The organism is Rhodococcus sp. JVH1 (assembly GCF_000280725.2).
Taxonomy (GTDB): Bacteria; Actinomycetota; Actinomycetes; order Mycobacteriales; family Mycobacteriaceae; genus Rhodococcus_F; species Rhodococcus_F jostii_A.
Genome location: NZ_CP166289.1, coordinates 4,690,933 through 4,806,275, shown reverse-complemented (window position 1 = coordinate 4,806,275; position 115,343 = coordinate 4,690,933). Strand labels below are relative to the sequence as shown.

Here is a 115,343-nt window from a genome sequence, read left to right as displayed (position 1 = left end):
GTTCGGAAATTGTCCCGGATGCTGTCCAGGAAGTCTCTGAGGCAACGCCGCGGCGTCCGGCCACCGCGATTGTTCGTGACGCGGCGATGCGTGACCGAGATGCTGCGAGGAATCGGTGGTTGTTCGCTCAAAGGCTCCGATCATGCGCGATATCCTTGGAGGACTCTGCAGAGGTGATTGAGGTGGCAGGTACGTTCGGGCGTTACGTGATGGATATGCCGACGGAGTGAGCCATGCCGCCGGCTGAGAACGATCCGTTGTCGACCCAACGCGACGAAGTGCACGTCGTCGCTACGGAGCTCCGAGACGCCGGATTCGACGACCCCCGAGAGATCGGCCGCGGCGGGTTCGGTGTCGTGTTCCGGTGTCGGCAGCGTTCCCTCGATCGCACGATTGCCGTGAAGGTGATGACCTCGGAACTGGAGGACGAGAACCGCGCCCGGTTTTTCCGGGAACAGCGGGCGATGGGACGACTCACCGGCAACCCCAACATCGTGAACGTGCTGCAGGTGGGCACCACGGGAAGTGGGCGGCCGTACCTGGTGATGCAATTCCATGCCCAGGGCTCACTGCAAGCATGGATTAGCCGTCAGGGTTCACTTCCACTGGACGAGGCTCTCCGGATCGGTATACGTATCGCCGGAGCATTGGAGAGCGCCCACCGGCTCGGGATCATTCACCGCGACGTCAAACCTGCGAACATCCTGCTCACCGACTATGCCGAGCCTGCCTTAACCGATTTCGGCATTGCACATATACCTGGCGGATTCACCACCACCAAGCGTGTAATCACCGGATCGCCCGCCTTCACCGCACCTGAAGTGTTGCGGGGGGACGAGCCGAGCGCGGCGTCCGACATCTACGGTCTCGGCGCCACCGTATTCTGCGCCCTCACTGGTCATGCCGCCTTCGAACGTCGCAGCGGAGAGAACGTGATCGCTCAGTTTCTGCGGGTCACGACCGATCCGGTCCCCGACCCACGGATCGCCGGAATCCCCGATGACGTCAGCACCGTTATCGAACGTGCAATGGCTGCCGAGCCACACCAGCGCCAGCCCACTGCTGCTGCGTTCGGTGACGAACTTAGGGGCATCCAGGCACGCTACGGCTTTCCGATGGATGTGATGGCGGTCCGCGTCGAAGCGGGAGGTGGGTCCGCCGGGTCGCATGCCGGCACGAGAGAGCATCGATCGCACTCCATGCCCGGTGTCGGCAAGTCCGCGCAGGGTGATCTTCCTCTGGAGTTGACCAGCTTCGTCGGTCGTCGTCACGAACTCGCTCAGGCACGACGACTGCTCGGGGTATCGCGCCTTGTCACCCTCACCGGTATCGGTGGGGTCGGCAAGACTCGGCTGGCGCTGCGTGTGGCGGCGAAGGTTCAGGCAGCGTTCACTGACGGTGTGCGGATCGTCAAGCTCGGTGCCGTCGAGGACGACTCGCTCGTCGTGGTCGTCGTCGCATCCGAACTCGGGCTACGCAATCAGACGGCGCGACCGCTCATCGAGATTCTGCAAGAGTTCCTAGGCTCGCAGAAGCTTCTTTTGGTGCTCGATAATTGTGAGCAAGTGCTGGAGAAAACGGCAGAAGTCGTCGACCAACTTCTGCACTTCTGCCCCAACCTCTACATCCTCGCCACCAGCCGCGAGCCACTGGGAATCAGCGGGGAAGCCGTTCTGCGCGTTCCACCACTCAGCGTCCCCATCGACAGCCGCCCGACGACACCGGAAGGCCTTCCCCAGTTCGACGCCGTAAGGTTGTTCGCCGACCGGGCCGCTGCTGCCGTCCCCACCTTCGCTCTGACCGAAGACAACACGGGCACGATCGCGCAGATCTGCCGGCAGCTGGACGGTCTGCCCCTCCCGATCGAGTTGGCGGCCGCACGATTGCGGGCGATGTCCCCCGAGCAGATTCGGGATCGACTGAGGGACCGCTACGAAGTGTTGTCCCGCGGGCACTGGGCCGGACCGCCGAGACAGAGAACGATGCGATTATGTATCGACTGGAGCTACGAGCTGTGCTCACCGCAGGAACGACTCGTGTGGTCCCGGTTGTCGGTGTTCGCGGGTCACTTCGAACTCACCGCGGCAGAGACTATCTGCGGTCGCGACATCTCGTCCGACGAGTTCCTGGACACGCTTACCTCTCTGGTGGACAAGTCGATCCTGATGCGGGAAGAGGTCGGCAGGGATGTGCGGTTCCGGATGCTCGAGATCCTGCGCGTCTACGGCAAAGAGAAGGCGCAGGCGTCGGGCGAACTTCAGCAACTGCGCCGTGAGCATCGAGAATGGTGTCGACAGCTGTCCGCTGGCGCAGCGGCCGATTGGATCAGCCCCCGTCAACTCGAGTGGATCACGCAACTGACCCGTGAGCAGTCGAACCTACGTGAGGCAATGGAGTTTTCGGTGGGCGACGCCCCCGAAAAGGGTCTCGATATCGCCTCTTCTCTATTCGCGTTCTGGTTCTCCCACAGCCTGTTCAACGAGGGCAGATACTGGCTCGGCCGTCTACTGGCGTGCGAGGCAGGGCAGCATCCCGCCACCAGGATCAAAGCGCTCTACGCTGCGAGCTCGCTTGCCGCGGTGCAGCGAGACTTCGACACTGCGTCGACCCTGATGGAGGAGGCACGCTCGCTGGCCGAGGAAACGACAACCCCCGTTGTCCACATTTTTCTCGCCCGCACCGAAGGCGTGGTCGGAGTCTACAAGGGCGACCTCACTCCTGCGTGCGCCGAACTCGAAAAGGCGCGCGTCGCATTGGCCACCGATCATGATCTCACACAGCATGTTTGGATCCTCGTGATGCTAGGTGTGGGTTACGATCTGCTCGGAGAGTCTAATCAGGCGATCGCGTGTTTCAACGATGCTCTTTCCATTACGGAAGCTCACGACGAGACCATGTACCGGTCGTACACCCTGTGGGCGATGGGCGTGGCCATCATGCGCCGAGGCGAGTTGGAACGGGCGAGCAGGCTTCTGAAAGAAGCGTTGGTACTGATTCGACGTGTGGACGACCGCCTGGCCGCGGCGGTGTGCCTCGAGGCGCTCGCGTGGACAGCGGGCAAGGAGCGACAGTTTCAACGATCCGCCATACTTTTGGGCGCCGCGGCGAACTTCGCACATTCCGTCGGGAGTAGCCCACTGCTGTTCACCGCCCTCAACGAGCAACACGATCGATGTGTGACCGACGCCTCTCGCGAACTCGGCACCAGCGCCTTCAGCGCAGCTCGTAGCAAGGGCAGCCAGTTCGACACGGATGGCGCAATCACCTACGCGCTCGAGGGGGAGGCTGTGGAGTCCTCACAACGACCGCACTCGTCACAATCCGGCCAGCCGTCTGTCCGGTTGACCAACCGTGAACGCGAAGTCGCTGCGCTCGTCGCCGAGGGGCTAACCAATCGTCAGATCGCGACCAGACTGACCATATCGCCGCGGACCGCACAGGGTCATGTGGAACACCTCCTCACCAAACTCGGATTCAACTCGCGCGCTCAGATCGCGGCATGGTTCGTGACCGAGAACGCGTGAGCGTGTTGTAGTGGTGAAGGTTCGGTCTCCGCCCTCGAGGTCGCGCCCATGCGACGAGGCTGGCACCGGAAGCATTCCTCGTCGTAGCTTCACGCGGATTGTGCACGAACTGGCTCCAAGTCTCACCAGCGCGTCGTAGCCCACGAAGGCCATCACGTGACTCTTCGAAAGCCCGTCTCGAGTCACTCGACGAGGGACCGCGAGGGGGACCGCGTACACCGGGTACCCGGCCGCCCTCAGCGCCTGCACCCACAGGCCGCGGTCGGTTTCGATGCCGACCACGACCGGCCCTGCCTCTTCGGCGTTGGCGGCTACCAGTTCGTGCAGTTCACGGATGTCGGCCTGCCCTTCCGGCAGCCGACGCGACGACAGCCGCCGGTCGACGTCATCCATCAGGTGCACGTCGTGATGTCTTCGCCCAGTCGTCGCCGACGAAGATCATCGATCGCCTCCGTCAGTTCTCTTAAAATGGGTGAAACCTGTTCGAGCCCAGAGTCGCCCGACGGCAACTATTGGATCATGCTCACACGGCACGCCACCCCATCAGCGCTACAGGCAACCTCACCGACTAGCAATCGACGCTCACTCCGGACGCGAACAGTGCTCACCGGCCGGCGGCTCAGTAATCAGCTTCCCCCGGACGGTCCGTGACCTGTCGAAGGCTCCCTGATCAACTTCCATCAGGCGCGCTGAACAGTACCGGAGCAGGAATGAACGCGTCGTGCTGGCGATCTGTTGGCGATCCCAACTCGCATCCAGGTGACGCGTTCATTCTGCTCCGGCGAATGAATAGTTCTAGCGTGCCGTCAAGGCACTTAAGCTGACCTCGGCAGCCGGTTCCTCGGATACGTCAGCCTGTTGTAGCCCCGCAGGTGTCCGGTCAGGATATGCGACCTCACCAATGACTGTGCGATCCAGTTTCGCCTCGAGGCCTTCATCGACTCGCCCGTCACGCAGCCCGATGGTCTTCTCGACCACGAAGACCACGAGAAGCGCCGACGCGAGACCGAGCACCAGGAAAACGATAACTCTGTACAATTGATGTCCGATGTTGATCGAGGCGTGCTGGAAGGCATACTCACCCTGCGCAATTCCAAAGTAGCCACCCTGCTTGACGCCACCTGCCAACACCGCGGCCATCAAAGCGCTGTAGATTCCCGGGCCCAGCGTAAGTGGTACAACTTTGACGTCGTCCAGCCGGAGCCTGATCATCAGCTTGTAACCGCCGAGCAGGATAAAGGGCGCAAACACGGCGGTCAGACCTGCCTGCCAGGGCTTGACGACGTCGATCAGCCCCGACACCGAGATCCAGCCGGCCACCGGTGACACCAAGAAGAAGTACGGGTGTTTCCCAATCTTCCAGACCAGCAGGCCGCCGATCGCCGAGGCCGCGAAGGCCATCATAAGATTCGTGACAATCAGCCCCATGCCGCTCTCGTTGAGGGTGATCCCGAAGTATCCGGATCCGGGTACCAGGTAACCGTTGGTAAGCGCATAGCCGCAGATTCCGGCAAGGAAGAGGACCATTCCGACCACTACATACAACATGTTGTGCGGGATCGCAGGCTCGGTCGCGGTGCCGTCGAAAACACCCACCCTTGGCCTGGCTCGCCACACCAATACGAGCGCCCAACACCCAAGCAATATATAGAAGAATGCACCGCCGAAGTCGTGGGTACCGGCGTTGGACAGCGGCCCGACAGAGCCGTAGACCAGGTACCCAGCGACCGGGATGACTACAGCCCCGAAGAGTAATGCGATCAACGCCAAGGAACTTGTTTTGACCCGTTCGATCACAGACCCGGCCAACAGCGCCGCGAAGAAGGCGGCGAAGAGAATGAAGAGCGCGTAAAAGGCCTGGAAGGAGTCAGCATTCGGCACGACCGCTGGGTCGAGATCCTGGGGTAGGGTGTTGATGCCCGCTCCTCCGAGCCACCACGACTTGATCGCCTGGCCGAGCGGATTTGCAACACCGAAAGCCTGGTTGAACTGCGTGACCCAGATGGCGAATCCGATCAGTGACATACCCGCCGCAGCAACGAATGCGGCGACAAGCTTTTGCGTCAACGTGTGCATCACGTTTCCTGCACGACTGAGGCCGGCGTCGAATAGAAGTATCCCGGCTATGGCCAGCAAGATGGCGATCAGCCCGATAATGTAGACCACCGTCGGAAACTGCGCCGCCATAGAAACTTGATCAAGGTACATTGGCATCCTTCTACCTGAGAGTGGAGTGGTAAGACGCGGTTGCCTCGTGATTCCATAAGAGATTCCTTGCCAAAGGAACCATCTATACAAATCAGGCGAGCCCTGTACGGCGTGCCGCCGTCAAATTTCTCACGATGTGTGAGACGTTTCTGAGCCTGTTCCCCCACTGGATGCGCGGTGACCTCGCGTGCAAAGATTACCGCGCAACTTCGTTTGATCTTGGATAGAGCGATTTTCGAGTGAGTTTCGTCGGCGACCGGACCGCGTCGATGACGACTGCGGAGTTCATGTCGCGCTCCCACTGGCTCGCCGCATAGTGCTCACCATCGGGTGACGACCAGCTTCTGATCGGTGAAGAAATCCAACGGCGCAGCACCACACACATGCAGGTCACCGTAGAACGAGGCACCGTACCCACCCATCGTCACATTCGCCGGCGGCGCCGGAAACGCATTGACACCCACATTGCCGGCCCGGATACCCCGCTCGAACTCCGCCGCCACCGCACCAGAGCTGGTGAACACCGCTGCAGCGTTACCGAACTCGGTATCATTCGACAACGCGATCGCCTCCACGAGCGTATCCACCCGATGCACATTGATCACCGGACCGAACAACTCCCGACCCTCCACCCCGTGCCGCGGATCCAAATCGGCCACGATCGTCGGCCCGATGAAATAGCCGTTCTCCGACCCCGCCCCACCCACCGGCTTCACATTCCGACCATCGAGGACGAACGTCGCACCCAGATCCTCCGCCTCCCCCAGCGCCGCCAGGATCCGCTCCTTGCTCTCGGCGCTGACGACCGGGCCCATCGTCACACCCTCGGCCATACCGTCACCGACCACCAACTGATCAGCCAACGCCACCACACGGTCCATCAGATCGCCGTAGACATCACCAACCACCACGACCCGACTCCCCGCCAGGCACCGCTGCCCCGCCATCCCATACGACGAGGACACGATCCCGGCCGCCGCCCTATCGAGATCCGCATCCGGGGCCACCACGATCGGATTCTTCGCACCACCATTGGCCTGCACCCGCTTCCCGGCCGCTGCCGCCGCCCCATAAATCGCCCGCGCCGTCGGCGACGACGTGATACACGAGACCGCCACCACCGACGGGTGGGCGATCAGGTGCTTGACCACATCCGCCCGGCCGTGCACCAAGTTCAGCACCCCATCCGGCAGACCCGACTGCTGCAGCAACCGAATCGCCGCGGTGGACGCGAGCGGATCCTGCTCGGACGCCTTGATGATCAACGCATTACCGGTCACCAGAGCCCACGCCGAGAACTGCACCGTGTTCATCACCGGGAAGTTCGACGGCGTCACCGCCACACACACCCCCAACGGCTCCCGCACCCGCCGCGCATCCACACCAGTGGTGACATTCACGGCGTCGCTGTGATACAGCATCGGAGCGGCAATCGCCGTCTCCAGGAAATCGACGGCCCGCCCCACCTCACCGCGCGCCTCATCCAACGTCTTACCCTGATCGATCGTGATCGTGCGCGCCAACGACTCGACATTGTCCTCGAGGATCACCTTCATCCGATACAAAAACCGCACCCGCTCCGACAACGGCCGCGAACCCCAGTCACCGAAGGCGCGAGACGCAGCCACCACAGCCGCCTCCGCATCCTCGATCGTCGCCGGAACCAACTCCGTAATCACCCGCCCCGTCGCAGGATTGAACACCTCGACGGCATCCGCTCCCGACCCCGGCACCCACCGACCACCAATCAAACACATAGCCGTCAAATCCACATCGCAGATTGTCACTATTCAAACCCTCACTACTCGAAAATCGTTGGTAGGTGCCGCCGACGACCGCGACCGGCAAGACCGACACCTGCGGGTCCTCGGTCAGACGTGGGCCGATACGGCCCCACACCGGCGCCACCGACGACTATGGAGCCATATGTGCCCGTGGTCTACGACAGATCGACGACGACTGTCTTGAGCTCGAGATATTCGTCGAGACTCTCCTTGCAGGTCTCCCGACCCAAACCCGACTGCTTGTGCCCACCGAACGGCAACGCCGCATCAACCGTCTGATAGCAGTTCACCCACACCTGACCCGCTTCGATTCCCGCGGCCACGCGGTGCGCGCGGCCGAGGTCCCGGGTCCACACCCCCGCACCGAGTCCGTAGTGCGAATCGTTGGCCAACGCCAGGACCTCGCCCTCGGTGTCGAACGGCACAATCGTCAGAACCGGACCGAAGATTTCCTCCCGCAAGACTTTCGAGTCCGAGCCGACGTTCGCCAAGACAGTGGGCTCGACGAAATAGCCTTCGCTCCCCCACGCAGAGCCGCCGGTGACGATCTCGGCTCCCTCGCTGCGGGCGAGTTCGATGAAACCGAGCACCCGGTCCCGGTGCTCCGCCGAAATCAGCGGACCCATCTGCGACGCCGCATCCAAGCCGCGGCCCAACCGGATGCTGTCAGCCGCCTCGACCAGCCCGTTGACCACATCCTGGAACACTGAGCGGTGCGCGTACAGACGCGACCCGGCGACACAACTCTCACCCTGGCAGGCGAAGATCGCCAGCGCGGCCGACGGAATCGCCTTCCCCAGATCGGCGTCGCCGAAGATGATATTCGGTGACTTCCCGCCCAGCTCGAGGGAGACGCGCTTGAGGTTGCCCGTGGCTGCCTTGATGATCGCCTTCCCTGTCGGACCCGAACCGGTGAAACTGATCTTGTTCACGTCCGGGTGCTCGACCAAGGCGGCCCCCACCGTCTCTCCGTATCCGGTGACATAGTTGAAGACACCCTCGGGGAAGCCGGCCTCCAGCACCAACTCCCCCAGCAGTGCGATCGACAGCGGAGTCTGCTCGGCCGGCTTGACAACCACCGTATTTCCCGTCGCGAGCGCCGGCGCAATCTTCTTGACCGCCATCATCAACGGGAGATTCCACGGCACGATGCACCCCACCACACCGAGGGGCTCGCGCAGCGTGTACGAGTGATAGGGGCCGCCGAAGTTCGTCGGAAACGACACCGGGATCGTGTCCCCGGTGATCTTGGTCGGCCATCCCGCGTAATACCGCAACACATCGACCGAGAACGCCACATCGACGTATCTGGCCTCGCCGATCGTCATCCCCGCATCCAGCGACTCCAACTCTGCGAACTCCTGCGCACGGTCCTCAATCAGATCCGCCAGCTTCCACAGCAGTCGGCCACGTTCCTGCGGAGTCAGCCGGCGCCACGGTCCGCGGAATGCTGCGCACGCAGCCGAGACCGCGCGGTCGACATCCTGGGCGTTCCCGGCCGGGACATGAGCAACGACCTCCCCGGTCGCGGGATCCTCCACCGCGATCGTTTCGGCAGTGGACGCGTCGACCCACTCGAAGCCGATCAGCATCCTCTCGGCCTTCTTGATGTTCGTCCTCAGTTCTTCACTGAGCAGCGTTGTGGACATGGTTCCATCCTCATCTTCATCGCATTAACAGGTTCTCGGCACTCTCCCAACGGAAGGTGCCGCCCTGGGCCGCCAGACAGCCTGGCCAGATCATGTGGCGGGCCCGTATTTGGGAGCTCGAGGCGCGGGAAAACTCAGGCGTTCTGCAGCGCCTGCACCGCGGTAAAGTTCTTCATCAGTGGGAACACCTCACGACCCATCCGCTTGATGTCCTCCACGTAGTCCGGGAAGATCAGCATGAATCCAGCGACGTCGAGTTCGGCCCACTCGTCGAGCTGGCGCGCGATACTCTCCGGGGAACCGGTGATGAAATCCGTCGAAAACTGCACGAATCCCTTGGCGTCGACCCCGGCGAGGATCTCTGAGGTGCCGCCCTTGGCGGAATCGGTGGATGCCTGCCCGATCATGTACTCCATCACGCCCCGATCCGGGCTGTCGATGTAGCTCTGCAGCTTTGCTTCCGCTTCCTCGTCGGTGTCAGCGAGGACAACACCCAATGCCACAAACGGCCGGATGGTCCGCCCCGCGTTCTCCATCTGCTCGTTGAACCTGCCCACGACCTCCTCGAGGGCGTCCACGCCTCCCCAGGCCAGGCGGAACGAGTAGTCGGCGTACTTCGTGGTGAATGCGATGGCGTCGTCCGAGGCGCCGGCACACACGATGTTCACGTGATTGTCTGGCTTCGGGCCCATCCGCAGATCGTCATACTGGAAGTGCTTACCCTTGAAGTTTGAGACGCCGCTCTCCCAGAGCTCGCGCACCACCTGGCAGTACTCACCCGCATACTCCCAACGGTAGTTGTTGTACTCATAGCCGGGCCACACATTCATGACCTCGAGCTCACGGGGGTGCCAGCCGCCGGGAACGATGTTGAGTGAGAAACGCCCCTCGCTGATCTGGTCGATCGTCACCGCCATCCGCGCCGCGATCGCCGGATGGATCGCCAGAATATTCACGGAGCCAATCAGCTTCATCGTCGTTGTGTCCCGGGCAAGGGCAGCCATCTGTGTCATCGACTCCAGTGCGTCGTCCCAAAACCCCGTCGTGCCACCGTGCCCGCGCAGCGCCGACAACGACAGGGCAAACGAGAACCCGTTTTCCTCACCCGCCTGGATGATCTCCCTCATGTGCGAGTACGTCGGCGAATACTGTGGAGCAGCCTCAGAAATGATGTAACCATTCCGAGCACTGGGAATGAAAATACCGAACTCCATCGCAGGTGTTCCTTTCTTTAGCGACCCGCCTTTTCACGGATCGGTCGAATAATGCGCGGAGCCTCTGATTCGAGGGCAATCCGACTAGGACAAGACTTCGGATTCGGGCGTCCTGGGCAGGACGGTGTCAGTAGAGACTGGGAGCCGTCATGTCGCGCCGTGGTCGTCGCAGAATCCTGTAGGAAGCATGAACAGCTTCAGCGTGCAGTTTGGGCACCGTGCTGACTTCGACGGCGGCCCTCATTCGGCGCGGGCGCTTCGTGTTTTGTGCAGATTTTGTCTGTTCCGGTCGAGCGGTCTCACCGATGACTTCGGGGTCGAGTTGTGCGTCGGTCGAAGACTTGTCGGTCGCACGGCCCGACATTTTCTTCGCGCGGTTCTACCGCTGGTTCCGTGGTCGGATCGCGACGGCGTCGATCTCGATGCGGCAGTCGCCGGCGATGCCGACGACGAGCGTCGTGCGCGCCGGGTACGGGCCTTCGCCGAAGACCTCGGTGTACGCGGTCCAGAACTCCTTGCGATACGAATCGTCGGCCAGGTAACACGTCGTCTTCACCACGTCCCCGAGCGTGCAGCCGACAGTCTCGAGGATCCCCTGGATCTCCTCCAGCGCGATCTTCGTCTCGTTCGCGACGGTGTCGGCCTCCGGCTTACGCGCCAGCGTCTCCAGATCCAGCGCCATGCCGCCGCAGAACACGTAGTCCTTGGTCGCCACACCTGGATTCATTCCGAATCGAGGGTAGGGAAGGTTGCCTGGGTTGAGGTATTCCGCCATGAGCATTCCTTCCGTGAGGGCTTCGTCGATCACTGCGCAGCCGCGAGGGTGGAGTCGAGCTTGCGCACCTCAGGCATGACCTCGGCCGCGAACAACTCGAGGGAACGATCCACCTCGTCATGTGCCACACCGGGAAAGCCCATCTGCAGCAACCAATTCTGAATGCCATGCGACCTGGTCAGCCGCGTCATCTTCTCGGTCACACTCGCCGCCGAGCCGATCATCAGGTGATCGCGCTCCATCAGCAGATCGAACGGATCCATCTCTTTGAACCGCGGATCTTCCGGATCCTCGTCGGCGTCGAGCCACACCCCGATGCCACGGACCCGGCATACGAACTCGAAGAACTCCACCACACTCGCCTCGGTGACCCGACGCGCCTGCTCATCGGTCTCGGCGATGTAGCACAGTCGCAGCACCCCGACATCCTCCCCCAGGTCCGGCGTCGCGCCGGTGACAGCCGCCTTCTCCTCCCGATAGAGGTCGAGCAGATTGCGCAGCACCTGACCGGTCGGATACCAGGTAATCGGCTTGAGACCCTTCTGCGCCGCACCACGGAACCCCTCCACCGACTCGGTCACCGCGAACAGCGGCGGCATCGGCTGTTGAAACGGCTGCGGCGTCATCCCGAACGCCTTCAGATAGCCCTGCTCGTCGACCCAGCCCTCCGGCATCGGCGCCCCCGGCGAGTGAATGAACTTCGTCCCCGGCTCCGGGAATGTGTAGCGCGGCCCCTTCCAACTGAACAGATCCTCCGTCCAGATCCTGCGGACGATCTCCAGGTTCTCCTCGAAGATCGCCCGGCTGTTGTCCGAGCCATTCCACCGACTCGCTGCAGGATTGAGGTTCATCACCTCGATCGGCAGGATCCCGCGACCGAACGCCACATCCAACCGGCCCTCGCTGAAATGATCGAGCAACGCCAGATCCTCCGCGACCCGCAACGGATGCCACAACGTCAGCGACACCGCAGCCATCCCGAACCGGATCCGGTTCGTCCGAGCGGCCAGATCCGTCGCTAGCATGATCGGATTCGGGCTCGCATCCGTCCCGTCGGTGTCGAAATGATGCTCACCCAACCAAATCCGGTCAAACCCCGACTCGTCCGCCATCACGGCATGACGCCGCGTCGCCTCCAGCACCTCATGCCAGGACAACTCGCCCGAACGATTCGTCAACGCATACAGCAGATCAATTTTCATTTTCACTCCAAGTTCATTGGCTCTCGCCCATATTTCGGACAAGGACCGCATTGCTGTCCAAGCCCGTACCCGACGGCTGACCTCGGGGGCCCAACCGTTCAGGTGATTCCCATCACATGAGAATCGCTGCAGCCACGCCTTGGTGCCAGCGGGAAATTACCTATCCGCTACCTATTGGCCGTACCCGCGTACTACGTAGGTGGGCATGGTGAGGATGGGTGCCGTGGTATGCCCAGGTCGCCGGCTGGTCGGCAGTGGCCACCCGCCCATGTCAGTTCTATGGTCCCTTCCTGGGACGCGGGCGCATGCGGGAAGATCGGGTGCGGTCTCTCACCGAGGTCGGTCATTCTTGGCGCCGGTAACCCCTGAATATCGGTTTGATCCGGGGAGCCGATGGTAGGGGCGCGTTGTTGCCATGACCACGAGGGTCCACCTCTTGTCTTACCTGTTCGGTTCCTGCGGGCGGCCCCGTTCATGCAATCGGTTTCGTGGGAGCGACTTTCGTCATGGATGGGTCGCCGATGTCGAACTGTTAGCGGAACGGGTCGCGGCGCTGGATCTCGGCAAGGCCGTTCTCGCGGCGTGTGTGCGGGTGCCGCACCCACAAGCGGCAGCCACTTAGGTCGCACACGGTGCGGACATGGTGCCGCTGTCAGCGCCTCGATTGGGATCACCAAAGATGCGCACTCGCCGTGCGGACGGTCCGTTCTCGGATCAGCCCCAGCTCGGACGAGAAGGTGGCTCAGCTGCCGGGTTTCTGTTCGTGGACCCACGCGGCAAGTTGCGTACGCGAGGTGAAGCCGAGTTTGACGAGGGAGTGCTCGACGTGACCTTCGACGGTGCGTTGGGAAATTACAAGCCGGTCGGCAATTGCCCTGTTACTCAGTCCTTCGGCGACCAGTTCAGCCACTTGTTGCTCGCGTCGGGTGAGGCTGAGGGCCTCGCCACTCGTCGCGGGCACCTCGGCCCGCGTTTCTTCACCCAAGGCGTAGGCAACCGCCTCGTCCGCGCTCAGTGCTGCGCCTCGCTTCATTGCGGCCTCAAATGCTCTTTCACCGAGAGAGGTTCGAGCGTGCTGCCGAGACTTCTCGTGCAAAGTGGCAGTGTTTGTCAGAGCGGGTGCGCGACCACCGGTAGCGCTGAACAGTACGTCCGCAGCGCCCAGCAGCACTGTGGACCGTTCCGGCCTCTGTTCGACGTCGGTCCACGCAAATTGCTCGAGCGCCCAGGCGTAGCTCAGCTGACTTCCCACCATCCGGGACAGCCGCAGACCGTCCTCGAGGAGCGCGGTTCCACGCTCACGTTCTCCGTGCTGCCACATCGCGAAACCATAGTCACACAGCGCCATTGCTCGCCATATTCTTTCCTCCCGCGACTCGGTGAGCGCGATGAGCTCCTCGTAGCTCTCTGTAGCTCGCTGGATGTCGCCGGTCATCTCGAAGGCGAGCGCCAGCCAGACCAGTGCCGGCACCAGCTGATTGAGATCGCCTTCGGGACGGAAGACGTTGATCGCGTTCTCGAGGCTGGCGATACCTGTCCGAAGCTCTCCGCTGGAGACGGCGAGGCACCCCTCCGCGAAGGCGACCAACGCATCGAGGTCGGCATCCCCGACCCGGGCAGCCAGCAGTCGTGCCTGGTCCGTCGATACGGTGCCGGCGGCAACGTCACCCTGCAACGCGGCCAGCATGCTGCTGGTGCACAAAGCCTCGATCCGGTCGAAGGGTTGCTGACCTTCCTGACTTGTGAGTGCACGATCGAGCCAGTGACGGCCTTCGCTGAACAACCCTCGCACGAACCAGAATTGATACATCGCGGTGACGATGCGCATGCCCGCTTCTGCCTCGCCGTCCTCGCTAAGGCAGAACTCCATGGCGTCGCGCAGATTCGGCTGCTCACGCTCCAGTCTGGCGATCCACTCCATCTGCAGCGGACCGATCCATTCGGTCTTCGCGCGGAGCACGAGTTGCTCGTACCAATCTCTATGCCTTTTTCGAAGCTCCCAGTATCCGCCGGCTTCGTATAATTTCTCTCGTCCGTATTCACGAATCGTGTCCAGCAGTCGATACCGCACCACCGACCCGACCTCTTCGCGGATCAAAACCGACTTATCGATCAGAGACGTGAGCAGATCGAGTAACTCTCCGTCAGGCGGGTCCGCGGCGAGGACCCCCTCGGCAGCGTCGAGCTCGAAACCACCGGCGAACACCGCCAGCCGAGCCCATAACCACTGTTCCTGCGACGAGCACAGGTCATAGCTCCAGTCGATGCACAACCTCAAGGTCTGCTGCCTCGTCGGTGTTCCTCTGCCGCCTAGCGTGAGAAGTCGGAGTCTGTCGCCGAGGCGCTCCCATATCTGCTCGACCGACATCGCCCGCAATCGTGCCGCTGCCAGTTCGATCGGCAAGGGCAGGCCTTCCAGACGCCGGCAGATTTCAGCCACTGTGCCCATGTTGTCCTCGGTGAGCCTGAAACCCGGCACTGCGGCGCCCGCACGCTGCTCGAACAGGGTCACCGCGTCATATCGGGAAATCTCGCGTAGCGTCGCCGTCGATCGCGTCAGCTCCGGCAGCGACAGCGGGGGTACTCGAACCACTACCTCCCCACGAATGTCGAGAGACGCACGGCTCGTGGCGAGGATTTGGACACCTGGGCACGTCCGCAGTACGACCTGTGCAACGCCTGCAACTGCCTCGACTAGATGCTCGCAATTGTCCAGGACTAACAGAATCCGTTTTTCCGCCAGCTGTTCGGTGAGCACAGTCATGGGCGGCCGAACGGAGTGATCCTGTAAACCCAGCGCACCCGACACGGCCTGTCCGAGCAGGTCCCCGTCGTGTAGTTCACCCAGTTCGACGAACCAGACACCGTCGTCGTATTTCCTGCGCGAAACGTCGCCGATCCGCAGGGCGAGCCGGGTCTTGCCCACGCCGCCGGCGCCGATGAGAGTTACCAGCCGCGATCCGGACAGCAGCTGGCGGGTGTCTGCCAGCTCGTGCCGACGGCCGACGAAGCTGGTCAGGTCGAGTGGAAGATTTCCGGATTTGCCTCGCTTCGACTTGGCATGCACTCCGATGTCCGCGGGGGGCTCACTTTCGGGCATGGCCGCATCCATTATCGAACCGGCACATTACGCAGGAGACTGAATTGACGGGCGCGTCCGGTGCCCCGAGCCGATCGGCCAATCCGAAAGAAGTCGGCCGTACAGTCATGCGCCACCTCTTGACAAGTCGTGCCCACTATACGATGTACGTTCTACAGCCTGGTGACGGCGAGTTCAACTCCCCTGGCCCGCTCGACTGCGGGCGTCACCGCGGTGTTGGCCAGTCCCGCGAGTTTCACGCTTCGACCCGGTCGTCGGATGCGGCGAGGGAGTTCCCTCGTGAACGGATTATCTGTTCCGATTCCAACGGGCGGCTCGTAGTCCGATTTCACGGCGGGCGTTCCGACCCGATCGAGCAAGCACGCAGCGCACCGGGCCGACGTTTTTCTTTGCTGTGACGAGCCGGGCTGTTGCTCAGCCGATGGCGGTGATACCTCGCTCCCTCACGGGAGTCGCCGGGCACAGGTCGGGGAGGTCGTGTCCCATCCGGTCCCGTTTGGTCTGCAGGTAACCGAGATTGTGGTTGTTCGGCCGCGGCAGTAGGGGAACACGTGCTGCGACCTCGATGCCTGCATCCTGCAGACAGGTCACCTTCTGCGGATTGTTCGTCAGCAATCGCACCGACCCGATCCCCAGATCTCGCACGATCTGCGCAGCCGTCCCGTAGTGCCGGGCATCAATCGGCAGACCGAGATCCAGATTCGCGTCGACGGTGTCCCGGCCGAAGTCCTGCAGACTGTAGGCCTGCAGCTTCGCCGCCAGTCCGATGCCGCGCCCTTCGTGCCCACGCAGGTAGATCACGACACCGCAGCCTTCACATCTGATCCGCTCCATCGCTTCGGTCAGTTGCGGCCCACAATCGCAGCGACACGATCCGAAGACGTCACCGGTCAGGCACTCCGAATGCACTCGTGTCAGCACCGGGGCGGCATCGGAGATGTCGCCGTGCACCAGCGCGATGTGCTCGGTGCCGTCGGTTTCCACGCGATATCCGAAGGCAGTGAAGTCGCCGTGCCGTGTCGGCAGCCGGGTCGCGGCGACCCTCTCCACGAGCAACTCGTGCCGGCGCCGGTATCCCACCACACTGTCGATGGAGATCATCGCCAGACCGTGGGTGTCAGCGAAGTCCCGCAGCTCAGGAGCCCGTTTCATGGTGCCGTCGTCGTTGACGACCTCCACCAGCACACCCGCCGGAGCCAACCCCGCCATCGTGGCCAGATCCACTGCGGCCTCGGTATGGCCGCGCCGCACCAACACCCCGCCCTCGCGGTAGCGAAGCGGGAAGACGTGACCGGGCCGCGTCAGATCCGACGGCACCGAACCCGCACCGGCAAGCACCCGAGCAGTCCGTGCACGATCGGCCGCAGAGATCCCCGTGCAAACACCGTCGGCCGCGTCCACTGACACCGTGTACGCCGTGCGCATCCGGTCCTGGTTGTGCGGGGTCATCAACGGAATGTCCAGCCGGTCGAGCATCTGAGGCGCCATCGGCACACAGATCACCCCACTGGAATACCGAATGGTGAACGCCATCAGCTCCGGTGTGGCCTTCTCCGCGGCGAAGATGATGTCACCTTCGTTCTCCCGGTCCTCGTCGTCGACCACCACGACCGCCTTACCGGCCGCGATGTCGGCGATTGCCCGCTCCACACTGTCCAGACGGACTCTGTCGCTCATGGGAGTGCTCCTGCCTTCTCAATGGGAGGTGCGGGACGCTCTGGGAAGGGCGTCCCGCACCCGTCAATCTCTTTCCAGAATGAGTGCGTTTGCCATGCCGCCCGCCTCGCATACCGTCTGCAACCCGCGTCGCTGGTCGGCGTCTTCCATCGCATGCAGCATCGTGGTCAGCAACCGGCAACCAGTCGCTCCGAGCGGATGACCGAGGGCGATCGCTCCCCCTCGCGGATTCAGGCGGTCGATGTCGACCTCGAGATCCGACTGCCACGCCAGCGGCACGGAGGCGAAGGCCTCGTTGACCTCGAAGTGATCGATCTGATCGATCGCCAGGCTGGTCCGGGCCAGGATCTCCCGTGTCGCCGCGATCGGCGCCGTCAGCATCATCAACGGATCGTCACCGCAGGCGTAGAAGGACCGGAGTCGGGCCCGGGGACGCCAGCCCATTCGCCTGGCCGCCCGTTCGCTGGCGATCAGCACCGCGCTGGCGCCGTCGGTCAATTGGGACGAGTTCGCCGGCGTGACGTGCCATCGCAATTCCGGGAACCGTTCGGCGTACTCCTCGGTGCGGAAGGACGGTGTCAGCGCCGCGATCGAGTCGAGGGTGGTACCGGGACGAATGGTCTCGTCCCGGTACACCGTCTCATCCGTGGCCGGCACGCGAATGGGCACGATCTCGCGCACGAAAGCGTTGGCGGAGTCCGCCCGCGCCGCGAGTTGATGTGAACGCGCGGCGAACTCGTCGAGTTGTTTCCGGTCGAGATTCCACCGGTGCGCGATGAGTTCGGCTGCGACACCCTGGGGTAGCAGTCCCGGAGCGTACCGCTCGTTCACCGAGGGACCGTAGATGTCAGCACCCTGACGATTCGATCCTATCGGCACACGGCTCATCGACTCGACGCCGGCAGCGATCACGATGTCGTAGGACCCCGCCATCACGCCTTGCGCCGCGAACTGCAACGCCTGCTGACCGGAGCCGCACTTGCGCTCGATGGTCACGGACGGCACCTGCTCCGGCAGCCCCGCCGCCAGCCACGCCATCCGCCCGATGTTGCCGGACTGCTCGGAGGACTGCGTGACACACCCGACCAGTAGATCGTCGACCTCGCCGGGATCCACCGCCGTTCGCTCCACCAGCGCGGAAACCACCTGCGCCAGCAGCTCGACCGGATGAACACCGGCCAGCGCGCCAGCCGGGCGGGCTCGGCCCATCGGCGACCGGACCGCGTCGATGACGACTGCGGAGTTCATGTCGCGCTCCCACTGGCTCGCCGCATAGTGCTCACCATCGGGTGACGACCAGCTTCTGATCGGTGAAGAAATCCAACGGCGCAGCACCACACACATGCAGGTCACCGTAGAACGAGGCACCGTACCCACCCATCGTCACATTCGCCGGCGGCGCCGGAAACGCATTGACACCCACATTGCCGGCCCGGATACCCCGCTCGAACTCCGCCGCCACCGCACCAGAGCTGGTGAACACCGCTGCAGCGTTACCGAACTCGGTATCATTCGACAACGCGATCGCCTCCACGAGCGTATCCACCCGATGCACATTGATCACCGGACCGAACAACTCCCGACCCTCCACCCCGTGCCGCGGATCCAAATCGGCCACGATCGTCGGCCCGATGAAATAGCCGTTCTCCGACCCCGCCCCACCCACCGGCTTCACATTCCGACCATCGAGGACGAACGTCGCACCCAGATCCTCCGCCTCCCCCAGCGCCGCCAGGATCCGCTCCTTGCTCTCGGCGCTGACGACCGGGCCCATCGTCACACCCTCGGCCATACCGTCACCGACCACCAACTGATCAGCCAACGCCACCACACGGTCCATCAGATCGCCGTAGACATCACCAACCACCACGACCCGACTCCCCGCCAGGCACCGCTGCCCCGCCATCCCATACGACGAGGACACGATCCCGGCCGCCGCCCTATCGAGATCCGCATCCGGGGCCACCACGATCGGATTCTTCGCACCACCATTGGCCTGCACCCGCTTCCCGGCCGCTGCCGCCGCCCCATAAATCGCCCGCGCCGTCGGCGACGACGTGATACACGAGACCGCCACCACCGACGGGTGGGCGATCAGGTGCTTGACCACATCCGCCCGGCCGTGCACCAAGTTCAGCACCCCATCCGGCAGACCCGACTGCTGCAGCAACCGAATCGCCGCGGTGGACGCGAGCGGATCCTGCTCGGACGCCTTGATGATCAACGCATTACCGGTCACCAGAGCCCACGCCGAGAACTGCACCGTGTTCATCACCGGGAAGTTCGACGGCGTCACCGCCACACACACCCCCAACGGCTCCCGCACCCGCCGCGCATCCACACCAGTGGTGACATTCACGGCGTCGCTGTGATACAGCATCGGAGCGGCAATCGCCGTCTCCAGGAAATCGACGGCCCGCCCCACCTCACCGCGCGCCTCATCCAACGTCTTACCCTGATCGATCGTGATCGTGCGCGCCAACGACTCGACATTGTCCTCGAGGATCACCTTCATCCGATACAAAAACCGCACCCGCTCCGACAACGGCCGCGAACCCCAGTCACCGAAGGCGCGAGACGCAGCCACCACAGCCGCCTCCGCATCCTCGATCGTCGCCGGAACCAACTCCGTAATCACCCGCCCCGTCGCAGGATTGAACACCTCGACGGCATCCGCTCCCGACCCCGGCACCCACCGACCACCAATCAAACACATAGCCGTCAAATCCACATCGCAGATTGTCACTATTCAAACCCTCACTACTCGAAAATCGTTGGTAGGTGCCGCCGACTCGACGAACACGTATGGACGGTTCGGCCCCGAGAAGCCGATGAGTTGCTATGACGTCGGCGTCAGTGTTCGGTCGACACCGTGGGTAACACCGAGTTCGCCGCCCACATCGTGGACTTTGAGGCGCGGAAGCACCTCGGAGGCGAGCAGTTCGAAGTTTCGGGATGACACTTCGGGCGCCATGCCGCCGAAGGACGGTGCGATCAGGACCCCGCCCGCGTCCAGTCGATCGACATACTCGAGAATCCGGTCGACGACCTGATCCGGCGTTCCCCACACCTGGAGATCGGCGAGGAAGTCACAGAAGCCGTCGACTCCGTGCTTCTCGATGTTGCGGCTCAGCCCGGCGTAGTACTCGTAGCCTTCAATTTTCGCGAAGCCGACGTTGTCGAATTCGTAGTGCTCGACGGTCGACTCGGCGTAGCGCCGGAGGTAAACATCGCGCATCTCTCGGGCCTCGGCTTCTGTCTCTCCTACTCCGACGAAGACACAGATGATCGGCTTGGCCGGCTCCTCGCCGTTGATCTCGAGGTAACGGGCACGGTAGTCGCGCATCTCGGCTTCGGCTTTGTCCCAGGGCTTCTGCGCGATGACCATCAGCCCGACCTGCAGACTTGCCATGAGGTCGATTGATTGCGGAGACACCGCCGATGCGAAGGTGCGACCGCGGAACGACGCATACGGCGCGGGGCGCAGGTCCATGGCCGGCTGTTTGTACAGTTCGCCGTCGGCTTCGATGACGCCGGACTCGAGACCGTTCAGGATCGCTTCGGCATACTCCGCGAAGAGCCTGCGGGACTTGCCCATCTCCACCCGGAAGCCGTCGAACTCTACCCGGCCGAGCCCTCGGCCGATGCCGAGCATCGAGCGGCCGCCCGAGAGATGGTCGAGCAGGATGAAGTTCTCGGCGGTCCGAACCGGGTCCTGCCAGGGAAGGACGGACACCATCGTGCCCAGTTTGACCGTGGACGTCTTGGCCGCAAGCCACGAGAGAAACTGCGGGACATCGGGTGTCATGCCGTAGGCAGTGAAGTGATGTTCGGGGGTCCATACCGAATCGAATCCGGCTGCTTCCGCGCGCAGCGCGAGATCCAGCTCGTTGCGATAGGTCTCTGCGTCGGAGACGTTTCCGTCGATGTTCTGAAATACGAGAGTGATGCCGGTGTGCATCTCTCCTCCTTCGTCGAGTAGTGCGATCGGTCCTACCGACCGGTTGGTACGTAGTGTAACGGCCGAAACCTCAGGGCGCCAGAGGCAAATCAACTTCGAATCAGCTGATTCGTGGGACCACGCCCGGAATCACCCCACGGGTCTGCCACACAGCAGATCGGCGGCCTTCTCACCGATCATCACGGTCGCAGCATTCGTGTTGCACGAGACGATGCTCGGCATGACCGACGCATCTGCGACGCGCAACCCGTCGACGCCGCGCACCCGAAGGTGCGGATCGACCACCGCCGTCGCGTCAGTGCCCATGCGACAGGTTCCCGAAAGGTGGAAGAAGCTGCTGACACTGTCGTGTATCGCCTTCTCCAACTCCGGGCGGTCGAGGCGAAGTAGTGCGGGGGCGTCGGAAGTGCCACCCCATTCGTCGAATGCGCTCGTCTCGGCGAGTGTGTTCACCACCTCGATTCCGGCGATGAGCTGTTCGATGTCGTACGGGTCGCTGAGGTATTTCGGATCGATCAGCAGCGGCGCTTCCGGGTCGGAAGACGCCAGGCGAATGCTTCCGCGGCTTCGCGGGCGCATGTGCCCGATCCCGAAGGTGAAACTGTTCTCGGCTGGCCGTTGCCACGGCGTGTGGTAGTCGACCTGGATCTGCACGATTTGCAGCTCCGGCCGGGTCTGAGACGGGTTCGTCTTCGCGAAGAGCGTCGACTCGGCGTAGTTGCCACTCGGTGGGGGCAGCTGTCGATCCGCGCGCATCCGGACTCCCGCCAGCAGGATGTGGTCCTGCAGGTTCAGGCCGACCTCCGGCGAATCGATCACCGGTTGCACGCCGACCGACTCGAGGTCTCGGACCGGTCCGACGCCCGAATGCAGTAGCAGCCGCACGGAATCGACTGCACCGGCGCACAAGACAACGTCGCCGGCCGCCGCGGACCGGATCGAGTGACCGTCCCGGGTGTACTCCACCCCGAGACAGCGATCGCCCACGATGACGAGGCGTCGACAGATCGCCCCGGTGCGAACTGTCAGATTTGTCCGGCCGAGCGCCGGCCTGAGGTAGGCGCTCGCGGTGCTCTGTCGCCTGTTCGCGCTGATCAGCAGCTCATGGCACGCTGCCCCGAGTAACTCGCCACTGTTGAGGTCTGCTGCGACGGCGTGCTGCGCCTGCCGCGCGGCCTCGACGTGGGCGAGTGACAACGGGTGGGGCGAGTCGATCGGCCGCGGCGCCAGTGGTCCGCCCCGACCCCGGAATCGGGGGTCGCCGTCGGGGACGTCTTCGGAGCGCATGAAGTAGGGCAACACCGAGTCGTAGTCCCAACCCTCAGCGCCCTCCGCGGCCCACGAGTCGTAGTCGACTCGGTGTCCCCGCAGGTGCGCCATGACGTTGATCGAGCCCGAGCCGCCCAGGACCTTGCCGCGGGTCGCGGGAACCGTCCGCCCGAGAGTCTTCTGCGGAACCGTCGAGTAGTTCCAATCCAGCTCGCTGCCGGCCAAACTCGGCCAGGCACCTGGGTTCTCGATGTCTGGTCGTCGCTCGGAGCCGCCGGCCTCCAGGAGCAGGACCCGGACCTCGGGATCCTCGGTGAGTCGCGCAGCAATGATGCACCCGGCGGTTCCGCCGCCGACGACGATGTAGTCATAGGTATCCATGATGCTCTACCGCCCGACCCCAACCGGCTGCACCGCGCCCGCCGTCACGGTATTCGCGTTCGGAACGTCACCGAGTAGTTCTGCTGGCATGATCCAATCCTCAATGTCGTACGGATAGAGGGGTTCTCATCGTTGTCAGGAACGGAGCACCGATCTCGGATATTTCGGGGAACGACCGCCCAGAGTCACTGATTCAGGCTGGAGCGCGTCCGGTGCGTGAGGCTTCTCGGCAACAGATAAACGAAGTTCATCTGCGCTTACATACTAACCGGGCGGTACGTAACGTTGTGAGATGACGTTACCGCACTACGCGTCAGGGGGTCAAGAGATCGCGACGATACCGCTGGGCCCGCGGTTCACCCGGATAGCGCGAACCCGCCGCGTCACGGTAGGCGCTAAACGAGCACGGCCTCCACGAAGGGGCATTCGTGGAGGCCGGGTGGTCGAAGAGTGCAGCTCAGGCGTCCGCTGGTCGCTCGATCAGTCCGTCGATGAGAATGTCGGCGTAGATGGTGCCGATTTCGCGGGGGGTCACCGAGCCCTTCAGATCCAGCCAGACGTGTGTCCACGCCCCCATGCCGATGATCCCGAATGCCACAAGTCGTGCCGGGCCCTTCTGTCGGAACACACCCTCCTGCATGCCGCGCTCGATCACGTCGACGAAGAAGCGCTCGAACTCGTCACGCTTCTGCTGGATCTCGGCGAAGACATCAGTGGGCAAGAACTTCCGTTCCTGCATGAACACCGTGATCTCCGCCTTGTAGATCGACATCGGTTCGAGTAACGCCTCGGTGATCAGTCGTCGCAGGATCTGATCCGGACTCTGTTCCTTGTCCGCCATGACACTGCGCGCACGCCCGAGCTGATAGTTGATGAACTCGTCGTGCACCCGGTAGAGCAGGTCTTCTTTGCTCTCGAAATGGTGATAGAAGGCGCCCTTGGTCAGGCCCGCCGCATCGACGATGCTCTGGACAGACGTTGCCGCGTATCCGTTCCGCTCGAAAAGTTCGACCGCGTTCTCGAGCAGGGCACGCCGAGCTCCCTCGGGGTCGCGGACCCTACGGCCACTCGTCTTGCCACTCGAAACCTTCGGCCTCGCCACGAAACTTCCTCCCTGGCTGTTCAGCTCGCCATTCATCGCCGAGTGCGCGCCATCCATCTCGAGCACTCTGCACGAAGCGGGTAGGCGCGATGCTACGGGCACGCCGGCGCACTGCACAACGCCTCACGCACTCTCGCAGTATACATCCGTACCAGTCGGCATGATATGGCCGTCCGACGAAGCTATCGAGAGTCTTCGGGGCCGGGGAGATCCCGAAGGATCTGGACTGCCGTCATCGCGGTGGGCCAGCCGGAGTAGAACGCGAGGTGAGTGGCGACTTCCACGAGTTCTTCGACGGTGAGGCCGTTGTCCAGTGCCCTCCGCAGATGGAAGGGCAGCTGCTCGGAGCGGTAGAGCGCGATCAAGGCAGCGACGGTGATGAGGCTTCGGTCTCGAGGTGTCAGTTCACGACGTTTCCAGATGTCGCCGAACAAGGTGTCGTCGGTGAGTTCGGCCAGCTTCGGAGCGAACGAACCGAGTGCCCGTCGGGCGGGGCCGGGCATATCGGGCATGATTGTTCCTTCGAGTTACTTGGGGCCGCGGTGCCGCCGGGTGTCCCGTGTTCATTTACGCCGGCGCAGTGCGCAGTGCGTTCGTCAGCGAGGCACCTTCCCTGGACAGCCAGGTGCTGACCGTGTCCGTGAGGTGGTCGAGTTCGGAGTCCACGACGTAGAGACTCCGAGTGGGCACGACGGCACCCAGTTCGACCAGCAGCGGTCGGAGGTGGACCTCGCCGGCCATGGCATGGTGTGGGGCGCCGCCCACCATCACGGGCACCGCTACGACGCCGTCGAGCGAGACGGAGCCGAAACGGTCGAAGAAGGATTTGAGCAGGCCCGTGTAGGTCGCCTTGTAGGTCGGCGAGACCACGATGAGGGTGTCGACTCCGCTGACGAGCTCCATGTCCCGTTGCACCGTCGCGCAGTCGGGGTCCAGAACGTCCCCGCCGTGCATCGCCAGATCGACGACAGGGCCGACCCTGCCTCCGACCGCATCGGCAACTTGACGGCCCACCTCCAGTGCGACGGTTGCCGTCCGCGATGCCGGCCGCGGGTTTCCGACCAGAACGCCGACTGTGATGTCGTTGTGCACCAAGGACTCTCCTCGATAGATCGTCAACGAATATCGGTTCATACCTGCGATCCGACGGCCGTGAAGAATTCCCGGCGTGCATAGGCCAACGCATGGCAATCCTCGCGCACTCCCCCGTCGACCACGGCACCGACCACGATCGTGTGATCGCCGGCCTCGACCATCTGCTCGACCCGGCACACTGCGAACGCCGCGGTGTTCTCCGCGAGCACCGGCCCGCCCAGTCCTCCGTCCGGGGCCGACCATGCATGTCCGTCGAACTTCGAGTCCGACTTGACCGCGAAGGCCAGCGCGACGCTCTCATGGCCGTCGGCGATGTAGTTGACGGTGAAGGATCCCGACGAACGCACCGCCTGCAGGGTGTTCGACCCGTGGTCGAGGCATGCGAGGACGAGCGGGGGATCCAGCGAGACAGAGCACACCGCGGACATCGTCAGACCCTGGTGCCTGCCGTCGTCACCGGTGGCAGTGACGACTGTGGCAGGGCCTGGTGCATACGCCATGATGTCTTTGAACTTGCCCAGGTCGATCATTGTTCGTTTCTCCTAGCTGGATCGGGATAACGTGGTGCGGCCCGCGGCGCGAATCGCGTCCTGGACACCGGGGTTGTACGCACTGGCTGCCTGAGCCCAGGACTCGAATCCCACCGCCACGTCGAAGGAGTTCTCGGCGGCGAGATTCACGGCTTGTTTCATGTCGCGAGCGAGCGACGGCTGCAGATCCGCGACCGAATGTGCGAGAGTCAACGCTTCTCCGAGCGGGTCATCGGCGTAGACGTCTGCGAGTCCCTCGTCATGGGCTTGCACGCCGTCGAGTGTGCGACCGAGGAGAACCGTGCGCAGTGCACGTCCCCGCCCCAGCTTCTGCGTCAGGAAATAGGTGCATCCGCCTCCCGGATGCAAGCCCAATTTCGCAAAGGTGGCGCCGAATCTGGCGTTCGGCCCCGCGATCGTAATGTCGCATGCCAACGCGAGATTCAACCCGGCACCGATCGCATGACCGTTGACGGCGGAAACCGTGGGGTATGGAAGCTCCCGCAGCCACAGGAAGCTCTCGTAGTACGACAGTTGACGGGCCCGCATGCTCGACGGGGTCGCGCCGTTCACGCCGAAGATCGCCATGAGATCCGCCCCGGCACAGAAGGAGGTCCCGGACCCGGTCACCACCAGGCACCGTGTTTCAGTGTCGGTGGACAGCTGGTCCGCTGCGTCGAGTAGCTCGAGGCGCATGGCGGGGCCGATGGCGTTCCGCTTCTCCGGGTCGTCGAGTACGAGAACCCGAATGCCGTCGTCGTGGCGCTCGATGCGGATTTTATCGAATTCTGTCATTTCCCAGTCCTTCTGCGAGTTTCCGGTCGGCACCGATCAACGTGGTCCGACCGTCGGCGTTCGTTACCGACTCAGCCTGCGTCGGGACGTACCGCGACGGCTTCGATCTGAACACGCAGGTTCGAGGCGATACCGAGGACGAACGTCGACCGTGCCGGGTATGGTCCCTCACCGAAAGCGCCCTTGTATGCATCGAGGAACTCGAAGCGATATGCCTCGTCCTGCAGATAGCAGGTGGTCTTGACGACGTCTCGCAGTGTGAGGCCTGCGTCCGCCAAGATCCTGGCGACGTTCTCGAGGCAGATCCGGGTCTCGTCGGCGATCGATTCCGCCTCCTTACGTCTCGCCATGGTCTCGGGGTCGATCGCCAGGCCCGCGGCATAGACGAACACGTCGGTCGCGGTACCGGACGACAGCCCCTGCGGGCTGAAATCTCCCAATTCGGCTGGATTCAAGTAGTCGATCATTTCGACCTCGTCTTTCGTTTGTACGATCTGGTTGGGATCTGTCTTTCTCGGGTTCAGCCCTGTCTTTGGCCGTCCCAGTCGCGAGGACCGCCTGTTTCCTACTGCGGCGCTCACGCCGTGCGTAGGTCGACGGTCCGGGTCTCACCGAGCGCGCTGACAGAAAGCGCGGCCACGATGCACAGCGCGGAGATCATCACGGAAACCGCGATGCTGCCCGGTCCTCCCGGCGCGATGAAGGTTGCAGCGAGGAGCGGGCCGAGGCCGCCACCGATCATGCCGGCGAACTGGTAGCACAGGGATACGCCCGTGTAGCGGGACGCCGTCGGGAACAGCTCCGCGAGCAGAGCGGGGACCGGGCCGTTCGCCGCCGCGTTGAGCACGGTCATGCTGATGACATACGAGAGCAGGATCAGTGGGAAGCTTCCCGACGTCACCAATGGGAACATCGCGAACGCGTGGATCGCCGTGAGCAGGGCTGCGGTGACGTAGACCGGCCGCCGGCCGTATCGGTCGGAGAGCCACGCGAACAACGGGACAGTGAGAAGCATGCCAGCCGTACCGATCATCATCGCGTTGAGCAGCGTCTGGCGCGGGATCCCGAAGTCCTTGTGCGCGTAAGTCACCAGCAGTGACGTCGCCACTGCGTACGCCATGAACGGCCCGGCGTAGACGCCGATTCCGAGCAGCACGCGACCCCGGCGTTCCCGAAGTAGCGCGAACAGCGGCGCGCGGCGCGGCTCCTCCTCGTTACGCGCCTTCTTCTCGGCCAGCAGGACGGGACTCTCGCGTACGCCGACCCGGATGTACATGCCGATTCCGACGAGGGCGACCGTCACGAGGAAGGGCAGGCGCCAACCCCACGACAGGAACTGGTCCTCGGAGAGCCCACCGAGCGCCGCGAAGGCCGCGAAGGACAGTAGGAGTCCGGCCGAGGCTCCCATCTGGGTTGCGCTGCCGTAGAATCCGCGGGACTTCGTGTTCGCATGTTCGACAGCCATCAAGACGGCGCCGCCCCATTCACCGCCGACGGCGATTCCCTGTATGAGACGGAGCGCCACGAGCAGGGTCGGGGCGAGCACGCCGATCTTGTCGGGTGTCGGCAGCAATCCGATCGATACGGTTGCCACCCCCATGATGCTCAGGGTCCAGATGAGCGAGGACTTCCTGCCGAACCGGTCGCCGAAGTGGCCGAAGATGATTCCACCGAGCGGGCGGGCGAGGTACCCGACGGCGAGCGTGCCGAACGAGGCGATGAGCGCCACGGCCGGCGACGATCCCGCGAAGAACACCGGGGCGAACACCAGGCTCGCCGCGGTCGCGTAGATGAGGAAATCGTAGTACTCGATCGTGCTGCCGATCGCGCTGGCGATATAGACGCGGCGCCGTTGGCGAACAAGATCGTCATTGGGCCTGTCCGTAGTTGCCCTTGGGGAGGAAGTGCCGTCGAGAGTGCTCATTGCGGTCTCCGGATTCGGGGCGGGGGCGGATCGCTGGTGATCACATCGGCCCGCTGAGTGGGGGGCTATTTCGGGAGGATGATGTCGAGTGGTCGGTTGTAGAGGATGTCATCGACCACGTCGTGTGGGATCGGGAGTGGCATGTCGAGTTCCGATATCGCCAGGAACTGATCGGCGGACTCTTTCGGGCAGAATGACGGGAAGTCGGAGCCGAACACCAGGCGGTCGGTGACATGGCCCTCGATGGCGAGTCGGAGCCCGTTGTAGAGCTGCCAGGTTTTCACCGGTAGCGTCGATACGTCGGCGAAGACGTTGCGGTTCTTCATCATCAGTTCGACCGTCTCGTTCATCCACGGCTTCCCGAAGTGGGCGACGAGGATGTTCGTGTCCCGGAACTCGCGGGCGACCTTGTCGAGAAACATGGGGTACGCGTATTCGTTGCACCCGTCGGGCGCGAACACGCTCGCCTGGTGGAACATGAGGAAGATGCCGAGATCAGCGGCAGCGCGATAGACCTCGTAGGCCTCGTCGCAGTGCGGATGGAAACCCTGATACGGCGGTGAGAGTTTCACCCCGTGGAGGCCGTATTCGCGCACGGCACGGCGGAGTTCGTCCGCTGCGCCGGGCTGGGTCGGGTCGACGCTGCCGACCCCGATTGCCCGTTCCCGGTTGGCGTCGAGGTACTCGCCGACATAGTCGTTCGGCACCTTCATTCCGATCCGGGCCACCTGCAGGCCGAGGACCAGGAACCTCTCGACGCCGGACTCCACCATCACCCGGGTGTGTTCGGCGAGGTCGGCGCGACCGAAGCCTGGCCGACCGACGAGCTCGGTTCCTCGGTCGGTCCATACCGGGCCGAGGTGTTCGGGCAGGTAGATGTGTGTGTGCCAGTCGGTGAACGGGCGGTCGGGCATCGTGGCTATCCCTGTCTCTTGGGCCGGAGTGCGACGGCATCGATCTCGACGCGGCAGTCGCCGGCGATGCCGACGACGAGCGTCGTGCGCGCCGGGTACGGGCCTTCGCCGAAGACCTCGGTGTACGCGGTCCAGAACTCCTTGCGATACGAATCGTCGGCCAGGTAACACGTCGTCTTCACCACGTCCCCGAGCGTGCAGCCGACAGTCTCGAGGATCCCCTGGATCTCCTCCAGCGCGATCTTCGTCTCGTTCGCAATGGTGTCGGCCTCCGGCTTACGCGCCAGCGTCTCCAGATCCAGCGCCATGCCGCCGCAGAACACGTAGTCCTTGGTCGCCACACCCGGATTCATTCCGAATCGAGGGTAGGGAAGGTTGCCTGGGTTGAGGTATTCCGTCATGAGTATTCCTTCTGTGGGATCCGGTGGATCAGTTCGCGGCGACAGCCGTGGAATCGAGTGTGCGGAGTTCCGGCATGCACTCGCTGGCGAAGAGTTTCAGGGATCTGTCGATGTCGTCGTGTGCGATGCCCGGCACGCCCATCTGCAACAGCCAGTTCTGGATCCCGTGCGACTTCGTCATCCGCGTCATCTTCTCGAGCACGGTGTCCGGCGAACCGATGAAGAGGTGATCACGATCGAACATGAGATCCCAGGGGGCCATCGCCTTGTACTTGGGATCGTTCGGGTCCTCGTCGGCGTCGAGGAAGACCCCGATACCGCGAACCCGGCAGATAAGCTCGAAGAACTCCACCACCGCCGGCTCAGCGATGCGACGCGCCTCCTCGTCCGTGTCCGCGACGTATGCCATGCGCAGCACGCCCACATCCTCGCCGAGTGCCGGGGTGACGCCGGTGACCTTGGCCCGCTCGTCACGGTAGAGCTCGCAGAGGTTGTGGAGAACCTGACCAGTGGGGTACCAGGTGATCGGCTGCATACCCTTCTGAGCGGCGCGCCGGAAGCCCTCGACAGTCTCGGTGACCGCGAACAGCGGCGGCATCGGCTGCTGGTACGGCTGCGGAGTGATCCCGAACGCTTGAAGTATGCCGTCATCGCCGACCCAGCCTTCCGGATCGGGCGCACCGGGCGAGTGGATGAACTTCGTCCCCGGCTCCGGGAATGTGTAGCGCGGCCCCTTCCAACTGAACTGGCGGTCGGTCCAGATCCCCTTCACGATCGCGAGGTTTTCGTCGAAGATCCCGTAACTGTTCTCGCTGCCGTTCCAGCGGTTTGCCTCGGGATTGAGGTTCATCACCTCGATCGGCAGAATTCCCCGACCGAACGCCACATCGAGACGACCGTCACTGAAGTGGTCCAGGATGGAGAGATCCTCCGCCACCCTCAGTGGATGCCACAGGGTCAGCGATACCGCCGCCATCCCGAAACGGATGCGGCTCGTCCGAGCGGCCAGATCCGTCGCCAGCATGATCGGATTCGGGCTCGCATCGGTCCCGTCGACATCGAAGTGATGCTCCCCCAACCAAATACGGTCATATCCGAGCTGGTCCGCCATCACGGCATGTCGCCGCGTCGCCTCCAGCACCTCATGCCAGGACAACTCGCCCGAACGATTCGTCAACGCATACAGCAAATCCAGTTTCATACTTCACTCCAAGTCTCTGTGGCCGACCGCCGCTTCCGACGAGAACGACCGTCGTTTCTTCAACCGGTTTTCGAGGGCCGACGTCACACCGCACCCTTCCGTGACGACCATCACACGAGGGTCCCTGCGGGCCGGCCCCGATGCCAGCGGGAAACTACCTATCCACTACCTGTGCACTACGTATCTGCCATGACCGCCTTCAGCCATGGCTGCGACCTCCGCAGCACGGCAATACCTGTCCCGTGACATATGCCGCCTGGTCGGAGCCCAACCAAGCGACGGCTTCGGCGATATCGATGGGCCTGCCCGGGCGTTGCAGCGGAATGCGCGAGATGATGCGGTCACGCACCCTCGCGGGTACCGCGTCGGTCATGTCGGTGGCGATGAAGCCCGGTGCCACGGCGTTGACGCGCAAGCGCGGCGCGTGGCTCAACGCCAGTGACCGGGTCAGACCGACTACGCCGCCCTTGGAGATGGCGTAGTTGAACTGGCCGACGTTGCCGAGGTATGCGCGTGAGCTGATATTGACCACCGCGCCACCATCGACGATCTCGTCGGCCAGTTCGGACGTCAACTCGAAGGTCGCGCCGAGGTTGATTCGATTGACGAGTCGGAAGTTCGGTTCGGTCATGTCGCCGATCAGAGCATCGCGCGTGATACCGGCGTTGTTCACCAGCAAGGTCGGCTGCCCCTCTTCGGACCGTATCGCGGAGCGAATCTGCGCACGGCCCTCCGGATCGGCGATGTCGGCCTTTACTGGCGTGGCATCGATCGATGCCGCGCTGTCCCCGACCGTCGGATCCACGTCTACCAGGACCAGGCGGTAGCCGTCCTTCGTCAGGCGCCGGGCAATTTCGAAGCCGATACCCCGGGCCGCGCCTGTGACCACTGCAATCTTCATGGCAGAGCTGCTCCTAAATGTTCGTCGCCGAGTACGAAGGCTTGACCGTTGGCCCCGCGAGTGGCGACGAGGAGATCCACCGCGTCGGCAACCGACTTCGGTTCCACATCGTCGGCCACGGCGACGACCGTCGAGTAGCCGTTGTGTTTTCGGCGCTCGAGCGCGAGTGCGCGTGCGCCGCTGAGTAGGCCGGCTGCGACAGCCGCGTCCAGCGGTTCGGTTCGTCCCAGCAGTGCGGCCGAGGGCACGACGTAGACCACTGCACCACCGGCCGCGACTGTCTCCCGGGTCATGTCGAACGCCTGAGCCAGTTCGTCCTCGGTCTCCGCCCATTCACGAAGACCGGTCCGTGCGACGAATACGAGACCGTCACGGGGGTCTTTTCCCGCAGGGCCGGCGCCGGTCAACACCTCATTGAGTTGCGGGTCGTCCGCGCGGACCCTCATACCTTCGCCTCCCGCTTCACCAATGCCACCATTTCTCCTTCTTGTACGACGACATCGTGCTGGTTGAGAACCTGCACGTGCTGGACCATGACGCCACGGTCAGGCTTCGACGTAGGAGTCAGCTCCACGACCTCGTTGGCCGCGCGGATCGTGTCGCCGATGAGCACCGGACGCACGAAGCGCCAGCGACGGATCTCGGCGAACGCCACCAGGGTGTCGTCGAAGATTCCGAGCCGGCCCCGAAGGCCTGTCACGATCGACAGAACGAGCGCTCCGTGAGCGATCCGTTCGCCGAACTGACTCTCGCGCATAGTCTGCGCATCAGTGTGCAGAGTGTGAAAATCACCGGACACTCCGGCGAAGTTGACCACGTCCGCCTCCGTCACAGTGCGACGCGGAGTCTCGAACGTCATTCCGATTTCCACGTCGTCGAACCACAGTCCGGCCATGGGACACCTTTCGAGAATTCATTTGCGGAACTCCGACTCGAAGCAGTTTGCCGAGCGGCTACCGTTCACGGAAACTTAGTACCGCCCGGTCGGTACGTCAAGCATTAAGATGCATTCGCCTGGACGATCCCGGTACCTACGCCGAATTACCTACCAGCATTGCGTATATCGCCCACTTTTGCCATAGTGCGTAATCACGACATACGGCGATCAGCCTCTCGTCCAACATTCCAACCGGTTTGCAGACGCACACGCTGGCACCGGGACGCAACGTGACGCAACACCCGAAACCGACTCAGCCACAACCGAAGGGATTCTCCAATGAGAGATCCGCGACTGGTTCCGCCCATAGCGTCGGACCCACACGACATGGACGACTTACGCGCCGAAGTCCGGCAATTCGTCGACGCCCAGTTCGCTGATGGGCGCATCACTCCGCGGATCGACAGCTGGCTCACCGGCTGGCACGAGGACTTCTCGCGCACACTCGCCGACCGGGGATGGGTCGGCATGACGATCCCAATCGAGTACGGTGGCCATGGTCGCAGCCACCTCGAACGTTTCGTCGTCACCGAGGAACTCCTCGCTGCAGGCGCCCCGGTCGCCGCGCACTGGATCGCCGACCGCCAGATTGCACCGTCACTCCTCCTGTACGGCAACGAATTTCAAAAACGGAAGTACCTACCCGAGATCGCCCGCGGCGAGTGCTACTTCGCCATCGGCATGAGCGAACCCGACTCCGGATCCGACCTCGCCAGCGTCCGCACCAAAGCCACCCGCGTCGACGACGGCTGGGTCCTCAGCGGCACCAAGGTCTGGACGTCCGGCGCCCACCATGCCCATGCATTCATCTGCCTCGCCCGCACGACCCCCGTCGACCCCGCACATCGGCACGATGGACTGAGCCAGTTCATCGTCGATTTGCGGTCCCCGCGCGTCGACATCCGGCCCATCGTCTCGATGCACGGTGGGCACCATTTCAACGAAGTCATCCTCAACGACGTCTTCGTCTCCGACGACATGGTCTTCGGCACCATCGGCAGCGGTTGGCAGCAGGTCACCTCGGAACTGAGCTTCGAACGCAGCGGACCCGAACGCTTCCTGTCCACATTTCCTCTCCTCGCCGACACCGCGGAACAGATGCGGACAGGGGCAGTATCCCGACACCCCGACCTAGGCCGGTATCTCGCCCGAACAATGGGGCTGCACCAGATGTCCACCGCGGTCGCCGGAGCCCTCGGACGCCACGAACCCGCCGACGTCGCCGCGGCCGTCGTCAAAGTCCTCGGAACTACCACCGAAGGCGACATCGCCGATTTTGCCGACGTCATCACCGGTGACACCGGTCCGACCCCCCGTCGCTACCGGGCAATGATCGATGACGCCGCCGCCCAACGCCCCGGATTCACCCTTCGTGGCGGCACCAACGAAGTTCTGCGCGGCGTGATCGCGCGGGGATTGGGAATGCGCTGATGACGACACCGACCACTGTCGACCCCGATCTTGTGGAAATGATGTCTGCGGTCTTCGTCGCTTACCGCGACCAGAAGGAACCTGACGCCGGTACCGCTACGTGGGACCCGATCCTCTGGTCCCACCTCACCGATCTCGGCCTGACCCGCCTCACCGGACCAGAGGAATCCGGCGGCAGCGGAGCCGGATGGCTCGAAGCCGCGGAACTGCTCCGCGCCGCCGCGGCCAACGGCGTCCGAATCCCGCTGGCCGAACACGACCTGCTCGCCGGCTGGCTGCTCGATACCGCCGGGCTTCCCGCAGACGACGCCCGCCGCACCGTCTGCCTGCTCGATCACACCGGAACTGCCCACCGGGTGCCCTGGGCCGCCCAATCCGACAAGATCGTCACGGTCTGGCGCGACACCCACACGTACGTTGTCGCTGACATCGAGACGAACATGCTCACCATCACGCCGGAGGCCAACATCGCCGGCGAACCCAGAGACACCGTCACCATCGACAGCGCCCACTCGGGCACTCCGATAGCTGACGCGGTCGTCGACCAACTACTCCTGCGTGGCGCACTGATCCGAGCCGTGCAGACGAGCGCCGCCCTCGATCGCATCCTCGACCTGTCGATCACCCACACCACCGAGCGCACGCAGTTCGGGCGGCCCCTCGCGAAGTTTCAGTCCGTCCAGAACCTCGTCGCCGACATCGCCGCCGAAGCCGCACTCGCGCGGGCCGCCACCGAAGCCGCCCTGAACGAAGCCGTCCGCACCGATTGGTCCGCAACGAACCTCGACGTCCTTGTCGCCGTTGCCCGCTCCTGCACAGGGCACGCCGCCTCTACCGTCGTCCGCAATGCCCACCAGGTACACGGAGCGATCGGCACCACCCGCGAGCACCGCCTGCACGAGTTCACCCAACCTGCCCTCGCGTGGCGCTCCGAGTTCGGCTCCCTCCACCACTGGGACGACATGCTCACCACCGCATCCATCACGGCAGGCCGACAGAATCTGTGGTGCCTCGTCACCGCATAGTCTTCCGGCCGCCAATGACCAACGAATTGAGTAGTGCCGAATGACATTCGCACTTGCACAGAGAATTACGGAAGTCTTTCGCGTTCTCGCGCACACTCGTGTAGCCGCGCGAGAGTTCGAGTTCTGGACTGCCATGACCAGCCCGGCTTCCTCACCTGAGCCGAGAAGACCGGTCGACGCCTTTGGCGGCCTCGACACGAGAGACAGCGACGGCCCCAGAAAGGAAGACGCCCGATGAGTGACTGCCAGGACTTACCCCGCGAAGCACGCGAACTCATCACCCTCGCTCGGCAATGGATTCCCTATGGCAGGGTTCCCGCAGAGCTTGTCTTCCAGACATTCGGAATCACCGAGCACCAGTTCGTCGACAGGCTATGGGCAGTAATACAGGATACTCGCTGCGATCCGCATCTCGTCCGTGCGCTTTCCTCCACCTATCCGCGCCGGCGGTCCCACTGGGCAGCACCCACAACGCGCGGTAGCTCACCGGTCTGAGCAGACACCGCCCCACATACCGCCGATCCGCACTGTTCGAGGCAGCTGCAGCACCACGCGGTACTTTGTCCACACGGACGCCGCCGTCACGGCCGCCGCCGCAGCCCATCCGGCGTGGGCCGCCCTCCCCGCACCGGCCCGGGGCGCCATCCTCATGATGGCGGCGAATCTGCTGCAGGAACGTGGTTCCGTTGTGGCCTCGGACCTCGTCCGGGAAGAAGGCAAGACCCTCGCCGAAGCCCGCGGCAAAGTCACGCGCGCCGTGGACGTGTTGCGGTTCTTCGGTTCCCTCGGGTGGGCGGCCACCGGCGAGGTGCTCCCCAGCGGACTGCCCGGAACCAGCGTCACCACCCGCCGCGGACCCCTCGGCGTCTTCACGCTCATCACGCCGTGGAACTTTCCCATCGCCATCCCCGCGTGGAAGACCGCCCCCGCACTCGTCTCGGGCAACACGGTGGTGTTCATGCCCGCCGAACTCACACCCCTGTCCGCAACGCACCTTGCCCGCGCCCTCCACGACGCCGGTCTCCCCGCCGGTGTCTTCAACGTGGTCCACGGCAAAGGACGGGTGGTGGGTGATGCCCTTGCCCGCGATCCCCGCGTCGCGGGGCTGTCCTTCACCGGCTCGACCTCCGTCGGGTTGGGACTGCAGGACATCCTGAACGCCCGCCGAGCCCGGGTACAGCTGGAGATGGGCGGCAAGAACGGGGTACTGGTGCTCGACGACGCCCGGAATGCCGCACAGGTCGTGGCCGCCGGGGCGTTCGGCCTGACCGGGCAGGCCTGTACGGCGACGTCCCGCGTGTACGTCACACCCGGAATCCGCGATGCGTTCCTCGATGCGCTGGTCGAGGAAGCTGCTCGGTACGTTCCGGGTGACGGTTCGGCGGACACGACCCGCATGGGCGCGGTGGTGAGCAGCGCGCAGTTCGAGCAGGACCAGGCCGCGGTGCGCTCCGCAGTCGGGCGCAGGCGCAACACTGCGACACGGGGATTACGCCGGCGACTCGTCCGCCGGGTTCTTCTTCCCGGCCACCGTGCTCACCGATCTGCCGCTCGACGATCCGGCGGTCACGGACGAGATCTTCGGCCCGGTCGTCGCCGTCCTGGAGGTCGCCGACTACGAGGCCGGGCTCGCCGCCGTCAACGACTCCCGCTACGGACTCACCGCGGGAATCTGCACCGACAGCCTCGCCCGCTCGACGGACTTCGCGGCCCGGGCGCAGGCCGGCGTCGTCAAGATCAACCGCCCGACAGCCGGGCTCGACCTGAATGTGCCGTTCGGCGGAGTGAACGATTCGTCCACGAACACGTTCCGGGAGCAGGGTCGCAGCGCGGTGGATTTCTACACCTGGGGGAAGACCGTGTACACGGGCGTCTGATCCGACGGCATCCGTGAGCGTGTGGGAGGGCCGTCCCATACGCCCTGTTGGACATTTGTGCATGTGGCGGAAAGCGTGGTTGTGCTGTACAACATAAACAGCGAGACCGGTTTGTGATATGAACCACATCTAAACGTTACTTTGCGACACCACTACACAGACATGAACAACAGTTCCGGGGGGAGCGGATCCGCGCAGGTGGATCCGGGTTCGGGAACGGTAAGGACACCACATGCTGTTGCCGATGGCACCGACCGATTCACTGTTTCTGCTCGGCGAGTCCCGCGAGCATCCGATGCACGTCGGCGGCCTGGCAGTGTTCACGCCGCCCGAGGGGGCGTCGGCGGCCGATGTGCGCGCGATGTTCGATGCCGCGATGTTCGATGCCGCGCTGATCGGTGACCAGGTGGCGGTGCCGTTCCGTAAGCGGGCCCGCCGCTCGGTGACGTCGCTCGGCCAGTGGGGCTGGGACACCCTTCCGCACCACGAGGTCGACCTGGAACACCACGTGCGCCGGGACGCCCTGCCTCAGCCGGGCGGAATGGCCGAACTGATGACCCTGGTGTCGAGGCTGCACGGCACCCTGCTCGACCGCAGCCGCCCCCTGTGGGAGATGCACCTGATCGAGGGCCTCGCCGACGGCCGCTACGCGATCTACACCAAGATCCACCACGCCCTCGCTGACGGTGCATCCGCGATGAGGCTGCTCCGCGACAGCATGAGCGAGGACCCGCATCGTCGGAACATGCCCACACCGTGGCAACCCCGCAACCCGCTGACGGCCGTGCCGGACGCGGGCGTCGCGGTTTCGGGTGGGCTCGGCTCGGCACTGCCCGCGATGGCGTGGGACGCCGCCCGCGCCGCGGTCGGCGAGGTGGCCGGACTCCTGCCCGCAGCGGTCGGCACCGTGGATCGCGCCCTGCACGGCAAGGGTGGTGCGGTGTCGCTGACCGCACCGCACACCCTGTTCAACGTGCCGATCAGCGGAGCCCGGCACGTCGCCGCCCGGTCCTTCCCCCTCGAACGGATCCGCCTGCTGGCCAAGCACGCCGACGCCACCATCAACGACATCGTGCTGACGATGTGCGCGGGCACCCTCCGTGCCTATCTGCACACCCGCGACGCGTTACCGGACAATCCGCTGATCGCGATGGTCCCCGTCTCCCTCCGCGCGCCGAATACCGGGGCCGGAGGCAATCGGGTGGGAGTGCTCATGTGCAACCTGGCCACCCACCTCCCCGACCCCGCGCACCGCCTCGAGACCGTGCGCAACTGCATGAACGAGGGCAAGGCGGCCCTCCAGGCGATGAGTCCCGCCCAGGTGCTCGCGATGAGCGCCCTCGGCGCCGCCCCGCTCGGAGTCGAGATGTTCCTCGGCCGCCGCGGCCCGCTGCGGCCACCGTTCAACGTCGTCATCTCCAACGTCGCCGGCCCCCGAACCCCGTTGTACTGGAACGGGGCCCGGCTCGAATCCCTCTACCCGCTCTCCATCCCCACCACCGGGCAGGCACTCAACATCACGTGCACCAGTAGCGACGACCAGATCGTCTTCGGCCTCACCGGTTGCCGCCGCACCGTCCCGGATCTGCACCCCATGCTCGATCAGCTCGACGCCGAACTCGATCTCCTCGAGACCGCCGTCGGACTGTGACCTCGGCGGAGCATCTGCGCGATCACACCGTCACCGTGCTCGCGGCGGCCACGCGCACCTGAAATTCGAGGCGTGACACGGCCTCCCGGGCGGCGTCGAGCGCCTGCTCGGCGGTGTCCCCGACCGCGCGTGCGCATGCGACACGCGAATCGGACGATTCCAGGACGCTGACCGCGCCGCCCGGGCGGACCAGGAGTTGTACGTCGGTCACGCCGTCGACGTTCCGGGCGTCGTCGATGCCGCTGACGTCGGTGAGAACACCCGCGACGGGTGCGGCGGCGAACCAGATCGCGGAACAGTGCGCGGGCCGCTCCACCGCGAGGACGGCCCGGATCCCGGGAAGGACCTTCTCCCCGATGGTCTGCCGCACGACGCATTCGGCGAGGTCCACGCCGGTGGCGTCGAGGGCGAGGGCCGGTATCTCGTCGCCGCCCATCCGCACGTGGGTTTCGATCACCCGGGGACCGGTTGGGGTGAGCACGATCTCGGTGTGGGTTGCACCGAACTCCACGCCGACTGCGTTGAGCACACTCGTCACGTACGTATGGATCCGTTCTTCCTGTGTCGTGGAGAGGGCTGCCGGTGCCACGTGCCCGAGTTCGACGAATGTCGCCGGGTCGGAGAACTTGCGGGTGACGGCGACGATCTGGTGTTCGCCGCACTCCGAGAAGGCCTCCACACTGAATTGCGGGCCCTCGTGGAACTGCTCCACGAGCACCCCGCTGGTGGTCAGGCCGTCGAAGTCGCCCCCTGCGCGCGCGTACGCCGCAGCCAGTGCGCCCTCCTCCCGAACCACGGCCACTCCGGCACTGCCCGCGCCGCGCACCGGTTTGACGACGCACGGGAACCCGTGCTCGAACGCGAAGGTGCGCAACGCGTCCACGTCGGCGACGACAGCGGAGGCGGTGGCGTCGACGCCGGATTCGCGGAGCGCGGCGCGCATGGCGTTCTTGTCGTGGACCGACGTCACGGTGCGGCGTGAGTGGGTGGACAGGCCGAGGGCCTCCCCGATCGCGGCGCAGCGATCCTGGTCGCGTTCACCGAACGTGGCGATCCGGGTGAACGGATGCTCCGCATGTGCGGCCGAGGCCAGGGCGATCCATTCCTCGTCCGGCGCATCGTGCCGCACGGCGATCACCCGCGAGTGCTCGGTCAGACGGCGAAGCTTGGCGACGAATTCCAGTCGGCAGATCACCGAGGTCTGTGTGCCGGGGAGGGCGTCACGGACCCTGCCCGGGAGGTCGCGGCCGCTGCCGACGACGAGGACGTGTTCAGTCATTTCTTCACCTCGAGTAGCGAGAAGGGAGACAGTGCAGGATGGTCGCCGGCCGGGAGTTCCTTCGTCCGTGCGCGTTCCGCGAGACTGCGACGCGCCGCCGTCCGGGAGACCAGAGCCGCGGCCCCGAACGTCCCGGCCAGGACGGGCCACGCCAGGAGACCGGCCGGCAACAGGACGACGACCAGAACGGTGGGGCCGAGCACCTTCTGGCCCGTCATGCCGAGGCTGAACGCGCCGAGATAGCGGGCCACGGCCGGCTGCGGGGACAACTCGGCCGACAGTTCCCAGGCGGCCACGGAGTGGATGTTCTCGGCGATCGACAGTGCCACCACCGCAACGACGACGGCGGCGATCGCCGGGCCGGTGTCGGCAATCTGGCCGACGGCGAGTGCACCGCAACAGAAGGCCATCAGCGCCCCGGTCCACGTCAGGAGTCGGGTCGCTGCGGACATGCCGTCGGCGAACCGGGCGACGTAGACCTGCAGGACCACGGTCAGCACGGTGTTGACCGCCATCAGCACCGGTACCCACGCGAGCGGCACCGACGTGTACCCGATGACCCAGATCGGGAGCAGGACGATCAGCACGGTGTCGTACAGCGACAGCACACCGTTGCCGACCGTGAAGACCATGAACCACCAGTCGCGGAACGGCGAGCGCACCGCCGTTCCGGCCGGCCCGGGATCAGCTGGGAGAGGCGTGCGTTGCACCACCGTTCCCGTCCTCCGGAGTACGAGCCGCACGGCGAACGCGATGACCACGAACGAGATTCCGTTGCCGAGGAACAGCGCCGTGAACGCGGCGGACGTGCCGGTCACGAAGACGACGCCCGCCAGCAGGAACCCCGCGGTGAGACCCACGTTCCGGATGGCGCGGATGGTGGCCATCGTCCGGGTCCGGTCGCGGCCGCCGATCACCGCCGTCACGACGGCCTGCTGGATCGGGCTGCTCGCCCGGTCGGCCGCGGTGAGCAGCACAGTGAGCACGAGGTAGCCGGTGAAGTCGGATACGAGCGCGAAGCATCCGTATCCGATGCCGCGCACCAGCAGGAGGGCCACGTAGAACCGGCCCGGCCCAACCCGGTCGGCCAGCCTGCCGAGGGGCACCGGGGCGAGCAGCGCGAGCGCACCCCCAATCGTGGTGGCCAGGGCGATCTGGTTCGCGGTGAGACCGACGACGCCGATGAAGTACAGGGCGAAGGACGCGAAGAACATCCCGGTGCCCAGCGAGTCGATGCCGGCGCCGACGGCGAGCGTTCGACCGGCAGGGCTGTCGGGGAGCAGCGCATCGCCCAGCCACCGCACGCGGGCGTTCACGGGATGCTCCCCGGCGTCAGGAAGGCGTGCACCAGATCGGCCGACCGCTGCACGTGGGTGGGTGTCGCCGCCTCGGGCGCCGGACGCCGCAGGTGGTTCCAAGCGTACCGCCGGGCCGCGTTGACGAGTAGTTCGGCGTCCTGAGCCGACTCGGCTGCCTCGGACTGCGCGACCAGCGCCGCCGCGATGAGGAGCCGGCTCATCCAGTCGACCAGCACCCACCCGGCGGCGGCGACGGTCGCGGGGTCTGCCCCCACCCATTCGTGGCGAGTTCTGTCCAGGGCACCGAGCGCATCGTGCACCATCTGCCAGGCCGCGAGCAACCTGCCCTGAGGAGCCGGTCCGAGAAGCTCCCTGGACCGGTGGGCGGCCGCGTCGAAGTGTTCGCGAATCGTCAGCAGTTCCAACGCATGGGTGGTCAGGGCCCAGCAGTCGGCCCGGGCGGTGCCGCTCCCGTCGGCGCGGGCGGTGTCCGCGGCAAGCGAGTAGGCGATGCAGCGCCGGGCCACTCTCCGGGCGCGGCCGTGCGACTGCTCCGGGAGCGCCTTCCACGCCCGGACGGCCATCACGTCGACCACCCGGTCGGCGATCTCCTCGCGACGCGCATTCGCCCATGCGCTGCCGTCGAGCAGGTATGCGGCGCTGGCGAATCCGGTGACGGCACCTTCCAAAATGCCGAGTCCCTCGGCATCCCAGATCGCCGCGACCCGATCGGGTACGGCCGAAGACAGCAGACGCGTGCTCATGCGAACTCCAGCCAGTGCCGGTAGGTGGGCTCACGCCCGCGGACCACGTCGTGAAAGACGTCGCGCAGTTGCTTGGTGATCGGGCCGCACCCGCCCGCCGCCACCGGGCGGTCGTCGACCGACGCCACCGGGACCACCTCGGCGGCCGTGCCGGTGAGAAACGCCTCGTCGGCGACGTAGAGCTCGCTGCGGGTCACGCTCTGTTCCCTCACCGTGATCCCCAGGTCGCGGGCGAGCGTGATCACGGTGTCACGGGTGAGACCGGGCAGGATGTTGTCGCCGACCGGCGGGGTGACCAGCTCACCGTCGCGGACGGCGAAGATGTTCGCGGCGGACGCTTCGGCCACGTGCCCGGTAGAGGTGAGCATCAGCGCGTCGTCGTAACCGGCGCGCAGCGCCCCGACCTTGGCCAGAGCCGAATTGACATAGGCTCCCGTCGCTTTGGCGAGCGGCGGGACCGAGTGGACACCGTTGCGTTGCCAGCTGCTGACGACGAGTCGGCAGCCTTCCTGGTCCGCGGTTTCGCCGAGGTACGAACCCCACGGCCACGCCGCGATGGCCACCCGGGCAGTGTCCAGCGCGGGCGCGACACCCATCGAGCCGTAGCCGAGGTAGACGATCGGTCGCAGGTAGCCGGAGTCCAGGCCCGTCCGGCGCAGCAGTTCGAGCGAGATCTCGGTGAGCTCGTCCACCGACCACCCGGGGTCCATCAGGTACACCCGTGCCGAGTCGTGCAGCCGTCGCAGGTGGTCGCGCAGCCGGAACACGGCCGGACCGCGGTCGGTCGCGTAGGCCCGGATGCCCTCGTAAACACCCCATCCGTAGTGCAGACTCGGTGTCAGCACATGGACCTGCGCCTGGTCCCAGGCAACGAATTCACCGTCCATCCAGACGGTGCTGGTCGGGATCAGTTCCATTGTTCTGCTTTCGGTTCGGTGGCGGCGGGCCGCCGGGACGGGACAGAGACTGCCGGTGCGCCGACCAGGTCCAGCCGCCGTTCGATGCTGCGCGACTGCAGTGTCAGAGCCTCTCGATACTTGTCGGCACCTTCACCGCGGAAGGCGAACCAGCCCCAGCGGGGTCGCAGGCTGCAGCCACGGGCGATCTTGGCCTCGTAGGCGGCGAGGCCGTAGTGGACGCGACGGATGCCGTGCTCCACCGCCCACCGCGCGGTCTCGTGGTAGGTCAGTGTCAGGTAGCAGCCACGAATCCCCGGGGTGAAGCCCGCGGTCCTGGCGAACAACGCGTCGGGGGTGCGGAGGTAGAGCACGAAACCCACGAGGCGACCGTCGAGTTCGGCACCGAGCACGACACACGAGTCACCCAATTCTTCACGGACGGCGTCGAAATCGCGTCGCACCCGGTCCTCGCCGCCGGGCAGTCCGTACTTGGCCCGGTGCGCGACCTGGAGGGCGACGACGTCCTCGTCGATCGCCTCGGGGCCCCAGCGGACCACCGTGCGCAGGCCGGCGGCGGTGTAGTCCGCGACCTCCTTGCGGAGCCGGGCGCGACGGCGTTTGCTGAGGCTCGCGACGTACTCCGGCCAGCTGTGGCCGCTCAGGTCCTGCACACCCTCGGCGCCCAGCAACGCCGCCGTGTACCCGGCGCGGGTTGCGGACCCGTCCACGTTCTCGGCGTCGGGCCCCCCGACGTACAGTAATGCCACACTGCGACAGCCGAGTTCGTCACCGGCCTGGTCGAGCAGGCCGGGCAGGGCCGCCATGACCACGCGTCGCTGATCGTGCGAACGGCCGGGCGCGTGCGCGACACCGTGGTGGTTTCCGAACGTGGCGAGCGCAACCGACGGGTACTGATCCTCGCGGGCACCGGGCAGCGCCGCGGTCAGCTCGGCCCAGCGCAGCCGATCCGGGTGATCGAGCAACTCCGGTTCGGCCATCGGCCCTGCGGTTCCCGCCAGCCGGGGCGGATCGTAGAAGAGCAGGCCCCCGGGGCGCGCCGTGATCAGCAGCGGCGCGACCGCGACGGTCCGGCCGTCCGCACGCACCTCGAGGTAACGCACCTCGTGCAGGTCGGTGCGTTCGGTGAACCGCCACCACCGCGCATCCTCCCAAATGATGTCCGGGTCCGCGATGCCCGCGAAGTCGGCGGCGGTCGGGCGGGCGCCGCGGGGCATAACGTGTCCGGTGAACCCGTCGATGTCGGTGTGGGTGGAGGTCATGCTGCGTCCTCGCTTTCGATACGGTCCCAATCGAATCCGGCGCTCACCTGTTCCGCGGCAACGATCAGCCGGTCGCCCAGCGCCGTGAAATCGGAGTCGGTCACCACCCAGTAGGCGAGGAAGTCCGCCGACTTGCGCTCGCGGTACCGGGCTGGGGTCCACTCGTCCCCGATGTGGGTGTTCAGTGTGAAGTCGTGCACGCCCGGCGGTGCGTCCGGCAGTCGCAGCACCCGGCCCCGGCGCGGCGGCACGCCGTAGAACGCTGCGTGCGGGGCGGCCGCCACCCGGTCCCGGACCGCGTCCAGGTCGATCGGCAGCCCGCATTCCACCCGCGCCCAGAGATGCCGGGGGTCGATGCCCAGGACGTGGCGGAGCATCGTCGGGATCGGCCCGCCGCCGATCCGCGCGGCCACTTCGCAGAGCACGATGTCGCCGCCGGCGGTGATGAAGAACTCGGCGTGCACGCAGACGGTGGGCGGCGAGCCGAGTGCATCGACGAGCTGCCAGGTCTCGTCCACCAGGCGCGCGCAGACCGGGTCGGTGGTGTCGACCGACCGGGAGCCGAACGGGGCGTCGGTCCAGTGCTCGAGGCACCCCTGGCCGGTGTAGCGGGATGCGATGGCGGCCACCGGGTCTCCGGCTACGCGGAACGCGTCCACGTGGTGCACCGCGCCGTCGACGAATTCCTCGACTTCGTACGGTGTGGCCGTGACGATGTCGGCGAGTCCGGTTGCCTCCGCGGGCGAATCGAGCACGTACACGCCGGTGGAGCCGGAACCGCTGCGCGGTTTGACGACGACGCGGCCCGGGTTGTCGGCCATGAAGTCGACGATGTCCGCCGGGTGGCGCACGGGCGCGAAGGCCGGGACGAGAAGCCCTGCGGCCTGCGCCAATTCCTTCATCAGGATCTTGTCGCGGTAGGCGCCTGCCGTGGCGGTGTCCAGGCCGGGGAGGCCGAGCTCACCACGCAGTCCGGCGGCCCGCTCCACGTCCACCTCGGCCAGCGCGAAGACCGCGGTCGGCCGGTGCCGTCCGGCGAGTTCCCGAGCGGCGGCCAGCACGGCCTCGTCGTCGTGATAGTCGCTGACCGTGACGATCTCGGCGAATCCCTCACCCGGATCCGATCCCTCGGCGCAGACCGCCACCAGCCGTCCGCGCATCTCCGGCAGCCACTGGGCGAAGGGCAGCCCGGCGGCGCGCGGGCTGATCAGTACGAGAATCATCGAGAAGCCTCCTTTCCTGTCACGGCCAATCCGTCGAAAGTTGTTTCCAGCGTGGCGAAAATCTCCGCCGTCCGGGGGTCGAGCGGTACTCCCCGCACCCGCCGTTCGCGCTCGTGGGCGCGTTGCGGATCGCCCGGGGCCACCACCGGTGTCCCGGTGGCGGGCGTCGATCCGCGGACGGTGTCGAGCAGGTCTGCCAACCCTGCCGCGAAGTGCGCATGCCCGCTGAACGCTCCGGGATCGAGGGCGAGGACGAAATGGCCGACCCCTCGGCTTCGGCCGGGCGTTCCCTCACCGACCTGCTCGAGCTGCCAGTCGGGCGGCGACCCGGTCAACACGGCCCCCAGCAGAGTGACCGCCATTGCCAGGCCCTGTCCCTTGTAGCCGCCGAGGGGCGACAGCGCGTACGCCTCGCCGGGTTCCGCGGTGGGCAGCCCACCGCGGTCGGTGGCCCAGCCGCTGCCCAGTGGTCGCCCCTCGGCCCGGCGGTGCTTCACCTCGCCGAAACACACCTGGCTGGTGGCCATGTCGAGGGCGAGCCCGTCGTCCCCCGTACCCGCGGCCACGCTGATCGGGTTGGTGCCGAACAGCGGCTCGACGCCGCCGTACGGAGCGACCCGGGAGGCGGCGGACGTGACTGCGATACCGATCATCCCCTGCCCGGCCAGGTGCCGGGTGTACACCGACGCCGCGCCGAAGTGGTTGGAATTGCGCACGCCCACCGCCGCGACGCCGAAGGCCTTGGCCCGGTCGGCTGCCAGGCGGGCGGCGGCGAGTCCGGCGAGCACGCCGAGTGCGCCGTCCGCGTCCAGCAGCAGTCCGGCTCCACGGTCCCGGACCACGGTCGGGCACGCCGCCGCATTCGCGACTCCGGTCGCAAGTTCGTCCAGGTATTGCGGCAGCAGCCGCAGACCGTGGGTGTCGATGCCGCGCAGGGAGGTGTCGACGAGCGCGGCGGCCACCAGATCGGCGTCGTCCTCCGGCACTCCCGCCTCGACGAGTGCGGTGGAGGCGAGCCAGCGGGCCTCCTGCTCGTCGATCAGCGAAGTGGTGTTCGGTATCTCGTGGATCATGAAGCACTCCAATGCATGAAGACGTGGGGCCCGATGCTCGGGATGTCGAACTCCGGGCCCAGAATCCGGAATCCCTGCTTGACGTAGAAGCCGGCGGCGGTGGTGCGGGCGTTGCACCAGACCGCGTCGGCGCCGGCCAGCGCGGCGTTCGTGAGGACGGTGCGCAGAAGTGTTGTCCCCGCACCGGTGCCGCGGACCTCCTCCAGGGTGGCCATGCCGCGGAGGCGCCACCCCCGGCTGGGGAGAAGACCCGGCACGGCGTGCGTTTCGGGGGGATCCTCGTGGTACAGCGAGGCCACGCCGACCGGGCGCCCCGCGACTAGGGTGGCGAAGTGCCGGGTGCCGGCGTGCGCGTCCTCGGGGTAGACGCAGGTCTCGGCCGGTTGACCCGGTCGGAGCACGGTGTGGCGGATCGGTCGCACATCGGCAGCGGACACCGGCCGCACCCGCCAGCCGTGGGCGACCGGATCGGGGAGGTAGCCGGAACCGGGACGATTCGGGAGGGTGACGCGGCCGGCCCCGTCGAGTGTCAGTCCACTGCCGGTGTTCACCGCCAGCAGGTCGATTGCATCGACATCCAGGTGGTCGGCCAGTCCCCCGAGGTGGGCCGTGGCCGACACCCCGGCCGCGGATTCGGGCATGCAGCCGAGCATGGTGATCAGGCCGCGTTCACGGGCCCGGCGCAGCAGCGCGAGGGACGGGGTGATTCCTCCGGCCTTCATCGGCTTGACATTGATGCCGTCGAACGCGTCGGTGCAGGCGTCCAGGTCCTGCGGCGACGCGATGCTCTCGTCCGCGATCACCGGGATCTGGCTGCGCTCCTTCAGGATCCGGGCGTCGCGCCACGCCGAGCGCGGAAACGGCTGCTCGATCAACTGCACGCCGAGTTCCTGCAGGCCGGGAAGGACGGGGAGCAGTCGGGACAGCTCCCAGCCGCAGTTGCCGTCCACGGAGAACGGTGCGTTCGTATGGCAGCGAAGCTCCTTGACGACGGTGAGGTCTCCCGGATCGGCGAGCTTGATCTTGTACGCCGACCATCCGGGCCGCTCACGGAGTTTGCGGACCATCACCTCGGTCTCGTCGAGCCCGATACTGAAGCTGGAGCGCAACTCGCGCGGACGTTCCAGTCCGAGGGCCTGCCACAGCGGCACACCGAGCAGGCGTGCCCGCAGATCGTGCACCGCGGTGTCGAGGGCGGCCAGGACGAACGGCGAATCGGGAAGCTCCGCGGACAGGGCTCGCCACACGGCGAAGGGGTCGTCGGGACCCAGGTCGATCAGTAACGGCGCAATCCGCCGCAGATCTGCGTGCATCCGGTCCAGGCCGGAGTTGTAGTGGTCGGTCATGAACGCGGATGCCTCACCGAACCCGGCGAGACCGTCCTGCTCCACCTCGACCACCAGGCCCCGCTGCACCGGAATCGCTTCTCTGGCAGAGCGCCACAGATGCCGTTGCGTCAAGCTGACCTCGTGCGCGGTGACCTTCACGCGGTCCCTCCGGTACCGAAGAATTCGCGGTCGCGCGGGCCGTGCGGGCGGAGGTCGTCCCACCACTGCGCGTGCTCGTCGTATTTCGCGAAGAACGGCTTGCCGACCAGGTCCGGCCGGCGTGCCTGCAGGAACCGCAGCGCAAACGCACGTCCGCCGTCGAGGTCGACGACGCCGTCGACCACGACCTTCCCCGGTGACGCTGACATCACCGGACCCCGCGCGGTCCGCCCGAGTCCGGAGACTCGTTGCAGCGCTTCGCGGTAGATGTCGACCGCTCGCGCCAGCGGCAGACCGAAATACGGTCGCGCACCGGTGTCCCGCTCGACGAACATGTAGTAGGGCACGACCCGGTTGCGGACCTGCGCCTGCCAGAGGTCGGCCCACGTGCGCGGGTCGTCGTTGACGTGACGCACCACCGGCGCCTGGGCGCGGAGCACCGCGCCGGTCGACGCCAGCCGGGCCAGCGCTGTCTGGGCGGCATCGGTCTGCAGTTCCGCGACGTGCGACAGGTGCAGCATCATCGCGACGTGTTTGCCCGCAGCGGTCAACCGCTCGAGCAACCGCAGCAGGTCGTCGGCTTCCGGCCCGGCCAACAGCCGGTACGGCCAGAACGAGACAGCCTTCGTGCCGATCCGGATCGTCTCGACGTGTTCCCGCTCAGGTTCGAGCAGCGGCTCCAGATACGAGGCCAGCAACTCCGTCCGCATCACCAGCGGGTCGCCGCCGGTCAACAGCACGTCGGTGATACCGGGGTGCAGGTCGAGGTACCGGGTCATCGCCTCCGGCCCGGACATGGCCATCTTCAGGTCGGGGGTGTCCACGAACTGGGCCCAGCGGAAGCAGTAGCCGCAATAGCTGTGGCAGGTCTGCCCTTGGCGGGGGAACACCAGCAGCGTCTCGGCGTACTTGTGCTGCATGCCCGAACCGTCGATGTCGTCGTGCTGCGGAACGTTCATGCTCAGCTGGTCGCCGGGATGCGGGTTCAGCGCGGCCCGGACCGTGTCGACCGCCTGCCGGACGGTGCCCCGATCTCCCTGCGCCACAGCCCGTTCGATCAGGTCGAAGTGCTCGGTCTCGAGCATGTCGCGGTGTGGGAAGGTCAGACGGTAGATCGGATCGTCGGGCGCACGGCCCCAGTCGATCAGCTCGTCGACGACGTAGCTGCTGACCTTGAACGGCAGCACCTGGGACACCACGTGTGCCTCGTGCCCCAGGATCGGGTCGCCGGTTCGTTCGGCGACGAGTTTGCGAAGCCGGTCGCCGCTGATCGATCGCGGAGCGAGGGCTGTGCGGGTGTCGAGATCGAGCACGGTCATTTGTCCGTCACCGCCAGGCCCCAGTCGAAGTCGACATCACCCAGGACATTCATGTCCGACATCAGCGAGTACAGCCCGCTGTAGTCGCGCACGAGCCGCGCACCGGACTTCTCGGCCCGCACGTCGGCGAGCATCTTCTCCCATCCGGTGACCTTCTCGATCCGGAAGATCGCCTCCCACGTCGAGTAGTCCGTCGCGACGAACGCGTCCAGTCCGGCGACCAGCATGTCCAGGAAGAAGCGGCGCTTGACGGGGTCCAGCACGTCGTACACCAGCTTCGCCATCTCGTCGGAAATCGATGCGTGGCAGTACTCGTCCCGGTTGTGCAGCTTGGCGGTGGTGGAATTGACCACCTGGATGTCGTGATCGCCGGCGAGCAGATCGAGATACGCGTTGATCGAGATCTCGGACACCGTGGCGAAGGCCAGCGTGGTCAGGCTGCGCTGCCAGCGTTCGGCGGCATGGGCCCGCAGCCGACGGTGCGTCCGTGAGGTGTGCGATTCGGGTAACGCGCTGTCGGGGAAAGGGTTCCCCCGTTTACGTCTGGTCAGCGCACTCGCATTGATGTGCATCAGGGTGTGGTACTGCTCGTCGACCATGGCCTGTGCGAGGGCGATATCCATGTCCTGGCCGCCGAGACCCGGGAACTCCCCGTCCATGACGAGCGCGAACGCCGGGTTGGCGACGCGTTGCTCGGCGATCACCGTGTGCCGGTTGTACGCGATCCAGGCCCAGCTCAGCAGCCGCGACCGCATCGCGTCGGGCATCGCCTGCCACGTCGGATGGTCGCGGAACGGCACGATTCCCTCGGGGTAATCGGCCCGGCCGGCGTCGAACAACTCGTCGAGGTCGGGCTCGTCGCGCTTCACCGTCGACCGTCGGTGCCAATTGCCGGCGAGGCGGCTGATGACGGCGTTCTCGGCTTCGTCGGCGGGGTCGAACGACGGCAGTCCGGGGAGGTGCACCAGCCCGTCGGCGTCGGAGCACTGCAGGTCGTCGATGATCATGCGCGAGTCCGGTCGCCGGCCCAGAAACGGGTGAGGTGACGGGCGCGGTCGGCGTACTCCGAGCGCGCGTGCAGCATGCGCTGGTTGTCCCAGATGAGCAGCGCGTTCTCGGGGATCAGCACGCGGGTGCGCAGCTCGTGGAACAGGTCGCTGACGCGATGCGCCAACCTGCGACCGGCCCGGCCGAGCGGCAGCCGGACGTCGTCGACGTCAGCGTCGTGGTGCGGGTCGTAGTCGGACGCGGTGAGCAGGTTGTAGCTGAAGCGCAGGGCCGTGCGGCCGGTGCCGTCCGCGTCCAGCATCGTGGTGCGCACACCCCCGTCCGGGCCCGGGAAGGTCAGTTCGGCGTCCGTCATCAGGGCAACCTCGGCGGGTTCCAGGGCGTCGACGAGCCGCCGGATGTCGAGCAGATCGGTGTGGCCACCGCCGCAGCGCGCCTGCCGGTGACAGAACAGCGCCAGGTACGCCGGGCTCGGATCCCAGCCCGGCGCCTCGGTGTGCGCCAGAATCGTGTTCGCGCTCTGCGAGTACGCCCGATGATCGTTGCCGGGACGGTACGTCACCTCGTGGGTGAGGAGACCGTTGTATTGCGGAACCAGATCACCAAGGGAGCCAACCACTTCCGCCGCGGCGACGCGGTCGGGTACGTCGTGGACGACGACGTACCCGTCCTCCTCCAGCCGGGACCGGTCGACACGGCCTTCCACCGTTCTCCCACCTACAGGCGCAGAGACGACATGACAATTCGGCGACATCTATTCCTCCATTCCGAAAACCCGACCGGGATGCGTACCCGTGACTCCGGTCGTTCGAGACCGGGATCGTGATCGGTTTCAAGAATGTGGTCGTGCCGCCACGCACACCAGGCACCCTAGGGGAGCCAAAACGTCACCCGGACAAAACCGCCGGGGCTGTAATGGCATCTTCGGGTGGCCGCACCGTTGATCATCCACCGCCGAGGCCGACCACTCCGATCATCAAGGGCAGGAAGACGATGATCAGAATTGCGCCGACGATGTCGAAGGTGATTCCGCTCCGGATCATGGTGGTGATCCGGACGGCTCCGGAGCCGTAGACCACGGCGTTCTGCGGCGTCGAGACCGGCAGCATGAAGCCGAACGATGCGGCGAACGTGGCGGCGAGCGCAGGCACGAAGGGGTTGACCCCGGCCGCCAACGCCACCGGGATCACGATCGGCACCACGACCGCCGCCGAAGCCGTGTTACTCGTCGTCTCCGACACGGCGATGGCCAGCAGCACCGCGAAGACGGTGATGGCGACGACGCTCGTCAGGCCCAGCGAGTCCGCGACGGAGGTGCCGATCGTCTCGGCGAGTCCGGTGTCGGCGAGCAGTGCGCCGAAGATGATGCCGCTGCCGAACAGCACGATGGTGCCCCAGTCGATTTTCGCTGCGTCCCGCCAGGTCAGCGTGAACTCGCGATTCTCCCAATCGGTCGGCAGAAGGTAGAGCAACGCCGCGCCGAAGACCGCGACCATGCCCTCGTCGAGTCGGTCGCTGATCGTGCCGTAGAGGTCCGAGTCGTTGCCGGCGATCACTGCGACGACACCGGGCAGAATCCACAGCGTCACCGTCACTCCGAACGCGATGAGCGTGTTCTTCTCGGCACGCGACAGCGGACCCATTTCTGCGCGCTGCTCCGCCAGGTAATCGGCGACGCCTTCGATCCGCCGGATCTCCGGCTTGTTGAGGCGCAGCAGGATGACGGCGAGCGCGATGAACATCAGCAGGCAGATCGGGATGGCCATCACCATCCACTGCCCGAAGCTGATCCGCTCCCCCGTGGCCTCTTCGATGAGCCCGCGTCCGATGAGGTTGGGTGGGCTCCCGACCGGTGTCAGCAGGCCGCCCACGCTTGCGCTGTACGCGAGCATCAGCATGATCGCGGCACCCACCCGGAGACGCAACGGGTCGAAGTCCTCTGCGACGACGCCGCGGCGCTGCATGAGTTTCGCGATGACGCCGAGGATGCCCAGGGCGGTGGGCAGCAGCATGGCCACGGTCGCGGTGTTGGATACGAACGCCGAGAGCCCGCACGTGATCGCGCCGAACGCGACGATCACTCCGGTGGTGGACTGGCCGACACGCGGCAGGGTCAGGATCCGAAACGCGAACCGCCGTGCGACGCCGTGTTTGAGCATCGCCTGGGCGAGGATGAACGCTCCGATGAACGTGAAGATCGTCGACGACCCGAACGCGGCGAGGACCTCGTCGGCCGGCGCCACCCCCAGAAACACCACGATCGCCACCCCGAGCAGCCCGCCGATCGGGATCGGCACCGCCTCGGTCACCCACAGCACGATGACGCCGAGCAGCACGCCGGCCAACGTCTGCTGGTTGGGTGGTATATCGATCGGTAGGGCGAGGAACGCGATCGTGATCAGTGGCGCCAGAAAGAGCCCGATCGTGCGGCGGCCCTTCTCGAATCGTTCCTCGGCGGGTGAGAGATGCTGTTCGCCGAGGCTGCGATAGGTGGTGTGCCCTAGCAACGCCTTGTCGACGTCGGTGCGGTCGCCCTGGTTCTCGGCTGTCATGGCCCCTCCCCTGCTACACGGTTCGGTACGAAAGTAATACCCACCAACGAACGTCCTAGTCGTTGCAACGGCATGTTTTCTCCCAGGTGGGCACGAACGACGCCTAGGCCGTCACCTTGTTTCTGGGAACGATCAGCACGGGCACCGGAGCGTGACGCAGGATCTTCGAGGCGGCCGAGCCGAGGAATACGTGGGCCGCGGGTCCGGCTGCGCCCGACCCCAGCGCCAGCATGTCGCCGGCTTCCCACGAGACGGCCTCCACCGCTTCGCGCCAGTCGTGGCCGCTGCCGACCACGACATCCACGTCGGGAATCGGAATTCGCGCGCGAACTGCGTTGAGCTGCTTGATGATATCGGCGCGCGTCCGTCGTGCCCACTGTTGGACGACGAGGTCCTCCGTCGATCGCTCGATCGCGCCGCCGAACATTGTCATCGGCCGCACCGTGAACGACACGATCCGCAACTGCACCGGCCACTGCCTGGCCAGTTCGGCGGTGGCAGCAACGAGACCGTTGACGTCGGCCTCGCCTCCGTACGCGACGGTGATCCGGCGGATCGACTCCGGCACGGGCGGGTAGCCGCGCGGAGCGATCGCGACGGGCACCGCCGCGGTGTGGACCAGCCGTTCGGTGACACTGCCCAGCGTCACCCTGCCCAGCAACCCGGACGACGACGACCCGACAACGACGAGACGCGCGTCGTGGTCGGCGACGATTTCGATCAAACCTGTTGGAATGGAATCGGATTGGTAGACGAGGCGGGGAATGTCCAGGCCCCCAGGCAGCTGACCGACCACCCTGTCCAGGGCGCGCGAAGCCTGCTCGGTGACGTAGCCCAGGTATTCGCGTTCGATGGGGTCGTCTTTCGCAGGCCACGGCCGTTCCACGATCGCCGCGGCCACAACCTTGTCACCGGTCCAGCGTGATATCTGCACCGCCAGGTTGAGGGGCGCAGTCCCCTGACGGCTCGAGCTGAAGCCGGCGATGATCGTCATCGGGGGGATCCCTCTGCGGCGACCGGGGTGACGACGACGTGCGTCACCGGCACACTGTGCTCGGCGCGTGCGCGGTCCACGACGTCGAAGCGGTGCCACACCGACTCTTCGGGTGGCAGTGTCGAGATGACGATCTGATCCGGACGGAACGAGTCGACGGCGGCGGCCAGGGCCCGCAGCGGCCGGTAGTCGCCCAACTCGCCGTCGGCTTCGAGGTTCTCCGCGCGCAGTGTCGCCAGCGTGTCGTCCAACCGCCGCTGTGCGACCTCTCGGGTCGCTTCCGCGACGTCGAGTGGACCGTGGGTGGCGGCGGTTCCGGTCTCGATCGGGCTGGCAGGCACGACCACGAAGTAGGTGGCATCCCGATCAGCGTCGATGCGACGAAGCTCGTCGAGCATTTCCTTGGACTGGACCGTCTGGTTCGCCAGCACCAGCACACGGTGCGGACGTGTCGTCGCCGCGACCCCTTCCACGACGGGCCGCCGGCCCACGAACCACTTGTTGGCGAGGAACAGCACGATGACGACGGCCCACGACAACAAGCTCAGCACCAGTTGCGACCGCACATCCTCTTGCAGATACATCTGCACCAGGATCGCCACGATCGCGGCCGCGGTGATGATCGACAACACCGGGAACAGCCACATCTTGACCCGTAGCTCCGAGTCCTTGGTGCGGTACCGAAGGACGATCTGGGAGACGGCGATGAGCAGGTAGACGAACAGGATGACCGCACCGCTGGAGTTCAGCAGGAAGACGAAGACGGTGTCCGGTGAGACTGCCGCGGCGATGACGCACAGAAAACCGACGACCGACGACGCGAGTATCGCGATGGCAGGCACCCCTCGACGGGTCACCCTGACCAGCTGTGCGGGTGCCTCCCGGCGCGCAGCGAGCACGAACAACATGCGGGAGGCGGTGTACATGCCCGAGTTGAGACAGCTCAACACCGCCGTCAACACCACGGCGTTCATGATGTGGTCGGCGTACGGGATCCCCATTTCGGTGAACGCGGCGACGAACGGGGACGCGGCCGCATCCTCGTCGTTCCACGGCAGGATCGTCGCCAGCAGGAACGTGGAGCCGACGAAGAACACGGCGATCCGCACGATCACCGAGTTGGCGGCCTTGGTCACCGCCCGCTCCGGGTCCGCCGATTCCGCGGCCGCGATCGTCGCGATTTCGGCGCCGACCATGGAGAAGATCACCGTGACCACACCGACGGTGATGGCCATGGCGCCGAACGGCAGGAACCCGTCATGGCTCCACAGGTTCGAGAAGTCGAGCGATTTGTTCGGCCACACCCCGAGAACGAACAGTGTGCCCAGCCCGATGAACACGACGATCGCGGCCACCTTGATCCCGGCGAACCAGAATTCGAACTCGCCGAACGACGACACCGAGAACAAATTCGTCGCGGTCATCAGAATCATCAGAACCAACGCCGACAACCACAGCGGGATGTCGATCCAATACTGGATGATCGTCGCGCCGGCGATCGCCTCGAAACCGACGACGATCACCCAGAAATACCAGTACAACCAGCCGACGGAGAAGCCGGCCCAGTTACCCAACGCGGCTCGGGCATAATCGGCGAACGATCCGGTCGACGGGTTGGCCACCGCCATCTCGGCCAGCATCCGCATGACCATGATGATCAGAACCCCAGCAAGCGCATAGGTGATGAAGGCCCCCGGCCCGGTGTCACCGATGACGACGCCCGAGCCGACGAACAGGCCTGCGCCGATCACCCCGCCGATCGCAATCATCGTCAGCTGCCGCTGGCTCAGCGCCTTCTTCAAAGTGGGTGTTGCACTCATTGCATCCCTCCGAACCTCGACGCACCGGCTTCTCGCTCTCTTGGCGAGACCGGCTGTCGGATTCCGTGGGATGTACTCGGCTGGGCACGCGACCAGAGGCAATGAGCCGCAGGGCTTGAATCTCAATCGTAAGCCGCACCGTCCGTCCACCGAGCGGGATCGGACAGGTGGATCGTGTGCGCGCTGCGCGTGAGCTCACCGGAACGTCCGCCCCAGGGCAGGCGACAGCGCCCACAGAAGTGCGCACAATAGAAGGGTGCAACCGGCGCTCACTCTCCACGGAACGAGGTGGAGCAGCCGCAGAAGGAGTTCACGATGAATTCGAAGAAGACCGTGGCGGCAGCCGTGATCGCCGGTGCGCTGGGCTTCGGCGCACTGGGACTCGGCACCGGCACGGCAAATGCTGATCCAAAGCCACCCTCAATTCCCGGTCTCTCGGTACCCGACGTGGTTCCACCGCCCGGACAGCTGGGGCAGCTGCCGTTCATCCCACCGCCGGGCCAATTGGGACAGCTTCCGTTCGTGCCGCCACCCGGCCACTGGGACAAGCCGTGGAAATGGTTCCCACGAGCTGGGTCGGGTGCGCTCGGGCATTGACCAACTCAGACCGGTTGCCACGTAGCCGATCAGCCGGAGAGCGCGTAATGACGCGTCGTGGTGCCGTCAGTGCGGTTCAGCCTGCCATGGAGCGTGAGTACGTAGAGGTGGGCGCTGATCTCCATGACGGCGGACAACTGGTGCTCGGGTGGCAGTTCGTCGAATTGTCGTCGGCGGCGGGTCCATCGCATCGCTTTCGCCACTTGGTAGGCCGTCCTCGCCCCGGCTGCGATGTGCTCACACACTTGACGATCCGCTCACGGTGGTGGTGGAAGTTCGTCGACACGATCGCGGTTGCTGGCCGTGCGCAGGCAGGAGTGCAGTGTCGGGAAGACCTCGAACGAGTTCGAGGGGACGGAGATAGGAACGCAACGGATACGGTTCCGGTGCCCATTCGAAACCGATCGACGGCGTGATACGAAGCAGAATATGATCACCCGAGAAGAGAATTCGGGCGTCGGTGTGTCGGAAGACGACGTGCCCTCGGGTGTGTCCCGGGGCGGCAATCACCTCGAGCGCCCCGTCTCGTAGCGGAATCACGTCACCGGAATCGAGCCAGCCGTCCGGTCGGCCGTGGGCGATGTCTGCCCCTTCCCCCGCTTCCTCATTTCGGGCGATACGCTCAGCGAGTCCCGTTGCCGGCGATTTCGGCGGCGTTCTCGATCTGGGCGGCGTGCCGCCCGGGACAGCGCACAGGCCGGCGGCAGCCATGGCGCGGGCGGTGCCGACCTCGCCTCCGCATCCGGCCTCGGCTCCGGAGATCGAGGCGTTTGCCTTGAGAAGAGAGCCGATCGCGGTCGCGGTGAGCACGAACGGCTCTTGGGAAAGTACTGGCGTAGCGGGCCGTTCGTGTTCTCGTTTGTACCGCGTTGCCACGGACTTCCCGGGTCGGCGAGGTAGATGCCGTCGCCAAAGAGGTTGCAAGCGGATCGTCGGTCGTTCTCCGACTACGCAGCGAAGCGGGGCCGGGCGGCTCCGGGCACTGCGACGTCGTAGGCGCATCCCTCGCCCGGTGCGCAGGTTCTTCGTCAATGTTCGCGATAGTCCACCATGTCCGCCGTAGTACAGGCCCTGATGAACCCTTTCGTGGCAGACGTGCCAGTCCGGCGTGCGGGCGGTCGTCAGTACCGCCGATTTGCCAGTACCGGCAGAGTCGCGCGAGCCTGTGTGACGAGGTCCGTGTCGATGTCGACGGTGAGTATTCCCGGGCTGGAATCGAGTTGTCCCAGAATGGCTCCCGTGGGCGAAGCCACGATGCTGTGGCCGACGCCGAGTGGCGTCGCGTCGTGGGCCTTCTCGCCTGAGGTGGCTGGGTCGGCCTGGTCGCAGGCTGCCACGAAGGTGGTGGAGTCGAGTGCGCGCGCCCGAGCGAGGAGTGTCCATTGGTCGACCTTGCCGGGTCCGGCGCCCCAGGACGCGGCGACCACGGTCAGGGCCGCTCCGCGATCGGCAAGCGTCTGGAACAGTCCCGGAAAGCGGATGTCGTAACAGGCGGCGAGGCCGATACCGACTCCCTCGACGGTGACCACCAGCGGCTCGCCTCCCGGTGCCACGGTGTCCGACTCGGCGAAGCCGAAGGCGTCGAAGAGGTGAATCTTGTCGTAATGGGTGTCGACACCACCCCCGGTGACGAGGAGTGTGTTGCGCACCCTGCCGTCGTCGGCGGGTGTGAACATTCCGGCGACGACGGTGATCCCTGCTCGGGCTGCGCACTCGCGGACGGCGTCGGCCCACCGACCGTCGAGCGGCTGTGCGACGTGGGCGAGCGGTCCACCGAAGCGTTGCATGGTGGCCTCGGGGAACACCACCAGCCGGGACCCCGCGTCCACGGCCGCATTCACGTGCTTCTCCACCGTCGCCAGGTTGGCCGCGGGGTCCGACGAGCTGGTGATCTGGGCGAGACTGATACGTAGCGTCACTGTGTTACTCCTAAATGCGCATGCTGTGGTGTATACATATTGTATGCAGGAAATGGGTGGGATCGAGGGTTCGGCGACCGAGTTGTCGGGTCGCGAAAAGGCCTATCTGTACGTCAAGGACCAGGTGCTGACGGCGCCCGCGGCGTCGGGTTCGTTCCTCAGTGAGCAGGATCTCGCCACGCGGATCGGGGTGTCCCGCACTCCCGTCCGGGAGGCACTGCTGATGCTTCAGGCGGAAGGCCTCGTCGAGATGGTGCCCAAGCGCGGGGTGCACGTCCCGGCGATGTCGGGCCGGCAGATCGCGGAGTTGATGGAGTTGCGCGGCGTTCTCGAACGTCACGCCGCCAGCCGGGCGCTGGAGGCGGGGCGGGTGCCGATCGAGGCGATGCGTTCCGCACTGGCCGAGCAGGAACAGTTCGCGAGCGATCCGAGCGCCGAGGCGGCCCGTGCGTTCATCGACTGGGACGGGCGCTTCCATCAGTTCCTCATCGATTCGGCGGGCAGCGAGCTGCTCTCGCGCACCTACGCCGGGTTGCGCGCGCGCCAGCTCCGCGTCGGCATGACGGCCCTCTTCAGTGCGTCCGACCGGCAGCACAAGGTGTGCGCCGAGCACCAGGCCATCATCGACGCGCTCGAAGTCGGCGACGAGGGCCTGGTGCACCAGAAGATCAACGACCATCTCGAGGTTACGCTTCAGATTCTCTTGCGTGCCTAGCGTTCTCGATCGCCAGCAACGCATAGTGCTCATCCTCGGTGGGATCGGGGTTGCGTCCCAATGCGAGGCCGACCAGGGTCACTGCGCCGACGATCAGAACATAGACGGCGATCGGCACCCAGCTGTCCGTCTCGCTCAGCAGGTAGGTGAAGATCAGCGGGGCCATGGCGCCGCCGAAGACGCCGGCGATCGTGTAGGCCAGTGAGCTACCGGTCGAGCGCAGCGCGACCGTGAACTGTTCGGTCACGAACGCCGCCTGCGGCCCGTACATGAACGAGTGGAATGCCAACCCGACAACTACACCCACGATGAGCAGCAGAAACGAGCCACCGCCGATGACGACGAAGAAGATGGCGCTCCATGCGACACCGCCGACGGCGGCGACGGCATAGACCAGGCGCCGGTTGATGCGATCCGAGATGGCCCCGGCAAGGGGAATCAGGCCGAGCTGGAATGCGGAACCGATCAGGATCGCGGTCAGTATCTCGCCGCGTTCGAAGCCGAGTTTCCGAGTGCCGTACGTGATCGCGAAGACCGTGAACAGCGCGTAGATCACGTCCGGTGCGATGCGCGACAAGATCGCAGCAACCAGCGGACGGGTCTGCGTTGTGAACACCTCACGGATGGGGGCCTCGGCGCGGTCGCCGGATTCTTGTAGCGCCTTGAAGACAGGGGTGTCTTCGAGCTTCAGTCGAATCCACAGACCGAAGCCGACCAACAGGGCGGACAGGAGGAAGGCAATACGCCATCCCCAGGACTCGAACTGGGCCTCGGTCATGGAGACGGTGAGGACGGCAAGTGCGCCGTTGGCCATCAGATTTCCTGCGGGAGGACCGATTTGAGCTGCCGATGACCAGAAGCCGCGTTGGCGTGGGTTTCCGTACTCACTCGACAGCAGGACGGCACCACCCCACTCGCCACCGACCGCCACACCCTGCGCGAATCGCAAGATCACCAGGATGATCGGAGCCGCGACCCCGATCCGGTCATAGCCCGGAAGTAAACCGATCGCGAAGGTCGTCACCCCGATCAGCAGTAGCGTGATCACGAGCAGTTGCTTGCGTCCGATCACATCCCCAAGGCGTCCGAAGACGAAACCTCCGATCGGTCTCGCCACGTAGCCGACCGCGTAGGTGGAGAACGCGAGCAAGGTCCCCGTCAGCGGATCGCTGTCCGGGAAGAAGATCTGCGGAAAGATCAACGCGGCCGCGGCCGAGTAGACCGCGAAGTCGTACCACTCCAGCGCGGTACCCGTGAGACTGGCGGCGAACGCCTTCGCGAGACCTTTCTTGTCGACGGGTGCGGACCTGTCGGCATCGACGGAGGTGGACTCTCCGATCATGGCAACTCCTTGTGGGTTGAATTCTCGTCTCGCACGACTCGGCACGTGCTGTGGTTCAGCTCACCGAGACCGTTGTACTAGTCACATACTTGCTGTATACAAGAGGCATGCGCAAGCCCTTGGCGCAGAAAAAACAAAAAAGTAACAAATCCGCCCTGGTCCCGACAGGGAACCAGAGGCGCGAAGTCAGGAGCCTCGACCCATGTCTCAACTCACGTTCACCCTGCCCGACGGCACCGTCGAAACCGTCGAGGTCACGACCCTTCTCAACGCCGGTTACGCCGGCCGGAACCAGGAAGAAGTCGCGTCACACATCGCTGAACTCGCAGAACTGGGTGTACCGGCACCTACGACCATCCCCGCGATGTACCCCATCTCCCCCTACCTCGCGCAACAGACGACCGAGGTCTTCGTGCAACACGGTCGGACCTCGGGTGAAGCCGAGTGGGCCCTGGTGATCACCGACGACGATGTTCTGCTGACCGTCGCCTGCGACCACACCGACCGTGACCTCGAGGTACACAGCGTGGCGTGGAGCAAGAACGCCGCACCCGATGTACTCGGTACCCGCGCATGGCGGCTGTCCGAAATTGCCGATCGCCTCGATGACATCACTCTGACGGCATGGGTCGGTCAAGGTGACGGTGAACCGTCCACCCTGATCCAAACCGGGACGCTGGCCGATCTCCTCGCTCCGAAGTACTGGCTCGACGTCCTTCGGGAGCAGGGGTTGTACAAGCCAGGAACCGTGCTGGTATCGGGCACGATCTCCATGCGCCACGGGGTGAACCAATTCGCCGACGCATGGAAGGTCGCACTACGGGATCCCGCCACAGCCGACGAATTGACCTGTAGCTACCGAACTGTGCCGATGCCTCAGCCGATCGGCTGATCCACACTCAGTGAGCGACTGAGCCGCAGGTCTCCTCGGGATCTCGGGGCGGATCGTCAACGCGCGAACTGCCCCGAACGCGGCGAGGTACCGGCGGAAACGATATCGCTGTGCCCGTGATCGGGTGAGCGGTGCGCCGTTGTTGTGCCGTCTCAGGACTTGGCGGAAGTGAAGGTGATTGGAATACAACTGATCGGGCGCGTGTGAGTTCGCTGGCAGGCATTGGCGTCGCCGACGATGACGGTGACGTCGTCGGCCTCGCCAGTCCAGCACCGCCGCCTGATCTCCACACCGTCCGCCCCGGGGAGATCGAGCGGCCGCCGAACTGTACCGCGTGATCCCCCCGAATATCCGTGACATTGCTACCTTGTCTCTCAACCTGTCCACGATGAAATCTCCTTCTAGTTGATTGCCACAGAGGAACATCCATGGCCGAAGGCTCGATGCAAATTGCGTGAGCATTCGGCGCGTACCGCGACGGCCTGGAAATCATTCGGCGCGCAGCATCCAAGGATAAGGAACTCGTTGTCGCCGAGGGCCTCTCCCACTACGACCTCTACGACAAGCCCGAGCCCGTCAAGATCGCCCTCGACAAGCTGATCCCCTTCTACAAGAAGCATCTCTGAGATCGCCGCGGGCGACCGGGAGCCTAGTCGTGCGCCCGCTCCACGACCCAGGCCGCGACCTGGGTCCGGGAGGTGAAGCCCAGTTTGGCAAGGATGTGCTCCACGTGCCCTTGTGCGGTGCGTGGTGAGATCACGAGGCGGTCGGCGATGGCCTGATTGGTCAGGCCTTCGGCGATCAGGTCGGCGACTTGGCGTTCCCTCTTGGTCAGTCGCGTCGACGCGTCGGCGGTGGGTGTGGAGGTGGCGGACGGTTGCTCGTGGAGGGCGTAGGCGATTGCCGCGTCGAAGCCGAGTTGTTCACCCTTGTGGTGGGCCGCTCCGAATGCTTTGTCCCCGAGTTCCTGCCGGGCCTTCTCTGCATATTCCCGTTGGTAGCGAATCAGATTGGAATGGATGATCGCCGTACTGCCGATCGATCGCGCCAGCCCGTCCGCGGCTCCCATCAGCACTGCGGCCCGGAGCGCATCGCGACCTTCGAAGCTGATCCAGGCCAGCGCCTCGAGGCAGCCTGCAGCGACGCGGGGGCTGCGCACCTGCTTGGTCAGCTTCAGTGATTGTTCGATGAGCTGCACCGAACGACGTGCATCACCCTGCTTCCACACCGCAATTCCCAAGGCCCACAGCGAATGCGATCGATACATCGTCTCGCCGTACGCTTCCGTGATCGCGAGCGCACGTTCGTGGCATTCGATCGCCTGGTCCGTCCGGCCGGACAGTCCATGGGCCAGACCTAACGGGTACAGGATGGCTACTTGGAGCATGTGATCTCCGCGTTCGGTGAACTCGGCGAGCGCGATCTCCAGTTTCGAGCACGCTCGCGCGAGATCACCGCTGTAGAGGGCCAGCATGCCGTCGGCGCAGTCGACGTAGGCCCGCAGTAGGGGGTCACTCGTGTGCGCGGTGAGAGTCCGCGCCTCCTCGACGAGCGCTGTCGCGGCCTGGAGGTCGCCTTGAGCGAAGGCCATTACGGTGTGGCTGTAGAGCCCCTTGATCGAATCCAAAGTGGGCGGGCCGCTCTGGCGGGCGAGCAGCTGGTCGTACCACCGTCGCCCCTCGTTGTAGAGGCCCTGGGAGCTCCAGAACAGGAACAGTGCCACGGCGATGCGCAGGCCGGCGGCGGGGTCGTCGTCGAGGCTGAATTCGAGGGCCTCACGCAGATTCGTGTGTTCCCGTTTCAGCCGGGCGATCCAATCGAGTTGGCGGGCACTGATCCACTCGGCCTCCGCATCCAGCGCCAACGCCTCGTACCAGTCCCGGTGCCGGCGACGCAACGCCATAGCCTCACCGGTCTGCTCGAGCTTCTCGTAGCCGTACTCGCGGAGCGTCTCGAGCATCCGGAAACGCACCACCGACCCGGATTCCTCCCGGATCAGGATCGACTTCTCCACCAAGGAGGTCAGCGTGTCCAACAGTTCGTCCGGTGCCAGGCCCGCGCCGCACACCTGCTCCGCCGCATCGAGTTCGAAGCTTCCCGCGAACACCGCCACCCGCCCCCACAACAGTTGCTCACCGGCGGTGCACAACTCGAAACTCCAGTCGATACACAACCGCAGCGTCTGTTGCCGCGTCGGCGCACCCCGGCTGCCGCGGGTCAGCAGCGCGTAACGGTCGGTCAGCCGTCCCAGGATCTGCTCGGGCGACATCGCCCGCAACCGCGCCGCCGCCAATTCGATCGGCAACGGCAACCCGTCGAGCCGGTGGCAGATCCCCGCCACGGTGGCCGCATTCTCCTCGGTGAGCACGAACCCCGGAACCGCGGCAGCGGCGCGTTCGGCGAACAACGTCACCGCATCGTATTTGGGCAACCCCCGCAACGAGGTCCGCCGCCCGGGATCCGGGACGGCCAGCGGCGGGACCCGCAGCACTGCTTCCCCGCCGATGCCGAGGGGTTCACGGCTGGTGGCCAGAATCCGCAACCGTGGGCACACCCGCAGCAGGGGGCCGGCGAGTTCGGCGACCGCGTCCACCATGTGCTCACAGTTGTCGAGAACCAACAACACCTCCCGCGGGGCGAGGAACTCGATCAGCACCTCCCGCAACGGCCGCGGCGAGTGGTCCCGCACCCCCACGGCGGCGGCCACCGCGTCGACCAGCGACGACCCGTCGCGCAGTTCACCCAACTCCACCAGGCGCACACCGTCGGAGTACTCGCGCTGCACCGCCGACGCGATCCGCATCGCCAGCCGCGTCTTGCCGACACCGCCGATCCCGGTCAACGTCACCAGCCGCGACCCGGCCAGCAGATTCTTCGCCTCGGTGAGCTCGTGTCGACGGCCGACAAAGCTGGTCAATTCCAGAGGGAGACTGCCCGTCGCGCCCAGCGTGGAGTGCGCCGGCGGGCCTTGTCCGCTGCGCGAGGTCGGTTGCTCCCCGTTCCCCCGCGCATCGGCCTCCGCACGAAGTGCCATCTCGTCGACCGGAAAGCCGTGGGCGCGTTGCAGCCCTCGCAGCTGTTCCCCGAAGTCGGCGGCGGTGGCCGGACGCTGACCGGGCTCGCGGGACATCGCCCGGGCGATCACCGCGGACACGTCGTCCGGTATTCCGTGCTCGCGCAGGTCGGGCACCTCCTGTGTGGTGATCCGCAGGAACTGGGCGACAACCTGCTCACCGCTGCGGCGCTCGAACGCGGCATGGCCGGTCAGCGCACTGAACAAGGTGGCACCGAGGCCGTAGACATCGGCTGCCGGACTGGGCGGTTCACCCCCGAGCACCTCCGGCGCGGTATACGCCGGCGACCCGGTGACGGCACCGGTGGCGGTCTCGAAGCCGCCGCTGATGTGCGCGATACCGAAATCGGCCAACTCGGGCTCGCCGTACTCGGTGAGCAGGATGTTCGCGGGTTTGACGTCGCGATGCAGGATGCCGAGCCGGTGCGCCGACTCCACCGCTCCGGCCATCTTCACCCCCAGCCGAAGGACCTGATCCAAGGGGAGTGGGCCGCCCGTCCGGACTCTGGCCTCCAGCGAATCCTGCGGGTGATACGGCATCACGATGTACGGAAGGCCGCTGTCGGTGGCGCCGACCTGCAAAATGTTGACGATGTTCGGGTGCCCGGTCAGCCGGCCCATCGCCTGCTGCTCCCGGAAGAATCGGGCCCGGTTCTCCTCGTCGAGGTCGACGGTGAGCACCTTCACCGCCACCGTGCGATCCAGTTCCGACTGGGTGCAGCGATAGACCACGCCGAAACCGCCGCGGCCGACCTCCTGAACGTCAGCGAAACCAGATCCACCCAGCTCGGCAGCCGGCGACGGCGGGTACCGCTGCGTGTCGAGCGGATCACCTTCACCCATCGGACGGTCTACTCACCCCGTCGGCTCGTGGTTCCGGCGCATGGTCCCGACGGCACGACCAGCGCGGATACAACCGTGGATTTACCTCTCGATGGCGTCCTCCCGAGGATATCGCTGACGGTGATCGGTGCGGGCGATCCTGGCCGTGCCGGTGTTAGCCTCCCCATTTAGTCAATTAAATTGATCAATTTGGTTGTACGCTTTGCTCATGATCACCGAACAGGCCACCGCGCAGGTCCTGCGGGAAGCGCTGCGCCCGATCTGGCGACAGCTCACCGCAGGCAGGTCGATCTCGGTCGGCAAGATAGGGGTGCTCGCCTACCTGTCGAAGCACGGACGAACGTCTGCGTCGACACTCGCGGCGGCCGAGAGGATCAGCCCCCAGGCGATCGCCACGGCCGTGCGCGAACTCGAGAGTCTCGGTCTGGTTGCACGGACGCCCGATGAGCAGGATCGACGCCGGATCTGGATCGAGCTCACCGATGCCGGCCGGGAGAGGCTGGCGCAGGAGCGGTCGAAAGGCCTGGACTGGCTGGAACACGCCATCGCGGAACGGCTGACGGACGAGGAGAAGAAGACTCTCGACTCCGTCGTCCCGATTCTGCGCAAGTTGGTGGATGATGCCCCCGGTTACTGAGTCCACAACGAGTCCCCGATTACTGCCGGCCCTGGCGTATGCCGCCCTGACGACCGCGATCGTCAGTTCACTCGGCATGCTCCTGGTGCCCACGATCTCCCACGACATGCACGTCGAGGTGAGCACCGGCCAATGGATGCTCACTGTCAACCTCCTAGGGCGTGTCTCCCAATGATTTGGGGTGTTGTGCTGCAGACTCTTCGCTGTGGCAGACGTTGTTAATCGGTTTGAGGTGTTGACGGACAAGCAGTGGGAGTTGCTTGCGCTGCTGTTGCCCAGTTCGGATGGGCTGCGGGGGCGGAAGTTCCAGAACAGCCGGCTCGTGGTGGAGGGGATGCTCTACCGGCTGCGTACCGGGCTCCCGTGGCGGGATCTACCTGCGCATTTCGGCCCCTGGAAGACGGTGTGGAAACGGCACCGACGCTACGCCGGGGATGGAACGTGGGATCGGGTACTCATAGCCCTGGCGGCGATGGCCGATGCCGGTGGCGACCTGGATTGGGCGGTGTCGGTGGATTCCACCGTGGTGCGGGTGCACCAGCACGGCGCCAACGCCGCGCGTGACACAGGGGGATCTACCGAATTACACGAATCTGCTTGACGAACCGGTCGATCACGGCATCGGCCGGTCCCGCGGCGGGCTGACCTGCAAAGTCCACCTGGCATGCGATGGCGACGGACGTCCCTTGTCGGTGCTGGTGGGTCCTGGCCAGGCAGGCGACAGCCCGATGTTCGGCCCGCTCCTGGAGGGCATCTGCGTGCCGCGCATCGGTGGCGGCGCACCCCGCACGCGCCCGGACGAGGTCCGTGCCGACAAGGCGTACACATCCAAGGCCAATCGAGAACTGCTACGCAGCAAGGGCATCAAGGCGGTCATTCCCGAGAAGTCCGATCAGGTGGCCAACCGCAAGAACAAGGGCAGCGCGGGCGGTCGGCCACCGAACTTCGATGCCGAGTCATACAAGGGCCGCAACGTGGTGGAAAGGGCCTTCAACAAGGCAAAACAGTGGCGAGCGGTGGCAACCCGGTATGACAAGCTTGCCCTGACTTACCGGGCTGGATTCCTTCTCGCCGGCATCGTCGAATGGCTCAAACTATTGGGAGACATGCCCTAGTCGGCGCGGTCGCAACACCGATCATGGGCCGGCTGAGCGACGGCCCCCACAAGAAGCGCCTGCTCCTGTTCTCCCTGACCACGATCCTCGTCGGTTCGATCGTCGCGGCCGCCGCTCCCAACTTCACCGTCTTCCTCATCGGGCGCGCGTTGCAGGGACTCACCTACGGAATCGTTCCGGTGACGATCGCTCTGGCCCGCCGCTATCTCCCCGAGAACCAGGCCCGGCTCGGCATCTCGAGCCTGTCGGTGACGGTGACGACGGGCCTCGGACTCGGATACCCCCTGACCGGCATCCTCGCCGATCTGCTCGGGTTCCGTTTCGCCTTCTGGTTCGCGGCGCTGTTCCTGGTCACCACCATCCTCGTCGTCTGGCGTGTCGTTCCCGCAGGCCCCGACGAGCAGGCACCACGCAACACCCTCGACGTCCCGGGCGCACTGCTGGTCGGGACCGGACTCGCGTCGCTCCTCGTCGCCGTCAGCGAAGGCTCCCGGTGGGGCTGGGGCTCGCCGTGGACACTCGGATTCTTCGCCGGGGCGGCGACACTGCTGACGGCGTGGTCCCTCGTCGAACTGCGCACCCCGTATCCGCTGATCAACCTGCGAGTATTGCGCAACGGTGACGTGCTGGTCGCGAACAGCACCGCGATCGGCCTCGGCGCCGCGATGTACATCGGACTCTCGATCGGCAGCCTCATCGCCCAGGCGCCCGCTTCCACCGGATACGGCATCGCGCTGCCCCTGTTCTGGGCCGGATTCGTGATGCTTCCCCTGTCGGTGGCGAGTTTCGGCGCGAACCGACTCGTCCGCGCGGTCTCGCACCGGATCCGCATGAGGACTCTGCTGCTCGTCGGTGCAGGCCTCGTGACGGCCTCGAGCGTGCTCCTCTGGGTCGCCCACAACGCGCTGTGGGAAATCCTGATCGGGATGTTGGGGTTCGGGGCCGGGATGGGCATGACGTACGCGGCGATGCCGGCCCTGATCGCCCGCAGCGTCGCCGACACCGAACTCGGCAGCGCCGTGAGCTTCAACCAGGTGCTGCGCACCGTCGGCGGTTCGTTCGGCAGCGCCCTCGCAGGTGCGGTGCTCGCCGCGAACCTGGCACCGGACCTACTTCCCACCGAAAACGGAATCAGGCTCGCTCTCGCCGTGGGTGCCATTGGGTGCGCGATCGTCTTCGTCGCACTCCTCGTCAATCACGTGATGTCGCGTCCGCCGACCCCGCTGTCGGAGCCGGCGGACGCGCGTATCAGTCGGGGCTAGGGCGTGTTTCCCAATCCCTCTCGGATGCACCTGGCGATTGGGCGCCAGAAGCGCCGAAATGGGGATTAGGAGATACGCCCTACACGCCTTCGACGATGGCGGCCATTCCCTGCCCGCCACCGATGCACATCGTGAGAAGCGCCTTGCCGCCGCCCCGTCGCCGCAATTCATGCAGCGCGGTGGTCGTCATTCGGGCGCCGGTCGCGCCGATGGGGTGTCCGAGCGAGATCCCGGACCCGTTGACGTTGAGGCGGTCTCGGTCCTCGAATCCCCATTCCTTCAGGACGCCGAGCACCTGGCACGCGAAGGCCTCGTTCAACTCGATCAGCGTGAAGTCGTCGAAGCTCGCGCCCGTCCTGCTGAACAGCTTGGACGTGGCCGCGACCGGCCCGAGCCCCATCAGCGCCGGTTCGCACCCGGCGGCGGACCACCCGGTGAGGAAACCCATCGGCTCGAGCCCGAGTTCGTCGAGTTGATCTTCGGCGACGACGAGCATCGACGACGCGGCGTCGTTCTGCTGACTCGCGTTGCCCGCGGTGACGACACCGTCTTTGAGAGCACTCCGCAGGCGCGCCAAGGTCTCGGGCGTGGTTTCCGGGCGGATACCCTCGTCCCGCGCCACGACGGTGACGTTTCCCTTCCGGTCGGTGATCTTGACCTCGGTCACCTCGTCGTCGAACTTTCCTGCCTCCCAGGCGGCGTGGGCCTTGGCGTGGCTTTCGGCGGCGAACGCGTCCGACTCCTCACGGCCGATTCCGCATCGGGTCGCGACGTTCTCGGCGGTCTCGATCATGCCGCTGATCTTCCCGAACCGCCATTCCGGCTGGGAGCGTTCCCGCCCGCGGTCGAGGCGGTCGTACAGGTTCAGCGATCCGGCGCGGGTGCCCCAGCGGGCACCGGTGGTGTAGTGCTCGATGTTGCTCATCGACTCGACGCCGCCGGCGAGCACGACGTCGGCTGCACCGGTCTGCACCATCATCGACGCGGTCACGAGGGCCTGCAGGCCCGTGCCGCACCGGCGGTCGGTCTGCAGTCCGGCGACGCGGATCGGCAGTCCTGCCTCGAGGGCCGCCCACCGTCCGATGCACGGGGCCTCGGAGTTGGCGTACGACTGCCCCATCACGACGTCCTCGATGAGAATCGGGTCGATCCCGGACCGCGCCACGGTCTCCTTGATCACGGTCGCGGCCAACGTCTCTGCCGGGACGTCGCGCAGTGCGCCGCCGAAACGACCGACCGCGGTGCGGACCGGGGCGACCAGTGCTGCTCTTCGCATGTGTTCTTTCCTTGTGTCTCAGGCAACCAGGACGCGGACCGTTTCGGCGACGCACGCCGGCTTGTCCGCACCCTCGATCTCGATGGTGTATTTGACGACCACTTGCGCGCCCTGCTTCGTGTGCTCGAACGATACGATCTCGCCACCGGCCCGCACCTTCGCCCCGACCTTCACCGGCTGGGGGAAGCGAACCTTGTTGAGACCGTAGTTGATCACCAGCTTCACGCCGTCGACGCGCATGAGGTCGGCGCCGAGTTTCGGCAGCAGCGACAGCGTGAGGTAGCCGTGGGCGATGGGGGCGCCGAACGGGCCCTCGGCGGCACGCTCGGGATCGACGTGGATCCACTGGTGGTCGCCGGTGGCGTCGGCGAACACGTTCACGCGTTCCTGCGTGATCTCGAGCCAGTCGCTGTGGCCGAGATGTTCGCCGACTGCGGATTCGACGTCGTCGATTCCCTGGAATACGCGCATGACACTCTTTTCGGGTCGGCCCGGAACCGGGCGGAAGTGGAAACGGCTAGATGTTGACGTTCTCGAACACGGCCGCGATGCCCTGCCCACCGCCGATGCACATCGTCTCGATGCCGTAGCGGGCCTGGCGACGGTCCAGTTCACGGAGCAGATTGGCCAGGATGCGACCGCCGGTGGCGCCGACAGGGTGACCGAGGGAGATGCCGGATCCGTTGACGTTGAACCGGTCTCGCATGTCGGACTCGTCGAACTTCCACTCCCGCGCGCACGCCAGCACCTGCGCTGCGAACGCCTCGTTGATCTCGAGGAGATCGATGTCGTTCAGGGTGAGCTTCGCCCGGGTGAGGGCCTTGTCGACGGCCGGCACCGGGCCGATGCCCATCCGGTTCGGCTCCACTCCGGCGACACCCCAGCTCACGAGCCGGGCGAACGGGCGCAGGCCCAGACGTTCCGCGTTCTCGGGGGTGGTCACGATCGCGGCAGCGGCAGCGTCGTTCTGGCCGCACGCGTTCCCCGCGGTCACTGTCGCCTCCGGGTCGACGCGTGACCGGATGGGCCGCAACGCCGACAACGACTCGGCCGTGACATCGCGGCGCGGGTGCTCGTCGGTGGTGACGACGACGTCAGCCGTGCCGCGCTTGCCCGGCACCGTCACCGGGATCGTCTCGGCGTCGAACAGGCCGCCGTCCTGGGCGCGGATCGCACGCGCGTGGGATTCGGCGGCGTACGCGTCCTGCTCCTCACGGCTGATCGAATACTCACGGCGCAGGTTCTCCGCGGTCTCGATCATGCCGCCCTCGACGGGGAAGTTGACGCCGCCGGAATTGGTGCGGGGCTTGGCCAATCGATCGTGGAATTCCACCGACGCACCCTTGACGCCCCAGCGCATTCCGGTGCTGTAGAACTCGGTCTGGCTCATCGACTCGGCGCCGCCCGCGATCACCAGATCGCTCATCCCGGTCTGCACCTGCATGGCCGCGTAGATGACCGCCTGCAACCCGGAGCCGCAGCGGCGGTCGAGCTGGATGCCGGGCACCGTGACGTCGAGGCCGGCGTCCAGCGCAGCGATCCGGCCGATGGCCGCAGCCTCGCCGTTGGCGTAGCCCTGACCGAAGATGACGTCGTCGATGTCGTCGGACGTGATCGACGTCCGTTCGATCAGGCCCTTCAACACCGTCGAGGCGAGGGTGGTGACGGGGATGTCGCGGTACATGCCGCCGAATCCCCCGACGGGGGTGCGGACGGGTTCACAGATCACTGCGTCGTGCATGGGCTCAGAGTGCTTTCTTCGCTTCGCGGACGAGGCCGCCGCCGATGATCAGGCGCTGGATCTCGCTGGTGCCCTCGTACAGGCGCAGCAGCCGGACCTCACGGTAGATCCGTTCCACCGGAACGTCTCTCATGTATCCGGTGCCGCCGTGGACCTGCACCGCGAGGTCGGCGACCTTGCCGGCCATCTCCGTGCAGTACAGCTTCGCCACCGACGGGGCGATCCGACGGTCCTCACCGCTGACGTACTTCTGCGCCGCGTCCCGCACCAGCGCGCGGCCCGCGGACACGCCCACCTGCTGGTCGGCGAGCATCGCCTGCACCAACTGGAAGTCACCGATCGGGGTGCCGCCCTGCTTCGTGACCGCCGCGAAGGCGACGGACTCGTCCAGCGCCCGCTGAGCGCTCCCGACGGCGAGAGCGGCGATGTGCACGCGGCCCCGCGCGAGCGACGTCATGGCGGCGCGGTAGCCGGCCTCCTCACTGCCGCCGACCAGGGCGGATTCGGGGACGCTGACGTCGTCGAACGCGACCTCCGCGGTCCAGGCACCCTCCTGGCCCATCTTCTTGTCCTTCGGCCCGACCACGACACCGGCGGTGTCGGCGGGAACGAGGAACACCGCGATGCCGGTGCCGGTCTCGTCGGCGGGACGGGTGCGGGCGAAGACCACGAACAGATCGGCCAACGGTGCATTGGTGATGAACCGTTTGGTGCCGTTGATCGTCCACTTGCCGTCCTTCAGGACGGCGCGGGTGGTCAGGCCCGCCGGGTTCGACCCGGCCTCCGGCTCGGTCAGTGCAAACGACGCGACCACGTCACCGGACGCGATGCGCTCGAGCCATTCTGACTTCTGTTCGTCCGTACCGAAATTCACCAGCACCTGGCCGGCGATCCCGTTGTTGGTGCCGAACATCGACCGCAACGCCAGGCTCGTGTACCCGAACTCCATGGCCAGTTCCACGTCCTGCGTGAGGTCGAGTCCGAGCCCGCCCCACTGCTGCGGGATGGCGTACCCGAACAGACCCATCTCCGCCGCCTTGCGGCGAATGTCGTCCGGAATCAGGTCCTTTTCCGCGATTTCATTTTCCCTGGGAATTACTTCCTTCTGAATAAAGGTTCTCGTCTGCGCGAGAATGTCCTTGAAGTCTTCGTCACTCACTTCGCGTTCAGCCATGAAGGTGAATATCCAGCAACCCGGCCTCGCTGTCAAGCGAGTGCCGCGAACGAGAACTTGCAGCGCAGACGGCATTTACGACCCATAGGAAGAGGGCAACTGTCGGTTTCCTTCAGCGTCTTTGACCACGGCGGCCCGAGGGACTTCAATAGGTGTCAGTGTCCGGAGGAATTGTCCGGCATATTCACGAACAATGAAATTTCCCGGCGAGATGGAACTCGATATTCGACATGGTTGGCAGACCCGAGGACGCACTCCTCTACAAGGGCTACACCGTCGATCCGCACGAATTGGAACAGCTGTTGCTGTCACGACGAGGCATTCTCGATGTCGTGGTGGTCGGCCGCTCCGTTCCCGGGGTCGGGGAGATGCCCGTCGCTTTCGTGGTGGCAGAAACCACGGCGCGCATCACCGCCGAGGAACTGATCGAGTTCGTGGCGGCCACGGTGCCGCCGTACAAGAAGGTGCGCGAGGTGGTCTTCGTCGACGAGTTGCCCCTGTCCCCACGGGGTGCGGTCCTGCGGTCCGCGTTGCGCGACCGTCTGAATGACGTGCACGCCGAGCAGAGTACGGAGAAATGATGAATACGGGACAGGTGGAACAATGACACGACTGGCGCAGACCGCCGGGCTCACGGACACCCAGGGCGAGATCGTCTCGGCGGTGCGGGAGTTCGTGGACAAGGCGATCATTCCGCAGGCGCAGGAGCTCGAACATTCCGACACGTACCCGACGGCCATCGTCGAGCAGATGAAGGAGATGGGCCTGTTCGGGCTCACGATCCCCGAGGAGTACGGCGGAATCGGGGAATCCCTCCTCACCTACGCACTGTGCGTCGAGGAGATCGCGCGGGGCTGGATGAGCGTGTCCGGGGTGATCAACACCCATTTCATCGTGGCGCACATGATCGCGAATCACGGCACACCCGAACAGAAGGCCCACTACCTGCCACGTATGGCGACGGGTGAACTGCGCGGCGCGTTCTCGATGTCCGAGCCCGAACTGGGTTCCGACGTCGCCGCCATCCGGACCAAGGCGGCCCGGGCAGCGGACGGCAACTACGTGATCGACGGCCAGAAGATGTGGCTGACCAACGGCGGGTCGTCGACGCTGGTGGCGGTGCTGGTCCGCACCGAGGAGGGTGCGGCGAAGCCCCACGACAACCTCACCGCGTTCCTCATCGAGAAGCCCGCCGGGTTCGGCGAGGTGCTTCCCGGGCTCACGATCCCCGGGAAGATCGACAAGATGGGCTACAAGGGCATCGACACCACCGAGATGGTGTTCAGCGGTTACCAGGCCGCCGCAGACACGATCCTCGGCGGCGACCCGGGCCGCGGCTTCCGGCAGATGATGGACGGCGTCGAGGTCGGCCGCGTCAACGTCGCCGCCCGCGCGTGCGGGATCGCCCAGCGCGCATTCGAACTCGGCGTGAAATATGCGAAGACTCGGGAGACGTTCGGGTCGCCGATCGCCGAACACCAGGCCATCGCCTTCCGGATCGCGGAGATGGCGACCAAGGTCGAGGCCGCACACCTGATGATGGTCAATGCCGCGCGGCTCAAGGACTCCGGCGAACGCAACGACGTCGCCGCCGGGATGGCCAAGTACCTCGCGAGCGAGTTCTGCTCGGAGGTGACGCAGGACAGCTTCCGGATCCACGGCGGCTACGGCTATTCCAAGGAATACGAGATCGAACGCCTCATGCGGGAGGCACCGTTCCTCCTCATCGGCGAGGGAACCAGCGACATTCAGAAGCAGATCATCAGCCGCGGGCTGCTGCGGTCGTACAACTGAGGAAGGAAGAATCAATGACACTTCTCGAGGGACGGGTCGCCGTCGTCACGGGCGCGGCCCAGGGCATCGGTTTCGAGATGGCCCGGAAGTTCGCGAGTGAGGGCGCGTCGGTCGTCCTCGGCGACATGCACGCCGAGAACGTCAAGGCCGCCGCCGGAAAGCTGGAAGCCGACGGCTTCCAGGCCGTCGCCGTCGCCTGCGACGTCACCGATCCGGATCAGATGCAGAACCTGGGAAAGACGGCGATCGACGCGTTCGGCGCGATGGACGTGTGGGTCAACAACGCCGGCATCACCCGCGACGCAACGCTGCGCAAGATGTCGCTCGCCGATTTCCGCTCCGTCATCGACGTGCACCTGCAGGGCGCGTGGCTGGGCACCCAGATCGCGTCGATCGCGATGCGGGAGGCCGGCAAGGGTTCCATCGTGAACATCTCGTCGATCTCGGGCAAGGTCGGCATGGTCGGGCAGACCAACTACAGCGCCGCGAAGGCCGGCATGGTGGGCCTGACCAAGGCGGCCGCGAAGGAGGTCGCCCACCTCGGGGTGCGGGTCAACGCGATCCAGCCCGGCGTGGTGAACACCGACATGATCCGCGCCCTGCGCGCCGACATCATCGAGGCGAAGCTCAAGGAGGTCCCGATGGGCCGCGGTGCCGAGCCCGAGGAGATCGCGAACGTCGCACTATTCCTCGCGTCCGATCTGTCCAGCTACATGACGGGCACCGTTCTCGAAGTCACCGGAGGACGTCACATCTGACGTCCGGCGGATCGACGGGTCGTACGCAGTAGTCTGCACTGGTGGAGTCGCGTCACGTCGAGTACTTTCTCGCCACCGTCGACAACGACGGCCTGGCGCTCGCGGCCGAGGCCCTGGGCGTCACCAAGCCGTCGTTGTCGAAGGGGCTGCGCAATCTCGAGCGTGACCTCGGCGTCGAACTGTTCCACCGCGTGGGCCGCGGCCTGGTGCTCAGTGCGGCGGGAAAGGCATTCGTCGGTCCGGCGCGGAAGATCGTGCGAGACCTGGTGGCCGCCGAGAGCTCACTCGTCGACCTCTCGGGACTGCCGCGCGGCCGACTCGACATCTGCGCGTCCGCGCACGTCGCGGAAGGCCCCGTCACGGAACTGATCGGGTCCTTCCGCAAGCAGTATCCCGGCGTGGTCGTCCGGCTCGCCGACTTGCGGCCGATCGACGTCATCGCGTCGCTGATCCGCGACGGACACTGCGAGATCGCCTTCAGTCATTTCCCCTTCGCTGCAGCCGGATTGACGACGCGCGTCCTCGGAATCCACGAGTACTGGCTGGTGGTTCCGCACGACGCCGAGATCGACTGGCGAGATCCGTTCCCCCTCGACGACCTTCCGAATATTCCCGTGGTGGGGTTGCCCAAGGAGTCGTCGTCGCGCACCGTCATCGAGAAGGCACTGCAGGCCGCTGGGAGCCGGACGATCATGTCGGCCGTCGTCGAACAGCGGGAAGCCGTCGGCGCGTTCGTCGTCGAGGGCGTGGGAATGTCGTTCATGGAACGCACCCTCGCGGAACGGGCCGCGGTCGGCGGCGCCCGGATCTGCACCCTCGACCCGCCGATCACCGTCCCGTACGGGGTGATCTACGACGAAGCCCGGCTGTCTCCGGCCGGACGCGCGTTCCTCGACACGCTCGCGCCCTGAGCCTCGTCGAGCGCGGCGATGAACGCCGCCGCCGCGGGCGGAAGCGGATCCGGTCGATGGACGAGACCGATGGTGCGCACCTCCGGCGGTGCGAGCGAGCGCACCACGACCCCCGGCAGTTCCTGCTCGGCGACGCGCCGCGGCAGCAGGGTCGCCCCCGCACCCTGGACAACCAGTTCCCACATCGACTGACGATGCGCACACTCGACGGCGATGTTGTTCACCGGCAGTCGTGGCCGCGACCCGATCTCGACGATCATGGGAATGTCGGCAAGCAGGTCGACGGGCACCGGATCGGGTAGCTCGATCGCCAGATCGGCGTGGAGTGCGAGCACGATTTCCTGTTCCCCCACCATCCGGAACTCGAGCCCCTGGTGGTCGACGAGCAGTTCGGTGAGGCCGAGGTCGCACTCACCCGACCGGACCGCGCGGCCCACACCGTCGGGAACGTCCGCCGACACCGTGGCCAGGACCACGCGCGGGTACTGTCGATGAAACCGGCCGACGATCCGCGGAAGCGGTTCGGCGGCAAGAGAATTGAGAACTGCGATCGTGAGGGTGCCGGACCGCAGTTCGGCGACGTCGTGCACGACGGCCCGCGCCCGCTCCACATCGGCGAGGACCTGCCGCGCCGCATGCGCGAACGACGTGCCCGCCGGGGTGATCCGCAGCTTCCGTCCTCCACGATCGAACAGTTCGACACCCAGATCGCGTTCGAGAGTCCGGATCGCCTGCGACAGCGAAGGCTGCGCGATGAACAGTGCCCGCGCGGCCTCGGTGATGCTGCCGTGATCGGCCACGGCGACGAGGTACTCGGCGTCCCGGATGTCCACCAGTCGAGTCTAGCGGCCACGCAGTTCACCCAGGCCACGCAGTTCGCCGAGGCCACGGCCGGCAGTCGAGTGTCGCGACCTAGACGACCTGCCGCCCGTTCGCGCGGAGCCGATTCCAATCGTCGATGTCGTGATTGACGCGCACCGTCGTATTCGGTTGGCTGCGCAGCAACTTCAGCTTCTTCAGTGATTCGATCGTGTCGGCTGTGTCGGAGTCGGCCGGCATGCCGTCGCAACAGCTGATGTTGTCCTGGATGTGCGCGACGTCGCCGGACAGGACCAGTGTGCTCCCGTCCGGCAGGCGGAGCTGCAGCCCGAGTGAACCCGGTGTGTGCCCGGGCATCGACAGCACGACGACACTTCCGTCCCCGAACGCCTCCTCGGGACCGGAAGGGAAGAGTCGCGCTCATCGAGGGAGCTACGCCACGCATGATATACAAAGCGCCGCGCATCACTAGCATTTTATATATTCTGTACTATGCACTTGCAGGCTGTAGCGGAATCGGGCGCAGAACCACTCGGAGGTAGCAGATGACGCCGACTACCGGTGTTCAGGCATTGAAAGAACTCATCGAGCCGGAACGACTGCTGATCGACGGTTCGTGGGTGCCCGCGGCCGAGGGCGCATCGTTCCCGGCGATCGATCCCGGTACCGGAGAGCAGGTGGCCCGGGTCGCCGAAGGCTCCGAGGCCGACGTCGACGCCGCGGTGTCCGCCGCCCGGCGCTCCTTCGACGAGGGGCGGTGGCTGCGGTTGTCGGGCCAGCAACGGTCGGTGATCCTGTGGCGCATCGCCGAGACCCTCGAGAACCGGGCCGACGAACTCGCCGCGCTGGAGAGCATGGACGCGGGCATGCCGGTCTCGCAGGCGCGTCTCATGGTCGGCGAGGCCGTCAACCAGTTCCGGTACTTCGCCGGCTGGGCCGACAAGGTCGAGGGGAAGAGCGTCGAGATCGGGCCCGCCGACATGCGTTTCCAGGGATACACCCGCAAGGAAGCGGTCGGGGTGGCCGCACTGATCGTGCCGTGGAACGCGCCGATCGTCGCGATCGCGCAGAAACTGGCGCCCGCGCTCGCCGCCGGGTGCTCGTGTGTGCTCAAACCGTCGGAGGAGGCGTCACTGACCGCGCTGGCCGTGGGCCGGCTGGTCCTCGACGCGGGACTGCCGCCCGGCGTCGTCAACGTCGTCACCGGATTCGGGCCGCGGGTCGGCGCTCCGCTCGCCGCGCACCCCGGCGTCGACAAGGTGAGCTTCACCGGGTCGACCCAGGTCGGCAGGCAGATCGTGCAGGCCGCGGCAGGCAACCTCAAGAAGGTCTCGCTCGAACTCGGCGGCAAGTCGGCGATGATCGTGCTGCCCGACGCGGACCTCGAGACCGTGATCCCCGGCGTCGGGATCGGGATCTTCTGGAATTCCGGCCAGATCTGCACGTCCGGCTCCCGGCTGTTCGTCCACCGCGACATCGCCGATGAGGTGGCCGACGGGGTCGCCGAGTTCAGCCGAAACCTGAAGGTCGGTTACGGCGCCGACCCGGACGCCGACCTAGGCCCCCTCATCTCACAGCGCCACCTCGACCGGGTGAGCGGTTACGTCGAGGGTGGGATCGCGGCCGGGGCCCGGGTCGTGGCCGGCGGCAAGCGGATCGGCGACAGAGGCTACTTCTACGAGCCGACCGTGGTGGTCGACGCCGACCCCACGATGGCGATGATCCGCGAGGAAATCTTCGGTCCGGTGCTCGGCGTCATGACGTTCACCGACATCGACGCGGCCGTCGCCGCCGCCAACGACACCGAGTACGGCCTCGCCGGCAGCGTCTGGACGCGGGACGTCGCCCGCGCCCATTCGATCGCTCATCGGTTGCGGGCGAGCCGGATCGGCATCAACGTCCACCGGGCGGGCGGTGTGCAGATGCCCGTCGGCGGTTACAAGCAGTCCGGCTGGGGCCGCGAGAACGGTGCCGAGGCGCTGGCCGAATACCTCGAGACGAAGTCCGTGGTCACCCGGCTCTCCGACTGACCCCAGAACATCCCATCCACCGACCCCAAGGAGAAGCATGAGAACCCGCGGCGCAGTCATCCGCCAGATCCCCGGCGAACTCGAGGTCATCGACCTCGAGGTGGAGGATCCCCGCGAAGACGAGGTGCAGGTCAAGCTCGTCGCGAGCGGCATGTGCCACTCCGACGACCACCACGTCACCGGGGACATTCCGGTCGGCATGTACCCGTTCGCCCTCGGCCACGAGGGCGCAGGCATCGTCACGAAGGCCTCCTCCAACTACAAGGGCATCGAGGTCGGCGACCACGTCGTCTTCTCCGCGATCCCGTCCTGCGGCCACTGCCGCTGGTGTTCGAGCAATCTGCAGAGTCTGTGCAATCTCGCCGCCGGCATCCTCGCCGGACCGCGCTGGACGGACGGCACGTTCCGGGTGCACACGACGGACGGGACGCCGGTCGGTCAGATGTGCGGGATCTCGACCTTCCTCGAGACCACGACGGTCTCCATCAACTCGGTGGTCAAGATCGACAAGGACATCCCCCTCGACAAGGCCTGCCTCGTCGGATGCGGGGTGAGCACCGGCTGGGGATCGGCGGTGAACCTCGGCAACGTCGAACCCGGGCACACCGTCATCGTCATGGGCATCGGCGGACTCGGATCCGCCGCACTGCAAGGCGCCCGGCACGCCGGAGCGTCGCACGTCATCGCCGTCGACCCCGTCGCCTTCAAACGGGACAGCGCGAAGACGTTCGGCGCGACCCACGCCGTCGCGACCATCGAGGAAGCGGCCGAACTCGCCAAACAGTCCACCAACGGGCAGGGCGCGGACGCCCTCGTCATCACCGTTGGCGTCCTCGAACCCGAACACGTCGCCCAGGCACTGGCCGCGGTCCGCAAGGCCGGCACCGTCGTCGTCACCGCCGTCGGCGAACACTCCCGCGTCGGTCTGCCGATCCCGATCGCCGACCTGACCCTGTCCCAGAAGCGGCTGCAGGGATGCGTCTTCGGCTCGACCAACGGCACCTGGGACGTCAACCGGCTGCTGAACATGTACAAGGCCGGCCAGCTCAACCTCGACGACATGATCACCAGCACCTACCGGCTCGACGACATCAACCAGGGATACCGCGATCTGAAGGACGGCAAGAACATCCGAGGCGTCATCCTGTTCGACTGAGGGTACGACCGTTCGAGAGCGAGGGACCGCCCGGGACGATCCCGGGCGGTCCCTCGATTACTCCGGAGCGACGAGTGAGCGCGGTTCCACGCTCGACATCTCGGTCTCGACGGCACGGGTGACGCGTATGAGAGCCGTCGCCACCACCGCCGCCAGCACGAGAGGCACGATGACCGCGAGGTACATCGTGCGCGGCGTCATCACGCTGAGCGCGTAACCCGCGATGATCGGCGACAGAATGGCTCCACCGCGCGCGACACCCATCATCGCGCCGTATCCCTTGGCACGGGCGAGCACGGGGTAGACCGCCGTCGAGGTCGAGGTGTACCCGGACATGGCGGCGTAGGTGCCGCCACCGAGCAATCCGGCCATCGCCAGTGCGAACGGGCCCTGGAGCGTGACCGCGAAACCCGCAATGGCCACGGCGGACACGACGGAGGTGACGAGCGCGATCCGCGCCCCGGGGAACCGCAACCCGAAGGCACCGAACAAACATCCCCCGACGACCGCACCAAAGCTGATCATGATGCCGGAGAGAGCGCCGCTGCCCGCGTCACCACTGGCGTCCTTGATGAGCTGCGGTGTCCAGGTGCTCACGAAGTAGTACCCGGCGGTGAGCATCGAATACCCGAACGCCAGGAGCACGGTGCGAGATCGCAGTTCCCTGCCGAGCAGGCGGGTCGCGCGCTCCGGTGCGGCGACTGCCGGATCGGACTGCTCCTTCGTGCCCTTCCGGGCGAGGAAGTCCTCCGATTCGCGGAGGAACGCGACGGTCACGACGAACGACACGACCCCCAGAGCCGAGCCGATCCAGAACATGCCCTGCCATGCCCCACCCGCCACCGAGACGAGCCCCGCGCCGGCGAACCCGGCAAGCATCGTGCCGAGCGGGTACCCGATCATGACCAGCCCGAGCGCCACACTTCGCCGATTGGGCGGGACGGCCTCCTGGCACAGGACGATGATGACGACGCTGATGGTCCCGATCGCGATACCCGTGACGAACCGGGTCACGAGAAGCGTCTCGAAACCGGTCGAGAGCGCCGACGCCGCCAGTCCGACCGTGTTGACGGCAAGGCCGGCCAGAAGGACGCGTCGTCGGCCGACGACATCCGCGAAGCGGGCGAGGCCGATCGCGCCCACCGCCATTCCGGCCAGCGCGGCGCTGATCAGATAGCCCTTCTGCGGATTGGTGGCAAACCCTTCCGGTAGGTGCGGCATCGCAAAACCCATGACGAGGACGTCATAGCCGTCCAGCATGTTCAGGAACATGCAGAAGAACACTGTCGCAATCTGATACGGGCGCACACCCGCCCTCGCCGTCCCATCCTTCGTACCGGTCATCAGGTCCCTCTCACTCGACTCGTCGACGTGTCCTTTTGCGCATGCCGTCGGAACGTCAAACCCCACCCCGGAGCATGCGATCTGGGTCACAGTGAGAGTAATATATGATGCGTTCTGGATTATGTCTATGCGCTGCACGAGCCGGCCAGGGTTCGAGCACCGGCTCGCGGGAATGGGTTTCGATCCGGTGAACACCCGACAGCGACCAACGGATCGGTCTCGACTGACCGTCGGCGTGGACCAGACCGACGACCTCGCCGTGCGAACGCAGCGGAGCCACGATGTACGACGTGCACCCGGACATCGAGACCAGTTGCCAATTCACCCGCGGATTGTGGGTACGAACGGCCATCATGCGAATCTCTTTAGCGACATACCTATAGGCGTTCGGCGGAGTGGCAGCCCTATGTGGGAAGGGATCGTCAACCGTGCGGATTTTCGGACCGTGCGTCGATGCTGTGCCCTACGATTCGCATTCGGCTTCCCCACTGCGGCGGAGTCTGTGCTGGCGGCTCGCTGATATCAGACCCGCCGTCGGTGGGTGCGCCGGCGGGTCTGATTCCTCGGCCGAATCCGAAGCCTGATCGGACTACATCCTTACCCCATCAACCGAGGTTGATGTAGACCGCTTTCGGGTAGAGGTAGCTTTCAACATGCTCTTTGGCGCCCTTCCAGCCGTACCCGCTCATTTTTGTGCCTCCGAATCCGACGGCAGGATCGAGTACGCCATAGCAGTTGACCCAGACCGTGCCCGCATTGATTCCGCGTGAGACCTGGTGTGCAGTAGCCAAGTTCTGCGTCCACACCCCACCAGCCAGTCCGAAGGGTGTGTCGTTGGCGATGCGCAGCGCATCCTCGGGTTCATCGAATGGGATCACGGATGCGACGGGACCGAAGATTTCTTCTTGCGCGATCGTCATCTCGTTGGACGCACCCGCGAATACGGTTGGCTCCACGAAGAAGCCATTCGCAAGTGCTCCCCCGAGTCGGTTACCGCCGCTGGCCAACTGCGCACCTTCGCCTCCGCCGATGTCGATGTAGTTCATGACGCGGTCGAGTTGACGCTGTGAGATGAGGGGGCCGAGTTGCGTGTCCGGGTCCAGTCCATCTCCGACTTTGATCGTTTTCGTGAATTCTTGCATTCGCTCTACGAATTCGTCGTGGATCGAGCGCTGAACGAGTATGCGTGTGCCGGCGACACATACCTGACCGCTGTTGGTGTACACGCCCATGGACGCACCAGGAACAGCCTTGTCCAGATCGGCATCGGCGAAAATGATGTCCGGTGATTTGCCTCCCAGTTCCAACTGGAGACGCTTGAGGTTGCCTGCAGAGGCTCGGACGATCGACTGGGCCGTGCCGATGGACCCCGTGAACGCGATCCGGTCGACGTCCTTGTGTTCCGCCAATGCCTGTCCCGCATCGCGACCGTATCCGGTCACGACGTTGATCACACCGTCGGGCAGACCGGCTTCCGACATCAACTCCGCCACCCGCAATACCGACAATGATGCGTCTTCGGCAGGCTTGAGAACCGCGGTACAACCGGTGGCAAGCGCCGGCCCGAAGATCCACCACAGACCGATCAACGGTCCATTCCAGGGAATGATGCCACCGACCACACCTACGGGGGCGAGGCTTCGTAGGGTGAGGAAATCACCGGGCAGCGAGTTCTCTGGAGTCGCCACGGTTCCGGCGCCACACTGTGAAGCGAAGAAGTGCAGAACTTGCGAGGTCCACTCTGCGAGACCCTTCGTTCGCGACAACGGAGCACCCATGTCGAGGGTTTCGATCAGAGCAAGTTCCTCGAAGTTCTCCAGAACGAGATCGTGAATCTTCAACATCAACTTGCGACGCTGGTGCGGAGTCCACCGGCTCCACTCACCTTCGAAGGCCGCCCGCGCGGCCGAGACTGCGAGATCGATGTCGGTGCTGTCACTTGCTGCGATCTCGCATATTTTTTCGCCGGTAGCGGGATTGACGACATCTAGTGTTCTTCCGGATGCAGCGTCGACCCACCTTCCGCCGATGAGGTTCTGTTTTCTACCCGCGATGAAGTCGGGATGGTGGTGTGAAATCAGTTCTTGTGTAGTCATAATGACTCCTTCTTGTTCTACCGCGTTCGCGTGATGTCGCGTGAGTTCGGACGGGTACGTATCAGTCGAACTCGAAGACACCCTTGCCCGCGTCTTGCTTGTCGAACCACTCGTAGGCCTCCGCTGCCTGATCGATCGTCCAACCGTGCGAAAAGAGATCGTCGACCGGCAGATTGTGGGAGACAATGTAATCAGCGCAGCGCGCTTGTTCGATGGACGACATGGTCCACGAGGTCATGACCGTCCACTGCTTCTTGTATACGGCTTGCGTCGTGAATTCCACCTCGCCGGGCAATCCTGTGAAACATGCCCGGCCGAATGTCCCCAGCACGCTGAACGCGTCTTTGGTCGCCCGGCCGGACGTCTCCATCACGACATCGGCCAGACGCCCACCGGTGTAGTCACTGATCACGTCGAACAACGATTCCTCGCGAGAGTTGACGACGACGTCGGCACCGAAGTGTTTAGCCCTCTCCAACCGCTTCGCATCGATGTCTACGCCGATTACGGTCGCACCCATCGAAGCCGCAAACATCGTTGCGGACAGTCCAACTGGTCCTTGCCCGATTACAACGGTGACGGTGTCACTGACTCCACCGAGTCGCTTGATCGCACCCCAGGCAGTTCCTGTACCGCACCCGATCGCCGCGCCCGCTTTGAAGGACACACCGCTGGGCAGCGGCAGTATCGACGTAACCGGTACGACTGCGAACGGTGCATGTCCCCCGTTGACGTGGACGGCCATCGTCTTGCCTTGACCTGATTCACACATCTGTGGCCAGCCTGCGCGACACCGCCTGCACATACCGCAGCCGAAGTAGTGGTGGATCATGACGCGATCGCCGACGGTTGCGGCGGTGGGCGCGACACCTTCACCGATTGCGTAGATCTCTCCGCACGGTTCGTGCCCCTGGATTACAGAGTGGTCGAAATCGAAATTTCCGTGGTAGAAGTGCAGATCCGATCCACACATACCCGAGGCGCGGATCTTGACGACCACCTCGCCAGGGCCAGGTGTCGGCTCCGGCATGTCCTGCAGCACCGTAGTGCCATCACCCGGGAACAATACGCTCTTCATCACTGTGCCTTTCCACGCAACGCATCGGTACCCGCAACGTCGACCCGCAGAGCTTCCGGGTCGTTGCGTGGGTCACCGACGACGACGACGCCGTATTGTGCTGCAGCAGCGTCGATACTGACGTACTCGTTACGTACGTCGGCCAGAACTCGTTCGGGGTCTCGAGCGAAGGGATCACCCCAGCCCCCACCTCCGTTCGTCAAACAGCGCAGGATGGTATTCGGTGCGGTCGCCCACACCTGCCGGCTTGCAAAATAGTTGTACTCGCCGTTCTCGGGGTCGAGCGCATGCGTCGACGGATTGAGAACGCCGGCGACCGGTTCGCTGTGAACGTATGCGCTATCTGCGGTATCGATGAGGCCTTTCGCAGGAGCGTCGGTCGTCGGCGGGAAAAGCCACATCGCCCCGTTCGGTCCTGCATTGCCTCCGTTGGCGCCGACACCGCTCGGCTTCTTCGTCCGGAAGGGAGACAGATAGTGCTGGCCGGCCGTCAGCCACAGAGTATCTTTCAAATTCGCCGCTCCGCCTCGGAACGTGCCCGGGCCGCCCGTGTCGATCGCGTGCTCTTTCCGCAGAACGACGACCGGTGAGTCGTGTTCGATCGTTTCGGTAGCAGGGTCGAGGTTGTTGAGAGTCAGGAGCACGGTGTAGCTGTCGCCGTCGCCGGCCTTCGATGCACCCCACGGGCCGTGCTCCCCTCCGCACTGGGTCGCGCTCGTCCATGGCGTGCCGTCCGGCCGAACGCCTGAGGCATTGTGGGTATTGGTCGAACCGTAGTCCCCGCCCACACCCTGCACTCCGAGAACAGGATTGAGCGCATCGAAGATGGCCGACGCGATCGCGCCCGACGCCTCCCAGAACATCATGATGCCGCCGTCCGGGGGCAGCGAGGAGACGATAGTTCCAGCGGGAGTGGCGATGTCGATGTTGCGCCAGGTTCCGGATGTGAACGGAACTTTCGGATCCAGCAGGATGGTCAATGCGACACCCACTGCAGTCTTGGCATCGAGTACCCCGCAGTTGATGCATGTGCGCGCTTGAGCCGAGGTCCCCGACAGATCGACCTCGATATCATCTCCTCGTTTGCGCACCAGCACACGGACCGTGTAGTCGAGGGTGTCGTCCAATCCGTCCGCGTCGATCAGCGCAGAGCCGGCGTAGTCGCCGTCGGGAACGCGTCCGATAGCGTCGCGCATTCGTTCCGCCGACGTGTCGCACGAATAGTCGAGGGTCCCCAGGTAGGAATCGAGTCCGTAGCGGTCGATGTTGTCCAGAATCAACCGCTCCCCAAGCTTCAATTGCTGATAGATGCTCTTGAAGTCCGGGAGCAGCATTCCCCCCCATCGGGTGTTGTCGAAGATCAGACTGAAGGTGGATCGGACCGGCTCGTCTTCCGACCACAACAACATCGGTGGGATGACGAGGCCATTCTCGTAGACGTTCGATTTGGTGGCCGAAAATCCACCCGGCACCGTGCCACCCATGTCCAACTGGTGGGCGCACAGGTTGACGTAGGACACGATCTTTCCGTCCACGAAGACCGGGCGCGTGAATGCGACGTCATTGACGTGCCTGCCTCCGCGGTACGGATCGTTGCAGATCAGGACATCACCGGGGCGCAGATTTTCGGGACCGTACTCCTCGACGGCGTTGCGAACCGCGTCACCCATCGTTCCCAGGAAGACGACGAGGCTGTTGCTCACAACGGCCATCGGGTAGTCCCGGTCCGCCGGCCCACTGATCGTGCACGCGAAGTCGTACCAATCGCGGATGATCGGAGAGAACGCTTCTCGCATGAAGCCGGTGGACATGTGCTCGACGGCGTATCGGAGCCGGTTCAAGATCACGGATGCGCTGAAGCGGTCGCACCCGTAAGTGTCCTTGAATTCGCTGTCGCTGAGGTCGCGAAGTCGCCGAGTCGATTCCGGCGACACGGCCGGGACGGTCAGAGTGGACATAGTTATTTCCTCCGAATGATCAGTTCGCCGTACTCGCCGACGGTCACCTGCTGGCCGGCGCCCACATGTGTGGTGGACAGTCCCTCGTCGATGATGGTCGGGCCGGAAAGCACATCACCCGCGCGCAGCGTCGACCGCGCGTATACATGGGCCTCCTGCGCGCCGTCGCCGCCTCCGTCGATGTCGCCGAGGAAACGCAACGTGGTTGTGCGTACTGGAAGTAGGGGCTCGTCGGCTCCGCGAACGGGGACCCGGGGGAATTCGATTTTCGACGTCTCGACCACGGCGCGTATCCGAAATGTCACGCCTTCGACCGGCATGGCTTCGAAACGGTTGCCTGAACGACTCTCGTACGTGTCGTGGAACGACGTCACCATCGTTGCTACGGCGTCTGCGTCGATCACCCCGTCGGGTACCGGCACAAAGGGTGTATCCCAACTTTGACCGACAAGGTGCGCGTCCATGCTGCGGAGGAAGGTCACCGCGGTGGTATCGCCCACCTGTTCGCGGAGCTGAGCTTCCATCTCGGCGAACACGGCGTCGATCGACGATGCCTTGTCCGGCGACAGAAGCAGGTAAGCGCTCCGGTTGACCGTGAACACCTGTTCGGCGGCCAACAAACCGATCGCCGAGAACAGACCAGGATTCGGCGGCACGATCACCTGCTTGCAATGCACGGTGTCGAGAACGGCGGGTAGCAACATCGGTCCGGCTGCACCGAAGGCAACGAGGCTGTAGTCACGCGGGTCGACACCGTTCTTGATGGCGACATTGAACACGCCCTCGGCCATGTTGTTGACCGCCATCTCGTACGCATAGCGGACTCGCTGTGCGAGGCTGAAGTCGGTGTCGAGCCCTTCGAACGCGCGCTCGGAGGCCGCGATGTCGAGATCGAGTTCGCCGCCGGCGAAACCTTCCGGCTCGATGATTCCGATCATCAGACACGTGTCTGTGGTCGTCGGCACGGTACCGCCGCGCCCGTAGCAAGCTGGGCCGGGCTGTGCCCGTGCGCTGTCGGGACCGACCAGAATCTCCCCGGACTGGCCGATCGCGACGATGCTTCCGCCACCGGCGCCGATGCTGGAGATGTCGTTGGCAAGGGCGTTGACGACCAGATCGTGTTCCAGCTCGAAACTGGTGTTGACGAACGGAGCCCCACCCGTCACTACGCTGATGTCGCAAGAGGTTCCGCCGACGTCGGCACACAGTAGGTCGTTTTCACCGATGAGGTCGCCGAAATGAGCGCATGCGACTGTGCCTGCGGCCGGTCCCGAGAACACGATCCTGAACGGCAGGTCCATTGCGCGCGAGGCGGGAACGAGGGTCGCCGCGCAGTCTGCGAAGTTGAGTTGGCCGGTGAAGCCGAGCTCGGTCAACCCTTCTCCCAAGCTTGCCGAGTACTTGGTGTAGATGATTTTCATCAAGGTGTCGATCACGGTCGTCGATGCGCGTGCGTACTCCTTGGCGAGGGGCGACACCTCACTGGAGATCGAGCACGGGACGTCGCCCAGCACCTCGCTTACCAGCTCACGTAGCCGGATTTCGTGGGCGGGGTTGACGTACGCATTGATGAGGCAGATCGCCACCCCGGTCACATCGCACCTACGCAGAACTTCTAGCTCCGCACGGGCCTGCTCCTCGTCCAATTCGAAAAGCACGCTTCCATCCGCAGTAAGCCTTTCGCGGATGCCTCGGCGGAGGTAGCGATCGACGATCGGCCTCGATGCGTCACCGAAGCTACGGCGCCAATGCGGATCGAGAATTGCTTCTGCGGGTCGCCAGACGCGTCCCATGTCGAGAATGTCGCGATGCCCCTCGGTGGTCAGGAAACCGATTTTGGGCAGCTTTCGAGTGATGACCGCGTTGAGGCCGTGCGTGCTGGCGTGGTTGAAGACATCCGAGCCTTCGACTCCGAGCAGCTGTGCGCCCTTGAGTACTGGTCCCGCGACCTCGGTGTAGTCGGTAGACACCTTGGTGGTCAGAATCTTGCCGTCGCGCCATGCGACGACATCGGTGAAGGTGCCCCCTACATCGACTGCAATCATATTTCGTACTCCTCGAGGGTTGGCGATTAAACGAGATCGGCGAGCAGCTGGATGTGTCCAAGACGCGACCACCGCTCACGCTCCACGGAATGGAGACAGTTCTGACACTTGACGACTTGGAGCCAGCCGGTCTCGGCGACGACGGGATACGCGCGCAGCCGCTCCTGCCCGCATCGGGGGCATGCCCCTTCTCTCGCGAACCTCTCGACTTCGAGTCTTGGGGCTTCGTGCGTGGGTTCTGACATGGATTGAGTCCTCCTGTGGGCAGCAACGGTGTAGTCCCAGAGCGCTGGTTCACAACGCTAAGCAGGGGAGATGCAGGTCACAATCCTCGAAGCGAAGGCGCGGTGTCCTGGAAGCGAAGATGGCGCATTTCGTCGGCAAGGCATAATATATTTATATGATGTGATGCACGTCACCAGAGGAAGGAGTGGGTCTTGCTACAGGCAGCAGCGGCGTCGAGCCTCCGGAAGTTTCGGACCGGCGATCCCGATGTCGCCCACAGACACGTAGCCACGACCTTTGCGAACCACGAGTTGACTGTGGACGATCGGCAGCCAGTCGACTTTCGCCTCGACACAATTTCGTCGGGACGCCTGACGCTGGGTCGCATGTCCTACGGGGCGACGGCCATTCTCAACGGTCCCCCGATGCAATCCTGCTATCACGTCAACTTCTTGATGGAGGGCAGCAGTGTCGTCGAGCAGCGAGGCGTTCGGAGGAACTTGGATGCGAGGCAAGCCGGCGTCGTCTTCGTACCCGATGCACCCGTGATGATTAATTGGAGCGCGGACGCAACGCAATATCATCTGAAGCTGCCCATCGACACGCTGGAGACCCATGCGGGTACTTTGCTCGGCCGACCAGAGAAGCAGGAAGTTCGCTTCGACTTGACCTTCGATACGGCCGCTGGAGCAGGCAGGTCGCTCCTCGCCGCCGTGAAGTTCCTTTACCGAGAACTCGCACGTGAGGAGGGGATAGCCACGATGCCTCTCGCACGCCACGATTTCGAATCCTCGCTCATGACCCAACTGCTGCTCACCGTTCCGAACCAGCTGACACCAGCACTCGTCGGGCCGTCCCCGCGCGCTGGGTCGCCAACGGTCCGGCACTTGATCGACTTCATCGACGCACACCCCGACGAGGCGATGACGACGGCCGATCTTGCCGCCAGAGCAGGCGTGACCGCGCGGGCTCTGCAGCTTGGATTTCAGCAGGCTGTCGGAATGCCCCCCAGTGAGTACGTACGTTCGGTGCGGCTCGATCGAGTCCGCACCGATTTGGCGATGGGTCGGTCGGAATCGGTCAGCGCTTCTGCCGCACGGTGGGGCTTTTTCCACCTCGGGAGGTTCGCCCGACAGTACCGCGAAAAGTTCGGCGAACTGCCCTCCGAAACACTGAACCGCTCGATGAGATAAAACGGAAGAACGGTACGGCCGGCTGCACCTGGACGGTGGTTCCGGCCGTACACAGCCTGGAGTCCGAACGATGCACGCTCGCTTTCGAAATCGACTGCAGCACTTCCGCTGGCCTCTAGGTCGACGTACAGATTGCGCACTCGGGGTCGAGAAACGGTTGACGCACAGACTGCGCTCGGTGACAGCGCGGCGATTTCGGTGTAGAACGCGGCGGACAGACTGTTTAACGCCAGGATCGCCATCGTGCAATCCATGACCAGAACGGGCGTGTCGACCAGGACAGCGGTCAACAGATGGGGCTTCGCCGGGGTGCCGAGGTTGCCATCCGGCAGAAAATGGTACATTATGTCGAGTCTCTGAATCCGGGAAGGTGCGACCGACGATGGTCCTGAATGACAGATCAAGGCGACAGCAACTTCCAGAGGAAGTTGCCTCGTACGTACGCGAGATGATCATTTCCGGCGAGGTGCGCGCGGGCGATTTTCTCCGCATCGAGCGGATCGCCGAAGCCGTGGGAGTCAGCACGACGCCCGTGCGCGAGGGACTCCTTGCGCTCCGGAGCGAAGGCTTCGTCGAGATGGTTCCCCGGCGAGGTTTCGTCGTGGCCCCCTTCACGAAGCAAGACGTGCGCGACCTCTTCTGGGCTCAGGCGCAACTGGCCGGTGAACTGGCCGCCCGCGCCGCGAAGAACATCACACCCCAGCAGATCGCCGAGCTCGAGGGAATTCTTCACCAGCACCAGGAGGCCATCGCCCAGGGCGACACGGAACGTATCGCCTCCCTCGGCCATGCGTTCCACCGCAAGATCAACCTGACCGCGGACTCTCCGCGCCTCGCCCGACTGCTGGGCTCCGTCGTCACGAATCTTCCGAACCGCTTCTACGCCACCATCGAGGGCCACATCACTACCACGCAGGAGGAGCACCCCGTCCTGCTCGAGGCCCTGCGCAAGCACGCGGGCAAGAGAGCCAAGGCTCTCATGGAATCGCACATCCTGGACGGCGCAGATCACTTGATCGAGGAACTCGAGCAGCGCGGACTGTGGGATGCCGACGACGAGGCGAACGCGGGCTGATCGCCGGTCTGCCGCCGTCCCCGCTCTCGCGAATCTGTATCGCCTGGTGTGGGCGGGCTTTCCGTGCAACCCCTGGGTGAGCCGACTGGGCACGGTCGAGAGTAGTGCATGTGCTTCGAGCGGATCCTTCGGCAACGTGATGATGAAGTGCCAGGAATCTGCGCTCCAGCGCACCAGCACGGGGCCTGCCTGGAACTGGGTGGCAAGTCGCCCGACATCGCCTTCGCCGATGCCGATCTGGACAAGGCCGTGCCCGGCGCCGCCATGGGTCTGACAACCGACCCTTCCCGGCGGCCGGGTCTGTTCCTACTGTGGATCCATGGACATCGCCAAGGACGTCAAAGAGTTCTTGATGACCCGGCGGGCGAAGATCACCCCGGAGCAAGTGGGCCTGCCACCCGGCCGGCGACGTCGGGTGCCGGGCCTGCGGCGTGAGGAGGTCGCCCAGTTGGCGGGGGTCAGCATCGAGTACTACACCCAGATCGAACGCGGGAACGTCGCCGGAGTCTCCGAGGACGTCCTATACGCCGTCGCCCGCGCATTGCGACTCTCCGAGGAAGAAACGGCGCACCTGTTCGACCTTGTGCGGGCCGCCGGCATCTCGACGGGCGCCGCGCGGTCTCCGCGGGCCGACCGGAAGATCCCCGACGGCGTGCAGGCGCTGATCGACGGCATGGTCGACTCGCCGGCGGTCGTGCTGAACGGGCACCTCGACATCGTTGCCGCCAATCCGCTCGGACGCACGCTGTACGCGCCGGTCTTCGCGGGGGCGACGGGAGTGCCGAACCTCGTCCGATTCATCTTCTTCGACCCGCACGCCGACGACGTGTTCCCGGAGTGGAACACCGCGGCCGACGACGCCGTGGCCCTGCTGCGAGTGGAGGCCGCACACTCGCCCCACTCCGCCGTCGTCACCGGGCTCGTGGGCGAACTCGCCGCTCGGAGCGAGGAATTCCGCACCCGCTGGGACGCCCACAACGTGAAGGCGCATCGGCACGGCGTCAAACAGTTCAGGCATCCGGAGGTCGGTGACCTGTCTCTGACCTACAACGTGTTCGACATCACCGGCGCGGACGGACTGTCCCTCGTCGGTTACACCGCGGAACCGCAGTCGACGTCCGAACAGGCTCTGCGACTGCTCGCAATCGTGACCGCAACCGATACACCCTCCACGGCATCCGAATAGGGCGCTACCGGTCCTGCCAGGTGACGACCTCGTCGAGCGTCGCGCGTGCCGTCCGGTAGCTGTTCGCCGGGTGGTCGAGGTCGGCGTAGCCGAAGGAGATCCCGACGAGAATCTTGCGGTCGTCCGTGATGCCGAAATGCTCACGGATGAAGGGGGACTGGCTCGCCAGGGCGGCCTGCGGGATCGTGGCGATCCCCAGGCTCCGCGCCGCCAGCAAGAGGGTGCCGAGGTAGAGGCCGGAATCCACCGCGCCGTACACGCCCTGCTCGGCGTCAGTCGTGATGATCGCGATGTGCGGAGCGCCGAACAGGCGGAAGTTCTCGAACGACTGGCGTGCGGACGCGGCGCGGTCACCGCGTTCGACTCCCACGGCCTGATACAGCTGCCAACCGCTCGCCCGGCGCCGGTCGCGGTAGACCCCGCGGTACTCCGCAGGCGGATCGAATTCGAAGGCGGCACCATGTTGCTGCGCGTACTCCGCGAGACCGTCGCGGAATCGCTCGGTTGCCGCACCGCTGGTCACGATGACCTGCCAGGGCTGCGTGTTGCACCACGACGCGGCCCGCTGCGCCAGCGTGAACATGCGCTCGATGAGCGGGCGCGGAACCTCGCGCGGCTCGAACGCGCGGCAACTCCACCGTGTCGACAGCAGGTTCTCCAGCACGGCGGACTCATCGTCGACGGGACCCACCGCGAGCCCTTCGGTCGATACATCGGCAGACATCGATTACTCACCCATCGTCGTTCGAATGCGGAATACGTGCCCCCGGTCGGGGCACGATCAGGCTGAGGGTTCGACGAACAGAACGTCCGCCTGCACCAGGTCGTCGATCTGCTCGGCGGAGTACACCTCCGAGGCGACGTCGCGGCTGTCGGCGCCGACCCGCGGCGCGGTGCCCGCCCGATCGGGGCGTTCGCCCGCGAACCGCCACGGCGGGCGGATGAGCGCCAGCCCGTCCTGCTGCCGTTCGACCAATTCGAGCCATTCCACCTGCTCGTGCTCGACGAATCCGGTCATCGACAACACTGGGGCGAACGGCACGTCCGCAGCGGAGAGGGCGTCCTCCCAGTGCTGCAGCGACTGCTGCTCGAACTCGGCTTCGACGATCTTGGCCAGCTCGTGGTAGTTCGACTCCCGGGGGCGGTACTCGGCGAAGCGGGGATCCTCGGTGAGATCCATCCGGTTCATCGCCGTGCACAGCGAGCGCCAGAATTTCTGAGAGGACGACAGGTGGACCGCCAGATACTCGCCGGTGGCGGTCTTGACGCAGAAATTCTGCGCCTGCGGATGCCTACTCTGCCTGCTCGGGTCGTATCCCAGTTCGAAGGACTGCGTGATCCCATCGGTCGCCAGAACGCTGACTGCCTCCATGATCGACGTCTCCACATGTTGCGGTGAGCCGGTGCGCAGCCGTCCGACCAGCGCCGCGAGGACGCCCGTCGCCGTACTCAGTCCGGTGATCAGATCCGCGCTCAGCCCGCCGGCCAGCTGGGGCCGGGCGTCGTCGCCGAACAGGGAGTAGAGACCGCCGAACGCATGCCCGATCGTGTCGTAGGCGGGGCGGCTCGCCAGCGGACCACCCGAGCCGAACCCGGTCACCGACCCGTAGACGAGGTCGGATCGCAGCGCGCGGCACTCGTCGGGTCCGAGGCCCATCGCCGCAAGCTTGCCCGGCCGCAGGTTCTCGAGGACCACGTCGAAGTGCGGCACGAGGGCCTTGACCAGCGCGACGCCTTCGGGACGCTTCAGGTCGATCGACAGGCTCCGCTTTCCGGTGTTGTACTGGCGGAAGTAGGGGCTGCCGTCGTTCTGGTGGCGACGGAAGTCCTCCCCCACGACGGGCTTCTCCACCTTCACGACCTCTGCGCCGAGAGCGCACAGGATCGACGTGGCGAACGGAAGGGCGATGTAACCCCCGATCTCCAGGATGCGGATCCCGTCGAGCGGCTTGTGCTGCATGGATGTGCCTCCGTGAGGTTAGAGTGACAATATAATACATTATCCGTAGATCGTGTTCTGTCAAGGTTGGACCCACCTCACCCTGCCGCCCGCGGCAATCTCGCGGGAGACCCTGGCTACAGGGGTACCGGCAGCCTCTCCTTCTCACGCCGAAACCGCCTTAACCTCGGATCACGTAGATCGCCGACATCAGGAGATGACGACATGGCATGGCACAGCGACCAACTCGACACAATCGGCCACACCGAGGAACTGCACATCAGCAGCTATCGGCGCGACGGCTCCCTGCGCCGCTGGATACCGATCTGGGTCGTGGGTCGCCGACGACCTCTACGTCCGGTCCGCGTTCGGCCCGGACGGCGGCTGGTACCGAAACGCGATGCGGGACAACACCGCGCGGATCAGGGCCGACGGCGTCGAGACCGACGTGACCCTGCACCTGACCAACGACCCCGCGACGAACGCCGCAGTCGAGGCGGCGTACAAGGCCAAGTACCGCAACCAGCCCGCCGCGCTGGAACCGATGGTCGCGAACACCGCCGCTGAAACGACTGTCCGCCTCGACGCCGCCGGATAGGATTCGGACGCCGAGGAGGAATCCATGATGGTCAGGCAAGCACGCAGCACTCACCGTGAGGTCTCGCCGCTCGAGCTGTTCTTCGACCTCGTGTTCGTGCTGGCGATCGGTCAGCTCACGCACCATCTCGTCGACCACCTGACCTGGCACGGCGCCGCCGAAACCCTCGTGGCACTCGTTGCGGTGTGCGGGGTCTGGGCGTTCACCACGTTCGAGGTCACCCTCCTCGACATCGAACGCACGGCCACCCGGGCCGTGACGATCACGGTGATGGGCCTCGGCCTGTTCATGAACGCCGGCATCGGGCACGCCTTCGACGAAAGCCCTTGGCTCTTCGTCGTTCCCATGCTGCTGGCGCTGATCGGCCCCGCCGTCTACGCGGCGGCCACCGCCCCGACGCCCAGCCTCCGCACGCACTTCCTGCATGTACTGATCTGGTTCGCGGTCTCGGCGCCGTTCTGGGTGGCCGGCGCAGCACTCGACCCGAAGTGGCGCCTGTGGCTGTGGGCGGTGGCCGCGCTCGTCGACCTCGTCGGAACCTGGAGCGCGCACCCGCTGCCGGGCGGACGCACACACACGCAGCAACTTCCGTTCGATGCGGAGCACATGCTCGAGCGGATGCGACTGTTCCTCATCATCCTGCTGGGCGAGACGGTCCTGACCCTGGGACGCGTGATTGCCGCCCATCATTCCGATGCACTGACGCTTGCGCTGGCGGCGGGGTGCTTCGTCGCGCTCGTCTGCCTGTGGGCCGTCTACTTCGGGCGCGCCGAACAGCTCGTGGAAAGTCATATCGCCGCCACCGAAAACCCCATCCGATCCGTACACATCGGTATCAACGTGATCTACGGCGTCGTCACCGGACTCGTCATGTTCGCCGCGGGCAGCGAGTTGGTGCTCGCCCATGCCGGCGACGACCGGGCGGGGGTCGGCGGCGTGCTGATGCTCGCAGGTCCGGCGATCTACCTGCTCTCGCACGCAATCTACTTCCGGCTCACCACCCACACCGGCTGGGTTCCGCGCGCCGTCGGCGCCGCCGTGCTCGGATCGGCCTCCGTCGCGGCGTACTGGCTGCCGTCCTACGCCGTCGTCCTCGCACTGGTCCTCATACTCCTCGCGGTGGCCGTGACCCTCACCCGGGACGCGTCGCAGAGCGAATCCTGAACTCGCCGTTGCCCTCCTTCACGAATTTCATGAGGGCTGATGTGCCGAGCTGTCGGTGGCGATCCAGCTGGACAGCAGGCGGAGAGCCTCCTCGGAGGAGGAACCTGGCGACGCGGTGAATCCGAACAGGGTGAGACCGGCCGCACTGGCAACCTCGAGCGCCTCGAAACGCAGCGTCAGGTCACCGACGACCGGATGATGGAACCGCTTGGTGCCGCGCCGGTGCGCCTTGATGTCGTGAGCCGCCCAGCGAGTGCGGAACTCGTCGCTGCGGGTAGCGAGCTCGCCGACGAGACCGGTGACCGCCGCCGAATACGGCGACCGCGCCGCCTCCACCCGCAGCATCGCGACGGCGTCGTCGGCCGCGTTGTTCCAGTCGGGGAACGTTTCGTCGGCGCGGCGGTCGAGGAAGATGAACCGGGCCAGGTTGGGCACGCCGTCCACGCGGTCGTACACGTCGGCGTACAGCGCGCGACCGAGCGCATTGGCGCCGACGATGTCGAGGTGACCATTCTGCACGACGGCGGGGGCGGTGATCATCGCATCGACGAGCGCCTGGACCGGCTCCGGCATCTCGACACGCGCCTTGGCGGGCTTACGCCTGCGGGGCTTCGTGGCCGTGGCGCGGGCGAGGGTGAACAGATGCTTCGTCTCCTCGTCGTCGAGTCGCAGCGCGGTCGCGATGGCGTCCAGCACCTCGTCGGACACACCCGACACGCCGCCGCGTTCGATCTGTACGTAGTACTCGGCGCTCACTCCGGCGAGCAGTGCGACTTCCTCGCGACGTAGCCCGGCGACCCGACGTCGGCCGCCGGCGGGCAGGCCCACCTGGTCGGGTGTGATGCGTGCGCGGCGGGTCGTCAGGAAGTCCTTGATCTCCTTGGCGATCTCCATACCTGCAGCCTAGGGACCTCCGACAGCCCGAGGGAGAGGCTGCCGGTACCCCCGATAACCGGCCTCTGGTACAGCCCCGCGCGTCGCAGCAGAGTGATGAGTGCGGGTCGCGGACATCGTCCACGACGCAATGAGATTCACACCGCCGGGCTCCGGCGGAGACGAAGGGAGATCAGTTCATGGCCACCGAGAGGATCGAGACCGTCAGCGTCAAGACCCCGTACTGGGACATCGCGGCGGACATCTACTTCCCGCCCGGATTCGACGAGACGAAGAAGTACCCGGCCATCATCAGCGCGCACCCCATCGGCAGCTGCAAGGAGCAGACGTCCGGCAATGTGTACGGCACCGCCCTCGCCGACGCCGGCTACGTCGTCATCGCATTCGACGCCAGCTACCAGGGCGCCAGCGGCGGCGAACCCCGATTCATCGAAGACCCGGCGCAACGAGTCGAGGACTTCGGCTTCGTCGTCGACCACCTCGTCACCCTCCCCTACGTCGACGCCGACCGGATCGGCGTGCTCGGCATCTGCGGCGGCGGCGGATACTCCATCGCCGCCGCGAAGACCGACCGACGCATCAAGGTCGTCGGCAGCGTCGTCGGCGTCAACTTCGGCCACCTCCTGCACGAGGCGTTCAGTGCCTACGACCCGATCGCAACACTGGACGCGATCGCCGCGCAGCGCACCGCCGAGGCCCGCGGCGCCGAACCGAATGTCGAGAACCTGCTGCCGCCCACCGTGGACGCGGCGGCCGGGACGGGACTCGACGTCGTCGAGGCCACCGACTACTACAAGACACCCCGCGGGGAGAAGCCGAACGGCGCCACCCGCAGCCTGATCTCACGACGAGCAGCGGGATACGGGTGGGACGCCCTCACCCACGCCGAAGTACTCCTCACCCAGCCGCTGTGTGTCGTCGTCGGCGACAAGCCCGGTGCGTTCGGTTCCTACCGTGACGGCCTCGAGATCTACCGCCGCGCCCGCTCCGAGACAAAGCAACTCGTCGTGGCCGAAGGCTTCTCGCACTACGACCTGTACGACCAGCCCGAGCCCGTCACGATCGCCCTCGACGCCCTGATCCCGTTCTACGACACCAACCTCTGACCACGCGCGACAACACCCCCATCAAAGAAAGAGACACAGCAATGGACAGCATCACCTTCCTCGTTCCAGGGCGAGAGCGGCGGCGACCCCCACCACCTGGAGGACCCTGCAGCGCGAGTCGAGGACGTGCGCGCGGCCGTCGACTTCCTGCAGAGCCTGGACTACGTGGACGCCGAGCGGATCGGTGTTCTCGGTGTCTGCGCCGGCGGCGGGTACGCCGTGAACGCGGCCCTGACCGACTACCGGATCAAGGCTGTCACCACCGTCAGCGCCCTGAACATCGGCACCTCGTTCCGGCGCGGGTGGTACGGAACCGACTCCGACGCGGCCGCGGTGCCCACACTGCAGGCCGTCGCTCAGCAGCGGACCGCCGAGGCCCAGGGTGCAGATCCGGCGTACATCCCGTACGTTCCGGAACAGCCGGACGAGAGCACTCCGCGCGACCTGGTCGAGGCACACGATTACTACCTCACCCCGCGTGCGCAGCACCCGAACGCGAAGAACAAGCAGCTGTTCACCAAGAGCATCTCCCGGATCTTCACATTCGACGCGTTCCACCTGGTCGAGGACCTGTTCACGGCACCGCTGCTCATCGTCGCGGGCAGTGAAGCCGGTTCGCTGTGGATGTCCACCGAACTGCACAGCCGGGTGCGCAGCCCCAAGAAGCTGGTGGTCGTCGACGGCGGCGCCCACATGGACTTCTACGACGTGCCGAAGTACGTCGACCACGCCGTCGCGGAAGCTACGCCGTTCTTCCGGGAGAACCTCGCGGCTCGCCCAGTCGAGAACTGACATCACGACGAAAGCCCCGCATCCTGCCGGATGCGGGGCTCTTCGGTCAATCCGCTCAGGCGTGGGCCATGATGGCTTCGGCCTGCGCGATGATGCCCTCGGCGGTCTTCACGTGGGCGATGTCGATGTGCTGGCCCTCGAAGTCGACGGCCGCGCTACCGGCGGCCTCGGCGACCTTGAATGCCTCGATCATGCGGCGGTAGAAGTCGACCTGCTCGGGGGACGGCGTGAACACGTCGTTGGCGATGGCGATGTGCGAGGGGTGAATGCACACCATGCCGCGGTAGCCGAGCTGCTTGTTGTCCAGGCAGAACTGCCGGGCGCCGTCGAGGTCCTTGATGTCCTGCCACACGCCGGCGACGGGATGGTGCAGGCCGGCCGCGCGGGCTGCGAGGACGATGCGGCTCCGCAGGTACAGCGTCTCCAAGCCGGCCGGGGTGAACTCGAAGCCCAGCTCCCGACCCACGTCCGCACTCGGTCCGGTGGCGCCCAGCAGGCTGCGGATGCGCGGGGTGGCGGCGGCCATCTCCTCGCAGTGCGCCATCGAGACTGCCGTCTCGTAGCTCACGATGAGGCCTACGCTGCCGGCTTCGAGGCCTTCACGTGCCTCGATGTGCGACACCACCGCATCGATGCGCACGAGTTCCTCGGCGTCGAAGACCTTGGGCAGGAACAGACCGGCCAGCCCGGGCCGGATCACGGCCTCGAGGTCCTTGCCCTGGATTCCGGACACGGACGCGTTGGGCCGCACCCACAAGTCGGCGCGGACACCGTCGGCATGGAGGCGGTCGATCGTGTCGGCGACGATCAGGCGCGCCTCGTCCTTGTCCGCGACGGGAACCGAGTCTTCCAGGTCGAGGATCAGGGCGTCGGCGCCGGAGGCCAGCCCCTTGTCGGCCCAGGAAGGCTTGTGACCGGGCACGAACAGCATGGAACGGTACGGATTCATGAACTCTCCTCAGTAGTGGGTATGGGAAGTAGGGGTCAGGACTCGTCGGCGTAGAGAACGCCGGACGCGAGCAGCTCGTCGATCTTCTCGGCGGGGAGCACCTCGCCCGCGACCGAACGGGTGTCGGCGCCGACCTTGGGAGCACGGTCACCGCGGTCCGGGCGTTCGCCGTCGAACGTCCACGGCGGCCGGATCAGGGCCAGGCCGTCGGGTTGCCACTCGACCAGGTCCAGGTGCTCGACCTGCTCGTGCTCGAGGTAACCGGTCATCGACAGGACGGGCGCGAACGGCACGTCGGCTTCGGTGAGGACCTTTTCCCAGTGGTCCTTCGATTGATTGGCGAACTCCGCCTCGACGATCGGCACCAGCTCGAAGTAGTTCGACTCCCGCGGGCGGTACTCGGCGAACCGGGGGTCCTCGGCCAGGTCCATGCGGTCCATCGCGCGGCACAGCGACTGCCAGAACTTCTGCGAGGACGACAGGTGGACCGCCAGATACTCGCCGGTGGCGGTCTTGACGCAGAAGTTCTGCGCCTGCGGGTGGCGGCTCGTGCGGGCCGGATTGTCGCCGAGTTCGAAGGACTGCGTGATGCCATCGATGGTCAGAGCGCTGACGGCCTCCATGATCGACGTCTCCATCCGCTGCGGCTGCCCCGTCTTCAGCCGCCCGACGAGGGCCGCGAGGACGCCGGTTGCGGTGCTCAGACCGGTGACGAGGTCCGCGCTCAGGCCACCGGCCAGCTGCGGGTGGTCTCCGTCGCTGAACAGCGAGTACAGACCGCCGAAGGCGTGGCCGATCGTGTCGTAGGCGGGACGGTTGGCCAGCGGACCACCGGCGCCGAATCCGGTGACGGACCCGTACACGATGTCGGGGCGCAGGGCGCGGCAGTCCTCGGGGCCGAGCCCCATGGCCGCGACCTTGCCTGGGCGCAGGTTCTCGAGCACCACGTCGAAGTGCGGCACCAGCGCCTTGACCAGCGCGACGCCCTCCTCCGACTTCAGGTCGACCGACAGACTGCGCTTGCCGGTGTTGTACTGCCGGAAGTAGGGGCTGGCGTCGTTCTGATGGCGCCGGAAATCTTCTCCGACCACAGGGCGTTCGACTTTGACCACTTCGGCGCCGAGGGCGCACAGCATCGACGTCCCGAACGGGAGCGCGATATATCCCCCGATCTCGAGGATCCGAATACCGTCGAGCGGCTTGTGCTGCATATTGCCTCCCCTTCGTCTCCACAAAATATTATATATCGTTTACAGTGAGGTCAAGTCCCGTTGGATCCGGGGTACCCCGCCGAGACGCTTCCCAGTCGGGGCGATCACGGCAGGCACTTCCGCGGAGCTATGCAACATTATATACTTTGCATGGTGCAGCTCACATATCGAGCAGAAGGCTCCGCCCCACCAGGCCGGACACTTCGGTCCCGCCTGCGATCCGGACCACTTCCACCCCTTATCGACCAGCGAAGGAGCGGCACCATGAGTGTGCAGACAGAAATTTGGCAGGGACAGTACGACAAGCTGTTCATCGGCGGACGGTGGGTACAGCCGGCCTCCGAGCGCACGTTCGACGTGATCTCGCCGGCCACCGAGGAGCTCGTCGCGCGCGTCCCGGAAGGCGTCGAAGAAGACATCGACGCCGCGGTGAACGCGGCACGCGAGGCGTTCGACAAGGGGCCCTGGCCCCGGATGGCACTCGGCGAGCGGATCGCGGTCCTCCGGAAGCTCAGCGCGGAACTCGCAGCGCGCGAGGCCGACGCCGCCAGACTCGTCAGCGCCGAGATGGGTTGCCCGATCACCCTGTCCACGAAGATGCAGTCCATCGGACCGCGCCTGCTCCTGGACTCGTTCCTGGACCTCGCCCCCGCCTACCCGTGGGCCGACACGCGGTCGTCCGCAACCGGCAGCGCGCTGGTGACCCGCGAACCGGTCGGGGTCGTCGCAGGCATCGTGCCGTGGAACGCCCCGCTGCTCATCACCATGATCAAGCTCGCGCCGGCACTGCTCGCGGGCTGCACCATGGTCATCAAACCCTCCCCCGAGACCCCGCTCGACGCCTACCTGCTCGCCGACATTCTCGACAAGATCGGCCTCCCTGCCGGCGTCGTGAACATCGTCCCCGCGCAGCGCGAGGCCAGCGAATACCTCGTGCGCCACCGCGGTATCGACAAGGTCTCCTTCACCGGATCGACGGCCGCGGGCCGTCGGATCGCCTCACTCTGTGGTCAGGACCTGCGCCGCGTGACCCTCGAACTGGGAGGCAAGTCCGCCGCGGTCCTGCTCGACGACGCCGACCTCGAGGCCGCAGTCGCCGCGATCCGCGCGGTCTCGCTGCGCAACAGCGGCCAGGTGTGCAGCAACAAGACCCGAATCGTGGTGGCGCGCTCGCGACGCGACGAACTCCACGACCGGCTGGTTGACCTCATCAAGTCGATGCCCGTCGGCGACCCGTTCGACCCCGCCACCGAAATCGGCCCGATGGTCAGCGCCAATCAGCGGTCCCGAGTCGAGGGCTACATCGACGACGCGAAGGGATCCGGGGCCTCCCTGCTGGTGGGCGGCGGACGCCCCCACGGTCTCGACCGCGGCTGGTACGTCGAGCCCACGATCTTCACCGACGTCGACCCTGCCGCGAAGATTGCCCAGGAGGAGATCTTCGGCCCGGTACTCACGGTGCACACATTCGACACCGAAGCCGAGGCGATCGACATCGCCAACAATTCGGAGTACGGCCTCAACGGATCGGTGTTCGCCGCCGACCCCGAACACGCACTGGCGGTGGCCCGCCACATCCGCACCGGCACAATCGAAGTCAACGGAAACCCGGCGGGCTTCAGCGCCCCGATGGGCGGTTTCAAGAACAGCGGCATCGGCCGCGAGGCGGGCCTCGAGGGCTTCGACGCCTACGTCGAGCTCAAGTCCTACGGAATCCCGGGCGGCCTGCTCGGCTCGCTCTCCTGACCCAGATCTACCGAAAGGCACCACACATGGGCAACATCCCTCCCGTCGAAGAAGCTGCCGCCCGGCTCGTCACGGATCTGACCTTCGACTCCATCCCCGCCGACGCGCTCGCCGGTGCGCGTCGCCTGATGCAGGACCAGCTCGCCCTCCAGGTCGGTAGTGCGTCGCTGCCCTGGAGCAAGGCACTGCTCGAGCTGACGCTCGCAGCGCACGTTCCGGGCAAGGCACACGTCGCCGCGACAGGCGACGAGATGAGCGCCGCGGACGCGGCATTCGTCAACGCCTCCTTCGGCCATGGCTTCGAATACGACGACGCCCACCGCGCCAGCTCCTCGCACCCGGGCAGCTGCGTCGTGTCGGCCGCCCTGGCGGTCGGTGAGGAACTCGGCGCCACGATGCGCGAGGTGATCACCGGCATCGTCGCCGGCTACGAGGTGTACACCCGCATCGGCAACCTGGCGGCGCCCCAACTGCTCGAGCGCGGCTTCCACCCGCACGGGTTGCTGTCGAACTTCGGTGCGGCCGCCGTCGTCGCGAAGATGCGCGGCTTCGACGTCGAGACCACAGTGCACGCCCTCGCCATCGCCCTCAGCCACGCGTCGGGCACCACCGAGTACACGTCGTCCGGTGGCTCGATCAAACGCATCCACTCCGGCATCGGCACCCGCAACGGGATCCGCGCCGCCGAGATGGCGGCCGCGGGCATCACCGGTCCGACGACGTTCCTCACCGGCGGTAAGGGCTTCTACCGCACGTTCGTCGGACGTCCGGTCGCCGACGACGCCGCTGCCACGTTCGGCCTCGACAAGACGTTCGAGATCACCCGCGTGTGGGTCAAGCCCTACTGCTGCTGCGGCATCAACCATGCCTACATCGACGGCGCCCGCCAACTCGCGGCCCGGGCCGCAGACGTCGACTCGGTGTTGCTGGGCATCCAGACCGGCGGCGACGTGGTGATCGGCAACAAGAACGCCAACGCCTACGCACCGAAGATCATCGAGCACCTGCAGTACAGCCTGCCGTTCCAGTTCGCACTGTCGATCCTCGGCAAGGGCAACGGCTTCCGCACCCACAACGAGTACATGGCCGGACAGCTCGACCTCGGACCCGGCAGCGACGTCGCCGCCCTCGCCCAGAAAGTGAAAATCGAGGTCAAGCCCGAACTGGACACCGCCTACCCCGGCCGCTGGGTCGGCGACATCACCGTCACCTACACCGACGGCACCAGCGAACACCTGTTCATCGACAACCCCACCGGCACCGCCGAAAACCCGATGTCGCAGGAGGACCTCGACGCAAAGTTCCGCGACCTGACGGTGACCGCGATGGGCACCGAGTCCAGCGAAGCCCTGCTGCAGGCCATCCAGCACGGCGACCTCGACCAACCCGCTTCCGACTTCGCGGCGCTGCTGAAGGACTGATTCCCTCCGGCCGCCGGCCCCCACCGGGCCGGCGGCCGCTGACGAGAAAGAGAGCTGATGGACGCCCAGACCACAGCCCGGCCGATCCCCGTCGAGTTCACAGGATCTGGTGGGGTCCGCCTCGTCGGTGATCGGTGGGAGACCGACGATCGGCTGACCGATTCGACAGAGGGGACCGTTCTTCTCCTCCACGGCGGCGGTCAGACCAGGCACTCGTGGGATCGCACGGCGGCGCGACTGGCCGAGCGCGGCAGGCGCGCGGTCACTCTCGACGCACGAGGGCACGGTGACAGCGAATGGGCACCCGAGTACTCGGCCGAGCTTTTCGCGGCCGACCTCCAAGCGGTACTCACCGAACTCGGCGGTCGCGTCCTCGTCGTAGGAGCCTCGCTGGGCGGCCGGACGGGCATCGTCGTCGCGGGCGAACGCCCCCGTTCCCTCGCTGGGTTGGTGCTGGTCGACATCACGCATCGGACCGACCGCACCGGCCAGCGGAGGGTCCGCGACTTCCTGGGCGCGGCGCCCAACGGGTTCGCCTCGCTCGACGACGCGTCCGCGGCCATCGACGCCTTCCGCGGCACGCCACCCCGCCGTCGTCGCAGCGACGGGTTACGAAAGAACCTGCGTCTCAGAGGCGACGGCCGCTGGTACTGGCACTGGGATCCGGCCTTCGTCGGCTACGCGGACAATCGCGGTAATTCGGACGAGCGGCGACTCGCCGACCTGGCCGCCCGGATCACGGTTCCCACCTTGATAGTTCACGGAACCAAGTCGGAGATCGTCTCGCGGGAGGCGGTCGACGAGATGCTCGCGCTGGTGCCGAATTCGGAGGCCGTCGAGGTGGATGCGGGGCACATGATCGCCGGCGACGACAACGAGGCGTTCGCCCTGCACCTCGAAGGCTTCCTCGAACGGGCGCTCCCGTCACGCTGAGCAGAGTCAGCCCTTCGTGCCGGCGACCATCACGGCGACCATCGTGACCGGCTTGTCAGTGCGGTTGCTCCACGCGTGCTTGTTGCCCCGGTTGATCACCGTGTCGCCCGACCGCAGCAGGGTCTCGCCTGTCTCGTAGATCGCATAGATCTCCCCGTCGATGATCGTCGCGATATCGACGGTCTCGGTGGCATGCAAACCGACGATCTCCTCGCTGTCCGCCTTGGCGTCCTCGCCGTGCAGGTTTCCGATCGAGGCCGCATAGACAGCCGGATCGATTTCGCTGTCGGGTGGAAATGTCGCCAGGCGGACGACGAGCCCACTGGCCGGCGGCGCGAGTTCCACCTCGGATTCGAGGGTGTCGCCGTCGGTGAAGACGGCGGGGAGTGCATCGACCCTCCACACGTCGTTCACGGAGAAGGCGGGCAGTGCGACCCGCGTGCCGGTGGTCTCGTCCACGACGATCGTCGACTTGCCGTCGGCGTCGACTCCGGCGATCACGCGCCGTGCGGTTTTCTTCAGGTGCTCACCACTCATCACTGTCCCTTTCGTTCGATTGCGCCGCCGCCATGTTGTGACGCGCGTCTCAATTCGTACAGTATCATATATAATGTTGGAAATGCATTGGGTGGCGCGCGTGCAACGGAGTGTCCAGATAATTGGACACTTTCTCCCCGGCTCCCCGGCCTACGTTCAGCATGGCGAACTCGCCGAATCGAGGAACCACGGAGGTTGCATTGACGACTCGGAATCCACCGGCGGCCGAACAAAAGTGGTCGACCCAACGGGTGCGGCGAGCGCGAATACGTACGACCGTAATGGCGATCAGCCTTGCTGCGACTATGTCCGTCGGCGCTGCTGCCACTCCCTCGGCAGGCGCGGCTCCGACGAATGATGCGACGGGGCCGAGCTACCTCCTGGTCGGTGGCACCGGCTCGTCGAACATCGGGGTGTTGCGCGAATCCGGCGGTCGACTGACTCCCGTCGGACAGCCCGTGCCCACCGATACCGGCACGCTGTCGATCGCGGTCACACCGAATGGCCGGTTCGCGTATGTCGCACATACCGTCTCGGGAACACTGCAGGGATTCCGCGTCGGCGACGACGGCACACTCGAGCGCCTCGAGGACGCCCGCCGCGCCCCCGGTCGGCCGATCGTGGGTGCAGTCGTGAGCCCGGACGGGAGGTGGCTCTTCGCCACCGTCGGCTCGACGACCAATGACGTGCAGACGTATGCCGTCGCGCCGTCCGGCGCTCTGACACTCGTCGATTCGGTGACCATTCCCGGCGCGACGAGTGGCCTGTCCATTCCGGTGGTGTCGCCGGACAGCCGATTCCTGTTCGCGCCGAGCTTCATCGGGGCGACGATGAACTCCTACGCAATCGAATCCGACGGCAGGCTGACACCGACCGGCTCGCAGGTGCCGACCGGCGATCGCCCGGCGCTGCCGTCTGTGACGCCCAACGGCAAGTTCCTGTACATCACCAACGAGGGGACCAACGACGTCTCCGGCTACCGCATCGCGCCCGACGGTGCACTGACCCCGATCGGGCGCTTCCCGACGAAGGCGATTCCGCACGGCATGGCCATCACACCGGACGGCAGGTATCTCTACCTTCCCCAGAGCGGCGGTCAGAGTGTGAACGGATTCGAGATCCGAGACGACGGCGCCCTGGTTCCCGTGCCCGGCGCCGACGCACCCAGTGCACCGGGACACTTCCCCGGCCGCGTGGTGCTGAGCCCGGATACCCAGCGGCTCTATGCCATCGACACCCTGACCACGACCGGCACCGAGAAGGTGTTCACCTACCGGGTGAAGCCGGGCGGGGCACTCGAGGCCACGGGAGAACCGCCCGTCGATACGGGTGTGACGTTCTCCGACGGCGCCACCGGAGTGTTCGCATCCGTCGGTCCGGCGTGACCCACTCACCTACCCCGCACTACTGAATGAATTTGGAAGGGACATCGACATGGGACTACTGGACGGCAAGGTCGTCTTCATCACCGGCGCCGCACGCGGGCAGGGGCGAGCGCACGCGGTGACCGCGGCGAAGGAAGGAGCCGATGTCATCATCACCGACATCTGCTCACCCGTCGACGGGATTCGATACGCACTGGCAAGCAAGGAAGATCTCGGCAAGACACAGGCTCTCGTCGAGCAGGAAGGCCGACGGGCGGTCAGTGCCGTCGCCGACGTCCGTGACCAGGCCGCGCTCGACGCGGCAGTCGCTCTCGGGCTCGACGCCTTCGGCCGGCTCGACGCGGTCATCGCCAACGCCGGGCTGTGGGATCTCGGGCCCAAGTCCTGGGAGATCACCGAGCAGATGTGGACGACGGTCACCGACGTGGTACTCGGCGGCACCTTCCGGACGATCAAGGCCACCGCGCCGCATCTCGTCGAGCAGCGCGGCGGTGCGATCGTATGTATTGCATCGGTAGGCGGCCTGGAGGCTACGGCCGGATACACCCACTACATCACGGCCAAGCACGGCGTCCTCGGCCTGATGAAGAACACCGCTCTGGAGATCGCGGAGTACAACGTGCGATGCAACGCCGTCTGCCCCGGCGCGGTGGACGCGAAGATCTGGGACAACCCGATGGGCCACCAACTGTTCGTCGCCCCCGGCGAGACGGCCAACCGCGACGTGGCGATAGCCGCGACGTACGGTTATGCGCCGCTGGCCGGCCGGCCCGCGCTTCCGCCCAACGCCACCAGCAATGCCGCATGCTGGCTGCTGTCCGACTACGCCGAGCACATCACCGGTGTGGCCCTGCCGGTCGACGCGGGGCACCTCCTGCTCCCCGGCGTGAACTTCGCGCCGCAGACCGAGGGGCCGGAAGCCGATCGCTACCGTTCACCGGCCCAGTCGCCCGACGATCTGTGATGGCCTGACGACACCGGCCCCGACCGCTGCACGCGGCCGGGGCCGGTGTCTGTGCGTCCGACCCTTGCCCGAAGGGGACGCATATATTATATTGTGTTCTCGCTCACATGTGGTGCGAGTCCGTTCCCATCGCACCTGGCCAGGAGGTGGTGTCGGAGTGCCCGGTAGCTCAGCGCATTCCATGGTCGACGCTCGGCCGGAAATCGCGTCGTCGTGGATGCGTTCGCAATTGTCGGGTCTCGACTGCGATACGACGCCGAAGCTGGACAGGATCGACGTCGCCTCGGACGGATGCCTCCGACGCGCCGCGGCGCCCGTTCTGGATCGCGTCTGCCGCGAATTCGACGGTGCACCATTAGTGTTCGTTCTCGCCGACCACGACGCCAGGATCCTGGATATCCGGCACGCCAGTCCGGCCGTCCGCGACGCTGTCGACTGGATGGGCATCGAGCCCGGCATCCGGCTGGCCGAGGACGAGGTGGGAACCAATGCGGTGGGCACCGTCCTGGAAGCCCGGCAACCGCTGCTCGTCCACGGCCCCGAACACTTCATGTCCGCGTTCCACGATTTCAGCTGCTTCGGCCAGCCGATCATTCATCCGATCACGCGAAGACTCGAAGGCGTTCTCGATGTCGGAGGCGGCGCAGGCGAGGATCACCGGTACTTCGCGCCGATCGCCCAGCGGTTGGTCGGGGAGATCGAGGATCGGCTGGCGCTGAGCACCCCCGTCGCGCAACGAAATCTGCTGGCGGCCTTTCATTCCGCGGCACGGCGGAAGGAACGGCCGGTGATGGTGCTCGGCGAGGGAATGGTGCTCGCGACCCCGGCGGCCCTCGACCTCCTCGATCCCGCCGACCATGCGGCCGTCCGAGCCAGCGCCGACACCGCTCGCACAACGGCCGTCACCAATCGCCTGACGCTCGAATCCGGGCGCGAAGTGGAGTTCACCTGCACTCCGGTCGACGGCGGGAACGGCGTCCTGGTCGATTTCGCCACGGCGAGAACGAGTCCGAAGCTGCAACCACGACCCTCGGTCGAGGAATGGCCGCTCCTCGTCTTCGGAGAATCCGGCACCGGCCGGACGACCGAAGCGGTGCGTGCGGCCGGACCGGGCGGGGCGATCGTCGACGCCGCGGACGTCGTGCACACGGGTGAGCAGGCCTGGGCCGTCGGACTCGGCCGGCAGCTCGAGCATGATGGTGCCGTCGTGATCATCGAGAACGTCGACTTCCTCACCGACTCGATGGCCACATTGGTTGCCCGCCTCATCCGGGGCACGCGGCGACACGTCGTTCTGACCTCGACGAGTGCGGATGACGACGCGGCGATCCACCCCTCCCTGGTGGGGCTCTGCGCCGCACGACGTGAACTCGCTCCGCTCCGCCGGCGCCGCCACGAGATCCCCGGGCTGGCACGTCGGATGCTGGCGGAGGAAGCCGTGACGTCCGACCTACGCCTCACCTCGACGACGCTGCAGGTCCTGGCAGCACATCCGTGGCCGGGCAACCTCGCCGAACTCCGGCGGGTGGTCCACGCCCTGGCCCGGACCCGCTCGGCCGGAGACATCATTACGACCGACCTTCCCGCACCGTACCGGGAAGTCGGCACACCCCTGTCACCCATTCGACATGCCGAACGGGAAGTGATCGTCGCGGCGATCGAAGCGGCAGGCGGCAACAAGCTCAAGGCCGCGCAGTCACTCGGGGTGAGCCGGTCGACTCTCTACAACCGGCTCCGGGTTCTCAAGATCGCCTGACCTCTCCGGTTCTACATCCGGCCCAGCCGTGCCAGTCGCTCCTGGGTCTGCGAACCGTCCTCGGCGGAATTGAGCACCAATTGCTGCTCGGGCGCGCCGGAGTAGCGGAATATCTCCCAGTCGAGAGTCAGTTCACCGACGACCGGGTGATTGAGCACCTTGACGCCGAAGTCCTGGCGCGCCACGTTTCTCGCCGCCCACCACTGTCCGAACTGACGATCGGCGATCGTGAGTTCGCCGACGAGCGCGGACAGGGCCGGATCGGCCGGATTGATGGCCGCCTCGCGGCGCAGGATCGCCACACAGGACCGCGCGACCGCCGTCCAGTCGGCGAACAGCTCCCGCATCCGAGGGTCGGTGAAGATGAGCCGCACATAGTTCAGCTCATGCGGAGCCATCGCATCGAAGTCGGCATACACCTTGGTGGCCAACGGGTTCCAGGCCAAGATATCGGTCCGAGGACCCAGGACGATGGCCGGGGTGTCGGTGAGCTGGTCCAGTAACCGCCGCACCTGCGGGCGTACCCGGCTGCCGCCGGTGCGCAACTGCGCCGCCGGACGGGGCGTGGACCGGTGGGTGGCGTGGTCGGCCAGATTGTCGAGGTACTCGGATTGGTCCGAGTCGAGTTGCAGCGCTCGCACCAGCGCGGCGAGCACCTGCTCGGACGGGACGAGCCGCCCCTGCTCGATCCGGGTGTAGTAGTCGGTGCTGATCGCGGCGAGCTGCGCCACCTCCTCGCGCCGCAGCCCGCTCACCCGGCGGCGCTGGTCGAGGTCGGGTAGGCCGACGTCGGACGGCGACAGCTCGCTGCGGCGGGTTTTGAGGAACGCGCCGAGCTCACGTAGATGGGGTGCCTGATGTACCGGACTGGGCATGAAACCAGGGTAGGTCCGGGGCGCAGATTTATCCTGGGAAAGATCGTTCCCAGGATAAATGTCTCCCTTCCCCGGTTTCCCCGGAACTCCGAGACTAGGTGTCGAGCGATCCGGAATGCGGATCGGAATTCTCGAAACACCACGGAGGCACCATGACCACCAAATCCGATGTTCGGTTCACCAGCAGCGGCTTTCAGCTCGCCGGCCACCTCTACACTCCGGCCGAGGTCGACGGGCGGCTGCCCGCGATCGTCGTCGGACATCCCATGACCGGTGTCAAGGAGCAGACCGCGGCACTGTACGCGCAACGCCTCGCCGATCAGGGTTTCATCACCCTGGCATTCGATGCCGCCTACCAGGGTGAGAGCGAGGGCGAGCCGCGCGGACTGGAGGATCCGTTCCAGCGCGCGGACGACTTCCGGAACGCGGTGACCTACCTGAGCACCCGCGACGACGTGGACCCGGAGCGGATCGGCGTCCTCGGCATCTGCGCCTCGGGCGGCTACGTTCCGTTCGCCGCGCAGACCGACCACCGGATGAAGGCGGTCGCCACCGTCAGCGGCGCGGACGCCACCTGCTTCTTCCGCGTGCCGGACCCCGAGGCGTTCGCGAAGCTGGTCGATCAGGCAGGCGCCGCGCGGACCGCGGAGGCAAAGGGCGAGGAGATCCCCATGGTTCCGGTGCTGCCGGACTCGGTGGACGCGTCGACGCCGAAGGCCGTCGCGGAGTTCTTCGATTACTACAAGACTCCGCGTGCACAGCACCCGCGGTCGATCGGGAAGTTCGCGCTGCGCAGCGTCGACCAGCTCGACCAGTTCGACGCCTATGCCGGTGTCGCGAAGATCGCGCCCAGGCCGCTGTTGATGATCGCGGGAACCGAGGCCGAGACCAAGGGCTTCAGTGAGGGCGCGGTGGCGGCCGGCGGCGAGACCGCCGAGCTGTTCGAGATCGACGGCGCCACCCACGTCGACCTGTACGACGTCGACCAGTACGTCTCGCAGGCGGCGGACAAGCTGACCGAATTCTTCACGAAGAACCTGGCCGGATAGCCGGATCGGCTGCCGGTCGGGTGTGACCGTGCCCCCGCCCCCGACTGGGGGCACGGTCACGTTCGCGCCTATGGCGTCTTCACCAGCACCGGTCCGTCTGCCACGACCGTGCCGGTGTCCACCGACGGCAGTACGGACGGTGTCAGGCTGCCGTCGGGCCGGACGTCGAACGTATGCACCTTCGACGTGACCGTGGTGGTCAGGACGTCAGCCGCGTAGAGATGCCGCTCGTCGTCACTGAGAAGTACCCGGCCGGGACCCGTCCCGGCGGTGCCGGATAGGGCGAGCCGGCAAGCGGAGTCAATGCTCCGTCCGCGCCGATCGAGAACCCCGAGACCCGGCCGCCGGAGACCTCGGGAATGTACAGACGGCGTCCGTCCCCGGTGATCTCTGCGCCGTGCGGCATACCGCCCGTCGAGTACGGGGATCCAGGTGTGGACGTCATCCGGCCGTCGGGCCCGATCGAGTAACCCGACACATTGCTTCCCTGCTCGTTGCTCACGTAGATGAAGCGACCGTCCGGTGTGGTGCCCGGGTTGACCGGGAGCACACCGCCGGGCACCGGCGAACCGAGAGCGGTGAGCGCACCGCCGGGCCCGATGGCAAAGCTCGAAATGGAACCGTCCACGGCGCTGACGAAACGGAGGTAGCGGCCGTTCGGGTCGACCGTCACCATGGGGATCGCACTCGTGCCTGCGACGGCGGTCGACGCGGTCGGTGTCAGTGCACCGGATGCAGCGACCGAATACGAGGAGATGTGCCCCGGTAGTCCTCCCACTGCGACGAACAGCAGACTGCCGTCCGGCGACAGTACCGAGGTGACCGGTACACCGTCGGTCGCGACGTCCGCCCCCGGAATCGGATGCAAGGCTCCCTGGTCGTCGATCCGGTATCCGGTGACCTTCCGTGCGCCCGCCTGCGTGACATACACCGTTCGGCCGTGTGGCGCGACGGCCAACGAGAGCACACCCGCGCCGACCGGGAACGGCGACCCGTCCACCTTTCGCAGCGCGCCATCCGGCTGCATGCTCATCACCGCGACATTTCCGCTCGCGGTGCCACCCACCAGGAGGAACTGCGGAACCGTGGCCGGCGCGGCCGTTGCCCCAGGCACCGCCCACCCCGCACTCAGCAGAACTGTTGCCAGAACGACCGCTGACATCCGGTGTCTTCCGATTGCCGTCATCGACTCCCCTTCCCGCACGCGGCGGTACTCGTGAACTGTCGTGCAGTCGGATCTTTCTGTCAACGAGCGTGTTTCGGAACTCGCTCTCCGACCGCTCGCAATCGTACGAAGGACACGCGCGCGGAACTGTCCAGGAATCTGCACACCTGCGTCCCGTCGCGTCAATCATCCTTTGGATGTATCGGAATACGACCGATGGCAGATTCCCGCACGCCACGTCGGCAATCACACTGGAGCGCAGTATGGCGACCGTCACATCCATCCGACCGCATGATCCGCAACAGGATCCTGCCGATTCAGAAAGCCGCAGATGACACTCGACACGACCAGCACATCCCTCTCACCGGTGGTGCGCAGATGAAGACACGAGGGGCAGTTCTGCTCGAGGTCCCGGGACGGTACGAGATCGTCGATCTGGACCTCGACGAGCTGCGACAGAACGAGATTCGTGTCCGGATGGTCGCCGCCGGCCTCTGCCATTCGGACGACCACTTCGCCACTGGCGACCAGATGCCCGGGATCCTTCCCATCGCCGGCGGTCACGAGGGTGCGGGCATCGTGGAGGCCGTCGGCCCCCACACTCCCGGCTACGAGGTCGGCGACCACGTCGTCTTCTCCTTCCTGCCGGTATGTGGCCGATGCAAGTGGTGTGCCCGGGGGCTGCAGAATCTCTGCGATCTGGGTGCCCTCCTGACCACGGGCTGCCGTTTCGACGATCCCGGTTCGTACCGGCTCTCTCGGGACGGCAAACCAGTGGGTCAGCTCGCCGGACTCGGCACGTTCTGCGAACGCATCATCGTTTCGACCGCGTCGGCGGTGAAGATCGACAAGGCAGTCCCCCTCGAGGTGGCGTGCCTCACCGGGTGCGGCGTCGGAACGGGCTGGGGTGCCGCGGTCAACTCGGCCGACGTGCGCGTCGGCGACGTCGTCATCGTGGTCGGGATCGGCGGCATCGGAGTCAACGCCGTCCAGGGTGCGGCCCACGCCGGTGCCAGTGCGGTCATCGCGGTTGATCCTGTTGCGTTCAAACGAGACACCGCACTGAAATTCGGTGCCACGCATGCTGTCGCGACGATCGAGGAAGCGAACGCGATCACAGCCCCGCTGACCAACGGCCAGGGCGCCGACTCGGCGATCGTCACCGTGGGAGTGATCACCGGAAAGATCGTCGGCGAGGCACTCGCTGCGGTCCGCAAGGGCGGGACGTGTGTTCCCGTCGGAATCGGCGACACCTTCTGCAAGGACGGGGATATCAATCTGCACGACCTCACCTTGAGCCAGAAGCGCCTGCAAGGTTCGCTCTTCGGCGCGAGTCGACCGACGTCCGACATTCCCGCGCAACTCGAACTCTATCGCCAGGGAAATCTGCTGCTCGACGAACTCGTGACGAACCGCTACACGCTCGACGAGATCAATCAGGGATACGAAGACATGAAGGCGGGCAGAAACATTCGGGGGATAGTCGTCTTCGATCACGAATGACCGCCTCACGACACTCGACAGCACGCCGATTCCAGGAGTCCTCATGACACGCGACCACGACCACCACTTCATCAACGGCCGACGGGAGCGCGCCCACTCGCCGCACCGCATCCCGGTGATCAATCCGGCCACCGAGGAGCAGTTCGCGTCCATCGCCGACGGCGACGCGTCCGACGTCGACGCCGCGGTGACCGCGGCCACGGAAGCCGGCGAGAAGTGGGCAGCGCGCACGCCGGCCGATCGCGCAGGCTACCTGCGAAGTCTGGCCGATGCCTTCGAAGCGCGCAGCGACGAGATGTCGGCTCTGGTCACGCGTCAGAACGGAACGCCGATCAGCATCTCCCGCGCCATGCAGAGCCAGGTTCCGGTCGCCTACCGGTACTTCGCGTCGTTGGCCGACGATCTCGAAACCGAGACACTGGTCGAGACCGCGAGTGGCGACGCGGTGCTGCGCCGCGACCCCGTCGGCGTGGTGGGCGCCATCACGCCATGGAACGGGCCGCAACCGTTGATCGCCTGGAAATTGGGTCCGGCGTTGGCCGCCGGCTGTACCGCGGTGATCAAGCCCGCACCGGAGACCTCCCTGGATGCCCTCGTCTTCGCCGAGATCCTCGATGCCGCCGGCATTCCGGAGGGCGTGGTCAACATCGTCACCGGTGGCCGCGAAACCGGTGCTGCCCTCGTTTCCCACCCGGGCGTGCACAAGGTGGCATTCACCGGTTCGACAGTCGCGGGCAAGGCGATCGCGGCCGAATGCGGCAAGCAACTCAAGCACGTCACGCTCGAACTCGGCGGCAAGTCGGCGGGAATCCTGCTCGACGACGTCGACCTGGACGCGTTCAGACCACTCACGATGTCCGCGTGCGCGCCGAACACCGGCCAGACGTGCCGAGCGTTGACCAGAGTGCTGGCGCCTTCGTCTCGGTACGACGAGATCGTCGAGATGCTCAGCGCCACATTGAGCGCCATTCCGCAGGGTGATCCGACGGATCCGGCCAACTTCTTCGGACCACTCGTGAACGCGACGCAACGCGACCGAGTCGAGTCGTACATCGAACTCGGCCGCAGCGAAGGCGCCGAGGTCGTCATCGGCGGTGGGCGCCCCGCGAAGCTCGATCGCGGTTACTACGTGGAGCCGACGATCTTCCGTAATGTCACGAACGACATGCGCGTTGCTCGTGAGGAGATCTTCGGGCCGGTGCTCGTCGTGATGCCGTACGACACGATCGACGAGGCGATCGCCATCGCAAACGACTCCGACTACGGATTGGGCGGCGGCGTGTTCTCACCCGATCGAGATCGGGCAACCGAGGTTGCACGCCGGATCGTGACCGGCAGCGTCGGGGTGAACACGTCGACTCTCCCGATCGAGACGCCGTTCGGAGGTCTGAAGAACAGCGGTATCGGACGCGAACTGGGTCCCCAGAGCCTGGACGCCTATCTGGAATACAAGACCATCTTCCGCAGCAGGTGACGCGGAGACGGTGATCGAACCGGTTCCCGGGGCCGGTTCGTTCCGGGACCCGACATCATCTCCTCAGCCAATAGGCCACGGCTTCAGCACGATTCGACGCATTG

At 65.6% G+C, this 115,343-nt stretch carries 97 protein-coding genes and 6 pseudogenes (1 of these 103 running past the window's edge); 36 read left to right on the top strand and 67 right to left on the bottom strand.

From position 1 onward, the window contains the following. Nucleotides 1-233 precede the first annotated feature (233 nt). Nucleotides 234-3,524: a protein kinase gene (locus JVH1_RS22180; RefSeq protein WP_009475725.1), complete on the top strand. Its 3,291-nt coding sequence runs from the start codon at nt 234-236 to the stop codon at nt 3,522-3,524. A gap of 165 nt (nt 3,525-3,689) precedes the next feature. Here JVH1_RS22180 and JVH1_RS22175 read toward each other — a convergent pair. The 26 genes and pseudogenes from JVH1_RS22175 to JVH1_RS22050 form a co-directional block, all read right to left on the bottom strand. Next, a pseudogene (locus JVH1_RS22175) lies at nt 3,690-3,966 on the bottom strand (transposase); the annotation flags it as partial. Between the two features lie 353 nt (nt 3,967-4,319). Continuing rightward, nucleotides 4,320-5,732: an ammonium transporter gene (locus tag JVH1_RS22170; RefSeq protein WP_009475727.1), complete on the bottom strand. Its 1,413-nt coding sequence runs from the start codon at nt 5,730-5,732 to the stop codon at nt 4,320-4,322. Nucleotides 5,733-6,052: 320 nt separating this feature from the next. After that, a complete protein-coding gene (locus JVH1_RS22165; RefSeq protein ID WP_371113025.1) occupies nt 6,053-7,465 on the bottom strand; it encodes an aldehyde dehydrogenase family protein in 1,413 nt (470 codons plus the stop codon). 206 nt (nt 7,466-7,671) lie between these two features. Further along, nucleotides 7,672-9,165 (bottom strand): aldehyde dehydrogenase, encoded by a 1,494-nt coding sequence (locus tag JVH1_RS22160; protein ID WP_009480598.1) that lies wholly within the window; start codon nt 9,163-9,165, stop codon nt 7,672-7,674. 134 nt (nt 9,166-9,299) lie between these two features. After that, nucleotides 9,300-10,379: an LLM class flavin-dependent oxidoreductase gene (locus tag JVH1_RS22155; RefSeq protein ID WP_009480599.1), complete on the bottom strand. Its 1,080-nt coding sequence runs from the start codon at nt 10,377-10,379 to the stop codon at nt 9,300-9,302. Nucleotides 10,380-10,758: 379 nt separating this feature from the next. Beyond that, nucleotides 10,759-11,154 carry a RidA family protein gene (locus tag JVH1_RS22150; RefSeq protein WP_009480601.1) on the bottom strand — a complete coding sequence of 132 codons (396 nt, stop codon included), beginning with the start codon at nt 11,152-11,154 and terminating at the stop codon, nt 10,759-10,761. Nucleotides 11,155-11,183: 29 nt separating this feature from the next. Then, nucleotides 11,184-12,356: an LLM class flavin-dependent oxidoreductase gene (locus JVH1_RS22145; protein WP_043782889.1), complete on the bottom strand. Its 1,173-nt coding sequence runs from the start codon at nt 12,354-12,356 to the stop codon at nt 11,184-11,186. Nucleotides 12,357-13,098: 742 nt separating this feature from the next. Further along, nucleotides 13,099-15,456, bottom strand: coding sequence for a LuxR C-terminal-related transcriptional regulator (locus JVH1_RS22140; RefSeq protein WP_043782891.1), 2,358 nt, complete (start codon nt 15,454-15,456; stop codon nt 13,099-13,101). 414 nt (nt 15,457-15,870) lie between these two features. Further along, nucleotides 15,871-17,133, bottom strand: coding sequence for a bifunctional 3,4-dihydroxy-2-butanone-4-phosphate synthase/GTP cyclohydrolase II (locus tag JVH1_RS22135; protein ID WP_009480605.1), 1,263 nt, complete (start codon nt 17,131-17,133; stop codon nt 15,871-15,873). 63 nt (nt 17,134-17,196) lie between these two features. Continuing rightward, nucleotides 17,197-18,381, bottom strand: a complete 1,185-nt coding sequence (locus tag JVH1_RS22130) for an acetyl-CoA C-acyltransferase (protein WP_371113026.1) — start codon at nt 18,379-18,381, stop codon at nt 17,197-17,199. A 31-nt stretch (nt 18,382-18,412) separates the two neighbouring features. Further along, complete coding sequence (locus tag JVH1_RS22125; RefSeq protein ID WP_371113025.1) at nt 18,413-19,825, bottom strand: aldehyde dehydrogenase family protein; 1,413 nt, start codon at nt 19,823-19,825, stop codon at nt 18,413-18,415. 147 nt (nt 19,826-19,972) lie between these two features. Then, the gene (locus JVH1_RS22120) at nt 19,973-21,094 is read right to left on the bottom strand and encodes an LLM class flavin-dependent oxidoreductase (protein WP_009475728.1); all 1,122 of its coding nucleotides are present in this window, start codon (nt 21,092-21,094) and stop codon (nt 19,973-19,975) included. Between the two features lie 129 nt (nt 21,095-21,223). After that, entirely contained in the window at nt 21,224-22,744 is a 1,521-nt protein-coding gene (locus JVH1_RS22115; protein ID WP_009475729.1) for a GMC family oxidoreductase, read from the bottom strand. 457 nt (nt 22,745-23,201) lie between these two features. Next, nucleotides 23,202-23,846 (bottom strand): TetR/AcrR family transcriptional regulator, encoded by a 645-nt coding sequence (locus tag JVH1_RS22110; RefSeq protein ID WP_237735158.1) that lies wholly within the window; start codon nt 23,844-23,846, stop codon nt 23,202-23,204. Between the two features lie 182 nt (nt 23,847-24,028). After that, nucleotides 24,029-24,358, bottom strand: coding sequence for a carboxymuconolactone decarboxylase family protein (locus JVH1_RS22105; RefSeq protein ID WP_009475732.1), 330 nt, complete (start codon nt 24,356-24,358; stop codon nt 24,029-24,031). A gap of 55 nt (nt 24,359-24,413) precedes the next feature. After that, a complete protein-coding gene (locus tag JVH1_RS22100) occupies nt 24,414-24,938 on the bottom strand; it encodes an NADPH-dependent FMN reductase (RefSeq protein WP_009475733.1) in 525 nt (174 codons plus the stop codon). 38 nt (nt 24,939-24,976) lie between these two features. Next, nucleotides 24,977-25,471: a flavin reductase family protein gene (locus JVH1_RS22095; protein WP_009475734.1), complete on the bottom strand. Its 495-nt coding sequence runs from the start codon at nt 25,469-25,471 to the stop codon at nt 24,977-24,979. 12 nt (nt 25,472-25,483) lie between these two features. After that, nucleotides 25,484-26,266 (bottom strand): enoyl-CoA hydratase-related protein, encoded by a 783-nt coding sequence (locus JVH1_RS22090; protein WP_043779501.1) that lies wholly within the window; start codon nt 26,264-26,266, stop codon nt 25,484-25,486. A gap of 71 nt (nt 26,267-26,337) precedes the next feature. Then, nucleotides 26,338-26,733 carry a RidA family protein gene (locus JVH1_RS22085; protein WP_009475736.1) on the bottom strand — a complete coding sequence of 132 codons (396 nt, stop codon included), beginning with the start codon at nt 26,731-26,733 and terminating at the stop codon, nt 26,338-26,340. Between the two features lie 110 nt (nt 26,734-26,843). Next, nucleotides 26,844-28,190, bottom strand: a complete 1,347-nt coding sequence (locus tag JVH1_RS22080; protein WP_009475737.1) for an MFS transporter — start codon at nt 28,188-28,190, stop codon at nt 26,844-26,846. 65 nt (nt 28,191-28,255) lie between these two features. After that, a complete protein-coding gene (locus JVH1_RS22075) occupies nt 28,256-29,104 on the bottom strand; it encodes an amidohydrolase family protein (protein WP_009475738.1) in 849 nt (282 codons plus the stop codon). Nucleotides 29,105-29,109: 5 nt separating this feature from the next. Continuing rightward, a complete protein-coding gene (locus tag JVH1_RS22070) occupies nt 29,110-29,505 on the bottom strand; it encodes a RidA family protein (RefSeq protein ID WP_009475739.1) in 396 nt (131 codons plus the stop codon). Between the two features lie 28 nt (nt 29,506-29,533). Beyond that, complete coding sequence (locus JVH1_RS22065; RefSeq protein WP_009475740.1) at nt 29,534-30,706, bottom strand: LLM class flavin-dependent oxidoreductase; 1,173 nt, start codon at nt 30,704-30,706, stop codon at nt 29,534-29,536. Nucleotides 30,707-30,905: 199 nt separating this feature from the next. After that, entirely contained in the window at nt 30,906-31,607 is a 702-nt protein-coding gene (locus JVH1_RS22060; protein ID WP_009475742.1) for an SDR family oxidoreductase, read from the bottom strand. After that, nucleotides 31,604-32,053 (bottom strand): hypothetical protein, encoded by a 450-nt coding sequence (locus JVH1_RS22055; protein WP_009475743.1) that lies wholly within the window; start codon nt 32,051-32,053, stop codon nt 31,604-31,606. Before JVH1_RS22055 ends, JVH1_RS22060 begins: the two co-directional genes overlap by 4 nt. Beyond that, entirely contained in the window at nt 32,050-32,502 is a 453-nt protein-coding gene (locus JVH1_RS22050) for a MaoC/PaaZ C-terminal domain-containing protein (protein WP_005256873.1), read from the bottom strand. Before JVH1_RS22050 ends, JVH1_RS22055 begins: the two co-directional genes overlap by 4 nt. A gap of 321 nt (nt 32,503-32,823) precedes the next feature. Between JVH1_RS22050 and JVH1_RS22045 the strand changes: the two genes are divergently transcribed. The 5 genes and pseudogenes from JVH1_RS22045 (at nt 32,824) to JVH1_RS22025 (ending at nt 38,528) form a co-directional block, all read left to right on the top strand. Further along, entirely contained in the window at nt 32,824-33,975 is a 1,152-nt protein-coding gene (locus tag JVH1_RS22045; RefSeq protein ID WP_009475744.1) for an acyl-CoA dehydrogenase family protein, read from the top strand. Beyond that, a complete protein-coding gene (locus tag JVH1_RS22040; protein WP_009475745.1) occupies nt 33,975-35,000 on the top strand; it encodes an acyl-CoA dehydrogenase family protein in 1,026 nt (341 codons plus the stop codon). Before JVH1_RS22045 ends, JVH1_RS22040 begins: the two co-directional genes overlap by 1 nt. 418 nt (nt 35,001-35,418) lie before the next feature. After that, nucleotides 35,419-36,423, top strand: a pseudogene (locus tag JVH1_RS22035) (aldehyde dehydrogenase family protein); the annotation flags it as partial. Between the two features lie 109 nt (nt 36,424-36,532). Next, nucleotides 36,533-36,877 (top strand): aldehyde dehydrogenase family protein, encoded by a 345-nt coding sequence (locus JVH1_RS22030; RefSeq protein ID WP_371113023.1) that lies wholly within the window; start codon nt 36,533-36,535, stop codon nt 36,875-36,877. Between the two features lie 232 nt (nt 36,878-37,109). Beyond that, on the top strand, nt 37,110-38,528 hold the full coding sequence (locus JVH1_RS22025; protein ID WP_009475747.1) for a wax ester/triacylglycerol synthase family O-acyltransferase: 1,419 nt from the start codon (nt 37,110-37,112) through the stop codon (nt 38,526-38,528). A 22-nt stretch (nt 38,529-38,550) separates the two neighbouring features. Here the strand turns inward: JVH1_RS22025 and JVH1_RS22020 are convergent, their stop codons facing one another. The 14 genes from JVH1_RS22020 to JVH1_RS21955 all read right to left on the bottom strand — a co-directional run bounded on the left by JVH1_RS22020 (nt 38,551) and on the right by JVH1_RS21955 (nt 55,524). Next, nucleotides 38,551-39,807, bottom strand: coding sequence for an ATP-grasp domain-containing protein (locus tag JVH1_RS22020; protein WP_009475748.1), 1,257 nt, complete (start codon nt 39,805-39,807; stop codon nt 38,551-38,553). Next, nucleotides 39,804-41,123: an MFS transporter gene (locus tag JVH1_RS22015; protein WP_009475749.1), complete on the bottom strand. Its 1,320-nt coding sequence runs from the start codon at nt 41,121-41,123 to the stop codon at nt 39,804-39,806. Before JVH1_RS22015 ends, JVH1_RS22020 begins: the two co-directional genes overlap by 4 nt. After that, the gene (locus JVH1_RS22010; protein ID WP_009475750.1) at nt 41,120-41,869 is read right to left on the bottom strand and encodes a hypothetical protein; all 750 of its coding nucleotides are present in this window, start codon (nt 41,867-41,869) and stop codon (nt 41,120-41,122) included. Before JVH1_RS22010 ends, JVH1_RS22015 begins: the two co-directional genes overlap by 4 nt. Further along, nucleotides 41,866-42,786 carry a branched-chain amino acid transaminase gene (locus JVH1_RS22005; protein ID WP_009475751.1) on the bottom strand — a complete coding sequence of 307 codons (921 nt, stop codon included), beginning with the start codon at nt 42,784-42,786 and terminating at the stop codon, nt 41,866-41,868. The genes JVH1_RS22010 and JVH1_RS22005 overlap by 4 nt, the downstream gene beginning before the upstream one ends. After that, on the bottom strand, nt 42,777-44,048 hold the full coding sequence (locus JVH1_RS22000) for a GNAT family N-acetyltransferase (protein WP_009475752.1): 1,272 nt from the start codon (nt 44,046-44,048) through the stop codon (nt 42,777-42,779). Before JVH1_RS22000 ends, JVH1_RS22005 begins: the two co-directional genes overlap by 10 nt. Further along, complete coding sequence (locus tag JVH1_RS21995) at nt 44,045-45,271, bottom strand: acetyl-CoA carboxylase biotin carboxylase subunit family protein (RefSeq protein ID WP_009475753.1); 1,227 nt, start codon at nt 45,269-45,271, stop codon at nt 44,045-44,047. The genes JVH1_RS22000 and JVH1_RS21995 overlap by 4 nt, the downstream gene beginning before the upstream one ends. After that, nucleotides 45,268-46,344 carry an Ldh family oxidoreductase gene (locus tag JVH1_RS21990; RefSeq protein ID WP_009475754.1) on the bottom strand — a complete coding sequence of 359 codons (1,077 nt, stop codon included), beginning with the start codon at nt 46,342-46,344 and terminating at the stop codon, nt 45,268-45,270. Before JVH1_RS21990 ends, JVH1_RS21995 begins: the two co-directional genes overlap by 4 nt. After that, nucleotides 46,341-47,831: a GNAT family N-acetyltransferase gene (locus JVH1_RS21985; protein ID WP_009475755.1), complete on the bottom strand. Its 1,491-nt coding sequence runs from the start codon at nt 47,829-47,831 to the stop codon at nt 46,341-46,343. The genes JVH1_RS21990 and JVH1_RS21985 overlap by 4 nt, the downstream gene beginning before the upstream one ends. Continuing rightward, nucleotides 47,828-49,150: a KamA family radical SAM protein gene (locus JVH1_RS21980; protein WP_009475756.1), complete on the bottom strand. Its 1,323-nt coding sequence runs from the start codon at nt 49,148-49,150 to the stop codon at nt 47,828-47,830. Before JVH1_RS21980 ends, JVH1_RS21985 begins: the two co-directional genes overlap by 4 nt. Continuing rightward, nucleotides 49,147-50,157 (bottom strand): diiron oxygenase, encoded by a 1,011-nt coding sequence (locus JVH1_RS21975; protein WP_009475757.1) that lies wholly within the window; start codon nt 50,155-50,157, stop codon nt 49,147-49,149. The genes JVH1_RS21980 and JVH1_RS21975 overlap by 4 nt, the downstream gene beginning before the upstream one ends. Beyond that, on the bottom strand, nt 50,154-50,912 hold the full coding sequence (locus tag JVH1_RS21970) for a TauD/TfdA family dioxygenase (protein WP_051033687.1): 759 nt from the start codon (nt 50,910-50,912) through the stop codon (nt 50,154-50,156). The genes JVH1_RS21975 and JVH1_RS21970 overlap by 4 nt, the downstream gene beginning before the upstream one ends. Before the next feature lie 190 nt (nt 50,913-51,102). Then, nucleotides 51,103-52,710, bottom strand: a complete 1,608-nt coding sequence (locus JVH1_RS21965) for a DASS family sodium-coupled anion symporter (RefSeq protein ID WP_009475759.1) — start codon at nt 52,708-52,710, stop codon at nt 51,103-51,105. 103 nt (nt 52,711-52,813) lie between these two features. Next, complete coding sequence (locus JVH1_RS21960; RefSeq protein WP_009475760.1) at nt 52,814-53,704, bottom strand: universal stress protein; 891 nt, start codon at nt 53,702-53,704, stop codon at nt 52,814-52,816. Beyond that, nucleotides 53,701-55,524, bottom strand: coding sequence for an amino acid permease (locus tag JVH1_RS21955; RefSeq protein ID WP_009475761.1), 1,824 nt, complete (start codon nt 55,522-55,524; stop codon nt 53,701-53,703). Before JVH1_RS21955 ends, JVH1_RS21960 begins: the two co-directional genes overlap by 4 nt. A 315-nt stretch (nt 55,525-55,839) precedes the next feature. Between JVH1_RS21955 and JVH1_RS21950 the strand changes: the two genes are divergently transcribed. Beyond that, entirely contained in the window at nt 55,840-56,121 is a 282-nt protein-coding gene (locus JVH1_RS21950; protein ID WP_009475762.1) for a hypothetical protein, read from the top strand. Between the two features lie 29 nt (nt 56,122-56,150). On the opposite strand, the gene JVH1_RS21945 is transcribed toward JVH1_RS21950, so the two are convergent. From JVH1_RS21945 to JVH1_RS21930, 4 genes and pseudogenes are all read right to left on the bottom strand, one after another. Further along, a complete protein-coding gene (locus JVH1_RS21945; RefSeq protein ID WP_157173972.1) occupies nt 56,151-56,312 on the bottom strand; it encodes a hypothetical protein in 162 nt (53 codons plus the stop codon). A gap of 46 nt (nt 56,313-56,358) precedes the next feature. After that, nucleotides 56,359-56,652: pseudogene (locus tag JVH1_RS21940) on the bottom strand (MBL fold metallo-hydrolase); the annotation flags it as partial. Between the two features lie 109 nt (nt 56,653-56,761). Further along, nucleotides 56,762-56,934: pseudogene (locus JVH1_RS21935) on the bottom strand (L-serine ammonia-lyase, iron-sulfur-dependent, subunit alpha); the annotation flags it as partial. A 308-nt stretch (nt 56,935-57,242) separates the two neighbouring features. After that, nucleotides 57,243-58,040, bottom strand: a complete 798-nt coding sequence (locus JVH1_RS21930) for a carbon-nitrogen hydrolase family protein (RefSeq protein ID WP_009475765.1) — start codon at nt 58,038-58,040, stop codon at nt 57,243-57,245. Between the two features lie 43 nt (nt 58,041-58,083). Between JVH1_RS21930 and JVH1_RS21925 the strand changes: the two genes are divergently transcribed. Then, nucleotides 58,084-58,755, top strand: a complete 672-nt coding sequence (locus JVH1_RS21925) for a GntR family transcriptional regulator (protein WP_009475766.1) — start codon at nt 58,084-58,086, stop codon at nt 58,753-58,755. Here JVH1_RS21925 and JVH1_RS21920 read toward each other — a convergent pair. Continuing rightward, entirely contained in the window at nt 58,727-60,097 is a 1,371-nt protein-coding gene (locus JVH1_RS21920; RefSeq protein WP_009475767.1) for an MFS transporter, read from the bottom strand. The two genes, JVH1_RS21925 and JVH1_RS21920, sit on opposite strands and share 29 nt — an antisense overlap. Before the next feature lie 202 nt (nt 60,098-60,299). Here JVH1_RS21920 and JVH1_RS21915 point away from each other — a divergent pair, with 202 nt between their 5' ends. Further along, nucleotides 60,300-60,989 (top strand): DUF2848 domain-containing protein, encoded by a 690-nt coding sequence (locus JVH1_RS21915; RefSeq protein ID WP_009475768.1) that lies wholly within the window; start codon nt 60,300-60,302, stop codon nt 60,987-60,989. Between the two features lie 649 nt (nt 60,990-61,638). Here JVH1_RS21915 and JVH1_RS21910 read toward each other — a convergent pair. After that, a complete protein-coding gene (locus JVH1_RS21910; RefSeq protein ID WP_009475770.1) occupies nt 61,639-64,905 on the bottom strand; it encodes a protein kinase in 3,267 nt (1,088 codons plus the stop codon). A 208-nt stretch (nt 64,906-65,113) separates the two neighbouring features. On the opposite strand from JVH1_RS21910, the gene JVH1_RS21905 reads away from it, so the two are divergent. The 4 genes and pseudogenes from JVH1_RS21905 to JVH1_RS21890 all read left to right on the top strand — a co-directional run bounded on the left by JVH1_RS21905 (nt 65,114) and on the right by JVH1_RS21890 (nt 67,919). Next, nucleotides 65,114-65,542, top strand: coding sequence for a MarR family winged helix-turn-helix transcriptional regulator (locus JVH1_RS21905; protein WP_009475772.1), 429 nt, complete (start codon nt 65,114-65,116; stop codon nt 65,540-65,542). Continuing rightward, a pseudogene (locus JVH1_RS21900) lies at nt 65,526-65,699 on the top strand (MFS transporter); the annotation flags it as partial. The gene JVH1_RS21905 and the pseudogene JVH1_RS21900, both read left to right, overlap by 17 nt. A gap of 48 nt (nt 65,700-65,747) precedes the next feature. Beyond that, a protein-coding gene (locus tag JVH1_RS21895; protein WP_255284983.1) for an IS5 family transposase occupies nt 65,748-66,657 on the top strand; the annotation gives its coding sequence in 2 pieces (ribosomal slippage) (nt 65,748-66,098 and nt 66,100-66,657; 909 coding nt in all). Then, nucleotides 66,627-67,919, top strand: a complete 1,293-nt coding sequence (locus JVH1_RS21890; protein WP_371113022.1) for an MFS transporter — start codon at nt 66,627-66,629, stop codon at nt 67,917-67,919. The genes JVH1_RS21895 and JVH1_RS21890 overlap by 31 nt, the downstream gene beginning before the upstream one ends. 79 nt (nt 67,920-67,998) lie before the next feature. On the opposite strand, the gene JVH1_RS21885 is transcribed toward JVH1_RS21890, so the two are convergent. Genes JVH1_RS21885 through JVH1_RS21870 form a run of 4 tightly spaced genes read right to left on the bottom strand, consistent with a single transcriptional unit; the run spans nt 67,999 to nt 72,110 of the window. Continuing rightward, entirely contained in the window at nt 67,999-69,195 is a 1,197-nt protein-coding gene (locus JVH1_RS21885; protein WP_009475775.1) for an acetyl-CoA C-acetyltransferase, read from the bottom strand. Nucleotides 69,196-69,213: 18 nt separating this feature from the next. Then, the gene (locus JVH1_RS21880; protein ID WP_009475776.1) at nt 69,214-69,666 is read right to left on the bottom strand and encodes a MaoC family dehydratase; all 453 of its coding nucleotides are present in this window, start codon (nt 69,664-69,666) and stop codon (nt 69,214-69,216) included. Nucleotides 69,667-69,712: 46 nt separating this feature from the next. Next, the gene (locus JVH1_RS21875) at nt 69,713-70,936 is read right to left on the bottom strand and encodes an acetyl-CoA C-acetyltransferase (RefSeq protein WP_009475777.1); all 1,224 of its coding nucleotides are present in this window, start codon (nt 70,934-70,936) and stop codon (nt 69,713-69,715) included. 4 nt (nt 70,937-70,940) lie between these two features. Continuing rightward, a complete protein-coding gene (locus JVH1_RS21870) occupies nt 70,941-72,110 on the bottom strand; it encodes an acyl-CoA dehydrogenase family protein (RefSeq protein ID WP_009475778.1) in 1,170 nt (389 codons plus the stop codon). A 230-nt stretch (nt 72,111-72,340) separates the two neighbouring features. Here JVH1_RS21870 and JVH1_RS21865 point away from each other — a divergent pair, with 230 nt between their 5' ends. From JVH1_RS21865 to JVH1_RS21850, 4 genes are read left to right on the top strand one after another with little or no spacing between them, the layout of a single operon-like run. After that, entirely contained in the window at nt 72,341-72,691 is a 351-nt protein-coding gene (locus JVH1_RS21865) for a 4-coumarate--CoA ligase (protein ID WP_009475779.1), read from the top strand. Nucleotides 72,692-72,713: 22 nt separating this feature from the next. Further along, nucleotides 72,714-73,904 carry an acyl-CoA dehydrogenase family protein gene (locus tag JVH1_RS21860; RefSeq protein ID WP_005568547.1) on the top strand — a complete coding sequence of 397 codons (1,191 nt, stop codon included), beginning with the start codon at nt 72,714-72,716 and terminating at the stop codon, nt 73,902-73,904. A 14-nt stretch (nt 73,905-73,918) separates the two neighbouring features. Then, nucleotides 73,919-74,662, top strand: a complete 744-nt coding sequence (gene fabG, locus JVH1_RS21855) for a 3-oxoacyl-ACP reductase FabG (RefSeq protein ID WP_009475780.1) — start codon at nt 73,919-73,921, stop codon at nt 74,660-74,662. A gap of 41 nt (nt 74,663-74,703) precedes the next feature. Then, nucleotides 74,704-75,573, top strand: a complete 870-nt coding sequence (locus JVH1_RS21850; protein WP_009475781.1) for a LysR family transcriptional regulator — start codon at nt 74,704-74,706, stop codon at nt 75,571-75,573. On the opposite strand, the gene JVH1_RS21845 is transcribed toward JVH1_RS21850, so the two are convergent. Both JVH1_RS21845 and JVH1_RS21840 read right to left on the bottom strand, forming a co-directional pair. Beyond that, nucleotides 75,513-76,406 (bottom strand): LysR family transcriptional regulator, encoded by an 894-nt coding sequence (locus JVH1_RS21845; RefSeq protein ID WP_043779517.1) that lies wholly within the window; start codon nt 76,404-76,406, stop codon nt 75,513-75,515. The genes JVH1_RS21850 and JVH1_RS21845 overlap by 61 nt on opposite strands. Before the next feature lie 79 nt (nt 76,407-76,485). Continuing rightward, the gene (locus tag JVH1_RS21840; RefSeq protein WP_371113021.1) at nt 76,486-76,749 is read right to left on the bottom strand and encodes a hypothetical protein; all 264 of its coding nucleotides are present in this window, start codon (nt 76,747-76,749) and stop codon (nt 76,486-76,488) included. Between the two features lie 188 nt (nt 76,750-76,937). Here JVH1_RS21840 and JVH1_RS21835 point away from each other — a divergent pair, with 188 nt between their 5' ends. Together JVH1_RS21835 and JVH1_RS21830 are read left to right on the top strand one after the other, a co-directional pair. Beyond that, a complete protein-coding gene (locus tag JVH1_RS21835; RefSeq protein WP_009475784.1) occupies nt 76,938-78,422 on the top strand; it encodes an aldehyde dehydrogenase in 1,485 nt (494 codons plus the stop codon). A 37-nt stretch (nt 78,423-78,459) separates the two neighbouring features. Continuing rightward, nucleotides 78,460-79,578, top strand: coding sequence for an NDMA-dependent alcohol dehydrogenase (locus tag JVH1_RS21830; RefSeq protein WP_009475785.1), 1,119 nt, complete (start codon nt 78,460-78,462; stop codon nt 79,576-79,578). A gap of 57 nt (nt 79,579-79,635) precedes the next feature. Here JVH1_RS21830 and JVH1_RS21825 read toward each other — a convergent pair whose 3' ends face one another. The 6 genes from JVH1_RS21825 to JVH1_RS21800 form a co-directional block, all read right to left on the bottom strand. Further along, nucleotides 79,636-80,922, bottom strand: coding sequence for an MFS transporter (locus JVH1_RS21825; protein WP_043779518.1), 1,287 nt, complete (start codon nt 80,920-80,922; stop codon nt 79,636-79,638). Nucleotides 80,923-80,977: 55 nt separating this feature from the next. Continuing rightward, on the bottom strand, nt 80,978-81,358 hold the full coding sequence (locus JVH1_RS21820; protein ID WP_371113094.1) for a GAF domain-containing protein: 381 nt from the start codon (nt 81,356-81,358) through the stop codon (nt 80,978-80,980). 169 nt (nt 81,359-81,527) lie between these two features. After that, on the bottom strand, nt 81,528-83,018 hold the full coding sequence (locus JVH1_RS21815; protein ID WP_009475787.1) for an aldehyde dehydrogenase: 1,491 nt from the start codon (nt 83,016-83,018) through the stop codon (nt 81,528-81,530). A 61-nt stretch (nt 83,019-83,079) separates the two neighbouring features. Then, the gene (locus JVH1_RS21810) at nt 83,080-84,096 is read right to left on the bottom strand and encodes a zinc-binding dehydrogenase (RefSeq protein WP_043779519.1); all 1,017 of its coding nucleotides are present in this window, start codon (nt 84,094-84,096) and stop codon (nt 83,080-83,082) included. After that, nucleotides 84,096-86,054 carry a hydantoinase B/oxoprolinase family protein gene (locus JVH1_RS21805; protein ID WP_009475789.1) on the bottom strand — a complete coding sequence of 653 codons (1,959 nt, stop codon included), beginning with the start codon at nt 86,052-86,054 and terminating at the stop codon, nt 84,096-84,098. The genes JVH1_RS21810 and JVH1_RS21805 overlap by 1 nt, the downstream gene beginning before the upstream one ends. Nucleotides 86,055-86,056: 2 nt before the next feature. Beyond that, nucleotides 86,057-88,171, bottom strand: a complete 2,115-nt coding sequence (locus JVH1_RS21800) for a hydantoinase/oxoprolinase family protein (RefSeq protein ID WP_237735160.1) — start codon at nt 88,169-88,171, stop codon at nt 86,057-86,059. 365 nt (nt 88,172-88,536) lie between these two features. Between JVH1_RS21800 and JVH1_RS21795 the strand changes: the two genes are divergently transcribed. The 4 genes and pseudogenes from JVH1_RS21795 (at nt 88,537) to JVH1_RS21780 (ending at nt 91,778) form a co-directional block, all read left to right on the top strand. Beyond that, a complete protein-coding gene (locus JVH1_RS21795; RefSeq protein ID WP_051033689.1) occupies nt 88,537-89,517 on the top strand; it encodes an AraC family transcriptional regulator in 981 nt (326 codons plus the stop codon). Nucleotides 89,518-89,899: 382 nt separating this feature from the next. Then, complete coding sequence (locus tag JVH1_RS21790) at nt 89,900-90,592, top strand: GntR family transcriptional regulator (protein WP_009475793.1); 693 nt, start codon at nt 89,900-89,902, stop codon at nt 90,590-90,592. 189 nt (nt 90,593-90,781) lie between these two features. After that, a pseudogene (locus JVH1_RS21785) lies at nt 90,782-90,874 on the top strand (aldehyde dehydrogenase family protein); the annotation flags it as partial. 37 nt (nt 90,875-90,911) lie between these two features. After that, the gene (locus JVH1_RS21780; protein ID WP_043779521.1) at nt 90,912-91,778 is read left to right on the top strand and encodes a helix-turn-helix transcriptional regulator; all 867 of its coding nucleotides are present in this window, start codon (nt 90,912-90,914) and stop codon (nt 91,776-91,778) included. Nucleotides 91,779-91,782: 4 nt separating this feature from the next. On the opposite strand, the gene JVH1_RS21775 is transcribed toward JVH1_RS21780, so the two are convergent. Beyond that, the gene (locus JVH1_RS21775) at nt 91,783-92,502 is read right to left on the bottom strand and encodes a nitroreductase (RefSeq protein WP_009475796.1); all 720 of its coding nucleotides are present in this window, start codon (nt 92,500-92,502) and stop codon (nt 91,783-91,785) included. Nucleotides 92,503-92,559: 57 nt separating this feature from the next. Then, nucleotides 92,560-93,738 carry a CaiB/BaiF CoA-transferase family protein gene (locus JVH1_RS21770; RefSeq protein WP_009475797.1) on the bottom strand — a complete coding sequence of 393 codons (1,179 nt, stop codon included), beginning with the start codon at nt 93,736-93,738 and terminating at the stop codon, nt 92,560-92,562. 196 nt (nt 93,739-93,934) lie between these two features. Between JVH1_RS21770 and JVH1_RS21765 the strand changes: the two genes are divergently transcribed. Both JVH1_RS21765 and JVH1_RS21760 read left to right on the top strand, forming a co-directional pair. Next, nucleotides 93,935-94,315 (top strand): DUF2255 family protein, encoded by a 381-nt coding sequence (locus tag JVH1_RS21765; RefSeq protein WP_009475798.1) that lies wholly within the window; start codon nt 93,935-93,937, stop codon nt 94,313-94,315. A gap of 24 nt (nt 94,316-94,339) precedes the next feature. Further along, entirely contained in the window at nt 94,340-95,479 is a 1,140-nt protein-coding gene (locus JVH1_RS21760) for a low temperature requirement protein A (RefSeq protein ID WP_009475799.1), read from the top strand. A 27-nt stretch (nt 95,480-95,506) separates the two neighbouring features. Here the strand turns inward: JVH1_RS21760 and JVH1_RS21755 are convergent, their stop codons facing one another. Then, nucleotides 95,507-96,373: a helix-turn-helix domain-containing protein gene (locus JVH1_RS21755; protein WP_371113020.1), complete on the bottom strand. Its 867-nt coding sequence runs from the start codon at nt 96,371-96,373 to the stop codon at nt 95,507-95,509. A gap of 179 nt (nt 96,374-96,552) precedes the next feature. Between JVH1_RS21755 and JVH1_RS21750 the strand changes: the two genes are divergently transcribed. Beyond that, nucleotides 96,553-97,479 carry an alpha/beta hydrolase gene (locus tag JVH1_RS21750; protein ID WP_371113019.1) on the top strand — a complete coding sequence of 309 codons (927 nt, stop codon included), beginning with the start codon at nt 96,553-96,555 and terminating at the stop codon, nt 97,477-97,479. A gap of 96 nt (nt 97,480-97,575) precedes the next feature. Then, complete coding sequence (locus JVH1_RS21745) at nt 97,576-98,271, top strand: alpha/beta hydrolase (protein WP_272943928.1); 696 nt, start codon at nt 97,576-97,578, stop codon at nt 98,269-98,271. Between the two features lie 55 nt (nt 98,272-98,326). Here JVH1_RS21745 and JVH1_RS21740 read toward each other — a convergent pair whose 3' ends face one another. Together JVH1_RS21740 and JVH1_RS21735 are read right to left on the bottom strand one after the other, a co-directional pair. Further along, complete coding sequence (locus tag JVH1_RS21740; protein ID WP_009475347.1) at nt 98,327-99,220, bottom strand: CoA ester lyase; 894 nt, start codon at nt 99,218-99,220, stop codon at nt 98,327-98,329. 35 nt (nt 99,221-99,255) lie between these two features. Continuing rightward, nucleotides 99,256-100,431 (bottom strand): CaiB/BaiF CoA-transferase family protein, encoded by a 1,176-nt coding sequence (locus JVH1_RS21735; RefSeq protein ID WP_009475348.1) that lies wholly within the window; start codon nt 100,429-100,431, stop codon nt 99,256-99,258. Between the two features lie 264 nt (nt 100,432-100,695). Between JVH1_RS21735 and JVH1_RS21730 the strand changes: the two genes are divergently transcribed. From JVH1_RS21730 to JVH1_RS21720, 3 genes are read left to right on the top strand one after another with little or no spacing between them, the layout of a single operon-like run. Continuing rightward, nucleotides 100,696-102,177: an aldehyde dehydrogenase gene (locus JVH1_RS21730; protein WP_009475349.1), complete on the top strand. Its 1,482-nt coding sequence runs from the start codon at nt 100,696-100,698 to the stop codon at nt 102,175-102,177. Nucleotides 102,178-102,203: 26 nt separating this feature from the next. Then, nucleotides 102,204-103,598, top strand: coding sequence for an MmgE/PrpD family protein (locus JVH1_RS21725; protein WP_009475350.1), 1,395 nt, complete (start codon nt 102,204-102,206; stop codon nt 103,596-103,598). Between the two features lie 57 nt (nt 103,599-103,655). After that, the gene (locus JVH1_RS21720) at nt 103,656-104,531 is read left to right on the top strand and encodes an alpha/beta fold hydrolase (RefSeq protein WP_009475351.1); all 876 of its coding nucleotides are present in this window, start codon (nt 103,656-103,658) and stop codon (nt 104,529-104,531) included. Between the two features lie 6 nt (nt 104,532-104,537). Here JVH1_RS21720 and JVH1_RS21715 read toward each other — a convergent pair whose 3' ends face one another. Then, nucleotides 104,538-105,068 (bottom strand): cupin domain-containing protein, encoded by a 531-nt coding sequence (locus JVH1_RS21715; protein ID WP_043779207.1) that lies wholly within the window; start codon nt 105,066-105,068, stop codon nt 104,538-104,540. A gap of 281 nt (nt 105,069-105,349) precedes the next feature. Between JVH1_RS21715 and JVH1_RS21710 the strand changes: the two genes are divergently transcribed. The 3 genes from JVH1_RS21710 (at nt 105,350) to JVH1_RS21700 (ending at nt 109,173) form a co-directional block, all read left to right on the top strand. Further along, entirely contained in the window at nt 105,350-106,453 is a 1,104-nt protein-coding gene (locus JVH1_RS21710; RefSeq protein WP_009475353.1) for a beta-propeller fold lactonase family protein, read from the top strand. 49 nt (nt 106,454-106,502) lie between these two features. After that, complete coding sequence (locus tag JVH1_RS21705; protein ID WP_009475354.1) at nt 106,503-107,417, top strand: mycofactocin-coupled SDR family oxidoreductase; 915 nt, start codon at nt 106,503-106,505, stop codon at nt 107,415-107,417. 157 nt (nt 107,418-107,574) lie between these two features. Beyond that, the gene (locus JVH1_RS21700) at nt 107,575-109,173 is read left to right on the top strand and encodes a sigma-54-dependent Fis family transcriptional regulator (RefSeq protein ID WP_009475355.1); all 1,599 of its coding nucleotides are present in this window, start codon (nt 107,575-107,577) and stop codon (nt 109,171-109,173) included. An 11-nt stretch (nt 109,174-109,184) separates the two neighbouring features. Here the strand turns inward: JVH1_RS21700 and JVH1_RS21695 are convergent, their stop codons facing one another. Continuing rightward, entirely contained in the window at nt 109,185-110,048 is an 864-nt protein-coding gene (locus JVH1_RS21695; protein ID WP_009475356.1) for a helix-turn-helix domain-containing protein, read from the bottom strand. 152 nt (nt 110,049-110,200) lie between these two features. Between JVH1_RS21695 and JVH1_RS21690 the strand changes: the two genes are divergently transcribed. After that, complete coding sequence (locus tag JVH1_RS21690; protein WP_043779231.1) at nt 110,201-111,097, top strand: alpha/beta hydrolase; 897 nt, start codon at nt 110,201-110,203, stop codon at nt 111,095-111,097. Nucleotides 111,098-111,296: 199 nt separating this feature from the next. Here JVH1_RS21690 and JVH1_RS21685 read toward each other — a convergent pair whose 3' ends face one another. Further along, complete coding sequence (locus JVH1_RS21685; RefSeq protein WP_043779214.1) at nt 111,297-112,259, bottom strand: beta-propeller fold lactonase family protein; 963 nt, start codon at nt 112,257-112,259, stop codon at nt 111,297-111,299. A gap of 381 nt (nt 112,260-112,640) precedes the next feature. Between JVH1_RS21685 and JVH1_RS21680 the strand changes: the two genes are divergently transcribed. Both JVH1_RS21680 and JVH1_RS21675 read left to right on the top strand, forming a co-directional pair. After that, nucleotides 112,641-113,765, top strand: coding sequence for an NDMA-dependent alcohol dehydrogenase (locus JVH1_RS21680; RefSeq protein ID WP_043779233.1), 1,125 nt, complete (start codon nt 112,641-112,643; stop codon nt 113,763-113,765). 43 nt (nt 113,766-113,808) lie between these two features. Next, nucleotides 113,809-115,239 carry an aldehyde dehydrogenase gene (locus JVH1_RS21675; protein WP_009475361.1) on the top strand — a complete coding sequence of 477 codons (1,431 nt, stop codon included), beginning with the start codon at nt 113,809-113,811 and terminating at the stop codon, nt 115,237-115,239. A 55-nt stretch (nt 115,240-115,294) separates the two neighbouring features. Here the strand turns inward: JVH1_RS21675 and JVH1_RS21670 are convergent, their stop codons facing one another. Beyond that, nucleotides 115,295-115,343 carry the 3' portion of a LuxR C-terminal-related transcriptional regulator gene (locus JVH1_RS21670; protein WP_043779216.1) on the bottom strand. Its footprint extends 1,031 nt past the window's final position, so the window shows 49 of its 1,080 coding nt (coding positions 1,032-1,080); its start codon lies off the right edge, out of view — the gene reads right to left on this strand; the stop codon is at nt 115,295-115,297.

Excerpts from the sequence above, each read along its gene's own strand:
- JVH1_RS22180 (WP_009475725.1), top strand. The coding sequence starts at position 234 with ATGCCGCCGGCTGAGAACGATCCGTTGTCGACCCAACGCGACGAAGTG.
- JVH1_RS22170 (WP_009475727.1), bottom strand. The coding sequence starts at position 5,732 with ATGTACCTTGATCAAGTTTCTATGGCGGCGCAGTTTCCGACGGTGGTC.
- JVH1_RS22160 (WP_009480598.1), bottom strand. The coding sequence starts at position 9,165 with ATGTCCACAACGCTGCTCAGTGAAGAACTGAGGACGAACATCAAGAAG.
- JVH1_RS22155 (WP_009480599.1), bottom strand. The coding sequence starts at position 10,379 with ATGGAGTTCGGTATTTTCATTCCCAGTGCTCGGAATGGTTACATCATT.
- JVH1_RS22150 (WP_009480601.1), bottom strand. The coding sequence starts at position 11,154 with ATGGCGGAATACCTCAACCCAGGCAACCTTCCCTACCCTCGATTCGGA.
- JVH1_RS22145 (WP_043782889.1), bottom strand. The coding sequence starts at position 12,356 with ATGAAAATTGATCTGCTGTATGCGTTGACGAATCGTTCGGGCGAGTTG.
- JVH1_RS22140 (WP_043782891.1), bottom strand. The coding sequence starts at position 15,456 with ATGCCCGAAAGTGAGCCCCCCGCGGACATCGGAGTGCATGCCAAGTCG.
- JVH1_RS22135 (WP_009480605.1), bottom strand. The coding sequence starts at position 17,133 with ATGAGCGACAGAGTCCGTCTGGACAGTGTGGAGCGGGCAATCGCCGAC.
- JVH1_RS22130 (WP_371113026.1), bottom strand. The coding sequence starts at position 18,381 with ATGAACTCCGCAGTCGTCATCGACGCGGTCCGGTCGCCGATGGGCCGA.
- JVH1_RS22120 (WP_009475728.1), bottom strand. The coding sequence starts at position 21,094 with ATGCACACCGGCATCACTCTCGTATTTCAGAACATCGACGGAAACGTC.
- JVH1_RS22115 (WP_009475729.1), bottom strand. The coding sequence starts at position 22,744 with ATGGATACCTATGACTACATCGTCGTCGGCGGCGGAACCGCCGGGTGC.
- JVH1_RS22105 (WP_009475732.1), bottom strand. The coding sequence starts at position 24,358 with ATGCCCGATATGCCCGGCCCCGCCCGACGGGCACTCGGTTCGTTCGCT.
- JVH1_RS22095 (WP_009475734.1), bottom strand. The coding sequence starts at position 25,471 with ATGATCGACCTGGGCAAGTTCAAAGACATCATGGCGTATGCACCAGGC.
- JVH1_RS22090 (WP_043779501.1), bottom strand. The coding sequence starts at position 26,266 with ATGACAGAATTCGATAAAATCCGCATCGAGCGCCACGACGACGGCATT.
- JVH1_RS22085 (WP_009475736.1), bottom strand. The coding sequence starts at position 26,733 with ATGATCGACTACTTGAATCCAGCCGAATTGGGAGATTTCAGCCCGCAG.
- JVH1_RS22080 (WP_009475737.1), bottom strand. The coding sequence starts at position 28,190 with ATGAGCACTCTCGACGGCACTTCCTCCCCAAGGGCAACTACGGACAGG.
- JVH1_RS22075 (WP_009475738.1), bottom strand. The coding sequence starts at position 29,104 with ATGCCCGACCGCCCGTTCACCGACTGGCACACACACATCTACCTGCCC.
- JVH1_RS22070 (WP_009475739.1), bottom strand. The coding sequence starts at position 29,505 with ATGACGGAATACCTCAACCCAGGCAACCTTCCCTACCCTCGATTCGGA.
- JVH1_RS22065 (WP_009475740.1), bottom strand. The coding sequence starts at position 30,706 with ATGAAACTGGATTTGCTGTATGCGTTGACGAATCGTTCGGGCGAGTTG.
- JVH1_RS22060 (WP_009475742.1), bottom strand. The coding sequence starts at position 31,607 with ATGAAGATTGCAGTGGTCACAGGCGCGGCCCGGGGTATCGGCTTCGAA.
- JVH1_RS22055 (WP_009475743.1), bottom strand. The coding sequence starts at position 32,053 with ATGAGGGTCCGCGCGGACGACCCGCAACTCAATGAGGTGTTGACCGGC.
- JVH1_RS22050 (WP_005256873.1), bottom strand. The coding sequence starts at position 32,502 with ATGGCCGGACTGTGGTTCGACGACGTGGAAATCGGAATGACGTTCGAG.
- JVH1_RS22045 (WP_009475744.1), top strand. The coding sequence starts at position 32,824 with ATGAGAGATCCGCGACTGGTTCCGCCCATAGCGTCGGACCCACACGAC.
- JVH1_RS22040 (WP_009475745.1), top strand. The coding sequence starts at position 33,975 with ATGACGACACCGACCACTGTCGACCCCGATCTTGTGGAAATGATGTCT.
- JVH1_RS22025 (WP_009475747.1), top strand. The coding sequence starts at position 37,110 with ATGCTGTTGCCGATGGCACCGACCGATTCACTGTTTCTGCTCGGCGAG.
- JVH1_RS22020 (WP_009475748.1), bottom strand. The coding sequence starts at position 39,807 with ATGACTGAACACGTCCTCGTCGTCGGCAGCGGCCGCGACCTCCCGGGC.
- JVH1_RS22010 (WP_009475750.1), bottom strand. The coding sequence starts at position 41,869 with ATGAGCACGCGTCTGCTGTCTTCGGCCGTACCCGATCGGGTCGCGGCG.
- JVH1_RS22005 (WP_009475751.1), bottom strand. The coding sequence starts at position 42,786 with ATGGAACTGATCCCGACCAGCACCGTCTGGATGGACGGTGAATTCGTT.
- JVH1_RS22000 (WP_009475752.1), bottom strand. The coding sequence starts at position 44,048 with ATGACCTCCACCCACACCGACATCGACGGGTTCACCGGACACGTTATG.
- JVH1_RS21995 (WP_009475753.1), bottom strand. The coding sequence starts at position 45,271 with ATGATTCTCGTACTGATCAGCCCGCGCGCCGCCGGGCTGCCCTTCGCC.
- JVH1_RS21990 (WP_009475754.1), bottom strand. The coding sequence starts at position 46,344 with ATGATCCACGAGATACCGAACACCACTTCGCTGATCGACGAGCAGGAG.
- JVH1_RS21980 (WP_009475756.1), bottom strand. The coding sequence starts at position 49,150 with ATGACCGTGCTCGATCTCGACACCCGCACAGCCCTCGCTCCGCGATCG.
- JVH1_RS21975 (WP_009475757.1), bottom strand. The coding sequence starts at position 50,157 with ATGATCATCGACGACCTGCAGTGCTCCGACGCCGACGGGCTGGTGCAC.
- JVH1_RS21970 (WP_051033687.1), bottom strand. The coding sequence starts at position 50,912 with ATGTCGCCGAATTGTCATGTCGTCTCTGCGCCTGTAGGTGGGAGAACG.
- JVH1_RS21965 (WP_009475759.1), bottom strand. The coding sequence starts at position 52,710 with ATGACAGCCGAGAACCAGGGCGACCGCACCGACGTCGACAAGGCGTTG.
- JVH1_RS21960 (WP_009475760.1), bottom strand. The coding sequence starts at position 53,704 with ATGACGATCATCGCCGGCTTCAGCTCGAGCCGTCAGGGGACTGCGCCC.
- JVH1_RS21955 (WP_009475761.1), bottom strand. The coding sequence starts at position 55,524 with ATGAGTGCAACACCCACTTTGAAGAAGGCGCTGAGCCAGCGGCAGCTG.
- JVH1_RS21950 (WP_009475762.1), top strand. The coding sequence starts at position 55,840 with ATGAATTCGAAGAAGACCGTGGCGGCAGCCGTGATCGCCGGTGCGCTG.
- JVH1_RS21945 (WP_157173972.1), bottom strand. The coding sequence starts at position 56,312 with ATGCGATGGACCCGCCGCCGACGACAATTCGACGAACTGCCACCCGAG.
- JVH1_RS21925 (WP_009475766.1), top strand. The coding sequence starts at position 58,084 with ATGCAGGAAATGGGTGGGATCGAGGGTTCGGCGACCGAGTTGTCGGGT.
- JVH1_RS21920 (WP_009475767.1), bottom strand. The coding sequence starts at position 60,097 with ATGATCGGAGAGTCCACCTCCGTCGATGCCGACAGGTCCGCACCCGTC.
- JVH1_RS21915 (WP_009475768.1), top strand. The coding sequence starts at position 60,300 with ATGTCTCAACTCACGTTCACCCTGCCCGACGGCACCGTCGAAACCGTC.
- JVH1_RS21910 (WP_009475770.1), bottom strand. The coding sequence starts at position 64,905 with ATGGGTGAAGGTGATCCGCTCGACACGCAGCGGTACCCGCCGTCGCCG.
- JVH1_RS21905 (WP_009475772.1), top strand. The coding sequence starts at position 65,114 with ATGATCACCGAACAGGCCACCGCGCAGGTCCTGCGGGAAGCGCTGCGC.
- JVH1_RS21890 (WP_371113022.1), top strand. The coding sequence starts at position 66,627 with ATGGCTCAAACTATTGGGAGACATGCCCTAGTCGGCGCGGTCGCAACA.
- JVH1_RS21885 (WP_009475775.1), bottom strand. The coding sequence starts at position 69,195 with ATGCGAAGAGCAGCACTGGTCGCCCCGGTCCGCACCGCGGTCGGTCGT.
- JVH1_RS21880 (WP_009475776.1), bottom strand. The coding sequence starts at position 69,666 with ATGCGCGTATTCCAGGGAATCGACGACGTCGAATCCGCAGTCGGCGAA.
- JVH1_RS21875 (WP_009475777.1), bottom strand. The coding sequence starts at position 70,936 with ATGCACGACGCAGTGATCTGTGAACCCGTCCGCACCCCCGTCGGGGGA.
- JVH1_RS21870 (WP_009475778.1), bottom strand. The coding sequence starts at position 72,110 with ATGGCTGAACGCGAAGTGAGTGACGAAGACTTCAAGGACATTCTCGCG.
- JVH1_RS21865 (WP_009475779.1), top strand. The coding sequence starts at position 72,341 with ATGGTTGGCAGACCCGAGGACGCACTCCTCTACAAGGGCTACACCGTC.
- JVH1_RS21860 (WP_005568547.1), top strand. The coding sequence starts at position 72,714 with ATGACACGACTGGCGCAGACCGCCGGGCTCACGGACACCCAGGGCGAG.
- fabG (WP_009475780.1), top strand. The coding sequence starts at position 73,919 with ATGACACTTCTCGAGGGACGGGTCGCCGTCGTCACGGGCGCGGCCCAG.
- JVH1_RS21840 (WP_371113021.1), bottom strand. The coding sequence starts at position 76,749 with ATGCCCGGGCACACACCGGGTTCACTCGGGCTGCAGCTCCGCCTGCCG.
- JVH1_RS21835 (WP_009475784.1), top strand. The coding sequence starts at position 76,938 with ATGACGCCGACTACCGGTGTTCAGGCATTGAAAGAACTCATCGAGCCG.
- JVH1_RS21830 (WP_009475785.1), top strand. The coding sequence starts at position 78,460 with ATGAGAACCCGCGGCGCAGTCATCCGCCAGATCCCCGGCGAACTCGAG.
- JVH1_RS21825 (WP_043779518.1), bottom strand. The coding sequence starts at position 80,922 with ATGACCGGTACGAAGGATGGGACGGCGAGGGCGGGTGTGCGCCCGTAT.
- JVH1_RS21815 (WP_009475787.1), bottom strand. The coding sequence starts at position 83,018 with ATGACTACACAAGAACTGATTTCACACCACCATCCCGACTTCATCGCG.
- JVH1_RS21810 (WP_043779519.1), bottom strand. The coding sequence starts at position 84,096 with ATGAAGAGCGTATTGTTCCCGGGTGATGGCACTACGGTGCTGCAGGAC.
- JVH1_RS21805 (WP_009475789.1), bottom strand. The coding sequence starts at position 86,054 with ATGTCCACTCTGACCGTCCCGGCCGTGTCGCCGGAATCGACTCGGCGA.
- JVH1_RS21790 (WP_009475793.1), top strand. The coding sequence starts at position 89,900 with ATGGTCCTGAATGACAGATCAAGGCGACAGCAACTTCCAGAGGAAGTT.
- JVH1_RS21780 (WP_043779521.1), top strand. The coding sequence starts at position 90,912 with ATGGACATCGCCAAGGACGTCAAAGAGTTCTTGATGACCCGGCGGGCG.
- JVH1_RS21775 (WP_009475796.1), bottom strand. The coding sequence starts at position 92,502 with ATGTCTGCCGATGTATCGACCGAAGGGCTCGCGGTGGGTCCCGTCGAC.
- JVH1_RS21770 (WP_009475797.1), bottom strand. The coding sequence starts at position 93,738 with ATGCAGCACAAGCCGCTCGACGGGATCCGCATCCTGGAGATCGGGGGT.
- JVH1_RS21765 (WP_009475798.1), top strand. The coding sequence starts at position 93,935 with ATGACGACATGGCATGGCACAGCGACCAACTCGACACAATCGGCCACA.
- JVH1_RS21760 (WP_009475799.1), top strand. The coding sequence starts at position 94,340 with ATGATGGTCAGGCAAGCACGCAGCACTCACCGTGAGGTCTCGCCGCTC.
- JVH1_RS21755 (WP_371113020.1), bottom strand. The coding sequence starts at position 96,373 with ATGGAGATCGCCAAGGAGATCAAGGACTTCCTGACGACCCGCCGCGCA.
- JVH1_RS21750 (WP_371113019.1), top strand. The coding sequence starts at position 96,553 with ATGGCCACCGAGAGGATCGAGACCGTCAGCGTCAAGACCCCGTACTGG.
- JVH1_RS21740 (WP_009475347.1), bottom strand. The coding sequence starts at position 99,220 with ATGAATCCGTACCGTTCCATGCTGTTCGTGCCCGGTCACAAGCCTTCC.
- JVH1_RS21735 (WP_009475348.1), bottom strand. The coding sequence starts at position 100,431 with ATGCAGCACAAGCCGCTCGACGGTATTCGGATCCTCGAGATCGGGGGA.
- JVH1_RS21730 (WP_009475349.1), top strand. The coding sequence starts at position 100,696 with ATGAGTGTGCAGACAGAAATTTGGCAGGGACAGTACGACAAGCTGTTC.
- JVH1_RS21725 (WP_009475350.1), top strand. The coding sequence starts at position 102,204 with ATGGGCAACATCCCTCCCGTCGAAGAAGCTGCCGCCCGGCTCGTCACG.
- JVH1_RS21720 (WP_009475351.1), top strand. The coding sequence starts at position 103,656 with ATGGACGCCCAGACCACAGCCCGGCCGATCCCCGTCGAGTTCACAGGA.
- JVH1_RS21715 (WP_043779207.1), bottom strand. The coding sequence starts at position 105,068 with ATGAGTGGTGAGCACCTGAAGAAAACCGCACGGCGCGTGATCGCCGGA.
- JVH1_RS21710 (WP_009475353.1), top strand. The coding sequence starts at position 105,350 with ATGGCGATCAGCCTTGCTGCGACTATGTCCGTCGGCGCTGCTGCCACT.
- JVH1_RS21705 (WP_009475354.1), top strand. The coding sequence starts at position 106,503 with ATGGGACTACTGGACGGCAAGGTCGTCTTCATCACCGGCGCCGCACGC.
- JVH1_RS21695 (WP_009475356.1), bottom strand. The coding sequence starts at position 110,048 with ATGCCCAGTCCGGTACATCAGGCACCCCATCTACGTGAGCTCGGCGCG.
- JVH1_RS21690 (WP_043779231.1), top strand. The coding sequence starts at position 110,201 with ATGACCACCAAATCCGATGTTCGGTTCACCAGCAGCGGCTTTCAGCTC.
- JVH1_RS21685 (WP_043779214.1), bottom strand. The coding sequence starts at position 112,259 with ATGTCAGCGGTCGTTCTGGCAACAGTTCTGCTGAGTGCGGGGTGGGCG.
- JVH1_RS21680 (WP_043779233.1), top strand. The coding sequence starts at position 112,641 with ATGAAGACACGAGGGGCAGTTCTGCTCGAGGTCCCGGGACGGTACGAG.
- JVH1_RS21675 (WP_009475361.1), top strand. The coding sequence starts at position 113,809 with ATGACACGCGACCACGACCACCACTTCATCAACGGCCGACGGGAGCGC.